The following is a 114,305-nucleotide window of genomic DNA, read 5'->3' on the forward strand; positions in this document are numbered from 1 at the left end:
CTGGGAACGATCCATCGAAAGCTCGACCGCATGGGCAACCATCGCCAGCATCCGCATGATCACCCGCAGAATCGCAAGAGTCTCAATCAGTTGAGAAACTTTTGAATCAGGCTCTTAAGAATCATCGCAATATCCTTCTGACTTCAATCAAGGCTGATGGTTAGAATCGACCGATCGCAATGGCACACCTAATTCAGCTCTCACGGAATTACGGTGACACGTGCAATAACCCCTTAATCAGCGTCATTCTTCGGCTTCGGCCCCCGCTTTGCCGGCGCAAGCTTGAGCCCCGTCTTCGCTTCCATATCCGCCAGCCATTCCTTCGAGCCCACCGGTCGGCCCACGCTCTCAGCCTTGCGCAAGCCGGCATAGGTCATCGCATCGTCGAACGGCTCACCCAGGAAGGCGGCAAAGTCTCCGACCCGCTCCAATGCCGGGGCGACGGTGACGACGTGGTCATCCTGCCCCGCGATCAGCGCGCGGGTGCTCGACCAGCGCCAGTCCTCAGGTCGATCGACCAGCCGCGCGCGCAGTGGGTTGAGCGCGACATAGCGCAGCGCGGCGACGAGGTGCGGCTCGTCCATCGCCACCGAGCTGAAGCGGCCCTGCCACAAATGGCCAGTGACGCGCAGCCGGGCGTTGATATAGCCGGTATAGTGGCGGTGGACGTAGCGGAAGGTGCGGCTCAGCCCGTCCTCGTCGCTCGGCGTCGCGACGATGTGGACGTGGTTGGGCATCAGGCAATAGGACCAGATCTCGACCCCTGCCCGGCCCGCCGCGTCGGCGAGCAGATCGAGATACAGCGCATAATCGCTATCTTCGAAGAAGGTCTTCTCGCGCCGATTACCGCGCTGCGTCACATGGTGCGGGATGCCGGGCAGGACGATGCGCGGGAGGCGGGCCATGATGTGAGGCTAGCGCGGTTGGAGGTGGCGTGCAATAGATTGGGGGTTATTGCACGTGTCACCGTAATTCCCCACTTGGCCGTGTCTCAATGCAAGGATGCACTCCACCGGGGGGCACACTTCAATCGTGTCACCCGATAAGCGGGTCTCACTCAAGGGGTGCACTTCACACGTGTCACCGTAATTCCAGTCACCGCAACCCCCCATGTAATTCCGTAATTCTCAATTCGGTAATTCGCGTAATTCCTCGTAATTCCGCATCTAAGATATTTTCTGAATTGCCGCCATGCCAATACCACGCAAATTATCTAAGTTTGACTCAAATTTATCTCCAATCTCGCGGACTGTATGTACTACAACCGAAGCCCATCCGCCATGCGCAATTTGATTCTCTATTGAAGATGTAACCTTCGAGGTAAGTACCAAAAATGTTCCTAAATTAGACCCGGAAATAATTTTTACCAATATACCCGTTCCACGAGGCGTGTTCTCGTCGAACCAAGACTCACAACATTCCTCCACAAGAAACGGACTACTGAAAAAATGTTGGTCACCATCACCACCATTAATCTTGAATATCATAATACAATCGCTATTTTTTATCTGGCATTGGATAGACAACTTGACCTTTTACAGTTGTCGCGGAGTTGGGTATTATCAATTCATTACCCTTGCCTTGGTACGGTCCTCCACCAAGCTTTGGGTCCCTTGGTTGTGCACCCGCGATTGAACCCGGATGGCCGCTGGGCAAAACTCGTCCGTTCATCATATCGCTCATATCAATGGTACCTTGAACGACCTTGGTACCCTTGTTCCAATCCGGATAGACTGCGAGGCGATCTCTCCAATTTGCCATTTTTCGAGGATCTTCGAGTGACCAAGACGCACCATTTTTCTGTGCCTTCTCCCCGTCAAAAAACACGGTAAACATTTGTTCTTACAGTCTTTTCATTCTGGTCTACAATTACCCCGATTGCCGCAGAAAGAATTACAGCAAGGGCAGTTCCGCTACCTTTCAGACCGGGACTTGGACGGCTCTTCGATGCGCTTTCTCTAGCAGCTTCTAATGCACAAGTTGCCGCGTTGGTGCACCGAGTTCCTGTAGGATCCCGCCCATCAACCGGATCATCGCCGACGTACTCATAGAGATTAACCTGATCCTTATACCCGATCGGATCGGTCTGTAAAAACCGCCCAAGCCGCGGCGAGTAGATCCTTGCCTTGTAGTAATAGAGCCCCAGCGCCGGGAGCCAAGCTTGCCCGGTGTACTGGAACCGCCCGTCATTGGCGCCGCCCGGCAGGCCATATTCGTCATAGCTGTCGATCGTGCGCAGCGTGCCGTCGGCATTGGCGATCGAGGTGATCGAGCCCTGATGATCGACCTGGAACGAGCGGCGGTCGCTCAGGCCCGGTCCTTCGTACCAGAGCAGCGGATCGTCCTCGTCATTGCCGTGGACGTAGCGGCGCAGCAACGTGCCGCTGCCGTCGCGTTCCTCGAGCAGCTGGTCGCCGTCATAGAGGAACCGCACCGTCGAGCTGCCCATGGTCATCTGCCACAGCCGGCCGGCGGGATCGTAGGACAGGGTCGCGCCGTTCGATGAGGCGATCAGCCGGTTCTCGACATCGTAGCTGTAGCCGGTCGTGCCGTCCGAGGTGAGGTTGCCGTTCAGGTCATAGGTGAGGCCGGCGGCATCGACCGCGGTATATTGGTTGAGCCCGTTGACGGCATAGCTCTTGCTCGCGGTGACATAGCCGGTGAAGGCATAGGCGTCGTTGGTGCGCGTCTGGCCGGTGATCTGGCTCGCCGGGTTGTAGCCCAGCCCCCAGGCGACATCGCCCGAGGTGCCGGCGAGGTCATTCGTCAGCCCGCTCAGCCGCGAGACCGCGTCATAGCTGTGGGTGGTCAGAACCCCGAATCGCGCATCATTGGCGACGCGACCCTGGGCGTCATAGGCCCAGGACACGACGAGCGCCCCCCAATTTTCCTGTACGCCATAGGGGCGATCAAGCCCGTCATAGCTATAATAAAAGCTGTTTCCATCGGGATGCGTCAACAGCGTGCGGTTGCCGTCGGGGTCGTATTGATAGGCCAGCGTGCGCGCGGTGCCATCGAGGTTGGTGGTCGCCGTGATGAGGCGACCGAACCCGTCATATCCGTTGGTCAGCCCCGCGCCCGTGGCGGAGCCGAAGCGCGCATAGAGCTGATGGCCTTGCAGATCGTAATCATAATAGACATCAGCGCTCGTCCCGCCGGGAATGTCCTTGACCAGAACGCGGTTGAGCGCGTCGTAGCTGTAGCCGATCACCTGCCCGTCGCGCTTGCGCAGGCTCAGGCGGTTGCCATTGGCATCGTAGCTGTACGCCTCGTAATCGGTCACGCTGACCGCGCCGCCGATCGTCTTGTCGGGGAAGTTCCACTGTACCTGACGGTCGAACCCGTCATAGGTCATCGAGGCGACATTGCCGTTGGCGTCGATCACGCGGGTCTGCTTGCCGTTGAGGCTGTAGCTGTAGCTGGCGTAATCCTGTTGCAGCGGCGTGCCGTAGCCCTTCTGCACCTTGAGCAGTTGGTTAGCGGCGTCATAGATATTGCGCGTGATACGATCGGGGCCCTGGCTGCCTTCCGTACCCAGCGTGCAGGCGCTGGCGGGAAGCGCGGCGTAGATCGCCGGGTTCATCCGCACCGCGGTGCAGTCGAGCCGGCCGGCCGTATCGTAGCTGTACTGGGTAGCGCCATAGACCGTGCCGCCGGACGAGACCTTCTCGATCAGCTTGCGGTCCATCACGTCATAGGTCGTGTCGACCTGGCTGAAGACGGTGAAGGTCGTATAGCTTTGCCAGTCGGCCGGCGCGATCGCTTCCGATTGCCAGGCGGCAAGCTCGCCCTTCTCGACGCGGACCAGCCGGCCCGCTACGTCATAGCTGTTACGCACCGCCGCAAAGTGCAGCGGGCCGCTACCGTCGGGATCGGGCGCGATCGTGCCGGTAACGCGGTGATCGGCATCGTAGCGCGTTGCCGAAGTGAAGTCCGACGGCGCGGACTGCGCCAGCGCGGCGGGCGCGAGGAAGGTGGCGGCGAAGGCGGCGAGCGCCGCGCGGAGCGACCGGGCGCTCACGGGCACACCGTCAGGTTGGCGCGCGGGCTGGTCTGGCTGATCTGGTTGCCCTGCGTGTCGTAACCGATGCAGGTGCGCAGGCTGACCCCACCGGCGGTGACGATCTTGCCCCTGAGCCACAGATTATTGGGCCCGGAGTCCGGCCCGTAATCATAGGTCGTGGTCACCTCGTCGCCTGCGCCGGCCACGCACGCACCGCCGCTGGTCGCACTGGTGTTGCAGGTTTTCTCGGTCGATAGCAGCCACACCGGCGTCGCCGCCTGGACATAACCGCCGCTGCCGTTGCTGAGTCAGGCGTAGCGCTGGACATAGGCGTAGCGCTTGACGCGTTGCACGCCGTTGACGTCGGCCGGAGCAGTCTCGGTCAGGATGCCGCCATGGGTGGCGTCGTAGCTGTAAGTGGTGACATTGCCGTTGGCATCGGTTTTGGTCACCGGCTTGGCGCAGTTCTTTCTATAGGTGCAGTCATAGGTCGCTGAGGTAACAATGTCCGGCAAGCCAGACCCCGTTATCGCGATCTGCCTCACCTGGATAACGTTGTGCCAGTCATCATAGGTTGGAACGGTTTTGATCCCCGCAGGATCGATGACATATTGCAACTCACTGACGATACACCCCGTCGTCACCCCCGGATCACAATAATTCATCTTTGTCGTGCGCGACAACGAATCAGTTATGGCTGTCGGCCCCGACGTCTGCTGGTAGAGCAGGCCTGAATTGTCGATGGTCCGGGGCGGGCAAGGCAGGTGCGGACATTGGTTTCCGGTCGGGCGGGGCATTAGCGGGAAGCCGAAACCGACAGTCACGGTCGCGCCCAGCGCATTGGTGTATTGTCCACCCGCCACGGTGGTCGTATTGCTTAGCGGCGGCGGCAAACGGTAGGTATAGGTATAGCTTTGGCCGTCGGCGAACGACTGGCTCATGACAGCGTCATAATTTCCACCCGTTCCATCGGGCAGCGGCATGGTCAAATTGGTGAGCCATGGCGACGATTGGCCGGGCTTGACGAAAGCCATCGAAGCATAGCTCCCCGACGTGCCGTAGATGAACTGTGACGTGGCACCGCCCGCGTCGGTCACACTCGCCAGATTTACGCCGCTATAGGTGTATGTAGCGGTGCCAGGCGCGTTACTGGGGCAAGCATGGTTTGAAGGGAGAATGGCTGAAGTCAGATTCAGCGCGCAGACCTTGGTGATGAGCGCGCCGCTGCCTTCCATCAGCAGGGCGTAGCCGCGCGAACTGGTCACGCTGCGCAATCGTGCGAGATTGCCCGTTCCACCAACATAAGAGGTGTAGTCGAGCGTAAAAGTCAGGCCGTCCGGACGCACGATTTGCGTCGCGTAGATCCCGCTGACGGACAAGCCATCCACCACCCCCAGCGGCCGGAATGTAACGATCGTGCCATCGTTGGCGGTGAAGGTATAGACGACACCCGGCGTCCCCTGGGTGCCGGTAAAATTCAGATATTCATATACGCCACGCGACTCCAGCGCATATGCCGTTGACGAGGCGGTGGCAGTGAACGTCGTGGTACCTGCACCAAAATTGACGAACGCCATATAGTCATCGCCGGGCGGGTACCCTCCGCTCTGGGCTCGCGTGAACAGGTTGATCGGGATGATCTGAAGCGTGATATTCCAGTTGTTAGAGAAGTTGCCGAACGGCAGGTTGGTTAGTTGCGGGACGTTGGTGGGCAAGGTGCGCTTAAAGCTCAGGCCGCCCTCGGCATCACCGATCGATACATCGGTCTCTCCGTAATTGTAGCGACCGGTCCGAATATCCACGCCGCCCGGACCGACCATCAATTTTTCGGCTGGTACGCTTAGTAACCCACCGGTTGTCTGCGCGGGCGCAGTGCCGATGATGAACATGCCGATGAGCGCACCGCAAACACCGAATGAAAGCTCTTTCAAGGCCTTTCGGATTAGATCAGCACATTGAGAGGTGTTTCTAACTAGCTCGCATCCCTCGCGTAATGGTCGAGCCCGGCTAATGCGTCTCAGGATGGGCTTGCAGGCCGACAAGGATTGGCTCGCATCGAACATTGAACTCAAACCTTCCTGTTGGATGCACACGCAAGACAGCAACAAGTCACCGAGCGATCAGGGCGACGGCGTTGGCGTTGGCGTTGGCGTCGGCGTCGGACAGGCGGCGGGTGCGCCAGTCGCGACATCATAGCGCATCCGGTTGCCGGCGCGGTCGAAGCAGGTGCCGATCTGGCGGGTGTCATTCGGGCCGCCGGAGGTTACGCTGCCGGTCAGCCGACCGAGCGCGTCGTAGCTATAGGTCTTGGTTTCCGATGCCGCGGCCATGCCGGCGAGCAGCGCGCCGCTCAGCCCCAACGACGCCCATATCCAGCGTGATATCGTCATCGAATCGCCCCCGCCAATGAGGGTGCAGATCAGCACGGCCGGCGCGTGGTGGATAGCCGGAACATGGTCCATTTCGGATGCAATTCGAAATTGTTACCCGCCTTGTGCGGGCAGCGGCAGCGACCCTCGCGCGGCGCCTAACTCTTGATCTTCCACCCCGCGCGCAGCAGCGCGTAGCACAACCCACCGAGCGCAACGTCGAGCAGCAGAATCACCACACTCCCCAGCAGCACCGGCGAATCCGCGGTGCCGAGAAAGCCGTAGCGGAAGCCCGAGATGATGTAGAAAAACGGGTTCACATGGCTGAACGCGCGGAACGCCGGGGCGAGCTTGTCGACCGAATAGAAGGTGCCCGACAGCAGGGTAAGCGGCGCGATGACGAAATTCTGCACCGCGGCGGCATGATCGAACTTTTCCGCCCAGATCGAGGTCAGGATGCCGATCAGCGCGAGGAACACCGAGCCGAGCAGGCCGAACCACAGGATCGCCAGCGGGTGGAGCGGGTAGACATGGACGTCGGGCCAGAGCGACATGGCGACGAACACCGCACCGCCGACGCAGAAGGCGCGCGTCACGGCACCGCCGACCAGCGCACCGAGCAGCTCGCCGGTCGACAGCGGCGGCATGAGATAATCGACGATCGTGCCCTGGATCTTGCCGACGAGCAGCGAGAAGCTCGAATTGGCAAAGGCATTCTGCAACATGCCCATCACGATCAGCCCGGGCGCGATGAAATCGGCGAAGGGCACGTCGACGCCGCCGACATGCACCGGGCGTTTTCCGCCGGTGGCGACGGTGAAAATGATCAGAAATAGCAGCGTCGTGATGGCCGGCGCCCAGATCGTCTGGAGCTGGACCTTGAAGAACCGCCGCACCTCCTTGATATAGAGGGTCTTGAGGCCACCCCAATTGACGTTCCGGATCACCGGGACGCCGGGCGGACTCAGTACCGCCGACTGGATTTCACCGGAAGGGGGCTGGCTGCTCATGGCGCGATCGGTTAGTCGCTGCCGCAGCCGCCCGCAACCCGTGAAGAATGGGCATGGCAAACAATGGGATTATCGATGGCCTGGACCGACGAGCGAATCGAATCGCTGAGGAAGATGTGGGAGGCGGGCCAGACGGCCAGCCAGATCGCCGAGCAGCTGGGTGGCGTGAGCCGCAACGCGGTGATCGGCAAGGCGCACCGGCTGGGGCTGCAATCGCGCCCCTCGCCGGTCAAGCCCAACGATCCCGCGCCCAAGGCGGCCGCGCCCGCCGCCGAGGCGCGGCCCGTGCCGCCGCCGCCGGTGCGCGCGGCGCCGCCCCCTGCCCCGCCCGTCCAGGCCGCCGCCCCGGTCGCGCCGCCGCGCGCGCCGGTGATCGACGCCGCCCCGGCGGACGATGACGACGTAGAGATCGATACCGACGTCGATGCCGAGGCGGCACCGGTCGTGGCGCGTGCGCCGCAGCCGATCCTGCGCTCGGTCGGCCCCGGCGGCTTCCTGCGCCAGGCACCCGGCGAGCAGCAGGCGCCGATCACGCCCGCGCCGCCGCGCCGGCTGGTCCCGGCCAAGCCCTCGCCCGAGATGGCGGGCAAGACGACCTTGCTCGATCTCAACGACAAGATCTGCAAATGGCCGCTCGGCCACCCCGGCGAGCCCGACTTCCACTTCTGCGGCGAGAAGGTGAACCCCGGTTTCCCTTATTGCGTGCAGCATTGCGGCCACGCCTATCAGGCGCAGCTGCCCCGCCGCGACCGCCGCCCGCCGCCGCCGCTGCCTTTTGGTGGGCCGCGGGTTCGCTGATCTCATTTCTCTCTCCCCTTGTGGGAGAGAGAAGGGGCCCGCGCCGAAGGCGTGGGAAGAGTGAGGGGGAGTCGGGAACGCTACCGTTGCGCTCCCGACTCCCCCTCATCCAACTTCGACTAGCTCGCTTCGCTCGCAAGTCTCCGTATCCTTCTCCCACAAGGGGAGAAGGAAGGCCGGCCTTGCGCGCCTGACTCACCGGACCCTATAACTCGACGATGTCCAACGAAGACCTTTTTGCGTCCACACCCAAAGTCGCCGGTGATTATGATGCCTCGTCGATCGAGGTGCTCGAAGGGCTGGAGCCGGTCCGGCGCCGTCCCGGCATGTATGTCGGTGGCACCGACGAGCGCGCCTTTCACCATCTCGCCGCCGAGGTGCTCGACAATGCGATGGACGAGGCGGTGGCGGGGCATGCGACGCGGATCGAGGTCACGCTAGAACGCGGCAACCGGCTGACGATCGTCGACAATGGCCGCGGCATCCCGGTCGACCCGCACCCCAAATTCCCTGAAAAGAGCGCGCTGGAAGTCATTCTGTCGACGCTGCATTCGGGCGGCAAGTTCACCGGCAAGGCGTACGCCACCTCGGGCGGCTTGCACGGCGTCGGCATCAGCGTGGTCAATGCGCTGTCGTCGGATACGGTGGTCGAGGTGGCGCGCAACCGCGAGCTGTATCGCCAGCGTTTCGCGCGTGGCGTGACGCTCGGGCCGCTCGAACATCTCGGCCAGACGCCCAACCGGCGCGGCACCTCGGTTGCCTTCACCCCCGACGACGAGATTTTCGGGCCGGAGATGCATTTCAAGCCGGCGCGGCTCTACAAGCTCGCGCGCTCCAAGGCCTATTTGTTCGCCGGGGTCGAGATCCGCTGGAAATGCGCGCCCGAGCTGATTTCCGACGACACCCCGGCCGAGGCGGTGTTCCAGTTTCCCGGCGGGCTGGCCGACCATCTGCGCGAGCAGATCGGCGGGCGCGAATGCGCCACGGCGGACTTCTTCTCAGGCAGCCAGGATTTCCCCAACGAGCAGGGCCGGGTCGAATGGGCGGTGGCATGGCCGCTGTGGAGCGACGGGTCGTATAGCTGGTATTGCAACACCATCCCGACCCCCGATGGCGGCACGCACGAGGCGGGGCTTCGCGCCGCCTTGGTGCGCGGCATCCGCGGCTTTGGCGAACTAGTCGGGCAGAAAAAAGCCAAGGATATCACCGCGGAGGATGTGATGACGGGCAGCGAGCTGATGCTGTCGGTGTTCATCCGCGAACCGCAATTCCAGAGCCAGACCAAGGACCGGCTGACCAGCCCCGAGGCGGCAACCTTCGTCGAGCGCGCGGTGCGCGACCATCTCGACCATTTCCTGTCGGACAATATGGAGCGCGGGCGCGCGCTGCTCGGCTTCGTGCTGGAGCGGATGGATGAGCGGCTGCGGCGCAAGGCCGAGCGCGAGGTCAAGCGCAAGACCGCGACCAGCGCGCGCAAGCTGCGCCTGCCGGGCAAGCTGACCGATTGCTCGTCGGACGACCCCAAGGGCACCGAACTGTTCATCGTCGAGGGCGACAGCGCCGGCGGCTCGGCCAAGCAGGCGCGCGAGCGCAAGACCCAGGCGATCCTGCCGATCCGCGGCAAGATCCTCAACGTCGCCTCGGCGACCTCGGCCAAGATCATGGCGAACCTGGAAATCGCCGACCTGATCATGGCGCTTGGCTGCGGTACGCGGAAGGACTGCCTGCCCGACAATCTGCGCTACGAGCGGATCGTCATCATGACCGACGCCGATGTCGACGGCGCGCATATCGCGACGCTGCTGATGACCTTCTTCTTCCAGGAAATGCCCGAGCTGGTGCGACGTGGGCACCTCTATCTCGCGCAGCCGCCGCTCTATCGCCTGACCGCGGGGACCAAGAATCTCTATGCGATGGACGATGCGCACCGCGCGCGGATCGAGGCCAATGAGTTCAAGGGCAAGAAGGTCGAGGTGTCGCGCTTCAAGGGTCTCGGCGAGATGAACCCGATGCAGCTGCGCGAAACGACCATGGACCCGAAGACGCGGAGTATGATCCGCATCACCCTGCCGCAGGAATATGAGGAGCGCGCGGTGGTCAAGGACCTGGTCGACCGGCTGATGGGCAACAATCCGGCGCACCGCTTCGCCTTCATCCAGGAAAATGCCGCGCGGATGGACGAGGACGCGATCGACGCCTGAGGCGGTGGCGGCTTGTCGCGGTGGGTGGCGGCGTTATGATCGCGTCGTGCCTCGCTAATGGATTGTGTTCGCCAATGATTCGCCGAATCCTGCTTGCAGCGGCACTGGCGGCATCGCCAGCGATGGCCATGGCGCAGGACCGCCTGCCCGCCCCGATCGCGGCGGTAGCCGAGCATGAGGTCGTCGTCACCGGCGTGCGGCTGAAGGACAGCGAGGCTGCCCTGAAGGCGTGTCTTGCCCGAAAATGCCCGCCCAAAGAGGATATCGACGCGACGTTGGCGCATGTCGAGAACGAGTTCGTCGCCGGCGACTACCACGCCGCACGGCGGACACTGGCGAGCAGCATCGGACGCAACCGCCGCTACGGCAAGCAATATCCGATCGACGTATCTGATCTGATGCGCGCCAATTCGCGCATTGCCGCACATCTCGGTGAAGGCGACGACTTTCTGTTCAGCGCCAATGAGGTGGTGCGGATATTGAAGGCCAGCTTGCCTGCGGACGACTATCGGGTGCTCGGCGCACGGATCGAGCTCGCCAACGCTTACGCCAAGAGCCGCAGCATCGACCTCGCGCTCGATACCTATCGGGACGTTACGTCGAGTGCGCACAAGCTCGGTCTATCGAACGTCGAGGGCGTTGCCCGATTGCGCGAGGCCGGATTGTTGTGGGCGCTCACCGACGCCAATGTGTCCGGCTATAGCGAGCAGATGTACCGCGTCATTGACAGCCTGATTACCGATACGAACCCGAAGCTCGCACCGTTTGCGCTGGGCGCACGAATGATCAAGGCGAAGATGGCAGCAAGGCGCGGCAACACCGCCGCGATTGACGCGTTGCTGGCCGACTATCGCCACATGATCAGCGCAAGCACGAAAGCGATTTTGCTCTTCAGTCCGTCGATCAAACAAAACACCGCGCCGGCCTACCGGCAGGCCGCCGGCGGCGAGACGCTCAGCCAGATGGCGATGGACGATTTCGAAAACCAATGGGTCGATATCAGTTTCTGGGTGGCGCCCGACGGGCATGTCACGGACACGGGGGTGCTGCGGCAGAGCGGCAAGCTCGGCGACTATTGGGTCAAGCCGATCCTCACCTCGATCAACGGGCGGCGTTATGCGCCGCTGGCGATGGACCCTGGCCAGCCCGGGCTGCTGCGGATCGAGCGCTATACCTTCACCTCGCGCTGGGCGAACAACGTTACCGGCACGCATATGCGCACGCGCGAGCCGACGCCGCAGATCGAGATGGTCGACCTGACGGTCGAGCCCGCGAACACAAACCAGGCGGCGCCGACCAAATGATCGGCAGGAAGTTGCTGGCGCTCGTCCTCGTGGCGGCACCTTTGGCGGCGCAGGCCCAATCGCCCGCAGCGCCCGCCACGGCAAGCGTCACACCGTTGCCCGCGCTGGGCGAACGCGCCGGCCAACTGGTCACGCTGCTCAACGGCGGCGGTGACAGCGCCACCTTGTTCGCACCCGCCTTCCTCGCCCAGGTGCCCGATGCGCAGATCCGCGCGATCAGCGGGCAGTTGCGCGAGCGGCTCGGCAAGGCGGTGGCGGTCGCAGCGATCGACGCGGTGCAGCCCAATGCGGCGCGTATCCGCATCACCTATGAACGCGGCGTCGTATCGATGAACCTCGCGGTCGAGGCCGCGGCGCCCAACCGCATCATCGGCCTGCTGATCACCGGCACCACCGCTACCGAAGCCTCGCTCGATGCGGTGGTCGCCGCGCTCAAGGCCGAGCCCGGCCTGACCGGTTTCACGCTGGCGCGGCTCGGCGACGGCGCGCCGGTGGCGGCGCTGGCGCTCGATGCCGAGCGGCCGGCGGCGATCGGGTCGGCATTCAAGCTCGCCATCCTTGCCGAGTTGATCCGCGCAACCAATGCCGGCGAGCGGCACTGGGACGACCTCGTCACGCTCGACGGATCGCCGCTGCCCGGCGGACTCTATACCGCGAAGCCGGCAGGCACCAAGGTGACGTTACGCGAGCTGAGCGAGAAGATGATCTCAGTCAGCGACAACAGCGCGACCGACATTCTGCTCGCTTTGGTCGGACGGACGAAGGTCGAGGCGATGCTGCCGGTGATCGGCTGGCACGATGCGGCGCGCAACCGGCCGATGCTGTCGACGCTCGACATGTTCAAGCTCAAGGGGCTGCAGGGCGGCGCGCTCGGGCGGCGCTGGGCCACGCTCGACGAGAAAGGCAGGCGCGCGCTGCTCGGCGGCGAGATCGCTGCGGCGCCGCTGAGCGCGATCGACCCGCAACTGTTCCGCGACGGCAAGCCGCTGATGCTCGAGCTGGAATGGTTCGCCAGCGCCGCCGACATGGCACGCACGATGGACTGGATCCGCCGCAACACCGAAAGCGGCGCCGGGGCCGAGGCGCGGCGCATCCTCGCGATCAACAGCGGCATCGGACCGGCGGCGGCATCGGCCTGGGCCTATGTCGGCTATAAGGGCGGATCGGAGCCGGGCGTGATCAGCATGAACTTCCTGCTGCAGGCCAAGGATGGCGGCTGGTACGCGCTGTCGGCGAGCCGCAACGATGCGGCGGCGGCGGTGGATGAGGGCCGCTTCGTCACCCTGATGACGCGCGCCGTGGAACTCGCCGTTCCGCGTTAAGGTCCCTTCCCGGCGATCGTTGCGCTACCTTACGCTCTAGCGTCATGCCGGGCTCGTTCCGGCATCCACCGTTCCGCAAACCCCACGCCCTGTGTTGACGCGGCACGGTGGTCCCCGGAACAAGTCCGGGGTGACGAGAAGGGGATCTGATCTCTCGCGGCGTTCAAACCTCGCCGCGCATCCGGCGGGCGTGATAACGCGTGCGGATGCCGATCGCCGCGACCATCATCGCGAAACCGAGCGCGATCACCGCGAGCGGGAGGGCACCGGGCAGTTGCGGCCACAGCACCGCAATGGCCGCGCCGAGCAGCGCCAGCGCCATGCCGGTGTAGCGCACCCATGGCACCAGCGCGCGGAGTTCGCGGCGATAGGCGGCGAGCTCGGCCGGGTCGTTGAGGTTGGGCGGCGGGCGGTTCATCGTATCCATTCCTCGGCGAGCAGGCCCCAGATGAAGCTGTCGCGCACGCCGATATGCGTTTCCCACTCGCCGCGCAGATGCCCCTCGCGGACGAAGCCGAGGCTTTCGAGCAGGCGGTTGGAAGCGTCGTTCTCAGGGTCGGTGTCGGCGAAGACGCGGCGCATGCCCTCCTCGCGGATCAGCCGGTCGATCAGCCGCGCCACCGCCTCGCGCGCATAACCCTGCCCCCAATGGCTGCGCACCAGCGAATAGCCGATCTCGACGACTTTGCCCTGACGCTTCTCGTGCGCGGCGAGCGAGCCGATGGCGGTGTCGTCGCCGGTGAGCGTCACCGCCCAGGAGCGCCAGGCGGGATCGGCGATGTGCCTGGCCAGCGACTCGCGGGTTTCCTCGACCGAGATATGCGGCGGGTGGGACCACCAGCGCATCGCTTCCTCATCGGCATAGACCAGGTGCATTGCTGCGGCATCATCGACCGACATCGGCCGCAGCCGCAACCGCGCGGAATCCATCACTATGGCTTCGGCAGCGCCAGTCACGGTGCAACCAGCATGTCGCCGATCTGTCGGCGCAGGTCGGCAAGCTGCGACGCCATTTCGGGCCGCGCGCAATAAGCAGCCTCGAACGCGCTTAGCGGCGGCCCGGGATTCTTTTTGCGCAACGGCGCGACGCAGCGGAAGCCGGCCTCGCGCGGAGCCGCCATGTCGATCGGGTCGCGTGCCGCATCGCCGCGCGCGATCGGCGCCGCGAGGCTGGCCAGATATTCGCCCCAGCCCTTGCGGTTGTCCGACGCGTCTTCATCCGTCCCGCCGGCGTCAGCCGCGATGACGATCGACGCGCGCAGTATCTCGGCATCCTTGAACCGGCCGAGTTCGCGCAGCGCATTGGCGGCGCGTGCGCGCAAGGCGATCGACGTGAAGGACGTGGCCAAGACCGGCATGGCCGCGACCCGGGCGACGAACTCCTCGCCGTAGCGACGCGCCATGACGAGGTCGTTGTTGTTCTTGGCCTGCCAAGTGGCAGACAACAGAAGCCATTCCGGCTCCGCATCACCCAGCGCCAGCGCGAGGCGATAGGCCAGGTAATAGGGCGTCTCAGTCCGACGCAGCACCTGATATTCCGCGCCGGCGACGATCGGCGCGAGCCGCCTGACCGTCGCGGCATCGAAGTCGCGGTACATCACCAGCCCGTTGCCGGGACATTGAAAGAGCGCAATCGGGAACATGCCCGAGCCGATCGGCATGCCGTCGGGCAGCGCGCCAAAGGTGCTGATGCTGGCGAGCGCCATCACCTTGAACTTCTCGCCACCCACCGGGCAGGTCTTCTCCGCCGGGAAATAGGTACTGGCGGCAGCCGGGGCGGCACCCAGCGCGACGAGAGCAAGCAACGCGACGGCGGCGATCCGCACGATCAGTCCCCGCTGCCCGCGACCAAGGCCTCGACCAGCGCCTTGACCTTCTTCTGGCGCCATTGCGGGAGCGGCGCGACGAGCCAGTAGCCGAGGCGATAGGGCTTCGGATCGCCCATCCTGACGATCCGTCCATCGGCGAGATCGCGCGCGGCGAGCAGTTCGGGGACGGTGGCGCGGCCGAGCCCGGCGGCGGCGGCGTCGATCGCCAGGCCGGCATCGCCGACGCGGACCAGCGACACGGCATCGTCGTTGAGGCAACCGGGCCAGGAAATGCGCGTGTCCGCACCGCCGCCCGGCCGCTCGACGGTGACCATCCCTTCGGAGGCAAGCGCCTCACCCTCATGCTCGCCGGGCCCCTCGCCCCAGCGGATCGCGAGATCGAGATTGGCTTCGGTGAAGTCGACCAGTTCGTCGGCCGAAACGATCGCGAAGCGCATCTCGCCATCGGCCTGGGCGATGCGCGCGAGGCGCGGCATGAGCCATTTCTCGGTCAGGTCGCGTGGCGCGGCGATGGTCAGCGACTTGGAAGTCTGGCCGGCCTGCATCGCGCGGACCGCTTCCTCGAACTGGAGGAAGCCGTGGCGCAGCGCGGCAAGCCCGGCCTCGCCTTCGGGCGTCAGTTCGAGGCCCTTGGTGGTGCGGCGGAACAGCACCACGCCGAGCGTATCCTCGAGCGCGCGAATCTGCTGGCCGACCGCCGCCGGCGTCACCGCGAGTTCGTCGGCGGCGCGGGTGAAGGACAAATGCCGCGCGGCGGCGTCGAGCACGCGCAGGCCGTTCAGGGGGAGGTGCGTGCGCTTCACTTCTGCTCCCCCTCTCGCTTGCGGGAGGGGAGCTTGGCCGCCCACGGCCCTGCTCGAGGTGCAGGGCTGCGGCCAAGCTGGGGGTGGGCGCCCGGCCTCCGCATGCGTGCCGCCTGAGGATGGCCGGAGCCCACCCCCGGCCCCTCCCGCAAGCGGGAGGGGAGAAGAAGTGCGCCCCTCACGCCCCCACCGCCGGCGCGATCAGCGCGAATTTGGGGATGTCGACGTCGAAGCCCGAGCCGTCTTCGCCGACCATGTGATAGCTGCCCTGCATCGAGCCGGTCGGCGTGGCGAGCGGGCAGCCCGAAACATAGTCGAAGCTCGCGCCGGGCGCGATCTGCGGTTGCTCGCCGACGACGCCCTCGCCCTCGACCGAATGGCGCGCACCGCGCCCGTCGGTGATGATCCAGTGGCGGGTGAGCAGCTGCACCGCCATCGGCCCGTGATTCTCGACCCGGATATGATAGGCCCAGAACCAGCGGCCGCGCCCCGGCTCGGACTGTTCGGGCAGATAGCTGACCGAGACGCGCACGGTGACGCCGCGCGTTTCCGCCGCATAAGGGAAGAGCGCCTTCAAAGCCCCACCGCGCTGAGCGCCTGATCGAGATCGGCGATCACATCCTCGGGGTCTTCGAGCCCGACATTGAGGCGCAGCAGATTTTCCGTCACGCCCATTTCGAGGCGCTTTTCCTCGGCGACGCCATAATGCGTCGTCGAGGCGGGGTGCGTCATCAGCGAGCGCGAGTCGCCGATATTGTTCGAGATATCGACCAGCTGCAGCGCGTCGAGCAGGCCATGCGCCTGCTTGCGGCCGCCCTCGACCTCGAAGGCGAAGATCGGGCCGCACGCGTCCATCTGCGCCATGGCGAGATTGTGCTGCGGGTGGCTCGGCAGGCCGGGATGGAGAATGCGCGGCACGCGGCCCTCGATGAAGGCACCGACCTTCATCGCGTTCTCGCTCTGGCGGCGGATGCGCAGATCGAGCGTTTCCAGCCCTTTGAGCACGACCCAGGCGTTGAACGCGCTGAGCGTCGGGCCGGTGTTGCGCGTGAAGGGCAGCAAGGTGTCGTTGATGAACTTCTCGGTGCCGCACACCGCACCGGCGAGGACGCGGCCCTGCCCGTCCATCATCTTGGTCGCCGAATAGGCGGTGACGTCGGCGCCGAATTCCATAGGGCGCTGCAACGCCGGGGTGGCGAAGGCATTGTCGACGACGCTGACGATGCCGTGCGCCCGCGCAATGTCGCACACCGCCTTCAAATCAACGATATCCATCGTCGGGTTGGCCGGCGTCTCGAAGAAAAAGACCTTCGTGTTGGGCTGCACCGCATCGGCGAATTGCTGCGGGTCGCGCGCATCGATGATGGTAGTGGCGATGCCGAACTTGGGCAGCAACGTGTCGGTCAGCCAGCGGCATGAGCCGAAGGCGGCGCGGCCCGCGACGACATGGTCGCCGGTCTGCAGCTGGCAGAGCAGCACTGCGGTCATCGCCGCCATGCCGGTCGCCATCGAGCGGCATGCCTCGGCGCCTTCGAGCAGCGCGATGCGATCCTCGAGCATCTGCACGGTGGGGTTCTGCAACCGCGAATAGGTCATGCCGACCTGCTCGCCGGCGAAACGCGCCGCAGCGTCGGCGGCGCAATCATAGGCGTAGCCCGAGGTCAGGAAGAGCGCTTCGGAGGTCTCCCCGAACTCGCTGCGCGCGGTACCACCGCGCACGGCCTGGGTTGCGGGGCGCCAGGTGCGCGTGATCGAGGTGTCTTGTCCGGTGCGACGCTTCATGCGGAGCGCTTTGCCGTTCGCGAGGCGGCGGCGCAACCTTGAACACGCGAAGATAAGATGGGAAAGCCGCCTGCGTGACGCCTGCTCCCCCGCCCCGCCCCTGGCGCGCCGCCGCGATCATCGGTGCGATCGCGCAATTGCTGTTCTCGTTCCGGCTTGCCAGCCCGCACAAGCTGATGTTCGACGAGGTGCATTATGTGCCCGCCGCCAGGACGCTGCTGGCGCTGAGCGGGCCGGCCAATATCGAGCATCCGCTGCTTGGCAAGGAGTTCATCGCGGCGGGAATCGCGCTGTTCGGCGACAACGGCATGGGCTGGCGCTTTTTCTCGACGCTGGCGGGCACGGCGACGGTGCTCGGCATCTTCGCGATGGCGTGGCTGATCTTCGGGCGGGTGCGCACCGCGACGCTCGCCGCGCTGTTTGCGCTGCTCAACATCACGATCTTCATCGAGGCGCGGATCGCGATGCTCGACGGGTTCATGGCGGCGTTCGTCATACTGGGGCTGGCGGCGTTGCTGTGGTCGATGCGCGCACCGCCGGGAAAGGCATGGCCGCGCTGGGTGCTGGGCAGCATGCTGCTCGGGCTGGCGGTGGCGGCGAAATGGGCGGCGGCGCCGATCATCGCCTATGCCGCGATCGCCTTCGTGGTCGTGCGACTGCGCGACGGGCGGCGACAGCGGCAAACGATCTGGGCAACGCTCAACGGCACGCGCCAGCCGCACTGGCCGGAGCTGCCGGTGGTGCCCGCGCTGCTGGCGCTCGGTTTCGTCAGCGTGGCGAGCTATTGCCTGACCTTCATCCCCGCGCTGTTCTACACCACGCTGCCGCTGCCCTGGCACCAGCTGATCGCCTTTCAGGCGCGGATGTATGCCGCGCAAACCCAGGTCCTTCCGCCCCATCCCTATCAGTCGAGCTGGTGGAGCTGGCCGCTGATGATCCGGCCGATCTGGTATCTCTACGAGCAGGTCGACGGCGCGCAGCGCGGCGTTCTGATGATCGGCAACCCGGCGATCCTGTGGGGCGGGCTGGTCGCGGTGGCGGCGTGCCTGTGGGCGGGGTTGCGACAGGGCGCGACAAAGCTGCTGGCGGTCGCGCTGCTGTGGGTCGGCGCCTATGCGATGTGGGCGCTGATCCCCAAGTCGATCGGCTTTTTCTACTATTACTACCTGCCGAGCATCCTGCTCGCGCTGCCGCTGGCGGGCGCGTGGGAGCATTACGGCAAGGGCCGGCTGAAGAACTGGGACGAGGGTTTCGTCGCGCTGAGCGCCGGACTGTTCGCCTATTTCTACCCGATCATCTCGGCACTGCCGCTTGGCGGGCCGCAGTCGTTCCAGCACTGGATGTGGTTTCCGAGCTGGCCGTGAGCTTGTCCTGCTTCCGCTGCCAATGACGCGCCTGCGATGCGGTGACCGGGCACAGCGAAATCAGCGACTATCCGCCGCCGGGAACCTTCAAGCGTCCACCGATACCCGGCGGCACGTCGCTTGCAGTCCGCGGGTGGTGTGCCCAGTCGATATGATAAAGGTCGAATCGCCGGTCGGCGAGGTTGCGCACCGTTCCCTCGGCGCGCGCCCAGGTAAGGTCGGCGAGATTGACGTCGGCGATGGTCAGGGTCTCGATATTCTCGCTGGCCTCCGCGGCGATGCCGTCGCGGGCGAAGGGGAAGTCGCACGGCGTGAGGATGCACGACTGGGCATATTGGATGTCCATATTGTCCACCCCGGGCAGATTGCCGACATTGCCCGCCATGACGACAAAGCACTGGTTTTCGATCGCGCGAGCCTGGGCGCAATAGCGCACGCGCATATAACCCTGGCGGTTGTCGGTACAAAAGGGGACGAACAGGATGCGGGCACCTTGATCGACCAGCCGCCGCGCGAGTTCCGGGAACTCGCTGTCGTAGCAAATCAATACCCCGATCGGGCCGACATCGGTCTGGATGACGTCGACTGAATCGCCGCCCTTGATCTTCCACCAATAGGCTTCGTTGGGGGTCGGGTGGATCTTCTCCTGTGCGTGTACCGAGCCGTCGCGGAGGCAGACATAGGCGACGTTCTGGATGTCGCCGTCATCGGTGCGTGTCGGATGCGAGCCGCCGATGATGTTGATGTTGTACCGCAGCGCCATCCGCGACAATTCCGCCACCAGCGGGGCGCGATGTTCCGTCAGCCGGTCGATCGCTTCCATCGGAGACAATTTCTCGGTTTCGAAGGACAGCAGGGAAAGCGTGAAGAGCTCGGGGAAAACGACGAAATGGGCCTTGTAGTCCGATGCGACGTCGACGAAATACTCGACGTGGCGAATGAACTCGTCGAAATCCCGCACCGCGCGCGCCTGCAACTGCACCGTGGCCAGCCGAACGCTTTCGACGTCGCGCGGCACACGAAAGGCGAGCGGCTCATTGGGGTCTACATAAGGGTTGCGCCACACCATATGCGCCGCGAACCCGCCTGACGCGCTGTCCTTGGCCAGATAGTTATGGAGCACGCCGATCGGGGTGAAACCGTTGGCGAGCTGGAATCCGATCACCTGATCGCGCAGCTTGCCGCTGGCGACCTGCGCCAGATAGTCCTCGGGGCCCGTGACCTTGGCGCGGGCACGACGATAGCCCGGCATCCGCCCGCCAAACGCGATCCCGCGCAATTCGAGCCGCTCAGCCAATGCCCGTCGCGCCTCGTAAAGCCGCTTGCCGATGCGCAACCCGCGGTGGAGCGGATCGACCGCGAGTTCGAAGCCGTAGAGCCAGTCACCCGTCGGATCATGCCGGCTGCCGAAGCCGTTGCCGGAAATCGTTTCCCAATCATGCGCGCTGAGCGCGACGGCTTCGTCGATGCGCGATGACGCGCAATAGCCGACAATGGTGTCGCCGAGAGCGGCGACGAACTGGCCTTCGGGAAAATTGTTGATCTGGCCGATCAGCATGCCGACGCTGTAATTGCCCATCCCGGCATAGACCCGACCAACCAGCTCGAGGATGCCCGCAATGTCGCGCTGTTCGGCGAGCCTGACCTGCAGGCTCGACTGTCTTTGAACTGGCAATTTCCGACCTCCAGGAGATGCTGTGCTCCCATCACCACCACGCCGATGCCCGGTCCGGCGGGGCGATACAGCGCAACGCATAAAAATAGAAGGTAAGTAAACGGGAGCCTAGCTGCGCAGTAGATGGCGCCCCTTCGAGGAGCACGTTCGTTATCCCTCAGGTACCGCCCCCATTCCGCCGACGGCATGTCGTGGAGGAAATGCGCGATGCCGACATTGACGACGGCACCGATAAAGCAAACCAGCGCGAACGTGCCCAAACGCCGAACAGCGACGCGCCTCTAAGGCGCGGTTCGCGACAGATCAGCGGGCCGCTGCGGCCCAGCCGTGCATCGCCATCCACCGCGCGAAGGCGTCGAACCAGCCGGTGCTGCTGGTCGTTTTGGGGTACATGCCGAAGCCGTGGCCGCCCTGTTCGAACAGGTGGAACTCGACCGGCTTTTTTGCCGCGCGCCAGCTGTCGATCAGACCAAAGGCGGCGCCCCCGAATAGCGGGTCGTCGACCGCCAACGCCACGAACAGCGGTGGCGCGTCGGCCGGCACGGCGACCGGGGCGAGCGAACCGTAGATGATGCCGATAAAGGCCGGCCGGGCGTCGTTGCCGCTGAGCTCGGTGGCGAGCGTCAGCGCTGCGCCCGCCGAAAAGCCGACCATGCCGATGCGCTGCGGGTCAATGTGCCATGGGCCGGCGCGTTGGCGCACGAGCGCGAAGGCGGCGCGGGCGTCCGCCAGTTGCGGCGCGAGGTTGGGCACCAGCGCGGCGCCGCCCGGCTGCGGCGCGCTGGCGGCGCTCGCAAACATCTCATGCATCGACCGCGCGAAATCCGGCAGGTCCGGCTGAGTCTGAATCAAACGGTATTTGAGCACGAACGCCGCGACGCCCCGTGCCGCCAGCGCGCGCGCGACGTCGGCGCCCTCATTTTCCATCGACAGCGTGCGAAAACCACCGCCTGGTGCCACGATCACGGCAGCGCCGGTCGCGCGGGCGGGATCGGGAAGATAGGGCGTCAGCGTCGCGATCGTCACGTTGCGCGCGAACAGACTGCCATATTGCCGGTGCCACGCTTCGGCCGATGTCGCGCCGGGGAGCTTGCCGGTGCCAAGCTCGATCGCGTCGGGCTGGGCGGGCATGGCGACCACCGTCATCTGATCGTCCTGCGCCGGCGCGGCGCTGGCGGGCGAGCAGGCGGCGATGAACGCCGCCACCGTCAGGCGCCGCCAATAGCGACCAAATATGCCGGTGGTACCGATCGAGTGCGTCATTTTCCCTCCCCTGCAGCTTGGCGGGCGGCGCGAAGTTGCGTAGCTATTGCCGAAATACTCATACAATAGGACAGGCAGGATGAAAGCAGACATTCCGCTCCTTGCGATTCTCCTCGCCGCCGCGGCGCCGGCCCCGGCCGGCGCGCAGCCCCAGGCCGACGCGCGCGCCGCCGAGATCGTCGGGCGCATGACGCTCGACGAAAAGCTGCCGCAATTGCTCAATGTCGCGCCTGCCATCCCGCGGCTGAACATCCCGGCCTATAATTGGTGGACCGAGTCGCTGCACGGGGCACTCGGGCCTGTCCCGACCAGCAACTTCCCCGAGCCGATCGCCCTCGCCGCCAGCTTCGATGCGCCGCTGATTCACGATGTCGCCGGCGCGATCAGCGTCGAGGTGCGCGCGCTCCACACGCTCGGTCGGCAGACCGGGCGGCTCGGCCGAATCGGGACGGGGCTCGATACATGGTCGCCCAACATCAACATCTTCCGCGATCCGCGCTGGGGGCGCGGCCAGGAAACCTATGGCGAGGACCCGTTCCTTACCGCGTCGCTGGGTGTTGCCTTCGTCACGGGGATGCAGGGGCCGAACCCCGACCTGCCCGACGTGATCGCCACGCCAAAGCATTTCGCGGTTCACAGTGGACCCGAATCGACGCGACACATCGCCAATGTCTTCGTCTCGACGCATGACCTCGAAGATACGTACCTTCCTGCCTTCCGTGCCGCGATCACCGAGGGCCATGCCGGGTCGATCATGTGCGCCTATAATCGCATCGACGGCCAGCCGGCCTGCGCGAACGATCTCCTGCTGAAGGAGCATCTGCGCGGCGCCTGGGGTTTCAGCGGCTATGTCGTGTCCGACTGCGACGCGGTGAGAGACATTGCCGACTCCCACCATTATGCGCCCGATCCCGCAGCCGCTGCCGCCGTCGCGCTGAAGGCCGGCGTCGACAATGAGTGCCACACGGGAACGCTGGGCGACGTCGCCGGGTTGGAGCGGCGTTACCGCGAGGCGCTCGATCGAGGGCTGATCGCGGTGGCCGACATTGACCGGGCGTTGGTGCGGCTATTCTCGGCGCGGATACGCAACGGCGACCTGCCGGTGCTCGCCGGCGCTGCGGCGCGCGTCATTCCGACGTCCGCCATCGACACCGCCGCCCATCAGGCGCTCGCGCGCCAGGCCGCGAGCGAGGCGATGGTGCTGCTCAAGAATGACGGCATCCTGCCGCTGAAGCCTGGGCGCCGCATCGCGGTGATCGGCCCGCTCGGCGACGCAACCCGTGTCTTGCGGGGCAATTATTCGTCCGCCTTTTCCGCGCCACCGGTCTCGGTACTCGACGGTCTGCGCCAGGTCATGCCCGCCGCGCGGGTGACGTACGTCCCCTTCTCGCCCTCGCTGACGGATGGCGACCGTGTGCCGCGTGCCGCGCTACGCACCCCCGACGGCCAGCCCGGCGTGCGCGTGCGCTATTTCAATCCGGCCATGCCGGTTCCCGCGTTGATCGAGCCCGGCGAGATGGCGGCGACGCTGGCCGGAATCCGCTATCAGGACGCGCCGGTCGCGACGCGTATCGAGCCGGATGTCGGTGACTACAGCCTGGCCCTGCCCCAGCTCGCAACGCATCATCGCACCGAATGGACCGGCTTCCTCGTGCCGCCGGAAAGCGGCAGTTACAGGATCGGCCTTTCGGGCACGGGCGGCGTGCTCGTGTTCGACGGGCAAACGATCTCCGACCGACGCAAGGCGGCCTGGAACGACCTGCCGAGCCTGGCGACGCGTGCGCTCGTCGCAGGTCATCGCTATCCCTTCCGCGTCACTTCGGCGGGTGGCGCCGACCTTGTCTGGAAGCGCGTGTCGACCACCCCGCAGGCCGACCTCGTGCAGGCCGAAGCGGCGGCCGACGTGCTCGTTGCCGTGGTCGGGCTCACATCGGACCTCGAGGCCGAGGAGACACAGACGACGGTCCCGGGCTTTGCGGGCGGTGACAAGACCACGCTCGACCTGCCCGCCGATCAGGTTGCGATGCTGGAGCAAGCCAAGGCGACGGGCAAGCCGCTGATCATCGTGGCGATGAACGGCAGCCCGATCAATCTCGCCTGGGCCAAGGACAACGCTGCGGCGATCATCGAGGCGTGGTATCCGGGCCAGGCCGGTGGGCTCGCCATCGCCGATGTTCTCACGGGTCGCGTAAACCCGGCCGGCCGGTTGCCGCTCACCTTCTACAAGAGCGTCGCCGATCTGCCGCCCTTCGGTGACTATGGCATGGCTGGGCGAACCTACCGCTACTTCACCGGCACGCCGGTATATCCGTTCGGCTATGGCTTGAGCTTCACCCGCTTCGCCTATGCCCCGTTGACCGTAACGCCGGTGGCCGGTGGGGGCGCAGAAGGTGTCACCGTATCGACCGACGTCACCAACACCGGTCCGCGCGCGGGTGACGAAGTCGTGCAGCTCTATCTCAATTTCCCGGACCGCCCCGGCGCGCCGGGGATCGCGCTGCGCGGCTTTCAACGCCTGCCGCTCGCGCCGGGGGAGCATCGTCGCGTGACATTCCGCCTGACGCCGCGCGACCTGAGCGCCGTTACGGCCGAGGGCGCCCGCTTGGTGATGGCGGGGCGCTACCGCGTGACGATCGGTGCGGGGCAGCCGGACACCGGCGTTCCCGGCCAATCAGCCATATTCTCGATCGACCGGGATAATCCGCTTCCGCTGTAGAAGCTGGCGTGCTGTCGGCGCCACCAAGCGGCGGCGCCGACAGCAATGCCGATCAGGCGCCGTTCAGCGCACCCGCAGCTGACGGCGGGCCAAGTCCGGCCTGTTCAATACCGCCCCCACACAAAGCGTGACGACAGCGCATAATTCCACACCGCACCGACCAGCACGCCGATCATCGCCGAGACCGCCCATTCGCCCGACTGCACGTCGTGGAGGAAATGCGCGATGCCGACATTGGCGATGGCGCCGACCGAGCAGACCAAAGCGAACGACACCCAGCCGCCGAACAGCGCGCGTGCGCCCTTCAAGCGCAGCTCGCGATAGGTCAGCGCATTGTTGAGGAAGAAGTTGAAGGTCAGCGCGACCGCGGTCGCAATGATCTGGCCGGTGAGGAAACTGTAGTCGAGACCCTTATAGACTGCCGTCAGCACCGCCATGTGCAGGCCCAGCCCCAGCAGCCCGATCGCCGAGAACATCGCGAAACGCACCGGCACGACATGGCCGAACATCCGGTCGTATAGCGCGATGAGATATTCCATCGCCACGACATGGTCGAGCTTGCTCTCGCCCTCGGTGCGCAGGCGGAAGGTGTAGGGGATCTCGACGAATTTCAGCGGCTCGGGGCTGGTCGTCATGATGTCGAGCAGGATCTTGAAGCCGATCGCCGAGAGGTGATGCGTCAGGCGGCGAACGATGGCGGTGCGGATCATGAAGAAGCCGCTCATCGGATCATTGAGATCGGCCTTGAGCACGCCACGCGCGAGGCGGGTGGCGAAGGCCGATTTGGCGACGCGGTCATGGTCCCACTCGCCGGTGCCGCCGCCCGCTACGAAACGCGAGCCGACGACGAGATCGAGCGTCTCGTCGCGGTCGAGCGCGTCGAGCATCTTGGGCAGGATCGTCTCGTCATGCTGCAGGTCGCCGTCGATCACCGCGACGCACGGCGCGGCAGTCGCGCACATGCCTTCGATGCAGGCGGTCGACAGGCCACGCCGGCCGATACGCTGCACGACGCGAACGCGGTGGTCGGTGCGGCCGATCGCGCGCGCTGCATCGGCGGTGCCGTCGGGGCTGTCGTCGTCGACGAAAATTGCTTCCCAGGCGCGACCCGCGAGCGCGGCGTCGAGCTTGGCCACCAGCACGGGCACGTTGCGCACCTCGTTGAAGGTCGGGATGACGATGGCGAGTTCGAGCGGGCGGGTCACAGCCGGGCGAGCACCGCATCGCCCATCGCACGGGTCGACAGGCCACCGCCGAGATCGGCGGTGCGCGCGCCGGCGGCGATCGCCGCGCCGACCGCTGCCTCGATGCGGTCGGCCGCCGCCGCCATGCCGAGCGAATAGCGCAGCATCATCGCGGCGGAGAGGATCGCCGCGCTGGGATTGGCCTTGCCCTGCCCGGCGATGTCGGGCGCGCTGCCATGGATCGGCTCGTACAGGCCCTTGCCGGCAGCATCGAGCGAGGCGGACGGGAGCATGCCGATCGAACCGACGCACATGCTCGCCTGGTCGGACAGGATATCGCCGAACAGATTGCCGGTGACGATGACGTCGAACTGGCCGGGGTTGCGCACGAGCTGCATCGCGGCGTTATCGACATACATGTGTGACAGCGCGATGTCGGGATATTGCGCCGAGGTTTCGATGACGATGTCGCGCCACAGCTGCGAGGTTTCCAGCACATTGGCCTTGTCGACCGAGCAGAGCTTGCCGCGCCGCCGCGCCGCCGCCTGAAAACCGGCATGCGCGATGCGCGACACCTCGGCCTCGTCATAGCTCATGATGTCATAGCCCTGGCGCAGCCCGGTCGGCGTGGTGCGCATGCCTTTCTCGCCGAAATAGACGTCGCCGTTGAGTTCACGGACGATCAGCAGGTCGATCGCCTGAGCGACCTCTGGGCGCAGTGCGGAAGCGTCTTCGAGCCCCGGGAACAGCTTGGCCGGGCGAAGATTGGCGAACAGTGCCAGTTCCTTGCGCAGGCCGAGAATCGCCTGTTCGGGACGCAGCGCGCGCTCGAGGCTGTCGCAGGTCGGATCACCGACCGCGCCGAACAGGACCGCGTCGGCGCGGCGCGCGAGATCGAGCGTGGCCTGCGGCAGCGGGTGGCCGGTCGCGTGATAGGCGGCGCCACCGACGAGCGCTTCCTCGAAGGTCAGATCGAGATCGAGTGCTTCGAGCACGCGCAGCGTCTCGGCGATGACTTCGGGGCCGATGCCGTCGCCGGCAAGCAGGGCTATGAGTGCCACAAAAACTCCGTTCGGGTTGAGCCTGTCGAAGCCCTGCCCCTCCTGCCACCCGCACAGGAAGAACGGCCGTTGACCTTCGGTCGCCTTCGGCTCGGCGAGCTCAGGGCGAACGACTGATGGGGGTGCCCTTTGCCGGGGCGGCCCGCGTCACGCAACCGCTCTCTTGAGGCGGTCGATCAGCAGTGAACGCGCCATCAGCGGGTCGCCGCGCCGATCGGCGAGGATGTCGGCCTCAAGTGCTTCGCCGGTAATGCGCAGCGCGGCGAGGATATCGACCCATTCGCCCGGCGCGCCGCTGGTCTGGAAGGGCGGCAGTGCGCCCGGTTCGAGACCATAACCGAGTTGGGCGAGCAGTAGCAGTTCGTAGCGCGCCAGCGCCGCCGCCCAGCCGCGCGCCGCCGGCGCCGCCTCGATCGCGCCGATCACGCCGCCCAGGGCGTCGTAGAGGCGTGGGTAAGGCTGGCCCTCGGGCAACGCCACCGCGGTCAGCACGGTGACCCATTCGAGCGCGGCGGCGGGCAACGGCTCCGCATGGAGCATCGCGCGGCTGCGGATCAGCTCGACGCTGAGCTGAGCGAGCTGGTCGTCGGTGCGTGCGCGCCATTCGCCGAGCACGAGATTGGCCGGCTGCAGGATCGGGCGCACCCGGAGCGAGCGGCCGCCGCGGACATAGCCGGCGATCATGCCGCGCTCCGCCGTCATCGCGCGCACGACGGCGCCATGCTCGCCATGGGTGCGGACGGCGAGGATCAGGGCTTCGGCGCGGAGCTGCATCGGCGCGGTGTAGCCGCTGGCGGCGGGTGCGGCTATCGTGGTGATATGGGGGAAGTGGGGATGGTGGCGGTGGTAAGACGGTATCACTCGAACAGCGAACGATCTCCTTTAGCCCCTGCCCTTCAGGGGAGGGGTTGGGGTGGGGTTTCTCCCAGAGCGCTGCGCTTGCGGGACGGCCCCACTCCCTACCCAGCTGCGGGTGAACGGCGCCCCGCGCCGTTCAGGTCATGCCGGGGGCATGACCGACCCGCAACTCCTGAAGGGGAGGGGCTATGATGGGTCGCTGGTTGGTCGTCGTTGCGACCACGTGGTTCGCGCTCATCGCCTTGCCCGCCTATGGCCAGACGCTAACACCACCCTCCCCGCCCATCTGCCGCATGGTCGGCGACGTGGCGAGCCGCGACGGCGTGCCCGCCTTCATCCGCATCGACCCGGCCGCCGCCGTGCGGCTGGCAGAAATCGGGCTCGACCGCGCGGCGATCTTTGCGCGGATGCACGACACCTCGATCCCCGAGACGATAGGTTGCTGGGCGATGCCGACGGGCAATTTCGACAGCCAGCTGATCTCGGTCGGCATGGCGCAGTGGAATTTCGGTACCGGCAGCCTGCAACCCGTGTTGGCGCGGTGGAAAAAGGGCTTTCGTTCGGGCCATCGCTTCAAGCAGGCATTGAAGGTGCTGGCGCCGAGCTATGGCAAGCTGCTCTTCTCGCGCGATTGCCGCGCGGTGCCGGTCGGCGACAAATGCCGCGCGGCAATCCTCGCGGCGGAAGATACAACCGGCCGCCTCAATAATGTGCTCGAGGCGGAGCTGCGCGCGATCTTCGAGAGCGACGAAATGCTCCAGGTCCAAGCCGACAGCTATGTCGAGCTGCTAGACGCGGTGCGGCTCGACCTGCTGCGCGTCTTCCCGACGGGGCCGATCACGATGCGCAAGGTGCGCTGGGCGATCGACACGCGCGTCCAGCAGGGCGGGCTGCCCGGCGACGAGGATATCGCCCGGCTGCGCACGAAGCTCGCCGCGCTGCCCGGGGCGGAGCGCTGGCCGCGGCTGCGCGCGATCTTCGACTGGTATGAGGCGCTGAGCGGGACGATCGACGAGGACGGCATAGCGCGCGACCATGCGTGGAACAGCGCGCAGTGGCGCTGCCTGGTCGATACCGGGGCGATCGACCCAGAGCAATATGAGCTGCTCAACCTGACCTTCCTGCGCAGCCGCACCGCGATCGGCAATAGCGGGCGGTGGCAGGCGCTGACCTTTCAGCGCCGCGCGAAGATCATTCTCGGGGTCGGCAGCGTCAGCGGGGTGCGCGACGGCGCGTGCCGCACGGCAGGCGTCGGCGCGCCTTAGTGCATGCCCGGCGCGCCGCGCACGACACGCGCAACGCGATCGATCCCGAGCCGCATCGCGCCATGCCGGCCCAGCGCGGTAGCGCGATCGACCGCGGTCAGTGCCACCGCTGCGATATGATGCGCGAGCGACGGGCGCAGCAGCAGCAGGTCGAGACACGCCACACCGCCGATCGCGCAGGGCCCCTTGCGGCATTGCGCGCCCTCGGCAAAGTCGAACCGCGTCGGGCACCGTTCGGCGAACAGATCGCGCATGATCTCGACCTGCAGCACGCCTTCCGGATCGAAATCGGCGAACGCCGGGTCGCAGGCGGCATATTGGCGCACGACCGTGCCGGCATCGATGGTCGCGTAGAGGAAGGCGGCGGGCTCGCCGGCGATGTGCAGCACCCAGCCGCGTGCCAGCCCCGCCGTCGCATCGGCCATCATGCGCCGTAGAAAGGCGGGATCGTCGGGTATGGCATCGCCGCTCAGGCGCTGACGGTAAGTGCGCAGCGACAGGCGGTGCGCCACGTCGTGGAATTGCGCCAGTTCGTGCGGCGTGCGAAAACGCCGCAGCGCGATCGTTCCCCCTGACACGCTGGCGATCCGCGCGGTGTTGCGCGTCACGGCGCGGCGCAGCTCTTCGCCAAGCCGTTGCCAGTAATCCGAAAAGCCCGCCGACAGATCGACCCAGTGACGCGTGTAGCGCTGCCGCGTCACCGCGATCATCGTGTCGGCGCCGAACCCCATCGCGGCGCGGCGATCTTCCGGTAATGAGGTGACGAGATAGCCCGGTGCCTGGCGCGGCAGGGCCGGGAGCATCGGGACACGGCCGTCCAGCACCTCGGCGAGCGACAGCGGGACACGAACCATATCACGCTGGAGCGCCGCCAGCGCTTGCGGCCCGACGCGCGGTCGCGCTGACTGCGCGCGCGCCATCACGCGGCGCGTTCCTCGACCATGGTCGACCATAATTGCTCGGCCTGGCGCCAGCCGGTGCGAAGATGATGCGGTTCGAGCGGCGCGTCGCGCTGGCCGAGGCGCAGCGCCGGACGCTGGTCGAAACGGCAGGTCGGCAGCGTCTCGCGGCGCGCGGCAAGCATCGCGCACACGGCCTCGAAGCGGCTGACATGAATGGCGTTGCCACGCGTCGCGGCGCGATTGGCGAGCACAGCGGTATCGCAGACGATCGTCACGGCGGCGTGGTCGTTGGCCTCGGCATGATCGAGCGCGGCGCTCATCTCCCCGGCCGAGAGGGCGTCGACGCGCAAGGCGCGCAACGACCCGGCTCCCTCGTCGATCAGCGTGACCGGGACCTCTACGACGCCGCCATGCGCTACCGGCGCCATGCCGCGCGACTCTGCGCCGGATACGCTCGCATCGCGGCTTGAATCATAAGCGAAGCCCAGCGCGTCCAGCGTGCGGAGCGTGCCGGCATTGGCGCTGAAGCCACCGGCCCGGAAGGCGATAGGCGACGGCGCTCCCGCAGCGACGAGCAGGTCGCGGGCGCCGATGATGAGGTCTTGCTGTTCCTCCGCCGTATAGTCGGCCAGCGCATGGCGGCCATGTTGCGCGCCGCCGTCGCCCGCCACCGCACCGGCCCAGGCCGGATGGAGCAACAACTGCACGTCCTGCCCCGCATCGAGCACCGTGTCGACGATGCGGCGGACGGGATCGAGGCCGAACAGCAGCGCCGGCATCGGATCGACGAAGAAGGTGGCGTGCAAGCCATGGTGTGCAAGCCGGGCGATCTGGAAGCTCAGCCCGACACCGGCCGGTTCGATCGCGTGTTCGAAGATTGCCGGCGGCACCAGCCGCTCGGCATGGTGACGCCACTGCAAGGCAGCGTCGACGGTGAGGAAGACGGGCGTGGTCACCCGTCATGGCGTAGAATCCGATGGTGAAGAATTCGCAAACTGCGGATTAAGCGCGCCTTACCGTCCGCTCACGGCACGATGCCATATTTGGCGTAATCGCGATCGACGCGGGGTGAAATCAGGCGGGCCGCGGCAAGATCGGCCTCGCCAGTCTTGTCGCTCTGGCGTTTGTGGATCACGCCGCGCATGAACAGGCTGGCGGCGAGCGCCGGATTGAGTTCGAGCGCGGCGTTGAGATCGGTCAACGCGTCGTCGAAGCGGTTGAGCCGGAAATATACCATCGCGCGGCTGTCGAGCGCCGACACCGCCGAGCTGCCGAGTTCGATCGACTGGGTGCAATCCTTCAGCGCGGTATCGAGCGACACGTTGAGCGTGCCCTTCAGCCAGCAGCGCATGTTGAGCAGCGACGGGTTGCCCGGGCTGGCCTCGATCGCGTCGTCGATCGCGGCGATCGCGCCATCCCGGTCGCCGCTCTGCGCCAGCAGGTCGGCCTTGGTGCGCAGATAACTCGCCTTGTCCTTGCCGCCCTCGTCGATGCGCGGCTGGACGAGCGCGAGCGCCGCATCCTTGTGGCCCTGATCGGCTTCGAGCCACGCCACGCGCGCCAGCGCATTTTGCGAGCCGGGATCGAGATCGAGCGCCGCCCTGGCATCGGCCAGCGCCAGGGCACTCTCGCCCAGCGCATCATGGACGCTCGAGCGACGCAGATAGGCATCGGCCGTCGCGGCAATGGCGATGGCGCGGTCGAGATCGGCAAGCGCGGCGCGCCGGTCGAAGGTGCCGATGAGGAACGACGCGCGCGCCAGATACGGGCCGGCCTCGTCGGGCTTGTCCGCGATCTTCGCCGCATAGAGCGCGAGCACCTGATCGAACTGGTGCGCGCGCTTCGCCGCGACGATCGCCACCCACGGCGCGGGATAGCCCGGGGCGCTGCTCACGCGCAGCAACCGGCGCTGTGCCGCGGCGAGGCGCGCGCGCTCGGAGAGGATGTCGGCCGGCGCGATCTCGGCCCCGGTCTCCTGAACGCCATCCTCGACCGTCACCACGCTGCCTACGAGTGTCGCGCCGCGCTGGATCCGCACACCGGCGATCGTCTCGTCGAGCTTCAGGTCGCCGTCGAGCGAGAAACCGGCGCCGCCGCCGGGCAAGTGGATCCGTGTGGTCGACAGGCTGAAATGCGGACGGCCGGTTGCGACCGGAATATCCTTCCACGCCGGCCGCGACCGATCCGCCGAGAAGCGGCGCGCGCCGATCGAGCGATCGAGCGTCGCGCGATAGCGCTTCTCCTCATGCTCCCATGATGGGAAAGCGACGCCCTTGATCGCCAGCGTCGCGGTGCCGGCAACCGCGTCGAAGGTCAGCGTGTGCGAGGCAACGAAACCCGATCCGACCGCGCCATTCGCGACGAGATCGGCCATCTTGTCGCGCTCGTCCTTGCTGCCCTGCGCCGACAGCGTGCGCAGCGAATCGGCGATCGCGCCGCGCACCGTGACGCTGGCGACGAACGGCGCGGGCAGATCGATCCCGGCGCTTTCGTCGATGTCGACGGTCGCCACGGCGTCGGGGCGGGTGCGCGGGCGCAGCGGCACGGCGAGCAGCGCGGCGCCGGTGCTGCGCAGCGGCAGCACCCAGCGGAATGGCGGAACGTCGTGGATATCCTCGAGATGCGCGCCGCGATCGGTGCCGTCGAGCCACAGATCGTCGTCGCCGACCTTTGCGCGGACCAGCACATGGTTGAACGCACCGGCACTCGGCAGGCGTTCCGACACCAGGTCGCCGAGCTCGATATTGGCCAGCACCGGCTCGGCCTCGATCTTGAGCGCGTGCAGGATGGCGAGCAGCAGCAGCGTCTTCGCCTTGCAATCGCCATAGCGCAGCGCCCAGGTCTGGGTCGGCGTCTGCGGCACGTAATTGCCGCCCTCCAGCCCCTTGTAGAGATAACGCACCTTGCCCTGGACGAGCGCCAGTGCGAGCGCGGCGCGTTTCAGCGGATCGCTTTCCGCCGTGGCGATGCGATCCACCTCTCCGGCAAGCGGGCTACCCGGCGCGATCAGTCCCTCGGTCGCGTACAAGGGCGCCATCACGCGCGACACGCTCGGCCAGTCGGTAAAGCTCGACGCCTCGATCGCCGGCGGCTTGCGATAGCGCAGCGGCGCATCGGCCGGCAGGTCGGGCTGTTTGGGCAGGATGCCGTTGAGCGTCAGTTCGTGCCATCCGCCTTTGTCGCTCAGCACCGGCGCCGCGCCGGTGGGATAGGCGCGCCAGTGGAGATCGGTGCCGTCGCGCCACAACAGCCGCGTGCCGACATAGCCGACCTTGAGCGGCGCGATCGCCAGCCCGGCATTGGCCTGGACATTGCCCTTGAGCGCGGGGTCGCGGTTGGTGGTCGAAAAAGCGATGTCGAGCACGTCGCCGACGCGCAGCCCCTCGACCGCCAGCGTCGCGGTGAGCATGCCGTTGATCTGCAGCTGCTCGAGCTGCTGTTCGCGGCGCAGCACGGTGAAGCGGCTGCCGGCCTTGAGCAGATCGATCCGCTCGCCGCCGCGCAGGATATCGACGCGGTGGACAATCAGGTCGCCATGATCGGGAAACCAGGCCAGCTTGGCGGTGCCGATCCGCGCCAGCGCATCGTCGGAGGCGGCGCGCATCGCGGTCTCGCGATAGGTCCAAACCTCACCGCCGTCGAAGCGTTGCTGCGTATCGTTGATCAGCGCGATCGGCGCATCGTCGCCGAGTTTCGCCATATCGACCGGCGGGGCGGGCTTGATCCAGTCCGGCGCCGGCAGATAGCGCGGCGCATCGCTGGCATGGGCAGCACCGGCGGCAGACAGAAGGCTGCCGATAATTGCCGGACGGATCATGTCGTTACCCCCAGATGTGCCGGCCGGAGCCTAACCGCCACGCGCGCGCACGCATAGTGACGATTGGTTCAGAATGGTGTCAGCGCGTGTGAAAGAAGTCGTGGATCTGCTGCGCCACGCCGGCCGAGACGCCCGGCGCCTTTTGCAGGTCCTCGAGGCTCGCGCCGCGCACCGCGCGCGCGGTGCCGAAATGCATCAACAGCGCCTTTTTGCGCGCCGGGCCGATCCCCGGCACGTCGTCGAGCGGACTGCTGACGATGCCCTTGGCGCGTTTGTCGCGGTGCGCGCCGATCGCGAAACGATGGACCTCGTCGCGCAGTCGCTGGAGGTAGAACAGCACCGGCGCATTGACCGGCAGCTGGAACTCGCGGCCGTCCATCATGTGAAACACCTCGCGCCCGTCGCGGCCATGATGCGGCCCCTTGGCGATGCCGACCAGGCACACATCCTCGATGCCCATTTCCTCCAGCACGGCCTTGACCGCGTTGAGCTGCCCGCGCCCGCCATCGATCAGCACGAGATCGGGCCAGTCGCCGCCGTCGCGATCAGGGTCCTCGGTCAGCGCACGGGCGAAGCGGCGCGAGAACACCTCGCGCATCATCGCGAAATCGTCGCCCGGTTTGGTCTCGGGGTTCTTGATGTTGAACTTGCGATACTGGCCTTTGCGGAAACCCTCGGGGCCCGCGACGACCATCGCGCCGAGCGCGCTGGTGCCCTGGATATGGCTGTTGTCATAGATCTCGATGCGGTCGGGCGGCTCGGCCAGCCCGAACAACTCGGCGACCTCGCGCAGCAGCCTGGCCTGCGTCGTGCTCTCGGCGAGGCGGCGGTCGAGCGCTTCCTCGGCATTGCGTTTCGCCTGATCGAGCAGCCGCTTGCGCGTGCCGCGCTGCGGCACCGACAGCTCGACCTTGCGCCCGGCGAGCTCGGTCAGCGCCTCGACGACCAGCGCCGCCTCAGGCACCTCGCGATCGACAAACACGGTGCGCGCCGGCGGCACCTCCTCGTAGAATTGCATCAGGAAACTCGACAGCACCTCGGCCTCGGGGATGTCGGCCGTGTGCGTCGGGAAGAAGCTGCGATGCCCCCAATTCTGCCCACCGCGGATGAAGAAGGCCTGGATGCCGATCGTGCCTTCCTTGCTCGCCAGCGCGAAGATGTCGGCGTCGCCCAGCCCCTCGGCGTTGATCGCCTGGCTACCCTGGATGAAGGTCAGCGCGCGCAGCCGGTCGCGCAGCATCGCGGCGAGCTCGAAATCCATCGCCTCGGCCGCCGCCTGCATCTGTCCGGCAAGCTTCGCCTGCACGCCCGTCGCCTTGCCGGCGAGGAAGTCCTCGGCGTCGGACACCAGCTCGGCATAGCCCGCCTCGTCGATCCGGCCCGTGCACGGCGCGGAACAGCGCTTGATCTGGTAGAGCAGGCATGGCCGGTCGCGATTCTTGAAGAAGCTGTCGGTGCAACTCCGCAACAGGAACAGTTTCTGCAACGCATTCAGCGTGTTGTTGACCGATCCTGCGCTGGCGAAGGGACCGTAGTAATTGCCCTTGGCCTTGCGCGCGCCGCGATGCTTCTGGATCCGCGGAAACTCATGATCGGCGCGTAACAGGATGAAGGGGAAGCTTTTGTCGTCGCGCAGCAACACATTGTAGGCCGGTCGATAGCGCTTGATCAGCTGCGCCTCGAGCAGCAGCGCCTCGGCCTCGTTATTGGTCGTGACGATGGTCATCGCGCGGGTCTGCGCGACCATGCGCTGAAGCCGCTTGGGCAGGCGATCGACCTGGGTATAGTTGGTCACGCGGTTCTTGAGCGCGCGCGCCTTGCCGACATACAGCACGTCGCCGCGCGCATCGAGCATGCGGTAGACGCCGGGCCGCGCCGGCAGCGTCTTCAAGACATTTCGGATCGCCGCCACGCCGGCTTCGAGGTCGGGCGTCTCCGTCCCGCGTACTGTGTAGGTGGATTTGTCCTCGTTGAAACGGTCGGGTGCATTGGGGGATGACATGGTCCTCAGTTAGGACTCCGGCCCGGCCGCGACAACGGCTATATCGGTCCGCGAACAGGGAGCGACGCGATGCAACTGGCAGGCAAGACGGCGCTGGTGACGGGCGGTTCCGATGGGATCGGGCTGGCGATCGCGCGTGCACTCAAGGCGGCAGGCACCAGCGTGATCGTCGTAGGCCGCAACGAAGCGCGGCTCGCCGCTGCCACGGCCGAGGGTTTCGAAGCGATCGCGGCCGATCTCGCCGGTGAAGCGGGTTGTGCGGAGCTGTTGCAGGCGCTCGGCGAACGAACGATCGACATCCTGGTCAACAATGCCGGGATGGGCAGCAATTTCGATGTCGACGCGCCGATCGACCTTGTCGCGACCGATCGCTGCATCTTCCTCAACCTCAACGCACCGATCCGGCTGATCGTCGCCTTGCTCGACCGGCTTCGGGCGCGACCGGCGGCGATGATCGTCAACGTCACGTCAGGCCTGGCGATCGCGCCCAGTGCGAGCACGCCGGTCTATTGCGCGACCAAGGCCGGCCTGCGCAGCTTTACCATGGCGCTACGCGCGCAGTTGAAAAGCTCGCATGTCCATGTGCTGGAAGTGCTGCCGCCGGTCGTCGAAACACGCATGACGGCGGGCAACAATCACAGGAAAATGTCCGCAGTGGAATGCGCCCGTCAGGTCGTCGCGGCGATGGCCACCGGGCGCAACGAGGTCAATGTCGGCATGACGCGGTGGCTGCGGCTTGCCTACAGCCTTTCGCCCGCCTTCGCGAGGCGCGTGATGCTGCGCTACTGAAGGTACCGACGGTACGACGGCGCCACAGGAGCCGCCGCACCGCCCATGGCGTTACTTGATCGCGGCGAGGTCGGTCGCGACCTTGGTCAGGCGCTCCGGCGTCAGCTTGTCGGGCGCGAAGCCGGCGACCTGATTCAGCGACATCGACTTGAACATGTCGTACTTGTCGTTGGTGGTCAGGCCGGGAAGGTCGGTGTCGAGCACCTGCTTGGCGGAGGTGTCGGCAACGAGCGTCTCGATCGGCGAATCGAGCGTGAACTTGGCGGCGGCGGCGGGTGCCGCAGCAGCGGGCGCTGGCGTGGCGGCAGGAGCCGGCGTCGCGGTCTGCGCCAATGCCGGCGCAGCGGTCAGCGCGACCAAGGCGGCGCAGCAGGTGAAGAGCTTCATGAGGTTTCTTTCCGAGCTAGGCACGGCGCGAATCGCCGCCCGGGCCGGAACATAGCCGTTCCGCGCGCCGCGCGGAACGCTCAGTTGGGGCGGCCCAGCCCGGCGATGGTGCGGTCGACCAGCGCCTTGTCGGCTGCCGCGCCATGCTGCTCGGCGATGATCGCCGCAGCAGCCCGGACGGCCGCATCGGCGACCGTGGAACGAATTTCGGCGATCGCACCGCGCTCGGCGGCGGCGATCTTGTCGTCGGCCATCTTGCGGCGACGCTCGATCAGTTCCTTGGCGTCAGCCTCGGCCTTGACCAGCAGCGCCTTGGCTTCCGCCTCGGCATGCGCGACGATCGCCGCGGCATCGCCGACGCTGGCAGCGCTGCGTGCCTTGGCATCGGCCAGCACGGCCTCCGCCTCGCTGCGGAGCCGTTCGGCTTCGTCGAGTTGGCTGCGGATCGTCGCAATCCGGGCGTCCAGCGCCTTGGCGACGATCGCCGGCACTTTTTTCCACAGCATGATCGCGATGACGACCAGCATCGACAAGGCGACCCAGCCGGACGCGGAGATACCCAGCGCCGTCGGCTCGGCATGCAATTCGACAACGCCGCCCTGGGCGACGGTCTGCGCGACGTGTTCAGCCATGTGCCAGTTCCGCCTTGACCTTGGCCGCCGCAGTGGCGCGGTCGACCTTCACGCCCGACAATTTGGCAACGATGTCCTGCACAGCATCGACCGTAGCAGCCTCGATCTCGGCCATCGCAGCGGTACGCGATGCACCGATCCGGCTAGCCGCATCGGCCACGGCCGTCGTCAGCTTGGCGTCGCCTGCCTTGACCCGCTTCTCGGCTTCCGCCGTCGCCTTGACCTTGGCCTCGGTGACGTCGCGCAGCGCGGTGGAGCGTGCTGCGTCGAGCCCGGCATGATAATCATGGTCGAGCGTCGATGCCGCAGCCCTGGCGGCTTCCGCCGCGTCGAGATCCCCCTTGATGCGGGCGTCACGATCATCGATCGTGCGCTCGATCCGGGGGACCATCGCACGACCGATCCCGAAATAGATCAGCGCGAAAACGATCGCGAGCCAGAATAGCTGCGAGGCGTAGATTTCGCCGATCTGGGAAAGCTGAGGCATCGAGGTCGCTCTTGCTTACTTCTTGACGACGAAGAGGATCAGGATCGAGACCACGAACGCGATCAGACCGAGAAGCTCCGACGCCGCGAAGCCGATGAACAGGCGACCCTGCTGACCGTCAGCAGCCGAAGGATTGCGCAGCGCGCCTTCGAGGAACGAACCGAACACGTTGCCCACGCCGAGCGCGGCAAGGCCGATGCCGATCGCGGCGAGGCCAGCGCCGATGTACATTGCACCAAGATCAGTCATTTCAAGCTCCTAGCAAAATCAACAAAACAACAATGACTTAGTGCAGATGCACCGCGTCGTGGAGGTAAAGCGAGGTAAGCAGCGCGAACACATAGGCCTGAATCGCGCACACCAGCAATTCAAGCGCGCTCACGCCGATGATCATCACGAAGCTGAGACCGCTGACGAGCCAGCCAAGCGGGCCGCCGGCGTTGATGCCCTGGACGACGAAGCTGCCGAACACTTCGAGCAGGATGTGCCCGGCGGTCATCGCGACGAACAGTCGCAGGCCGAGGCTGAACGGACGCACCAGGAACGACAGCAGCTCGACCGGCGGGATCAGCCACAATAGCCAGGCCGGCGTTCCGTGCGGGACGAACAGCGAGAGGAAATGGAAGCCATGCTTCCACAGCCCCACCGCCAGAACGATGCCGAACGACACGAAGGCGAGCACCGCAGTCACCGTGATGTGGCTCGTCACGGCGAAGGTATGGAAGCCGGGGATGATCGCGATCGGCATCACGCCGACGAGATTGGCGAACAGGATGAAGAAGAACAGCGAGAAGATGTACGGCGCGAATTTCTTGCCGCCCTCGCCGATATTGACCGACACCATATTGTCGATGAAGCCGATCATGCTCTCGACCGCAACCTGCCAACGGCCCGGGACCAGCTGACGCTTCAGCCCGCCCGACACGAAGGCCGCGAGCAGCACGAACACGACGACCATGAACAACGCCGAGTTGGTGAACGAGACGTCGTAGCCGAAGAGCGTGAGATGATGGCCGAGCACGGGCTCGACCATGAACTGCTCCATCGGGTCGATCTTGCCGGCGCTCATTCGGCGCGCTCCTTCGAAATGCGGAAGATGTTGCGAAAGGCCGCGATCACGCCGAGCGCGAGCAGGACCAGCAGGATCCAGGGCGACGTGCCGAACCAGCGATCGAGCACCCAGCCGATCAGTGCGGCACCGGTGGGTACGCCGATCAGCTCCGCGAGCACGCGCGAACCCTGACCATAGCCCTTCGGTGCCGGCGCAACGCCACCGACGCGTGCCTGCTCAGTCGCACGCGCTTGCGCGATACGCTGGTCAAGGTCGTCGTTCTGGCGATCGTCAGCCAAGGTGGATCACATCCTGATAAGAAAACGCCGCCTCACCTTGCGGCGGGCGACGAGGAACATGGGGTCGAGCCCCCGTTGCGGCGCCCGTTTAGAAAGGGCACCGCACCGAGTCAACCGTTGCGGGAGGTGGCCGCAGCTATCGCGAGCGATGCGCTCAGATGCAGCGCGGATCGCGCTCGGGCGCGGCGCTCGTCCGTGTCTTCCACTCGCCGCTCGGCGCCTTGTATTTCTCGCCCGGGGCAGTCTTGGCGATCAGGTTACAGCCCGACACGAAGGCGAACTGTTCGATCGTCGCCCCGGACCCTGCGCCGCGCGTATAAGCCGCCTTGCGCTGGATGTTGATGCCGTTGACCAGCTTGTGGATCTCGGGCGAGCCGTCGCCGACCACGCCGAGATAGCCATCGGGCTGCTCGCCCACCTCGCCGGCGGCGCGCGCGGCGGCATAGGCAGGGTCGCGTGCCTGGGCCAGCGCGGTCCCGGCGCACAGCGACATCGCGCCGAGCGCGATGATGATACGGGCATGGGTCTTGGTCATCAAAAGATTCCCGGATTCTGCTGGATCAATGTCTTCGCCTCACCATCGAGGCGGTAGACGACCGCCTGGGTGATGGTGATGTTGAGGTTGATCACGATCGGCTTGTCGGGCGCCGTCACATTGACGCATCCGCTGGTCAAACCTGCCGCCGCAAGCACGGCTATCGCGATCACCCTGTTCATCACCTCACTCGTCGGTCTCCGCTCGCGCGGCGTCAATCCTGTTTGCGTCATGGCATGGTCCTGCTGTCGGAGGGCTGAACGGGAGAAGGCGGGGGTGTCGGCGGCCGGGCACGCTTGTTCTGCTCCTCGATCAACGCGGGCAGGTTGCGCTCGATCAGCCGGCGCGGGTCGTAGATATCCTCTGCCGTGCTGACCAGCGAACGGAAGGGCGCCGTGATTCGCAGGTTGAAGACGAAGGGCAGTTTCTGGAGCCGATCGAGGAGGAAGTTGCGTTTGGCCCCTGCCCCCTGGCTGACCCCGGCGAAGTGGACCTCGGTGATCACGTCGCCGGCCAGCGGGCCGTTCATGACGATATCGAGATCGCGATAGTTGAGCGCCTTGAGCGCCTGGAAGGCGAGGTTGCCCCAGAAACCGACATCGCGCTCGGTAATTTCACCAAGATAGGCAATCGAACCGCCGCCGGGCCGCGCCTTCAACTGGCCTGCCTCGATCCGCCCGCCGCTCTGGTCGAACACCATCGGCAAGGTGCCGTCGAAGGTTCCGGTGGCGTTGAGGTTCTTGAAGTCGAACTGCTGCAGGAACTGGCCCGCGTCCATCGCCGTCACGCGAAAGGTCATGCGGCGCTTTTGCGCGATATCGAAATCGAGCAATGTCGGATCGAGCACGAGCACCCCCCCGGCGAACGGCCAGCGCCCGTCTTCGATACGGATACGCGCGCCGGGCAGGGTCTGGTAGCGAATCGTACCGTCCTGGACCGCGACGCCGGGGTTGACCGACTTGATCGTGGCAACCTGCCCCGGCGCGCTTTCGAGGTTGAGCAGATCGGTGAAGCGGATCTCGCCGGCAATACCGGTCACCGGGCCGAACGCCGCAGCGAGGTCGGTCCCGGCGGTGCGGAACACGCCGTCGCTGGTCACCGCCTGCGGCGTCCAGCGTATATGCCCCTCCCCTGCGACCGTGCCGTTGACCTCTTCGATGACGCCGTCCGTGATGCCGGTCAGTTCCTTCGGCTGGAACGCCTTTGAAAAGGTGATCGCCGGCACGGTGAGATCGGCGCGACCGGTGCCGTGCGACAGGTCGTGCGCCAAGGCAACCTGCGCGACCGCGACATTCTTCTCCGGCGAAACGAGACCGCCGGTCGCGGTGATGACGCCGCTTTTCAGCGCCAGCCGCACATCGCGGCCGATCAACGTCTTGAACCGCGGCGCGACCGCCGCATCGTCGACGGTCAGGCCGCCCGTGATCGACAGCACGGCTTCTTTAAAGTTCCAGTCTCCCGCCACCTTCGACAGCAGCAGCGGCACCGACCCGATCCGACCGGCTCCCCCGTCGAATCGCCCGGCAAGAGTGCCTCGGTCGTAGCCGCCATGCAGCGCGACGATATCGAGCCGGGTCTGGCTGCCGGCTGCGCCGAGCCGCACCGCTACCCCGTTCGCGGTGAAATCGGGCCCGCCAAGACCGACATCGATCGACGCCGCCGAGAGCGCGAGCGGGCTGGATCCGCTCGCCCCGGCCAGACGCACGTCCACAAGATGGGCACCGCCGCCGACGCCCCCATGATCGAGGCTGAAAAGCGCGCGATCGCGCGGGCAGAGCGTCACGCTCGCCGGCTGCAGCACGACACCCGACAGCGCGACGCGCCGGAACGACAAGGGGGCACAGGCCGGATTGACGAGCAACCCGCCACGCCCGTTCCAACGCGCGTCGATCGGCAGCGATAACCCTTCGACCCGGCCATCGCCGAGCGGACCCGATAGCGCCAGTTGCGTCGTCAACCGCGTCGTCTGGCCCACGATCGAAAAACGGATCGGCGTGGCGGAAAGCTGGGCGTCGCCGGCGGCATAGGGTTGCAGCGCTGCGGTCCCCGTAATCGGCCCGCCCGGAACGGTCTGCGCCAGATCGACGCTGCCGGTCGGCAGGCCCCCGCCATCGAACGCCGCCTTCCCATCGATGAGGCTGGCACCATCGCGCCAGCGATAGAGAACACCCTTCCCGCCGGACAAAAGCAACTGCGCACCGCTGCGCGCCGCAAGGTGCACGTCGGACAGACCGATTTGCCCCTCACCGCGATCATTGTGTAACGCCACGCTGGCATCGACACCGAAGTCGCGGCCGGCAGCGGCGAGCGCGGCCGTCAGCTTGCGCGCCAGTGGCGCGAGCGGCGTGCCATCCGCAGCAGCGCCGCGCTCCGCGATGCCGCGCAAGAAAGCGGCATCTGCCGCGAGGTGGGCGCCGACTTTTCCGTCGAACGCCACGCCGCTCGCGCCGACGCGGTATTGGCCCGACGCCTTCAGCGCGCCCGCGCGCCATCCGCTGGCCTCACCACGCCCGGACGCAAGGTCTATGTCGCCCGACATAGCAGCCATCGATCCGGCGCCGGTGATAGTGCCGTCGAGCGCAGCAAGGACGCCGGCCGGATGCGACAATTCGGCGAGCGCAACCTGCGCCGTGCCATCCCAATGATCGAGCGCGGGCGATAAAGACACGCTGAGATCGGCGCCCATGTCTCGCAGCGCGGTCGTGCCGCAGGTCGCGCTGGCCAGCCGCACCGGCCCCGTCAGCTTCGGTGCGCCGGCGAGAACCTGCACGCGCAGCACGCCACCGGCGCGGCTCAACGTGCATCCGCCCGCGCCGAGCGTATCGGCGACGGCGGCAACCTGCCCGCGAAAACCATTGTCGAGCCGGCCGAAACCCGCAATCTTCAACCCGATGACACCTTGCGGCGTTTCGAGCCGCACCCGCGCGTCGGCGATATCGGCGACGATTGCCGGCAGCGCGAAGGGCTTGCCGCTCCGCGCCGGCAACAGCCGGTCGATCGCGCCAAGCGAGAGCTTGCCCTGCACCAGCGTGACGCGCAGCCGGGCGTGGCCGGTGCGGATTTCATCGACGACGACTCCTCCGAGACCGACATGCGTGCGCAGTTCGATCCAGTCGGCAATCAGGTCTGGTCTGGCGGCCGGACCGATCACGACATCGGTCAGTCGCTGGCGCCCGAAGCCGAGATCGGCGATCTTGTAGCGCGCCGGCACGCCGTGCCCGGCGAGGTAGCCGTCGATATAACTGCTGGCGATCGGCTTGCGCTGGGTCCACGCCACCAGCAACGCCAGCAGCAGCAACGCAAGCGACGCAAGTGCTGCGGCGCGCGCACGCCGACGGCGTGGCACGCTCGTCGCGGCGTTGGGCATGTCGCTGTCGTCTGGCGTCACGCCGGCCTTTCCGTCTTCAAAGTGTCTGCCAGCATAGGGCCGGACGATTGCGCGGCAACCGCCGCCTGTTTAATCCTCCAGCGTAATGAGTGTTCCGCCCCCCGATCATCTCGGCCACCGCGCGCGGTTGCGCCAGCGGCTCGTCGAGACCGGCGGCGATGGCATGCCCGATTACGAGTTGATCGAATATCTGTTGGGGCTAGCCATCCCGCGGCGCGACACCAAGCCGCTGGCCAAGGCGCTGCTCAAGGAATTTGGCGGCATCGGCGGCCTGCTCGCCGCCAATGCCGAGGCGCTGGGCCGGATCAAGGGCATGGGCGACACGTCGATCGCCGCGCTCAAGATCGTCCAGGCGACCGCCTTGCGGCTGCTGCGCAACGATCTCGACGAGCGGCCGATACTGTCCAACTGGCAGGCGGTGCTCGATTATCTCCGCGCCGACATGGCGCACCACCCGATCGAGCGCGTTCGCGTACTTCACCTCAACACGCGCAACATGCTGATCCGTGACGAACTGGTCAGCGAGGGCACGATCAGTGAGGCCGCCGTGCATGTCCGAGAGGTGGTAAGGCGCGCGATCGATCTCGGATCGGCGGCGATCATCCTCGTCCACAACCATCCGAGCGGCGACCCGCAACCCAGCCGCGCCGATATAGACCTGACTCGCAAGACGATCGAGGCCGCACGGCAATTCGACATCGCGGTACACGACCATGTCGTGATCGGCACCAAGGGCCATGCCAGCCTTCGTGCAATGGGGCTCATCTGAGCGCGAAAGGGCCGCCGCACCGGTCGGTGCGGCGGCCACGTTTTCAGCCGATCAGTTACGAGTTGCCGGCAACAAGGAAACCATTGAGCTCGGTCTTGGAAACCGACTTGCTCTTGTCCTTGTCGGCCTGGGTGAAGGCGAGCGTCAGCCACTTCTTGGTCGCCGGCGCGTCGGCCTTGGTGGTCGGGTCGGCCGCCGTCTTCAGCGCCACCATCCAGGCATCGAACTCGGTCGCGCTCAGCACGCCATTCTTGTCCGCGTCGTAAGTGGCGAATTCGGTATCGACGACCTGCGCGATCTGCTGCGCCTTGGTCAATGGCTGCGCCGTGGCTGCCTGGGCCTGGGGCTGCGCCACCGGATCGGTCGCGGTGGTCATCGATGTCGAATCCTGCGCCGGGGCAGCCGTTTGCGGTGCCGGGGTGACCGGTTGTGCCGGATCGTTCTGGGTCGGCGCCGGCTGTGTGGCGGTCGGGGTCTGCGGCGTGGCGGGTTTGTCCTGCGCCAGGGCGGGGGCCGACAGCATCATGGCGCCGGCGAGAAGGGCATATTTCAGCATGATCAATCTCCATTACGCTTTACAAAGGGTGCGAAGGCCAGAGATACGCGAGGCCTTGCGGGAACTCGGACGTTCGAACCAGAATGTTCAGGCGTCACAAGCTCAACGCCTCGCTTTGAAATATGGTCCTTTTCTGCCGCGTTTGAAGGATCGACCCGTCCCTGCTAGGGCGCGTGTCGTCGCGGCGACGAGCCGATTCCACGACGAACCGATCACCTGAATTTTGGGAACCGTTGCCATGGTGCCACGCTATTCGCGCCCCGACATGACCGCGATCTGGGAGGCGGAGGCGCGTTTCCGGATCTGGTTCGAGATCGAGGCACACGCCACCGAGGCGCTCGCCGAGCTTGGCGTCGTGCCGAAAGCCGCGGCCGACGCTTTATGGGCGTGGTGGGCGACCAACCCGAAGATCGACGTCGCGGCAATCGATGCGATCGAGGCGGTGACCAAGCATGACGTGATCGCCTTCCTCACCTGGGTGGCGGAGCAGGTCGGCGACGAAGCGCGCTTCATGCACCAGGGCATGACCTCGTCCGACGTGCTCGACACCTGCCTCGCGGTGCAGCTCGCGCGCGCGAGCGACATCCTGATCGCCGATATCGATGCGCTGCTCGTCGTGCTCGAGCGCCGTGCGCGCGAACACAAGATGACGCCGACGATCGGCCGCAGCCACGGCATCCATGCCGAGCCGGTGACCTTCGGGCTCAAGCTCGCCCAGGCCTATGCCGAATTCGCGCGCAACCGCGCGCGGCTCGTCGCGGCGCGGTCCGACATCACAACCTGCGCCATCTCGGGCGCCGTCGGCACCTTCGCCAATATCGACCCGCGCGTCGAAGCGCATGTCGCGGCCAGGCTCGGCCTGACGGTCGAGCCGGTCTCGACCCAGGTCATCCCGCGCGACCGGCACGCAATGTTCTTCGCGACGCTCGGCGTGGTCGCCAGCTCGATCGAGCGGCTGGCGATCGAGATCCGCCATCTGCAGCGCACCGAGGTGCTTGAGGCGGAGGAATATTTCTCGCCCGGCCAGAAGGGCTCGTCGGCAATGCCGCACAAGCGCAACCCGGTGCTGACCGAGAACCTCACCGGTCTGGCGCGGATGGTGCGCGGTTATGTGACCCCGGCGCTGGAGAATGTCGCGCTGTGGCACGAGCGCGACATCAGCCATTCCTCGGTCGAGCGTTATATCGGCCCCGACGCGACAATCACGCTCGACTTCGCACTGGCGCGTCTGACCGGCGTGATGGACAAGCTGGTCGTCTATCCCGCGCGGATGGAAAAGAACCTCAACAAGATGGGCGGCCTCGTCCATTCGCAGCGCGTGTTGCTCGCGCTGACCCAGGCCGGGGTGAGCCGCGAGGACAGCTATCGCCTCGTCCAGCGCAACGCGATGAAGGTGTGGGAATCGGACGGCGAACTGTCGCTGCTCGAACTGCTCAAGGCCGATCCCGAGGTGACCGCCGCGCTGTCGGTGGCCGAGCTCGAGGACAAGTTCGACCTCGCTTATCACCTCAAGCATGTCGACACGATCTTCGACCGGGTCTTTCCATAGCCGTTACGATTGCAAATGCTGCAACTGCGAAGGCCTGAAATAATATTGCTGAACTGAGCAACAATCTCCACATGCGCCCGTGCCGGACCTACCCGGCATTAGGAAACCCAACCATGCGTATGATGGAAGCAGCGTTCAGCAGCATGCTGATGATCGCCCTCCTGGCGCTGGTGGCAGAGGTCGTAGCCCTCTGATTCATCGGCCCACCGCCCCTTGTCAAAAGGGGCGGACAGGCCGGGTGAGCTAGGCTCCCCCGACGCTGCATCGAAAGTGCACGTAAACAGCGCCGGCTCCTCGCGTTATCATATCGCTCGGCAGGACTATGCCTTCTCGACGAGGAGGCATCATGCGGGTCAAGTTCATCCTGCCAGCGTTGGTCGAGGCGAAGAGCCCGCTGTGGCGGCCGATCAAATATTCGCTGTTCCCGCCGCTCGGCCTCGCGACGCTCGCCGCCTTCCTGTCGCCCGACGACGAGGCGGAGCTGGTCGACGATCATGTCGAGCTGTTGCGCACCGACGACGCGCCCGATCTTGTCGTCATCCAGGTCTATATCACCAACGCCTATCGCGCCTATGCACTGGCCGATCGCTATCGCGCCAAAGGCTGCTTCGTCGCGCTCGGCGGGCTGCACGTCACCGCGTTGCCCGAGGAAGCGGCGCGCCATGCCGATGCCATCTTCATTGGCCCCGGTGAACAGACTTTCCCGCGCTTCCTCGACGATTTCCGGTCGGGGTGCCCGCAACCGCGCTACGTCTCGACCGGCGGTCGTACGATCGAGCGCCTGCCGCCGATCCGCCGCGACCTGATCAAGCGCGAGCGCTATCTCGTGCCCAATTCGATCGTCGTCACGCGCGGTTGTCCGCAGCATTGCGACTTCTGCTACAAGGACGCCTTTTTCGGCGGCGGGCGCAGCTTCTACACCCAGCGGGTCGACGAGGCGCTGGCCGAGATCGAGCGCTTGCCGGGGCGGCATTTGTATTTTCTCGACGACCATCTGCTCGGCAACCCGCAGTTCGCCGAAAGCCTGTTTGCCGGAATGCGCGGCATGGGGCGGCTGTTCCAGGGCGCGGCGACGGTCGACTCGGTGCTGCGCGGGGATTTGATCGAGCGCGCGGCGGAAGCCGGCTTGCGCAGCCTGTTCGTCGGGTTCGAGACGTTCAGCCCGGCCAACCTCAGGGCCAGCAACAAGAAGCAGAACCTCGCCCGCGACTATCAGGCGGTCGCGCGGCGGCTGAGCGATCTGGGGATCATGATCAACGGCTCGTTCGTGTTCGGCATGGACGATGACGGCCTCGACGTGTTCGATCGCACCGTCGACTGGGCGGTGCGTGCCGGGATCACCACCGCGACCTTCCACATCCAGACGCCCTATCCCGGCACGCGCCTGCACGCCGAGCTTGCGCGACAGGGACGCATCACCAGCGACAATTGGGACGAGTATGATACGCGCCATGTCGTCTATCGCCCCGCGAAACTGACCCCGGCGGCACTCAAGGCGGGTTATGACCGCGCCTATCGCGACTTCTATCGCTGGCGGAACATCGCCCGCGGCGCCGCGACACATGGCACCGTGAAGCACCGCGCCAAACACTTCTTCTATGCCAGCGGCTGGAAGAAGTTTGAATCACTCTGGGACGTCGCAATCAAGGCGCGCCGGCTCGGCGCGATGACCCCGTTGCTCGAGGCGGTGCTGTCGAAGGTGAGCGCAGGCAAGACGACTCCCGTCGCCGCACCGCCCGAACGCGGCCTCACCCCAGCGCCGACTTCACCTTCTTGAAGAAACCCATCGTCTGCGGGCTTTCCTCACCGGTTTCGGTCTTGCGGAATTCCTCGAGCAGCTCGCGCTGGCGCTGGCTGAGTTTGGTCGGCGTCTCGACCTCGATGCGGATGACGAGATCGCCGCGGCCCCTGCCCTGCAATACCGGCATGCCGGCACCGCGCTGGCGCAGTTCGCGGCCGCTCTGCGTGCCCGGCGGGATGCGGATCATGTGGCGCTCGCCATCCGGACCGGGAATCGCGACCTCGCCGCCGAGCGCGGCGGTCGAGAAGCTGATCGGCGCGCGCGCGAACAGCGTCGTGCCCTCGCGCTCGAAGATCGGGTGCCGTGCGATGTGGAGGAAGATGTAGAGATCGCCCGGCGGTGCGCCGCGCAGCCCCGCCTCGCCCTCGCCGGTGAGCCGCACGCGCGTGCCCTCGTCGACGCCGGGGGGAATGTTGACAGTGAGCGTGCGGGTCTTCTCGATCCGCCCCTCGCCGCGGCAGGCGCTGCACGGATCGGCGATGACCTGGCCAGCGCCGTGGCAGCTCGGGCAGGTGCGTTCGACGACGAAGAAACCCTGCTGCGCGCGGACCTTGCCGCCGCCATGGCAGGTCGTGCAGGTCTTGGCCGCAGTGCCCTTGCGCGCACCGGTGCCGTCGCACACGTCGCAGGCGGCCGAGACGTCGATCGTGACGTCGGTCGACTTGCCGCGAAACGCGTCCTCGAGCCCGATCTCCATGTCGTAGCGCAGATCGGCGCCACGCCGCGGCGAGCGCGTGCCGGCGCGGCCGCCGCCCATGAACTCGCCGAAGATATTTTCGAAAATGTCGCTGAACGCGCCGAAATCCTGCGCGCCGCCACCACCGCCGCCACCCATGCCGTTGCGGAACGCGGCATGACCGAAGCGATCATAGGCCGCGCGCTTCTGCGGGTCCTTGAGCACGTCATAGGCTTCGCTGACGGCCTTGAACTTGGCTTCGCTGTCCTTGCAGCCGTCATTCTTGTCGGGATGATATTTGATCGCGAGCTTGCGATAGGCCGATTTGAGCGTCGCCTCGTCGGCGGTGCGCTCGCATTCCAGCAATTCGTAAAAATCGATTTCCGTGCTCATGCCGGGCCCCCGCCCTCTCCGTCATGCCGTGGATGGCCGGCATGACGGAGGGTACGCATCTACTGTTTACTTATGCCTTGGTGCTGTCGTCGACTTCCGAGAATTCGGCGTCGACCACATCTTCCTTGGGTGCCGCCTCGGCCGCTGCCTCGCCCCCCGGCGATGCCTCGGACGCGGCCTGCTTCTCGTAGATCGCCTGGCCGAGCTTCATCGCGACCTGTGCGAGGGCTGCGGCCTTTTCCTTCATCGCCTCGGGCTCGCCGCCTTCGACGGCTGCCTTGGCGTCGGCGATCGAAGCCTCGATCTCGGCCTTGAGCGCGGCGTCGACCTTGTCGCCATTTTCGGCCAGCTGGCGCTCGGTCGTGTGGATCAGGCTGTCGGCGTTGTTCTTCGCCTCGGCCGCCTCACGGCGCTTCTTGTCGTCCTCGGCGAACTGCTCGGCATCGCGGACCATCTGCTCGATGTCGCGATCCGACAGGCCACCCGAAGCCTGGATGCGGATCTGCTGCTCCTTGCCGGTGCCCTTGTCGCGCGCCGACACGTTGACGATGCCGTTGGCGTCGATGTCGAAAGCGACCTCGATCTGCGGCACGCCGCGCGGCGCCGGCGGGATGCCGACCAGGTCGAACTGGCCAAGCAACTTGTTGTCCGCCGCCATTTCGCGCTCGCCCTGGAACACGCGGATCGTCACCGCCTGCTGGTTGTCGTCGGCAGTCGAATAGGTCTGCGCCTTCTTGGTCGGGATCGTCGTGTTGCGATCGATCATGCGGGTGAACACGCCACCCAGCGTCTCGATGCCGAGCGACAGCGGGGTCACGTCGAGCAGCAGCACGTCCTTGACGTCGCCCTGCAGCACGCCGGCCTGGATCGCCGCGCCCATCGCCACGACCTCATCGGGGTTGACGCCCGAATGCGGTTCCTTGCCGAAGAAGTCCTTCACGACCTGGCGCACCTTGGGCATGCGCGTCATGCCGCCGACGAGCACCACCTCGGTGATGTCGGCCGCCTTGACGCCGGCATCGGCCAGCGCCTTGCGGCACGGCTCGAGCGTGCGCTGGATCAGGTCCTCGACGAGACGCTCGAGATCCGAGCGGGTGATCGTCTTGACGAGATGCTTCGGCCCGTTCTGGTCGGCGGTGATGAACGGCAGGTTGACTTCGGTCGTCGCCGCCGAGGACAGCTCGATCTTGGCCTTTTCGGCAGCTTCCTTGAGCCGCTGCAGCGCCAGCTTGTCCTTGGTCAGGTCGATGCCTTCGGCCTTCTTGAAGTCGTCGGCCAGGAAGCGGAGCAGCTTGTCGTCGAAATCCTCGCCGCCGAGGAAGGTGTCGCCGTTGGTCGCCTTCACCTCGAACACGCCGTCGCCGATCTCGAGCACCGAGATGTCGAAGGTACCGCCGCCAAGGTCATAGACCGCGATGGTCTTGTTGGTTTCCTTGTCGAGGCCATAAGCCAGCGCGGCCGCGGTCGGCTCGTTGATGATGCGCAGCACTTCGAGGCCGGCAATCTGGCCGGCGTCCTTGGTCGCCTGGCGCTGCGCGTCGTTGAAGTACGCCGGAACGGTGATGACCGCCTGGGTCACCGTCTCGCCGAGATAGGCCTCGGCGGTTTCCTTCATCTTCTGCAGCGTGAACGCCGAGATCTGCGACGGGGAATAATCCTTGCCGCCGGCCTGGACCCAAGCGTCGCCATTGGTGCCCTTGACGATATGATAGGGCACCAGCTCGGTGTCCTTCTTGGTGATGGGATCGTCGAAGCGGCGCCCGATCAGGCGCTTCACCGCGAACACGGTATTCTCCGGATTGGTCACCGCCTGGCGCTTGGCCGGCTGGCCGATCAGTCGCTCGCCATCCTTGGCGAAGGCGACGATCGACGGCGTGGTGCGCGCGCCTTCCGCATTTTCGATCACCTTGGGCTTACCGCCTTCCATCACGGAAACGCAGCTATTGGTGGTACCCAGATCGATTCCGATTACTTTAGCCATGGTCCTCTTTCGGCCCCCGTCATAAAAAATCTACACCTCGCTTCCCCGCCCCTAAACCCGGCGACGCGAAAGCACTTACGAACCGCGATATAGGGGGGCTTTCGCTTGTCGCAAGATTATGTGCCCCCTAGAACGCCAAGCTTGTTCCCAAACTCGATCCCATGATGGGAGAGGATGCCGATGCGAATGATGATCGCGCTGCTGGTTGCGCCGCTGGCGCTCGGCGGCTGCCAGGCGAAGCAGACCTATGTCGACCACGGTTATGTGCGGCTCCCGGCGGTGAAGGGACAGCCGGCCGCGGCGTATTTCACGCTGCACGGTAGCGGCAAGGACAGCACTTTGCTCAGCGTGAGCAGCGAATATGTCATTCGCAGCGAGATGCACGAATCGATGAAGATGGGCGGCATGGCGTCGATGAAGCCGATCGACCATCTGCCGCTGCCGGCGAACGGGACGCTCGAGTTCAAGCCCGGCGGGCGGCATGTGATGCTGTACGACGTCAACCCCGAGATCGTGCCCGGCCGCACGCTGGCGCTGACGCTGACCTTCAGCGACGGCACGCGGATCGCCTATCCGGCGCTGGTCATCGCGGCCGGCGCGACGCCGCCCAAGGGGTGAGGCGGCGCTGAGCGCACAGCCACCGCAGGAGCGCGCGCTAAGCACGGGCGAAGTCGCCTTGGCGCGCGGCATGTTCGGCGACGCGATCGACTATGCGCGGGTGCGCATCGTGCGGCGCAAATGGGCCTTCTTCCAGCCGCGCAACACGGTGATGGCGCCGCTGGGCAAGATCCACTTCCACCCGAAGGGCACGGCCTATCGCGACGACTTCGCGGCGGCGAGCCTGGCCGACCAGGCGCTGTTCATCCATGAGATGGTGCATGTCTGGCAGCACCAGAGCGGGCTGTTCCTGCCGCTGCTGCGCCATCCCTGGTGCCGCTACGACTATGTCCTGCAGCCCGACCGGCCGCTGCACCGTTATGGCATCGAGCAGCAGGCGGAGATCGTAGCGCACACCTTTCTGCTGCGGCAGGGCGCGCGGGTGGACGGGGCGACGGCGCTGGCGGCATATGACAGCGTCCTGCCGTTCGGGAGCGCTTGACGGGCACGCGCCAACATCCCTGCGGCAGGGAAATTGGCAGGGAATTTTATACATTTTCGCGGCGCCGGCAGGGAATTTCCCACGGGCACATGTCGGCGCGGCAGGCGGCGTTGTCGCGGCGCTGCGGCGAGGGTGATGGGTGGCGGGCATGGGCGGCAGCCTAGTCGCGGCAGATCGCCGGCTGAATCACGCCGTCAACGCCGATGCGACGTCAGCGCCCCTTGTAATAGGCTTCGCGCGTGTTGCTCCAGATGATCTGGCCGACGCCCGCCGCGGCGAGCAACGCGCCCCACAGCGCCCATTGCTTGTCGTTGGCCATGAAGCTGTTGAGGAAGGCGATGTTGAAACCCTGGAGGATCCAGACGCCGCCCATCAGCACCATCAACAAGCCGACCAGGCTGCTTATCGCGCGCATAACGCCGTTGAAAACTTCGCTCATGCTACCCTGCTCCCCCCCCTGCACCGATCATCGTAGCGAAGGTCACGCCGTGGTCGGTTTGAAGGTCAATGCTACGCCGTTCATGCAATAGCGCAAGCCGGTCGGCGGCGGTCCATCGTTGAAGACATGGCCGAGATGGCTGCCGCAATCGGCGCAGACGATCTCGGTGCGGGTGGAGCCGAAGGAGCGATCCTCGTGCTCGACCACCGCGCCAGGCAGCACCTGCCAGAAGCTCGGCCAGCCGGTATGGCTGTCATATTTGGTTTCCGAGCGGAACGCCTGCTTGCCGCAGCCGGCGCAGGCGAAGACGCCGCGGCGATGTTCCGCCAGCAAGGGGCTGGTAAAAGGCCGTTCGGTCCCCGCCTCGCGCAGCACGTGATAGCTGGCGGGGGCAAGCAGCGCCTTCCACTCGGCATCGGTATGATGGACGCGGAAATTGCCTTTCGGCGCCGGTGGCGCGCCCGCCTTCAGCGCGTAACGGCCCGCGATGGCGACCGCGACGAGGCCGACGGCGCTCATGCCGATAAGTTCGCGACGGGTCGTCATGGGGTCGGTGCCTTTGCCGGTTGCATGACGTGAGGTAGCCGATCGGCGCCGGGCATGACAGGGCGGGATGACATCATTCGGAATCATCCCCAGTCCGTTCGTTTCGAGCGTAGTCGAGAAACCTGGCAGAGCGCCTGTTGCCGTTTCTCGACTTCGCTCGAAACGAACGGGTTAAGGTTAAGTCATCTCGCTCCAAGCCCGCCGCTGCCGCGCCGGTTGGCGTTGGCACGGATGTTCCAAGCCGCTTGTGCGTTGGCCCGCCCTGTTGCACGTCGGACGAAGGACGTGACGTCAGAAAACCGAAGGGCGATAATGTCGGCAAAACCACTGTTCCACGCCTTGGCCACGATCATCGCCGTGGCGCTTCCCGCCATACCGGCGATGGCCGAGACACGCTATGTCCGCGCCGGGCATCTGATCGATACCGAGAAGGGCGTGGTGCTCGACGACCGGCTGATCCGGATCGACGACGACCGGGTCGTCTCGGTCGTGCCCTGGTCGCCGCCGCCGGCCGGCGCGGTGGTGATCGACTGGTCAGCCTTTACCGTCCTGCCCGGGCTGATCGACATGCACACGCATATTGCGGACTGGGGGCAGACCAACAATGTCGCCGAACCCCTGCTGCACAGCGCGCAGGACATTGCCTATGTCGGCCTGCGCAACGCGCGGTCGACGCTGGAGGCGGGCTTCACCACCGTCCATGATGTCGGCACCTTTCGCGCGTTCAGCGACGTTGCGCTGCGCAACGCGATCAACCGCGGCGACGTGATCGGCCCGCGCATGAACGTGGTCGGCGCCTATATCACCATCCCCGGCGGCGGCGGCGAGGTGACGGGCTTTGCGCCCGACGTGAAGGTGCCCGACGACATGCGCGTCGGCGTCGTGACTGATGCCAATGATGCGCGGCTCAAGGTCAATTATCTGTTCCAGCACGGGGTCGATTCGATCAAGCTGATCGCGACCGGCGCGGTGCTGGCGGAGGGGACCGAACCCGGCACGCAGGAGCTGTCGGACGACGAGATGCTGGCGGCGGTCACGGCGGCGAAGGCGCATGGCAGCTGGGTGGTGGCGCATGCGCACGGCGCAGCGGGGATCAAGGCGGCGATCCGCGCCGGGGTGCGCGCGGTCGAACATGCCTCGCTGATCGACGACGAGGGCATCGCGCTCGCCCGGGCGAAGGGCGTGTTCCTCGACATGGATATCTATGACGGCGACTATATCGAGGAGGTCGGCACCAAAGAGGGCTGGCCGGCGGGATATCTGCGCAAGAACCGCGAGACGACCGACGCCCAGCGCGCGGCGTTCCGCGCTGCGGCGAAGGCCGGCGTCAAGCTCAGCTTCGGGACCGATGCCGGGGTCTATCCGCACGGACTGAACGCGCGGCAATTCAAATATATGGTGCGATACGGCATGACGCCGATGCAGGCGATCCAGTCGGCGACGACGGTCTCCGCCGCGTTGCTGGGATGGTCGTCCGACGTCGGCGCGATCGCGCCGGGGCATTTCGCGGACATGGTCGCGGTGCAGACCGATCCGCTGGCGGACATCAGCGCGCTCGAGCATGTCGATCATGTGATGAAGGGGGGAGCGGTAGTTCGGTAGGGTGGGGTTCGGGGTTGCGTCGGCGAACTTCGCTGCACGCAAGCGAAACATCACATCGATCACGAAGCGCTCCGACAAAGCTATCGTACAGCAGCTTGGAGTGCGCGGATACAAAAGCATAGGTTCTCCGGAACTATATTTCCCCACGGGAGCTTCGGGCCCTCTAAATTATCGGATGAAATGTAAGATACACGATGATTAATATTTGAAATGAAACAATAATTATTGGTGAATATCTTTTAGAAAAAGCTCCATAAATAGATAAAGGTCCCAACAATATTATTATTATGTGAATATATTGAATAAACCTTGTCGGCAAAATTGAGATCACGGAAAAATATAAATAAGCATAAGTTGTAAATATTGAGATTATTAATCCCAACATACAAACAAAAAATATATAATTGATTTAGCGCTACCCATAGTTAAAAAATGTCCGTCATTTTCGTTCCAATGAACCCGGAACATTATTCCGTCCCGCATATATTAAGCATTGGTCAGCCATAAGAAATTTGCGCAAATTGAATTGCGGCGACAGGTGCAATGGCCAACAAACTCTACCGAAATGATCCACTCCAGAGCAGCCAAAGGCGCCGTCCCTCCGTCAGCCTCAGCGCCGCCAAGCGTTAAGCCGCGCCATCGCCGCACAATACCCCTCAAATAAAACGGCCCCCGCAGCTTTTTCCCTTCCGGTCCCCACACCGAACCGCCTAGGATCGCAGGCAACGCGATAGCCGGGAGTGACGCGCATGGGATTGCTCGATTTTCTGTCCAAGCAGTTCGTCAATGTCATCGACTGGACCGAACAGCCCGGCGAGCTGGCGATCCGTTATCCGATGCGCGACCGCGAGATCAGCAACGGCACGCAACTGACCGTGCGCGAGGGGCAGACGGCGTTCTTCCACAATGAGGGGCAGATCGCCGATGCGTTCAAGCCGGGCCAGTACCGGCTGGAGACGGGCAATCTGCCGGTGCTGACCGCGCTGATGAACTGGGACAAGGGCTTTGCCTCGCCGTTCAAGTCCGACGTCTATTTCTACACCACCAAGGAACAGCTCGCGCTGAAATGGGGCACGACGCAGCCGATCACAGTGCGCGACAAGGAATTCGGCCCGCTGCGGATCCGTGCCTTTGGCAGCTATTCGTTCCGGATCGAGGATCTGGCGGTGTTTTCGGTCAAGCTGATGGGCACGCTGGAGCGGCTGACGGTCGCCGATGTCGAGCCGCAGCTGCGCGGCGCGATCGCCACCGCGCTGGCATCGGCGCTGGGCAAGGGCGAGACGGCGTTCGTCGACCTCGCCGGCGACCAGGCGGCGCTGTCGGCGCGGCTGCTCGCGGCGGTGCAGCCGGCCTTCGCGCAATGGGGGCTGGCATGCACGAGCTTCCAGGTCGAGAGCCTGTCGCTGCCGGAAGGCGTGCAGGAGCATCTCGACAAGGGCAGCTCGATGCGCGTGCTCGGCGATGTCGATCGCTACATCCGCTTCCAGACCGCCGAGGCGATCGACACCGCGGCGGCGCAGCCCGGCGGCATGGCCGGGATCGGCGCGGGCGCGGCGGCGGGTGCGGCGATCGCGGCGGGCATGACGGGCGGCCAGGCCGGCGGCGCACCGGCCGAGGACCCGTACCAGCAGATCCAGAAGCTGCACGCGCTGATGACCGCCGGCGCGATCACCCAGGCCGAGTTCGACGCGAAGAAGGCAGTGCTGCTGGCCAAGATCGGCTGACCGCATGCTCGATGCGCATTGCCCCAATTGCGGCGCGGCGATCCGCTTCCGCTCCGCAAACCTGCCGGTGAAGGTGTGCGACTATTGCCGCAGCGCGATCGTGCGCTCGGGCGACCATCTCCAGGCGATGGGACGCATCGCCGAGGTGCCGGAAGACGTCAGCCCGCTGCAGATCGGCAGCCGCGGGGAGGACGAGGGCATCAGCTTCGAACTGATCGGGCGGGTGCGCTGGCGCTGGAGTGGCGGCGGCTGGAACGAGTGGCTGGCGTTGCGCGCCGACGGCAGCACGGCGTGGATCGGCGAGGCAATGGGCCGCTTCATGGTGCTGTACGAAGCGAAGCCGGGCCAGGGCAACGCCGTGATGCGCCGGTTGCGCGAGGACAAGGAGGTGATCGTCGGCACGGCCAGTACGATTGCCGGCACCGACTATGTCGTCACCGACGTGAAGGAAGCCGTGTGCGCCGGCAGCGCGGGCGAATTGCCGTTCAGCGCGCCACTCGGCCTGACGATCCGCAGCATCGACCTGATGGCGCGCGACGGGCGGTGCGCGAGCATCCAGAAGGATCGCGGCGAGGTGACCGCTTATAGCGGGCGCTACGCGTCGCTCGCCGATCTGCGCGCGAGCAATTTGCGGTCGTTCGATGGCTGGCCGATGCCCGGCTTCGCGGCATGACCGCGTCGGCCTCCACCGTCCGCGCGCTGTCGTGCCCGCAATGCGGCGGCGTGATCGCGTTGCGCGCTGCGGGGGCGAGCGTGTCGCTGATCTGCGAACATTGCGGTTCGACGCTCGACGCGACCGACCCGGAACTCGCGGTCATCGCAAAGGCCAGCGCAGCGATGCAGCGCCCCGAGATTGCGCTCGGCACGCGCGCGACGTTGCGCGGCGAGCAATGGGAAGTGGTCGGTTTTCTCGAACGCTCGGACGGCGAGATCCGCTGGTCCGAATATCTGCTGTTCAATCCCTATGCCGGATACGCCTTCCTGGTCGACGACGGACGGCGCTTCAGCCTCGGCCGGCTGCTCGACCGGATGCCCAATGCGAGTTGGGCCGGGCTCGACCTCGACGGGTTGGCGCTGGAGCGGTTCGGCAGCGAATACAGTGCCTGGGTGACCTTCGTGGTCGGCGAATTCTACTGGCGCGTCGAAGTGCAGGAGCAGGTGCGGATCGTCGATTATGTCCGGCCGGGCGTGATGCTGTCATACGAAAAGGCCGACAGCGAGCGGACCTGGACGCGGCTAGACCTGCTCGACTGGGGCGAGGCGGAAGCGGCGTTCGGTATCGAGGCGCGCAGCAAGCATGGCGGCACGCCGGCACCGCATGAGCCCTCGCCGTGGCGCGAGCGGCTGGTCGAGGCACTGATCATCGGGACGGTGGCGATCGTCACGCTGCTGATCGTTGCGCTGATGGCGGGATCGACCGAGCGCGTGGCGGCCCATACGGCGGTGGCGATGCTCGATGGCGGCACACAGACCACCGTGATCCACGACATCGTCCTGCCGCGCGCGCGCAACCGCGTGGTCATCGCAGCGGAGGCCGGCGGGTTGTCGAACAGCTGGGTCGACATCGACTATTCGCTGGTCGAGCAGAAGACGCAGGAGAATTACGACGCCAGCGCGCTGGCCGAACATTATAGCGGCACCGACAGCGACGGTTATTGGAGCGAGGGCGACACGACGCCGACGGCGACGCTGTCAAGCATTCCGGCGGGGCGTTACGACCTCGTGATCGAGACAAGCGGGAAGCGCTGGATCAGTCCGAACCAGTCGCCGGCGAGTTTCTGGAACACCACGCTCGCCCCGCCCGAACCGACCCCGGTGAGCATCGGCTTCGTGGTCAGCCGCGGCGGCATCTTCGGTGGCAATCTGCTGTTGTGCCTGTTGCTGATCGCGGCATGGCCGGCGGTGCTGGCATTGCTCCATCTCAATTTCGAAAGTCGCCGCAAGGCGTCGATCGCCAGCACGGAGGACTGAACGATGATCCGCCATGTTCTGCTCTACGGCATCTTCTCCATCGCGGTGGTCGGGCTGTTCATCCTGACCGCCGCCGACGGATATTCGCCTTTCTCGACCGGCGGCGCGCGCACCGTCTCCCATGGCTTTTACGGCCCGACCCACAAGTGAAGGACTGACCATGCTCAGCACCACCGTCCTGCTGGCCACGCTGCTTTATGCCGGCATCGGCCTCGCCATCTTCGTCATCGGTTTCTGGCTGTGGGACCGGCTGACCCCGGTCAATCTGTGGCGCCAGATCTGCGAGGAAAAGAATGTCGCGCTGGCGATCTTCGCCGGGTCGATCGCGCTGTCGCTGGCGATGATCATTTCGGCGGCCATTCATGGCTGAACCAACAGACGGCACGTCGCGCCTCGGCGCGGCGTTGCTCGTCTCGGCCTTCGTCGTTTCGACCTGCGGCCTGATCTACGAACTGCTTGCCGGCACGCTAGCGAGTTACCTGCTCGGCGACAGCGTCACGCAATTTTCGACCATCATCGGCAGCTATCTGTTCGCGATGGGCGTCGGTTCATGGTGCTCGCGTTATCTCAAGCGCAACGAACTGGCGCTGTTCGTGCGCGTCGAGATCCTGATCGCGGCGATCGGCGGCGCCTCGGCGGCGATCCTGTTCCTGCTGTTCGACCGCGTCGAGGACTTCCGCATCCCGCTCTACGGCCTCGTGCTGGCGATCGGCGCGCTGGTCGGGCTCGAAATCCCGCTGCTGATGCGCATCCTCAAGGACCGGCTCGAGTTCAGCGACCTGATCTCAAAGGTGCTGACCTTCGACTATATCGGCGCGCTGGCGGCGTCGCTGCTGTTCCCGCTGTTGCTCGTGCCGCATCTCGGGCTGATCCGCACCGGATTGCTGTTCGGGCTGGCCAATGTCGGCGTCGCGATCGCGGTGATCGTGATGCTGCCGGGGCACAGGCGGCTGCGCGGCGAACTGGTCGCCGCGATCATCGTCGCGGTCGTGCTGGCGGCGGGCTTCGCCGCGTCGGAGCAGATCGAACGCACCGCCGAGGTCGCCGCCTATGGCGACCCGATCCTTTATGCCGCCTCGACGCCCTATCAGCGGATCGTGATCACCAAGCGCGCCGACGATTTGCGACTGTTCCTCAACGGCAACCTGCAATTCTCGTCGCGCGACGAATATCGCTATCACGAGGCGCTGGTGCATCCGGTGCTGAGCCGCGTCGCCGCGCCGCGCGACGTGCTGGTGCTGGGCGGCGGCGACGGGCTGGCGGTGCGCGAGATCCTCAAATATCCCAGTATCGCCTCGGTGACGTTGGTCGATCTCGACCCGGCGATGACCAGCCTGTTCCGCCACACAGCGATGCTGACCGCGCTCAATCATGGATCGCTGCTGTCGCCCAAGGTGCATGTCATCACCGCCGATGCGTTCCGCTGGCTGCGGACCAACCGGCGGCGCTTCGACGCTGTGCTGGTCGATTTTCCCGATCCGACCAACTTCGCGATCGGCAAGCTCTATACCGTCAGCTTCTATCGCGAGCTCGCCCGCGCGCTGGCGCCGGGCGCGGTGGTCAGCGTGCAGAGCACCTCGCCACTGGTCGCGCCGCGCGCCTATTGGACGGTCGCGACGACGCTGGAGGCGGCCGGGCTGACGACGCGCGGCTACCATGTCTACGTGCCGAGCTTCGGCGAATGGGGTTTCGTGATGGCCTCCAATCGCGCGATTCCGCCGCCGGGCGCCCTCCCCGCCGGGCTGCGCTTCCTCAACAAGCAGAGCGATGCGCTCGCCTTCTTCTTTCCGCCCGACATGGCGCGGCGGGCGACGCCGGTGAACCGGCTCGACAATCAGGCGCTCGTGCGCGAGTTCGAGGCCGAATGGGCGGTGTTCGAAGGCTGATGGGCGTTTCGCGGCGTACCCTGGTGGCCGGATCGATCGCCGGGGCGACCGCGCTCGGCGCCGGCGCGATTGCGCTGCGTGGGAGCGACGACGAGGCCATCCCCGGCACGCTGGGCGGCGCAGACTTCACGCGCGGGCACAAGCTGCGCGGCGACACGCCCTTCCCTGCCCCGACGCGAGAGATTCGCACCCGCATCGCGATCATCGGTGGCGGCGTGGCGGGGCTGTCGGCGGCCTGGGCGCTGGCCGATGCCGGGGTGAGCGACTTCCGCCTGCTCGAACTCGAGGACCGCACCGGCGGCAATGCCCGCGCCGGGCGCAACGCCGTTTCGGCCTATCCGCTCGGCGCGCATTATCTGCCGATCCCCAATGCCGAGGCGAAGGGCGTGATCCGGCTGCTCGAACAGCTCGGCATCGTCACCGGCTGGCAGGACGGCAAGCCGCTGTTCGATCCCTATCAGATCGTCGCCGATCCCGATGAGCGCCTGTTGCATCTCGGCAAGTGGCAGGAGGGGCTGGTCCCGGCGACGGGGCTCGACGCGACCGATCGCGCCGACCTGGCGGCGTTCTTCGCGGCGATGGCGCGGTTCCGCGACCGGCGCGACGCGGACGGAAGGCCGGCCTTCGCCATTCCGATGGCGTTGAGCGCGCGCGATGCCGACCTGCTGGCGCTCGACCGGATCAGCTTTGCCGCGTGGCTCGATGCGCAGGGCTGGCATTCGCCGGTGCTGCGCGGGCATGTGCGTTATGCCTGTCGCGACGATTATGGCACCGAGCCGGGCGAGGTCTCGGCCTGGGCGGGGATCCATTATTTCGCCAGCCGGCGCGGCGCGGCGGCCAATGCCGCGCCCGATGCGGTGCTGACCTGGCCCGAGGGTAATGGCCATCTGGTCGGGCGGATGGCGGCGCGGCTGCGGGCGCAGCTCGACTGCGCGCAGTTGGTCCACCGCGTCGAGGCGCGCGACGGCGGGGTGACAATCGACACGCTCGATGCGCGCAGCGGCGAGGCGGTGCGGGTGACGGCGGACAGCGCGATCCTCGCGACGCCGCACTTCGTCACCGCGCGGCTGGTGGCCGGGCGGGGAAGCCACGGCGACTTCGGCTATGCGCCGTGGGTCGTCGCCGCGGTCACGGTCGATCGCCTGCCCGGCGGCCCCGGCGCGGCGGTGGCGTGGGACAATGTGTCGTGGACCAGCGCGTCGCTGGGTTATGTCGTCGACACGCACCAGTCGCTAGACGCGGTGCCCGGCGCGACCGTGCTGAGCTGGTATATGCCGCCGTCCGACATGGCCCCGGCGGCAGCGCGGCGGCTGTTGCTCGACCGGCCGCTGGCGCAGTGGCAGCAGATCGTGCGCGACGATGTGCTGGGCATGAACCCGGATCTGGCCGGTGCGATCCGCCGCATCGATGTGTGGCGCTGGGGCCATGCGATGATCCGCCCCGTTCCCGGCTTCTTCTTCAGCGGGGCGCGCGAAGCCGCCGCGGTGCCGCAACCGCCGCTGTTCTTCGCGCACTCCGACCTGAGCGGCCTGTCGCTGTTCGAGGAGGCGCATTATCGCGGCACGCGCGCGGCGGAGGAGGCCATGGCGCATCTCGGCATTCCGCATCGCAGTGTCTTGATTTAGGGGCATCGGGTGGATTTTGACGGCACCCATCTGCTCGCCGATCTGTTCGGCTGTACCGGGCTCGACGATGTCGCGCGGATCGAGCGCGCGCTGCGCGCGGGCGTCGTGGCGGCGGGCGCGACGTTGCTCGACCTGAAGCTGCACAGCTTCGGGCCAGAGCAGGGCGTGACCGGCGTCGCCTTGCTCGCCGAATCGCATATCTCGATCCACACTTGGCCCGAGCGCGATTATGCGGCGATCGACATCTTCCTGTGCGGCGGACGGGACCATATTGATGCAGCGCTGGCGGCGATCGTCGCGGGGCTGGAGGCGCATACCGTCCAGCAACAGCAGATCGCGCGCGGTTATCGCGCGGCCGTGCTCGCGCCGGTAAGCCGATAGCGCTGACCGCAACCGGCGTGCCCCGCTAGGCCGCCAGTTCCGCCCCGGCCGCCTCGGCCAGCGCCAGCGCCAGCGCCAGCGTCAGGATCGCCACTTGCGCCTGTTCTGCCTGTTCTTCCTGCTCATTATTTTTTCGCCGCTGTTACGTTGGAGGCATCGCGCGGCAATGTCGTTTGATTGCAACGACGTGGTACGCCCCTGTGTTGGCGCTGTATTTCCAACTTAACAGGCCCGGAGCAGGTCGGCCGAACAGGCGGGAACAGGACCTGTTCCGGGCAATAACAGGTGCGGCGCCGCCACGCTGTGCGGGCGACGATTTTCGCATGATCGACGATGAGAAGGACCGACGCGATGGTGCACGAGCGCGGGCTCATAGCAGGGCGTGGCGTGGGGGTGAATCAGGGCGCTGCGCGGACGCGGTCGCGTGATTATGGGATTCGATGCAAATGCGCGAGCGCTCGGCTCGGAGATAAATGCAGTGTCACCGGAATCGGCCACCGGAATCGACATCGACCCTAGTCAATTACGTTTTAATGCAAAAACTGTCGTTGCATTTTTATCGAATGGTACAATGTACCCTTCACCTATAGTGATCTCATCCTCGGAGATCGCATCAAGATCAAGTGCTAAACCGAAATCTCCCGAATATGAAAAAAATTCGGTTGAAATATCGCTGCATATTTCGCAATCTTCTTGAGATTGTTTAAACAACCTGAATCTAATAACCCATTTTTCTTGAACTTTATCTAATATTACATTACAGAAGTTTTCATTTGTGTTTCCAACTGTGGCTTTTAATAAAGCCAATGTTAATAAATCCCACTCGTCACACACACAAGAAGCCTTCATTGTTTCGACATTTTTATCGGATTCACCGGCATGATACTTATACTAGTTGTGCATTTTACCTTATAGCTTTTTATGACGTATGATCTCTGTGGCCAATAACGTGCCTACCCTGACGCAGACCGATCTTCGTGCCTATGACAATTACGGGCAATTACGGTGCCAGGCAATTACGACAATTACGGAAATTACGGTGCCAGGTGCAGAAACCCCTAAATAGCTAAATACACGACATCGAGACGCGCTCTTGATAACTTCGGCGTCACAAGACCAATAGCTTTCTGTGCGTAAACGGTCAGAACGCCGATGCCGCCAGCCTCATGTCCGCATGCCCCCACGCCGCAGTGTAACGCCGCCGTGCCGCGCTTGCCTCGGCCTTGCGGCCCTGCGCGGCGAGCGCCTGGGACAGGCCGAACAATGCCCAGCCATTTTCGGGATTGCGCGCCAGATCGTCGCGATAGACCTGTGCAGCCTCCGCCGGTTTGCCCGTGTGCAGCAGCGCCACGCCGATCAGATGGCGCACAGGGAAGAATTCGTCCGACGGCTCGTCATAATCGAGCGCGTCTTCGGCGGCGACGGCCTGGCGTAGCAGCGCAATGCCATCGGCAGCCTGGCCCCGCGCCAGCGCGATCCGCGCGCGCGCCTTGAGCGCAGCGATGCGATAGGCGGCGACGCCGCTGTTCATGCCCGCCATCTGCCCGGCCGGCGTCGCCTTGATCGCGGCGTCGAGCTGGTCGGCCACGGCGCTCGCTTCATCGAGCCGGCCCTTGACCGCCAGCGCGGTCGCCTTCGCTTCGAGATAGGCGACGTTCAGCCCGATCACCTTGGGGTTGGGCGCGGGTTCGTGCAGGATCTCGTCCCACAGGCCGAAGCGTATCATCGCGGTGTAGAGCGCGCCGACATACCAGTCGACGCCGCCCATGCCGGCGAGCATGTCGTCGCTGAGCGCAGCGCGCGACTTGCGCAGCGCATCGATGGTTTCGGCGCGACGCCCCTCCATCGCCGCGGCAAAGGCGAGGAACTGGTAATTGTGCGCGGTATACATCGGGTAATAGTCGATCGGCTGGACCTGCGCATAATAAGCGATGTCGGCCGCCGCGCCCTTGCGATTGGCCTCGGCCGATTCCTCGTAGCGCCCGACGCGCTGCAGGATGTGCGACGGCATGTGCACCAGATGCCCGGCGGCCGGCATCATCGCGCGCAGCCGATAGGCCGAGGCCAGCGCACGCCCGGGTTGCTTCGACGCCTCGACGGCGTGGATGTAATAATGATTGGCGCCGGGATGGCCGGGATTGCGCGCGAGCACGCGTTCGAGCGTGGCGACGATCTCGGTCGTGCCGGGCGCCGGCGTGCCGTCGGCGCGCCACAGTTTCCACGGCGTGATGTTCATCAGCGCCTCGGCATACATCGTCTGGATGTCGTCATCGGCGGGAAAGCGCCGCGCGGCATCGCGCATCGCGCCGACATAGGCAGCAAGCAGCGGCGCCTCGTTCGTGGGATCGAGCGGGGTCGGGCCGGCATAGCGACGGCCGAGCGCGGCGATCAGCGCCTGTTCTGCCGGGCTAGCCTGCGGAGCGAGCGCCCTGGCCTTGCCGAGCGCGTCCCACGCCACGCGCGCGCGGGGTTCGGCCATCATCGGCATGTTGTAGTTCGGCCCGAGCGCCAGCCCGAGCCCCCAGAAGCACAGCGCGCAGTGCGGATCGAGCTCGCTGGCCCGTGCGAAGGAGCGCGCCGCCTCGTCATGGTTGAACGCCCAGAGCAGCCGCATGCCCTGATCGAAATAGCGCTGCGCGTCCGGGACGGCCGTCGCGATCGGGCGGTGAAAGCTGCCGAGCCCGTCGAACAGCCGCGCGCCTTTGGCCCAATCAGCGATGCTCTGCGGAAAGGCGGGGGTCGCCGGGGTGTCCGCCATGCCCGGCATGGCGGACATCGGCGCCGATTGCGCGGTGGCGACGCCCGGCGCGGTCATCACCAGAAATATGAGAAAGGTCGTCGAACGCCGCATCATGACGTGCCCCCAACGGCGAGATCGCCGCAGGGGCGGGATAAACCCGTTACGTGCCCGACTCAATCACGCTGAGTGCTGCTCATCCTTCTCAAGCCGCCAATTCCGCCCCGGCCGCCTCGGCCAGCGCGAGCGTGAGGATCGCGACGGCGCCCCTGCCCTTGCCTTCGCTTTCGAGCCGCATGTCGCCGTGCATCGCGCCCATCGAATTGGCGCACCAGTGCAGGCCGAGCCCGCCGGACTTGTGCGCGCGGGTCGAGAAGCCGCGCTGGAACAGTTCCGGCATCTGGTCGGGCGCGAAGCCCTCGCCATCGTCGCGGATCGCGATCAGCGCCCGCCCGGCGCGCTCCTCGATCGACACCGAGATGCTGCCGCTCTGCGATCCGGTCGCGGCGATTGCTTCGGCCGCGTTGGAAAAGATATTGCCGATCACCTGGCTGAGAATGACGCGGCTGGCCATCACCAGGCAGGGCCGCGACGGGAAGCTGAAGGCGATCGACACCCCGCCGGCATAGCGCGCGATGGTCGCATTGCGCGCGATAATGTCGGTGACGTCGCAGATAGCGAGCTCGGGCCGCTCATGCGCCGCCTGCTGCTGCCCGCCGATGATGTCGAGCACCTGGCTCATCGCCTCGCGGCCAACGCGCAACTGCTCACGCCTCGTCTCGCGGTCGCGCGCCTCGGCCTCGGCGGCGGCGGTGATAAAGGCGAGCAGCTTGGCGCGGCGTGGCGCGGGCAGATCGTCACGCGCCAGTTCGGCCATGGCGCGATCGAGAATCGCCTGATCGACCGGCGCCGGCTGGGCGATTCCCTGGCTGAGGATCGTGCTGATCGGATTGAGCGCGTTGCGGACATTGTGCATCACCGCAACGGCACTCTCGCTGCGGCCGAGCGCAAAGCTCTGCACCTCGACCTGCTCGCGCAGGTCCTTCAACTGGCGCAGCATCGAATTGAAGCTGCGGCCGAGCGAACCGATCTCGTCCTGCCGCGCTTCTTCGTCGAGCAGGCCGAGCGCGCCCGACGCGCGCACCGTCTGCATATGGCTTTCGACGCGGGCGAGCGGGCGCAACACCTGGCGATCGATCATGCGGCGCAGGAAGACCAGCACGAGCAGCAACAACAGCGTCGATCCGGCGGCGGCGAGCAGCAGCATGCGCCGGCCAAGCGTCGAGACATCGCGCGGCACGCTGAACGCCGCGCTGGCGACGGCGTGACCATCGGCGCCACGGATCGGCACCGCGATCCGCATCGTCGAGCGGCCGGGGGTGATGGCGTCGCTATCGGCGGCGCGGTCGAGATCGAGCCGGGCGGCGAGTTGCAGCAGGTCGGACAATTGCCGCGAGCTGATCTGGCGCGCCATCAGCACCAGCCCGCGCGGCGCGCCGGTACCATCGCTGCGCCGCACCTGCGCGACGCCGACCGCGGCGACGATGGGCCCGAGCCTGACGAAGAAATGCGCCGAATTGCGGCCCTTCAACACATGCGCGAAATCGGTTCGGCCGATCTGCGCGACGAAGGCGCGACGCAGCGCGTCATTGTCGGCATCGGCGGCGAGGTCGCGCCAGCGCGCGATGACGATGTGCCCGTCGGTGCCGACATAGGCCATGCCGTTGACGTCGAGATTGGCCATGGCGAGCGTCGAGAAGCTCTCGCGCTCGAAGGTCGCGGTCTGGTGCGCCATGTAATCATAGCTGGCATTCCAGTCGCCATAGTCGCGCACCGCGCTTTCGACCTTGCTGGCATATTCGCCCAGTGCTGCGCGCGTCCGCTCGACATGCCCATCGACCGAGCGCGCCTCGAGCTGGTTGAAGCTCGGCGTAATGACGCTGGCGAGCAGCAGCGTGATGGCGATCGCCCCCGCCACCCCGACGGCGGTCAGGATCAGGACGAGCTTCGCGCCGAGCGAGCGGGGATAGCGCAGCGCCGCGAACCGGCGCGACGCGGCGCGGACAGGCCGCGCCATCAACCGTGCGTCCCGTTACCCGCCTCTTCGTCGGACACCGGCACCGCGCTCGACGGATCGACCATGAAGCGCCGATGCGCGATCTCGACCGCGATTTCGGGCGCGACGGGGCGCGAAAAATAATAGCCCTGGAGGTGCGAGCAGCCGGCGACCCGCAACGCCTGCAGCTGCGCCTCGGTCTCGACGCCCTCAGCGATCACCCCGAGGCCCAGTGCGCGGCCGAGATGGATGATCGAATGGACGATCGCCGCACTCTCGCGCTCGCGGCCCATGCCGTCGATGAAGCTGCGGTCGATCTTGAGGCTGTCGAGCGCGAACTTGCGGATATTGTAGAGGCTCGAATAGCCGGTGCCGAAATCGTCGAGCGCAATGCGGAAGCCCATCTGGCGCAGCTTGTAGAGCGTCTCGGCGGCGCGATCGGCATCGTCGAAGATCGCCGTCTCGGTGATCTCGATCTGGACCCGGCTGGGCTCGACCCCGCCGCGCTGGACGCATTCGAGCACATGGCCGACGAAATTCTGCCGGCGGAACTGACGCGGCGAGAAATTGACCGAGACATATTGCCCCGGCCAGTCCTTGAGCACCGCCAAAGACTGTTCGAGCACCCAGTCGCCAAGCTCGTGGATGAGGTTCGATTCCTCCGCGATCGGGATGAACATCGCCGGGCTGACGGGGCCGAATTCGTCGGTATTCCAGCGCACCAGCGCCTCGAAGCCGACGACCTCGAGTGCATCGCGCGCGACGATCGGCTGATAGACCAGGCTGAGCTCGCCGCGTTCGATCGCCTGCGACAGCCCGCCCTCGATGCGGCGGCGGAAGCGGATCGATTCGTCCATGCTCTCGTCGAACACGCGGATCATGCCGCGACCATTTTGCTTGGCGTCGTTGAGCGCGAGATCGGCACGGCGCATCAGATCGCCCGGGTCGCACTCGATCCCGGCCGGGGCATAGACGAAGCCGAGCGACGAGGCGGTCTCGACCGGATGGCCGAAGATGCGAAGGTGCGTCGAGCAGCCGAACAGGATGCGCTCGCACGCCATGCCTGCTGCTTCCTCGCCAGGCGATTCGAACAGGATGCCGAATTCGTCGCCGCCGAGCCGCGCGACCATTCCGCCTTCGGGCGCCGATTGCTCAAGCAGCGCGCAGACCTGCCGGATCAGCTCGTCGCCGGCGAGATGGCCGAGCGTATCGTTGACGAGCTTGAAACGATCGAGATCGAGCATCGCGGTGGCAAAGCCGCTCTGGCCCCGCGCGCGATCGGTCAATGCGCGGAGGAAGGCGAGACGGTTCGGCGCTTCGGTCAGTGAATCGTGCGTGGCGATGTGCATCGCCCGGCTTTCATTGGCGGCGAGCTCGGCGCCCTGCTCCTCCAGCTGGACGATCTGCGCGGCGAGCGCGGCACGCGCTTCTGCCAGCTGGCGGTCGACCTGCCAGCGATGCGTCAGCGCCGCCGCCATCTGGGTGACCTCGGCGACTTCGAACGGCTTGGCGATGTAGAAGATCTTGTCGGCCGGGCCGGCTGCCTTGCTGATCTCGATCGGCGAGAAGTCGGAAAAGCCCGTGACCATGACGAGGTTGATGTCGGGATCGAGCGCGCGAATGCGTGTTGCTGTCTCCTTGCCGTCGATCCCCGGCGGCATGCGCACGTCGATGAAGGCGACCGCGAACGGATCGCCGTCGGCAATCGCCTTCGCTACGGCCGCCACGCCGTCGAGACCTTGCATGGCGTGGGTCAAGGCAAAGTTCGGAGCGTCTTCGCGCACTACCGGTGCGTCATCGAACAGTTCGGCCGCCATCGCATCGAGCAGCGCACCGTCGCCGCTGCCCGCCGGCGCGAAGCAGCGCCGGTAGGAATCGTGCATGCCTGGTTCGTCGTCGACGATGAGAATTCGCATGTCGTGTACCGCCGTGGCTCGTCATTGGGGCACGTCAGCCCGTTGCCATGGCGTAAGCGGATGCGGTTAAGGCGTCGTAAACGCTGTTCGATCGATCAATGCCTGGCTACCCAGGACGACCGCTCCCAACGGCCCCGCATTGCCGCCCAGGGCGGCCGGCACGACGAAGCTCTCTATCGGCCCGATATCGCCGGTCGCGCCATAGCCGCCAAGGCTGTCGACGAGCTTGTCGCGGATGAGAGGGAAGAGATGCGGCATGCCGACCATGACGCCGCCACCCATTACGATACGGCGCGGGATGCCGGTCAGTACCAGCATATGACAAAGTTGGGCGAGGGTATGCGCGACGCCGTCCCATAGGGGATCATCTCCGACGAGTTCGTCGCCATCGCGACCGGCCCGTGCGCGGATCGCGGTACCGGAGGCGAGGCCCTCGACGCAATCGCCATGAAAACTGCAACTGCCCGGCCAATCGTCGCCGCGCAGCCGCACGGTGCGGACGTGACCGAGCTCGGGATGGGTCAGCCCGTTGGTCGGCTTGCCACCCAGAACCAGCCCGACGCCGACACCCGTGCCGACGGTAACATAGGCGTGATCGGCGACATCCCGCGCGGCGCCCCAGCGCCCCTCGCCCAAGGCGGCCCCGGCCACGTCGCTGTTGAAGCCGGTCGGCACGCCGGCGAACGCCGCGAGGCGGCGCGCGACATCGGTATGCGACCAACCCGGCTTGGTCGTGGCCGTGATCGCGCCATAATCCGCCGCAGCGACATCGATCGAGACGGGGCCGAAACTGGCGATGCCCAGCGCGTCATAGCCATGCCAGCGCGCGAGCACCGCTTCGATCGTCGCCAGCGTCTCCGCGGGTGTCGTGGTCGCGATGCGGATCTCGTCACGGATATCATCCGGGCCAGTGGCGAGGATAAGATTGCACTTGGTGCCGCCGAGCTCGACGCCGGCGACGAGAGGAAGGGAAGCGGCCATGCCGCGCTATCGGTCGCACGGGGCGGCGCTGTCAACGCCGGGCGATTTCGCGCAGCGCCCGGCAATCGCACCGAAACGACAGCGATCTCCTCATGACGCCCGACACGCGGAATGATAGCTTTTCACCATGAGCCAACGCCCGCACCAGCAGCGACCGCGCGCGACACGCGATGCCGCACACGCCCAGCCCGCCACGACTGGCCCGACCGGCACGTCACTGACGGCATTGTCTGCCGTGCTGAACGCAGCGCCGACGGTGCAGCGGCTGACGTCGCTGGCGACCAACCGCACCGGCCTGCCCGACCCGCTAAAGGCAGGCGTCGAGGCGATGTCGGGCGTGGCGATGGACCATGTCCGCGTGCATCGTAATTCGACCAAGCCAGCCCAGCTCAACGCCCATGCCTATGCGCAAGGGTCCGACATCCACCTCGCGCCCGGCCAGGAAAAACATCTGCCGCATGAGGCATGGCATGTCGTGCAACAGGCACAGGGGCGCGTGAAGCCGACGATGCAGATGAAAGCTGGCGTCCCGATCAACGACGACACCGCGCTGGAAGAGGAAGCGACGACGATGGGCGAGCGCGCGGCGGCGATGCCGGCGCAGCGCATGACCGAGGAGGAGGACCAGACGCTGACGAAAGCGCCGGCCGGAAGCGCGATGGAAGCCGCGCAACGCGCCGTCATCGTTGGCGGCATCAGCTACACGCACGCCTCACGCAACATGAACAGCCTGTTCAACGACGTCGTGGCGCCTGTCTTCGAGAAAGCGGGCTTCAAGATGTACGGCCTGAAGTCGCAACTCGTCGCGTTCGTAAAGGAGTATCGCGAGACCGAGGAAGAATTCGCAAGCGACAAAGCGTTTGTCGATGCATTCTATCAGTGCGTAAAGGACAAGACGCGAAAAACCCGGGGTGCACCGACACCCGTGCTCAAGAAATTCGATGTTTCCTCACTGTCACGCCCCAAATGGCCGACCGATTACAAGACCAAGCTCAATGTCCAGATCGGCGACAATATCCGCCATGTCGTGCGCAACGCGACGCTGAAGCGTGCGCTGGTCGTCGAGAAGCAAAGGTTGCAGCATCTGTCGATCGACCAGCAGAAGCGCCATTTCTCGCAAATGGCGGGGGCGCTGGGCGCCCCGATCACGGAGGAATCGACGATCGACGTTGTCATCCGGGCGATCTACAAAAAGCTCTACCTCAACGAAACCAACCTCTTCGCCGGAGACGGCCCGACCAACCAGATCATCGGGTTCGCCTCGGATCCGATCCGCGCACTGGGCGCGGAACTGCTCGGCATGGACGGCGATGTCAGCGTGCTGGATGTGGACAAGCGCATCTCAGAGGCGCTGTTCGCCGCGATGGAGAAGGTCAGGGCCGATAGCGGCTACAAGCAGCTCATCGTCAACGACATACAGATAATCGTACAGGACGCACTTCACTCGCTCATCGCGGCCAATGAAGGCAAGGAGGGCGAGGCACGACTGATGGTGCCCGCCGAAGTCGTCGGCGATCTCGTCGATGACATGGGCCTGAATTTCGGTTTCGATCTGATCGACGGGCGCCGCGATGAAAACAGCGAGGGTATCGGCGAACGCCAGGCGCGGTTGATAAAGGTCGAACAAGCGCTTCAAATATTCAACGCGAGCAAGGGACAGGGGCAGGATCTGACCGCGATCTTCAAAGCTTTCCTGACATAGGCGCGCGGGCCCCCGCTCACTCCACCGTCACGGACTTCGCCAGATTTCGCGGCTGATCGACATCGGTGCCCTTGGCCACCGCGACATGATAGGCCAGCAACTGCACCGGCACGGCATAGACCAAGGGTGCGATCAGCGGATGGACCTTGGGCATGGTGATCGTCGCCATACAGCCCTCACCCGCCGCCTGGATGCCGTCATAGTCGGAGATCAACACGACCTTGCCGCCGCGCGCCTGCACCTCCTGCATATTCGACACGGTCTTGTCGAACAGCGGCCCCGACGGGGCGATGACGATGACCGGGACATTCTCGTCGATCAGCGCGATCGGGCCGTGCTTCATCTCGCCCGCCGCATAACCTTCGGCGTGGATGTAGCTGATTTCCTTGAGTTTCAAGGCTCCTTCCAGCGCCAGCGGATAATCCGTGCCACGGCCGAGATAAAGCACATCGCGCGCGCTGGCGATGGTGTGCGCCATCGCCTCGATCGCCTCGTCATAGGCCAGCGCGCCGTTGAGCGCGGCGGGCGCCTCGGAGAGGTGTTTGACGATCGCCTTTTCCTCGGCCGGCGACAATTTGCCCTTGGCGCGCGCGAGATTGGCGGCGAGCGCGGCGAGAACGGCAAGCTGGCAGGTAAAGGCCTTGGTCGAGGCGACGCCGATTTCGGGCCCGGCATGCGTCGGCAGTAACAGGTCCGCCTCGCGCGCCATAGAACTGGTCGGCACGTTGACGACCACCGCGATGGTCTGCCCCTCGGCGCGCGCGTGGCGCAGCGCGGCGAGCGTGTCGGCGGTCTCGCCCGACTGGCTGATGAACAACGCAAGGCCGCCCTCCTCCATCACCGGCTCGCGATAGCGGAATTCTGACGCGACATCGAGATCGACCGGCACGCGGGCGAACTGCTCGAACCAGTATTTGGCGACCATGCCGGCATAGAAGCTGGTGCCGCAGGCGACGATGGTGACGCGCTTGATCGTCGAGAGATCGAATTCGGGGATCGGCAGCGTGACGCGCTCTTCCATGCGCTGGAGATAGGAGCGCAGCGTCTGCGCGACGACGATCGGCTGCTCGTAAATCTCCTTGAGCATATAGTGGCGATGATTGCCCTTGGAGACGAGCTCGCCGGTGACGCCCGAGATGGTGATCGGCCGCTCGACGGGATTGTTGTCGCGGTCGAATATCTGCGCGCCGTCATGCGTGATGACGACCCAGTCGCCCTCTTCGAGATAGCAGATGCGCTGGGTGAGCGGCGCGAGCGCGAGCGCGTCGGAGCCGAGATAGGTCTCGCCGTCGCCATAGCCGACCACGAGCGGCGAGCCGAGCCGCGCGCCGATCAGCAATTCGGGATGCTGGCGGAACAGGATGGCGAGCGCAAAGGCGCCGTGCAACCGCGGCAGCACCTCGGCGACGGCCTCGGCCGGTGCCATGCCGGCCTCGACCTTCTCGCTGACCAGATGGGCGACGACTTCGGTGTCGGTCTCGCTGGTGAACTTGCGGCCGCGCGCGATGAGTTCGTCGCGCAGCGGCTTGAAGTTCTCGATGATGCCGTTGTGGACCAGCGCGACCTCGCCCGTGGCATGCGGGTGCGCGTTGTTGGTGGTCGGGCCGCCATGCGTCGCCCAGCGCGTATGGGCGATGCCGACCATGCCCGGCAGGGGCGAGTCGGCGATGACCTTGACGAGGTTGATGAGCTTGCCCGAGGCGCGGCGCCGGTCGATTTCGCCGTCATGGACCGTGGCGATGCCGGCCGAATCATAACCGCGATATTCGAGCCGCTTGAGCCCGTCGAGCAGGCGATCGGTGACTTCTTCCTTGCCGACGATTCCAACGATTCCGCACATGTCAGGTCTCTCGAACTAGAGGGTATAGGGGACGCGGATGCCAGGCATATTGGCCGGGAAATCCCTGGTGTTGCGGGTGACGAGGATTGCGCCATTCACCTGGGCCGTGGCGAAGATCATGGCATCGAGCAATTTCATCCGCAGGCGATACCGGATATCCGCGGCAAGCCGCGCGGTACGCTCATCGAGTTCCACGACTTCGAACGGCTGGAGCAACGCGCGAACCTCCTCACGCGTTTCAGCGGTCTCGCCGGCGAGCAGCTCGGTCCAGACGATCCGGCTGATCCGATGCCTGCGATAGCGGCTGAGTTCCGCGATCGCAGGCGGGCGATCGAAAAGCCAGTCGATCAGGATATTGGTGTCGAAGAATGGGTCGCTCACGCCGATCCGCCGTCGTCGCGATCCTTACGCATCGCGCGTTGATATTCGATGGCGTCGCCGATGTCGTGGCGACCCTTCCAATAGCCGGCACCGCGGGCGATCCAGTCCTTGCCGGCTTCGGCGCGAAACGCCGATATCGCCTCACGCACCATCGACGCGCGCGACTTTCCCCGCTCGGCAGCAACCCGGTCGAGCCATTTGATGTCGTCGTCTGGAACATCGATCAACGTACGCATGATATCGCGATATCATATCGCGATATCATGTCAAGCGGCCGGCTTGGCCTTCTTCGCCGCCATCACCTCGCGGAAGCGCTTGGCACGACCGGGCCGCGCTTCCTGCTTGCCGCGCGCAATGGCCAGCGCGTCGGCTTCCACATCGGCCGTGATGACCGAGCCGGCGCCGACGATCGCCCCGGCGCCGATCGTCACCGGCGCGACCAGCGCGGAATTGGAGCCGATGAACGCACCTTCGCCGATCACCGTGCGATATTTGAAGAAACCGTCATAATTGCAGGTGATCGTCCCGGCGCCGATATTCGCGCCGGCGCCGATTTCGGCATCGCCGAGATAACTCAGATGATTGGCTTTGGCGCCCTTGCCGAGCACCGCCTTCTTCATCTCGACGAAATTGCCGATCTTGGACTTCTCGCCCATCACCGCGCCGGGCCGCAGCCGCGCGAACGGACCGATCTCGGCGCCCGCGCCGACGGTCGCGCCCTCGATATGGCTGAAGGCGTGGATCGTCGCACCGTCGGCGATGCTGACGCCGGGGCCGAAAAAGACATTGGGCTCGATCGTCACATCGCGGCCGATCTGCGTGTCCCAGGCGAACCACACGGTTTCCGGCGCGATCAGCGTGGCGCCGGCGTCCATCGCCTGGTTGCGCCGCGCCGTCTGCCAGCGTGCCTCGGCATAAGCGAGGTCGGCGCGGCTGTTGATGCCGATTACCTCGTCGGCGTCGGTTTCGACGACCACGGCGCGGTCGCCATCGGCCAAAGCGAGCATGACGATGTCGGGCAGATAATATTCGCCGGCGGCATTGTCGTTGCCGACCCGCGCGAGCAGCGGCCAGAGATCGGCGGCGCGGACGGCGGTTACGCCAGAATTGCACAGGTTGACCGCGCGCTCCGCCGGCGAGGCATCCTTGTATTCGACCATCTTGGTGATCGCGCCATCATCGTCGGCGAGGATGCGGCCATAGGCTTTTGCATCAGGCGGGCGGAAACCGAGCACCGCGACACGCGGCGCGTCGTCGGCTCCAAGACGCGCCGCCATCGCGGCGATGGTATGCGGCGAGAGGAACGGCGTGTCGCCAAAGCAGACGATCGCGACGCCCTCGAACCCGGCCAGTGCCTCACGCGCCTGCAGCGCGGCATGCGCGGTGCCGAGTTGCTCGGCCTGCAGCGCGGTCGTGACGCCCAGCCCGGCAACGGCGGCCTCGATCTGCTCGCGGCCCTTGCCGACGACGACGACGCGCTCGGTCGCACCGGCACGGTCGACGCTGTCGATCAGGTGGAGCAGCATCGCGCGCCCGGCGATGGGATGCAGGACCTTGTGGAGGTCGGACTTCATGCGGGTGCCCTGCCCGGCGGCAAGAATGATCGCGGCGATCGATGCGCTTTCCATCACCCTGCCCTGCCACGACGTGCGCGCCAACGCCATAGCGACCGGCGCCCGAGGCGGCCGCGCCAGCGCATTTTTCGGTCCGCTAAGCGCCCCGCTCCCGACGCCATTTGGTCCATAAATGCCGCGCCAGCATCATCGGCGGCATGCGCAACCAGTGCGAGCGCATGTAGAAGGCCAGCCGCGTCACGGGTCGCGTCGCCCTGCCCCAGCCATCGCGCGCAGTGACGCGGCGCAGATAGAGACGATCGCCAAGGGTCAGCGCCGCTCGATCACCGTAAAGCGCGGCGGCAAGCCGCACGGCACAGGCAACTTCGCGCCGCAAACCATGATGTGCCGCACGCGCTTCGAGCCCTTGCGTCCCGAACTGCGCGACCAGGCAATGAACGTCCCAAAGATTGCGCATCCCGCCCGCCAGATCGCCATCGGCGAAGAGGTGCGCGGCGGCATGAACGAGCATGTCGTTGGGGGCGAGCACGCGGACGCCGGGCGCGATCTCGACACTGTCGGCGAGCAAGGCGGCGGCGTCCGGCGTAATCCGCGCGGTGAGCGGCAGGATCGTGTGGTGGACGTCGATCATCCGGTCGCGGTCGCGGTGGATCAGCGGGGGCAGTTCGTGCATCCAGCGACGATAATAAGCGTCGTCATAGGGATCGGGCTTGACCCATTCCCAGCGAGCCCCGAGCAACGCTGCTTCAACACCGTCAAGCGCCGCGCGCGGCACGAGAATGTCGAGATCGCCGATCGAGCGGCCCTCCCCGGCGCGCAATCCGGCCGCCGCAAAGGCCGAACCCTTGAGCAGCACGACCGGCACGCCGAGCGGCGCCAGCGCGCGGCGCGCCGCCTCGACCTCCCACAACGCCACCACCTGACCCTGCGCGGCGGAAGCCTGGGCATCGGCGAAGATCCGCGCGACATCCGCCGGCACGGCGAGGTCGCCGAGCCGGATGGCGAGTGTGCCGATCATCTGCTCGGCACGGGCGACGGCGATCAGCGTGGTCCAGCCTTCCGCGTCGAGCATCAACGCACTGGGCGGGTCGCGCAGCACGCGGGCGAGCAGCCAGCCGTCGCTCACAGCGCGGCCCACAGCTTTTCGACCTGCGCCGCCGCGCTGTCGGTATCGGGATAATCGATAGCGCGCGCCGGCACGGATTTCACCAGCTGCGTCAGCGCGGAGAAGCCGCGCTCGCCGAGCGCGACGTAATTGGTCGAGGCCTGGGTAAGGCGGACGAACACCTCGCTCGGCGGCACGGCGCGTTCGGCCGCTTCGAAGCCGTAGCTCGGAAACAACAGCAAGGCAGGCGCCACGGGTGTCGCCATCGCCGCCACCGCGGCAGCATCTGGCACGAGGTGGCGGATATCGCCCTTGGGGGTGCCGGCGAGCAACGGCCCGAAACGTGCCTCGGGCAACGCGCCCGCCACCACGCCGATCGCCGCATTCTTCAGGCTGACGAGGCGCGGAAAGGCGTGGACCAGCCCGGTTTCGGGATCGATCAGCGCGAACTCGTCGCCCATGAAGCGCCAGCCGCGCGCCGACAGCAACGCCGACAGCGTCGACTTGCCCGCGCCCGACACGCCGGTCATCAGCAGCGCCTTGCCGTCGCGTTCGACCGCCGAGGCATGGAGCAGCAGGTAACGCCGCTGACCGAGCGCCATTTGCAGGTTCATGCCCATTTCCGCCGCGAGCAACCCCTGGTCGAGCGGCAGCGGCGCGGCGTCGGGCAGCATGAAGTCGCCGCCAATCGTCACCGACGGGCGGACGAAGCGCCGCCACGGCCGCACCGGAAACAGCCGCACCGAAAAATCGGGCACCTCGGGTTTGGGATAGCCGGCATATAGGGTTTCGAGCTGCGCGATCGGCGCGCGCCAGGCCGAGCCGACACGGAAGCCGACCGGGCCGATCCTGACCGAAAAGACGTGCTTCATGCCGCCGAGACGAGCCCGCAGGCGACCAGTTCGTCAAGCCGCTCGGCCAGCGCTGCATCGTCGAGATCGGCGAGATCGAAATCGGCCGCCAGGCGTTCGCCCAGCGCCGCGCGCGTCAGGCCCGATTCGCCGAGCGTCGCCATGATCTCCGGCGCGGGCGCGGTGATCAGATGGGTCAGGCCCGAACTGCGATGATAGACCGCGATGAAACTGTCGAGATGGACGATGCGGAGCGCTTCGGCGCGCGCCATGCGATAGAGCGGGTCGGCCAAGCGGACCTCAGCCGCGCGGCATCTGCAACGACGCGAAGCAGGTGAAGCCGCTGGTGCCCGATTGCAGGCGCCGGATATAATTGGTGTAGGCGCGGCTCTGCTCGCCGCTCATCCCCGGCAATTGGCCGCCGGCGAGCGCGTTCTTGACGTCCTCGCCCTTGAGCGGGTGCGCCGAGGCGGGGAATGCGCCGACGGTACCGGACGGCACCAGCGTGCCGTCGGCGCCGATATAGCTGCCGGCGCGGCCGGGATCGGGCACCGGTATCTCGCAATGTGCCATCGAGGCGGCGGTCTGCGCGAGCGCCGGGCGGATCGACACCACCGCAACCGCACCCGTCGCGCCGAGCATCAGCGCCCGACGGCGCGTCGTGCCCGCACCCTGGCCACCCGTCCGCTCACCATCTTTGCTCATCTCCCGAGCCTTTTCACATTCGAAACGGGCTGGCAAGCAAGGCTGGCCGGGTTAACGACGTTTGCGCTAAGGGGCGCGACATGCTCCCGGGATTTTCTCATCGTGTGCTGATCGCGCTCGGCACCGTCGCGCTGGCCGCGGTCGTCGTGCTGGTGACCGGCGGCGACGCGCAATCGATGCTCGTCGCGCTGTTTGGCGGTGTCGCCGCGGTGCTTGTCGTCGCGATCGGCGAATATGGCGATGCGCTCACGCCCGCCCCCGCGGCGCCGGTCATCGCCTCTTCCCCGACGCTCGACGAAATGCTCGACGCGATCGGCGAGCCGGTGCTCGTCGTCGCCGACGGGCGGGTGACGCACAGCAATGCCCCGGCGCGCGAGCTGCTCGGCGGGCATATCGACGGCGAGGATGTGCGCCTCGCCATCCGCCATCCCGGCGCGGCCGAGCGGCTCGCCAACCCGATCGCCGGCGCGCCGCAGGCGCCGGTCGACCTGGTCGGCATCGGCACGCTCGACCAGCGCTGGCAGATGCGCGTCGCGCGCGCCAGCGGCGGGCAGCGCATCGTCCATCTCGTCGACCAGACCGGCAGCTATGCCGCCGAGCGCATGCGCGTCGATTTCGTCGCCAATGCCAGCCATGAGCTGCGCACCCCGCTCGCCTCGATCCTCGGCTATATCGAGACGCTCGGCGACGAACAGGCCGGCGCCGACCCGGTCGTGCGCAACCGTTTCCTCAAGATCATGTTCGACGAGGCGCGGCGCATGCAGCGGCTGGTCCAGGACCTCATCTCGCTGAGCCGGATCGAGGCGGAAAAATATCGCCTGCCCGACCAGCCGGTCGATCTCGCCGCGCTGATCGGCGACGTGCGCGACGAGCTGCAGGATGCGCAGCATGTCCGCACCAACGAAATCGCGCTCGACATCGAGCCCGGCATCGCGCCGGTGACCGGCGACCGCGCGCAGCTGAGCCAAGTGCTGCACAATCTGATCGGCAATGCGATGAAATATGGCGCGCCGGGCACCCCGGTAAGGGTCGCGCTGCACGAGGGCAGCAGCGGAATCATCCGCCTGAGCGTCGCCGACGAGGGCGACGGTATCGCCCCAGAACACATCCCCCGCCTCACCGAACGCTTCTACCGCGTCGACGCCGGACGCAGCCGCGCGGCGGGCGGCACCGGGCTTGGCCTCGCGATCGTCAAGCATGTCGTAGAGCGCCATCGCGGCCGGCTCGACATCGCGAGTACGGTCGGCAAGGGCACGACGGTGTCGATCCTGCTGCCCGCGCATGGGACCACTGTCACAAAATTGTAGCATAACCGTCACACAGGCAGTCACGCAGTGTTGCTAGGCCGAGTCCCGATGGTCGGCGACACCCGCCTCCTGGAGTGTCCGCATGCTTCGTTTCCTCGCGCTGATCGCAGCCTGCGCTCTGACCGGGTGCGAGGATCAGGCCGGCAGCGGCGGGGTCGGTTCGCGCGACCAGATCCGTGTGGTCGGCTCGTCGACGGTATTTCCCTTCACCGCGCTCGCCGCCGAGCAATTCGTCGACCGCAATCCGAACATGAAACCCCCGGTGATCGAATCGACCGGTACCGGCGCGGGCCTGCGCCTGTTCTGCGCGGGGATCGGTGCGGGTCATCCCGACATTGCCGACGCGTCGCGACGGATAACGGCGAGCGAATATGCCCAGTGCAAGGCGCATGGCGCGGGCGCGCTGATCGAGGCGCAGATCGGTCTCGACGGCATCGCCTTCGCCCAGGCCAAGGGTGGCCCGACGCTGACGCTGAGCCCGTTGACCCTGTATCGCGCGATCGCCGCCAAGCCGGGCGGCGTGGTCAATCGCGCGCGCACCTGGCATGATGTCGATCCCGCGCTCCCCGCTGTGGCGATCCAGGTCTATGGCCCACCCGCGACCAGCGGCACGCGCGACGCGCTGGCGCAGTTGATCCTCGCGCGCGGTTGCGAAGAAGCCGTGCCGGAGATGGCGCGGAAGCGTGACAGCGACCCCAATGGTTATGCCGCGACCTGCACCGCGGTGCGCGAGGACGGCGCCTATGTCGATGCCGGCGAGAACGACAATCTCATCGTCCAGAAGCTCCGCGCCAATCCCGATGCGGTCGGCATCTTCGGCTATTCCTATCTCGAAGAGAATAAGGACACCGTCGATGGCCTGCCGCTGAGCGGCGTCGCGCCGACCTATGAAACGATCGCCGAGGGGCGTTATCCGGGCTCACGGCCACTGTTCCTCTATGTCAAAAAGGCCCATCTCGGCGCGATCAAGGGGCTCCGGTCGTTTCTGGCAACCTATGCCGGGCTGTGGGGCCCGGACGGACCGATGGTCCGCAAGGGTCTGATCGCCGCCCCGCCCGAGGTCCGCGCGCGCGCCGCCGACACGATCCGCCAAGAATCGACGCTCGACCCGACGGGGCTGCGCTGACCGCATCATGACCGGCATCGCACTCCTCTTCGTTCTTACCATGCTCGGCGTGATCGGCTGGCTGACCGGTCGCGCGCGCGCGGCAATGGCGGGGCGAGGCCCTGGCGAACGCTCGGTCTCGCTGCCGATCCATGGCGGCAGCTATGTTGCGCTGTGGACCGTGCTGCCGGCAGCATTGTTCTTCGCGTCGTGGATCGTGATTTCGCCCGCGCTGGTGACCAATGCGGTGCTCGACACGCCGGCGGCGCGCGCCTTGCCGGCGCCGCGTTTCGAACGCGCGGTGATCCTGTCCGAGGCGCGCGACCTCGCTGCCGGCCGCGCCTATGGCGCGTTCAATCCGCTGTCGCAGACACTCGCCCCGGCCTATGCGAAGGCGCAGCGCCGCTACGACTGGATCGGCGGCGTGGTCGCAATGCTGCTCGCCATCGCCGGCGGCGGGCTGGCCTGGCTGCGCATCCAGCCCGGGTTCAAGGCGCGCGCGCGGGTCGAGCGCGTGGTGATGGTGACATTGTTCGCCGCATCGCTGCTCGCCATCCTCACGACCATCGGCATCATCGGCTCGTTATTATTTGAATCGCTGCGCTTTTTTCGCATCGTGCCGCTAAACGAATTCCTCCTCGGCACGCATTGGAGCCCGCAGGTGATCGACCCGCGCCATCCCGGCGCGACCCTCGGCGCGGTGCCGCTCTTCTGGGGCACCTTCTTCATCGGCGCGGTCATCGCGATGCTCGTCGCCATTCCCTTCGGGCTGATGAGCGCGATCTATCTGACGCAATATGCCAGCGCCGGCGCGCGCCGCTGGATCAAGCCGCTGCTCGAGATTCTCGCCGGCGTGCCGACCGTGGTCTATGGCTATTTCGCCGCGCTGACCGTCGCGCCGGCGGTGCGCCAGCTCGGCCTGTCGCTCGGCATCGCCTCGGCGTCGGGCGAAAGCGCGCTCGCGGCGGGGCTCGTCATGGGGGTGATGATCATCCCGTTCGTATCGTCGATGGCCGACGACGCGCTGGCGGCGGTCCCCACCGCGATGCGCGACGGCAGCCTGGCGATGGGCGCGACCACCTCGGAGACGATCGGCAAGGTGCTGCTGCCCGCCGCACTGCCGGGGGTGATCGGCGGCGTGCTGCTCGCGATCAGCCGTGCGATCGGCGAGACGATGATCGTGGTGATGGCGGCGTCGGGGGTCGCCACGCTGACGCTCAACCCCTTTGCCAGCGCGACCACCGTGACCAAGCAGATCGTCGACCTGCTGACCGGGGAGGCGACCTTCGAAAGCCCCAAGACGCTTGCCGCCTTCGCGCTCGGCCTGGTGCTGTTCGTCATCACCCTGCTGCTCAACGTGTTCGCGCTGCGCGTCGTCAAACGTTACCGGGAGGCTTATGAATAGCCCCGCCGACCCCCGCGCCCGCGTGCCGACCGACTGGCAGGGCGCGGCGATGCAGCGGCGGCTGCGGCGGCGTTATCGCGCCGAACGCGGCTTCCACCTGCTCGGGCTGGGCGCGGTCGTCGCCTCGGCCGCGTTCCTCGCCTTCCTGCTGTTCACCGTGCTCGGCAACGGCCTTGGCGGCTTTGTGCAGACGCGCATCGCTTTGCCGATCGACCTGCCGCGCGCCGGCATCGCGCTCGATCCGGCGCGGCTGCGCGGCCCCGGCGCCGACCTTGCGCTGGCCAGCGTCAATATCGAGGGCGCGACCGACGCCGCGGCGATCGCCGCCTTCGGTCGCGGTGGCGATCAGCTCCTCTCCGACGGCGCATGGTTGAGCGTGCGCGCCGCGATCAAGGCCGATCCGACCCTGCTGCGCCGTGCGACGACGATCATCGTCCCCACCGACGACGCGATCGACAGCGCCGCCAAGGGGCATGGCAATGCCACGGCCAATGCCCAGCTCGCCATGCTTCAGGCGCGCGGGGTCATCTCGCGCGGCTTCGACAGCAAATTCCTCACCGGCGGCGACTCGACCGATTCGACCAACGCCGGCATCTGGGGCGCGCTCAAGGGCTCGATCTACACCATGCTGGTGACGCTCGGCCTGGCCTTCCCGATCGGGATCCTCGCCGCGCTCTACCTCGAGGAATATGCGCCGCATAACCGCTGGACCGACCTGATCGAGGTCTCGATCAATAATCTCGCCGCCGTGCCGTCGATCACCTTCGGCCTGCTCGGCCTCGCGATCTTCCTCGGCACCTTTCATCTGCCGCGCTCGGCGCCGCTGGTCGGCGGCCTGACGCTCGCGCTGATGACGATGCCGGTGATCGTCATCGCCGCGCGCAACGCGATCAAGGCGGTGCCGCCCTCGATCCGCGACGCCGCGCTCGGCATCGGCGCCTCGCCGGTGCAGGTCGTCTTCCATCACGTCCTGCCGCTGGCGCTACCGGGCATCCTGACCGGCACGATCATCGGCATGGCCCGTGCACTGGGCGAGACGGCACCGTTGCTGATGATCGGCATGCGCGCCTTCATCTCGGCCCCACCGGCGCGGATCACCGATCCGTCGACCGTCCTGCCGGTGCAGATCTTCCTGTGGTCCGACCAGATCGATCGCGGCTTCATCGAGAAGACCAGCGCCGCGATCATCGTCCTGCTGCTGTTCCTGTTCGCGATGAACGGCATCGCGATCTATTTCCGCAACCGTTTCGAGACCCGCTGGTGATGCCCCAAAAAACCAAGATCACCGCGCGCCACGTCAACGTCTTCTACGGCGCGGTCCAGGCGATCAAGGACGTGTCGATCGACGTCGACAGCGACAATGTCACGGCGTTCATCGGCCCGTCGGGTTGCGGCAAGTCGACTTTCCTGCGCGCGCTCAACCGCATGAACGACACCGTCGCCAGCGCACGCGTCGAAGGCGAGATCGAGCTCGACGGGGTCAACATCTACGCCCCCGAGATGGACGTTGTGCAGCTGCGCGCGCGCGTCGGCATGGTGTTCCAGAAACCCAATCCGTTCCCCAAGTCGATCTTCGAGAATGTCGCCTATGGCCCGCGCATCCATGGCCTCGCCACGGGCAAGGCGCAGCTCGCGGAAATCGTCGAGCGGTCGCTGCACCGTGCCGGGCTGTGGGACGAGGTCAAGGACCGGCTCGGCGACAGCGGCACGACATTGTCGGGCGGCCAGCAGCAGCGGCTGTGCATCGCGCGCGCGATCGCGGTCGACCCCGAGGTGATCCTGATGGACGAACCCTGCTCGGCCCTCGACCCGGTTGCCACCGCGCGGATCGAGGAACTGATCCACGAGCTCAAGGGCCGCTACGCGATCGTCGTCGTCACGCACAACATGCAGCAGGCGGCGCGCGTGTCGCAGCGCACGGCCTTTTTCCACCTCGGCGAGCTGATCGAATATGGCTCGACCTCGGACATCTTCACCAACCCGCGCGAAGCGCGGACCCGCGACTACATCACCGGCCGGTACGGCTGAGGAGCTGAACGATCATGCCCATCGGCAACGAGCACACCGTCAAGGCGTTCGACGAGGATATCGCCCATCTGCGCGCATCGATCGCGCAGATGGGCGGCCTGGCCGAACAGGCGATCGCCGATGCGATCGTCGCGCTGCAGCGCAATGACGCCGAGCTGGCCGGACAGGTCCGCGCGGCCGATCGCGCGATCGACCTGATCGAGGCCGAGGCCGAACGGCTGGCGGTGCGGATCATTGCGCTGCGCGCGCCGATGGCCAACGACCTGCGCGAGGTGGTCGCCGCGCTCAAAATCGCCAGCGTGATCGAACGCATCGGCGACTATGCCAAGAACATCGCCAAGCGCGTGCCGCTGATCGTCAGCGAAACACGGATCGAGCCGATCTCGACCTTGCCGGCGATGGCGCGGATGGCGCGCGAAATGGTCCACGCCGCACTCGACGCCTTTGCCGCGCGCGATGCAGCGGCGGCGGTGCGCGTGTGCGAGAGCGACCATGCGCTCGACAATTATTATGACAGCATTTTCCGCACCTTGCTGACGCACATGATCGAGAATCCCAAGACGATCAGCCAGGTCGCGCACCTGATGTTCGTCGCCAAGAATCTCGAACGGATCGGCGACCATGCGACCAACATCGCAGAGATGGTCTATTTCGCCGCGACCGGCACCAAGCTCACCGATCGCGGCGCGAACGCCGCGTGATGCACGACCGACACCCAACCTTACCGACAGGGGAATGAAGATGGCACGGGCCAAGATGTTGCTGGTGGAAGACGATGCGGCGCTCGCCGAGCTGCTTGTCTGGCATTTCAACCGCGAGGATTTCGAGGTGACGCAGACCCCCGATGGCGAGGAGGCGCTGCTGCTCGCCAAGGAGGCGACCCCCGACATCGTGCTGCTCGACTGGATGGTCGAGGGGCTTTCGGGGATCGAGGTGTGCCGCCGGCTGCGCCGCATGCCCGAGACCGCCAATGTCCCGATCATCATGCTGACGGCGCGCGGCGAGGAAGAGGATCGCGTCCGCGGCCTCGAAACCGGCGCCGACGACTATGTCACCAAGCCCTTTTCGCCGCGCGAGCTCGTCGCCCGCGTCGGCGCCGTGCTGCGCCGCGTGCGCCCGGCGCTCGCCGGCGAGCAGCTGAGCTACGCCGACATCGAGATGGACATGGTCGGCCACAAGGTGCGCCGCAGCGGTCAGGTCGTCCAGCTCGGGCCGACCGAATTCCGCCTGCTCAAGCATTTCCTCGAACATCCCGGCTGGGTGTTCTCGCGCGAGCGGCTGCTCGATGCCGTGTGGGGGCATGATTCGGACATCGAATCGCGCACGGTCGACGTGCATATCCGGCGCCTGCGCAAGGCGATCAACGGCACCGACCGCCCCGACATCATCCGCACGGTGCGCTCGGCGGGGTATGCGCTGGATTCGGGGGCGTAGGTTTCCATCGGCACTGTCCCGTCTCGCCCGGCGAACGTCGGGGGAGGCGGGGCCGCCGCCAGGCTGCTGCTAGAGCGGTATGACTTTTCCTGAACCCGTTCGTTTCGAGCGAAGTCGAGAAACCTGGCGGAGCGCCTGTTGCTGTTTCTCGACTTTGCTCGAAACGAACGGGCTGGGGAAAATTCCGACAATCTCAGCCCGCCCTTGAGCCATGGCAAATCGAATCCCTGCCGAAACGACGGAGCCAATCGCGCGATAGAGCGTTTTCCGAACCGTGCGCCTCGAAGCGCCCGAATTAGGAGACCCCGCATGAAAATCATGTTCGCCGTGGCGCTCGCCACGATCGCGCTGCCCGTTTACGCGCAGGATCAGGCGGCACCGCCGCCCCCCGCCGCGACCACCAACGGCATTCCCAACACGACGCTGTCGACCTCCCCCACCCCCTCCACCGGCCCGCGCGCCCAGGAAGGCAATCTGCCGTCCAACAATGCCGCTGCCGCCGCCGGTGGCGGCCAGCAACCGGCGGGACCGCCGATGTCGATGCCGGCCGCCCCAGGCCAGCCAGTCGTGGCGATGGCGTCGCCCTCGCCTGATACCGCGCTGCCCGCGCCGGCGCCGCTCGACCACTATCCGATCTGCAAGCGTGGCCAGTTCGACAAGTGCATGGAGCCGGGTAACGGCGGCGGCGGCGCGCACACGATGCATCACCGTCGTCATCACAAATGATCTGATCGCGGCCGGGACGCGCTTCGTCCCGGCCGTCACTATTTTTGCGTGGAGGTTCGCATGAGACGACTCATATTGGTAATGGCTTTCGCCACGGCCACGGCCGCGAGTGCGCAGACTGCACCGCCGGCACAGGACACCAGCCCGCAGACCGCCGCCGATCCGCGCGGCGGCTATCAGCCTACCGCACCGCTGTTCAGTGCCCCGCCCCAGCCCGGCCAGCCCGTGATCTTCGTCCCCGACCCCCAGACACCCGCCCAGGCCTATCCCGCGCCGCCACCACTGCCGCATTATCCGATCTGCAAGCGCGGCCAGTTCGACAAGTGCCGGCAACGCGGTGGCTGACAGACTGGCGCGAGACGACTAGGAGACGCTCCGACATCACATAGGAGCGCTCATCGTGACCATCAGCTTCAAGGACCGCGTCGCCATCGTCACCGGAGCCGGCGGGGGCCTTGGCCGCGCCTATGCGCTCGAACTGGCACGGCGCGGCGCCAAGGTCGTCGTTAACGATCTCGGCGGATCGCGTGACGGCACCGGCCATTCCGACGCGGCGCTCAAGGTGGTCGAGGAGATCAAGGCGGCCGGCGGCGAAGCTATGTCGAGCGGCGGCAGCGTCACCGATTACGATCACATGGTCGAGATGGTCACACAGGCCAAAGCCGCCTGGGGCGGCGTCCATATCCTGATCAACAATGCCGGCGTGCTACGCGACAAGAGCTTCGCCAAGATGGAGCCTGCCGATTTCAAGTTCGTGCTCGACGTCCACGTCAACGGTTCCGCCAACTGCACCAAGGCGGTGTGGGAGACGATGCGCTCGCAGAATTACGGCCGCATCCTGATGACTGCCTCGTCCACCGGGCTGTTCGGCAATTTCGGCCAGGCCAATTACGGCGCCGCCAAGCTCGCCCTCGCCGGGCTGACCAAGACGCTCTACCTCGAAGGCGCCAAGAACAACATCAAGGTCAACACGATCGCGCCCGTCGCCGGGACGCGGATGACCGAGGATCTCTTTCCGCCCGAGGCCTTCGCGGCCTTCGCCCCCGAAAAGGTCGTGCCTGCCGCGCTCTATCTGGTCAGCGAGGATTCGCCGACCAACGCCATCATCGGCGCCGGCGCTGGCGTCTTCCAGGCGGCCTATGTCACGCTGACCCAGGGCGCCTTGCTCACCGGTGACGATCTCTCGCCCGAGGGTGTCGCGGCGCACTGGGCCGAGATCACCGACCGCACCGGTGAGATTACGCCGCAATCCGGCTCCGAGCAGACGATGCTCATTCTCAAGCGCTTGCAGGGATAAGCTCGCACCGCCTTAGTGTATTGCGATAGCAATACACATGTGGTAAACCTCTTCCTTCAACAGGGAGGATTGCCATGTACAGCGAAAGCGACATCGATGGCGCGGTGGCGGCGGGCGCGATAACGCGCGAAGCCGCCACCGCACTGCGCGACCATATCGCGCTGAGTCAGTCGGCGCCCGCCGTCGACGAGGAACATTTCCGGCTGCTCACCGGCTTCAACGACATCTTCGTCTCGATCGCCGCCGCCGCGGTGCTGGTCGGCATGGCGTGGCTTGGTCAATCGATCACCCTGCCGCTCGCCGGCGCCCTCGTCGCGGCCACCAGCTGGGGCCTGGCGGAATATTTCACCCGCACGCGCCGTATGGCGCTGCCGAGCATCCTGCTCCTGCTCGCCTTTGTCGGCGGCGTCGGTGCGGCCCAGGTCGGGCTGATCGTCATCAACGGCGACGCGCTCGAGGCGTGGGCAAAGCTACATTTCGGCGACCATCCCGAACCCGTCATCGGTACGCTGGCCGCGATCATCGGTGCGGTCACCGCCTTCGCCGCCTGGCTGCACTGGCGGCGCTTCATGGTGCCGATCACCGTCGCCGCCGGCGCGGTCGCCGTGGTCGGCGTGATGCTGGCGATGGTGGTGGGTTATATCCCGCACGCGCAGGATTTCATCTACGCGCCGATCCTCGTTGCCGGCCTGGTGATGTTCGGCCTGGCGATGATGTGGGATGCCAGCGACCGCGAGCGCCGCACCCGGCGTGCCGACGTCGCCTTCTGGCTGCATCTCGCCGCCGCGCCGATGATCGCGCACGCGCTGTTCCAACTGCTCGGCGTGTTCGATGCGCCGATCGGCATCGGCATGGCGGTGGTGGTGATCGCGCTCTACGTCGCCTTTGCCTTCGTCGCGCTGGCGGTCGACCGGCGGGCGCTGCTCGTGTCGAGCCTCGCTTATGTGCTCTACGCGATGTACTCGCTGTTCCAGGGCGCCGGCGCGGTCGAACTCGCCTGGGCCTTCACCGCGCTGGTGATCGGCTCGGCGTTGCTGCTGCTCTCGGCCTTCTGGCAGACCACCCGCGCGCATATCGTCGGATTGCTCGGTGGACTGGCGAACCGATTGCCGCCGGTGGGCACGATCGTTCACACCTGAACGCCGTCATCGTTCCCGGCGCCGACATCGATGGCCCTGCCCGGCAACGGGCGGGGCCATTTGTCTATTCAGCGACCAGCTTCATCAGCCGCCGCTCGACAGGGGCCAGCACCGGGCCAAGCTCATGCCCGCGCTTGAGCACGACGCCGTTCTCCCCGACCAACGCCCACATGCCCTGCTTCTGACGCAGCGCCGGGCGCTTTTCGATGCGGAATTCGGGGCGTTCGGTCGCGCGGCGGAAGGCGGCGAACACCGCTGCGTCCTGGCCGAGCTCGATGGCATAGTCGCGCCAGTGCCCGGCCGAAACCATGCGGCCATAAAGGTCGAGAATGCGCGTCAGCTCGAGGCGTTCGAAGCCGATCTGCGTCGGCCGCCCGCGCGGTACGGGAAACGGCGTAACCGTACCCATCAGCGACGATCAGGCACGATCGCGCACCTGCTCCTGCTCGGCGAGCAAGAGATCGAGCCGCTTGCGCATCGTCTCGAGTTCGCAGCGCAACAGCTCGACCTTCTGCGTCGCGGGGTCGAACATCTCGCTGCACGGCGTGCCATAAGCGAGGAAGCTGTCGGGCTTCTGCCCGCCCTCGACCATCGTCGCCCGCGCCGGAATCCCGACCATCACCGCGCCTGCCGGCACGTCCTTGGTGACGACCGCATTGGCGCCGACGCGCGAACCCTTGCCGAGCGTGATCGGGCCGAGCACCTGCGCGCCCGAGCCGATGATGGCATTGTCGAGGATCGTCGGGTGACGTTTGCCGGCGACGCCATTGTCCGGGCTCGTCCCGCCCAGCGTAACGCACTGGTAGATCGTCACATTGTCGCCGATCTCGGCGGTTTCGCCAATCACTACGAAGCCATGGTCGATGAAGAAATTGCGCCCGATCGTCGCGCCGGGATGGATGTCGATCGCGGTCAGGAAACGCGAGATATGGTTGACCAGCCGGGCAAGAAAATACAGCCGCCAGCGGAACAGACGGTGTGCCACGCGGTGGAAACCGAGCGCCCAGACGCCCGGATAGAGCAGAATTTCGGCGCGCGATCGCGGCGCGGGATCGCGCGCCTTGATCGAATCGAGATAGGCAAAGAAACGGCCCGACATCGTGCGTCCCCTGTTACGCTTGGTACGATGTAGTCGTTCGATCCGGCGAATTAAAGGACCGGCTGGTCGCTAAGCCGCGCGACGCAATGCCCATCAACCTTGTCGGATTTGAATCTGGACCCAATCTCTCGTCGTCATGATCCGCCCGATATGTCCGCGATGAGCTGGTTTTCGCCCGAGACGTTGGAGGCGCTGCTGCCGTTCATCGCGATCGGCTTTGGCGCGCAGCTGGTCGATGGCGCGCTCGGCATGGCCTTCGGGCTGATCAACTCGACCTTGCTGATCACCGTCATGGGGCTGCCGCCGGCGGTGGCCTCGGCGAGCGTCCATGCCGTCGAGACCTTCACCACCGCGGCCTCCGGGGTCAGCCACATCGTCCACCGCAATGTCGACTGGCGGCTGTTTCGCCGGCTGGTCATCCCCGGCGTTCTCGGCGGGATCCTCGGCGCCTATGTCCTGGCCAATATCGATGCCTCGGTCGCACGCCCCTTCGTCATGGCCTATCTCGCCGCGATCGGCCTCTATCTGCTGTACCGGGCGTGGCGCGGCGCGATCGAGCCGCGCACGCCCAAGGTGATCGAACCGCTGGGATTTGCCGGCGGTTTTCTCGACGCGGCGGGCGGCGGCGGCTGGGGGCCGGTCGTGACCTCCAACCTGCTCGTTCAGGGCGCCAGCCCGCGCCAGACGATCGGCACGGTCAATACCAGCGAGTTCTTCCTGACCGCCACGATCTCGGCGACCTTCATTGCCCAGATGGGCCTTGCCGCCTTTACACTGCAGACCGCCGGCCTGCTGATCGGCGGGCTGGTCGCAGCACCGCTCGGCGGCATCCTCGCCAAGCGCGTACCGGCCCGTGGCCTGATGGCGATGGTCGGTACGCTGCTGACGCTGACCAGCGCCTGGTCGATCTACCAGGCGCTGAACAAATAACTTTCGCGCTCCTGCCTGCTCGGGGACACGGCGCCGTCTATGCGACTGCGGCGTGGACCGTGGCGACCGCCTTCATCACAGCGCCAATCCGCACCGCTGTCTGGATCGTCTCGGCGGTAGCACCGGCCTTTTTGAGCACCTGCTCATGGCTGTCGATGCACATGCCGCACCCGTTCATCGCGCTGACGGCGAGGCTGAACAGCTCGAAATCGACCTTGTCGATGCCCGGCGCGCCGATCACGTTCATGCGCAACTTGGCCGGCATGCGCTGATACTCGTCGTTACCCGCAAGGTGCGTGAAACGATAATAGACATTGTTCATCGCCATCACAGCCGCAGCAGCACGCGCGGCATTGGCCGCTTCGGGCGACAGCTTGTCGGCAACCTCGGCCTCGGTCGCTTCGACCAGCGGCTTGTGGCCCGTGGCATGGGCGCAGGCAAGGAATAGCCCGAACTTGCGCTGATCGTTGAGCACCGGCTCGTTGAGCAGCGAGCCGACGTTGAGGCGAATGTCCTTGGCAAAATCGGGCAGCGTGCCCGCAAAGTCCTTGAGCGACATGATATTCTCCATGGAGCGATGATTGAAATGATCCGAAATGGCGCTAGTTCTGGTAGGTGGCTCGCCGAAAGACGATGAGATGATGATGCCGATTGATCTGTTGAAGCGGGCGTTGCCTGCCCGCGACATGAAACTTCCGATCCTCTTCGGCCCGTTTCGCGGTGGCAGCTTTCATTCCAATCCACGATCCTCGCTGCGCAAGGTCTTCGGCCTCTACGAATATGAGCATGCCGCCTGGCTGAGAGCGGTCCTGCCCGACACCGACCTGATCATCGATATCGGTGCCAATGACGGCTATTTCACCTTTGGCGCGGCACGCGCGATCGCGCGCTACCGCCAGCCCCGCGCCATCGCCTTCGAGCCCGACGAACGGCATATCGAGCGACTCCGACAGGCACGGGCCGAAGCAGGCTATGATGCCGATACCATCCAGCTGCGGCCCTTCTTCGTCGGGCTCGGGCTGAAGCAGCGAGTCATCGCCCTCGACTGGCTGCCCGAGGCCGACAGCGATATCCGCGCGCTGATCAAGATCGACGTCGATGGCGGTGAGATGCGGGTACTCGGCGGCGCGAAGAAATGGATCAATCAGCGACACCATTTCATGATCGAAGTGCATCGCACCGAATATTTCCAACAGATCATCGCGCTGTTTGCGGAACGCGGCATCACGCTGGAACGCGTGGATCAGAAGGCGCTGCCCCTGCTCGGGCGGGAGCAGCGCCATCCCGATCATGGCTGGCTGGTTACGCCGGCCACATCGCGCTGATCAGGCCGCAACCTTCAGCACCTCGTCACCCTTGTTCCAGTTGCAAGGGCACAGCTCGTCGGTCTGCAGCGCGTCGAGCACGCGCAGCGTCTCGGCCGGATTGCGGCCGACGTTCAGGCCGTTGACCTGCACCGCCTGGATGATGCCGTCCGGATCGACCGTGAAGGTCGCGCGATAGGCGACGGCCTCATCGGCGTCGACGATGCCGAGCGCCGAAGCCAGCTTGGCGCCATTGTCGGCGATCCACGGGAAATCGGCGGCGGCGAGATCGGGATCCGACTTCCGCCAGGCGAGGTGAACGTGCGAGGTGTCGGTCGAGGCGCCGATCAGCACCGCATCGCGATCCTCGAAATCGCCCTTCAGGCCGGCATAACCGACGATCTCGGTCGGGCAGACGAAGGTGAAATCCTTCGGCCAGTAAAACACGATCTTCCACTTGCCGGGTGCAGTGGTGAGCACGTTGATCGTCTCGCCGGCGGGGAGTGCGCTGGTGCCCTGCTGCACGGGAACGGTGATATCCGGGAACTTGTCGCCAACGGTCAACATATTGCGGCCTCCTGCCAAAAATGGGGTGGGCCAATCGACATCCTCGGTCGCAACGGGGCGGTCGGCCGCCCTCTATGCTGCACCGCATATAAGAGTGGATTTCAATCGAGCAAGCAGGTTATTTGATGCCTATTGATCGACTGAGGCGATAAATGGCAACCTACCTACCGACGCTCAAACAGCTGCAATATCTCGTCGCGCTGAAGGATCACGGACATTTCGGCCGCGCGGCCGACGCCTGCTTCGTCACCCAGTCGACGCTCTCGGCGGGCATCCGCGAACTCGAGACGCTGATCGACGTTACGCTGGTCGAGCGCACGCGGCGCGTCGTGCGCTTCACGCCGCTCGGCGACCGCATCGCCGACAAGGCGCGCCGGGTGTTGCGCGAAGCCGACGAACTCGGCGACCTCGCGCGTGCCGCCGGCCGGCCGCTGTCGGGCGAGATGCGGATGAGCGTGATCCCGACCATCGCGCCCTTCATGCTGCCCCGGATCCTGCCGCGGCTGCGCGCCGATTATCCCGACCTCAAGCTTTTCCTGCGCGAGGAACCCAGCGCGCTCGCCTGCGAGGGGCTCAATCACGGCCGCACCGACTGCGTGCTGCTTGCCCTGCCCTATGCCTGTGGCGAAGTATCGTCGCGCATCCTGTTCGAGGACCGCCTGTTCGTCGCCGGCCCCGAAAGCGAGATCGGCGGTGGCCCGGTGCCGATGCGCGCCGACGAGATCGACGAGACCCGGCTGTTGCTGCTGGAAGACGGGCACTGCCTGAAGGACCATGCGCTCGCCGCGTGCAACCGGCCGGAGATGCGCGCCGAAGCGACGATGCTCGGCACCTCGCTCCACACCATGGTGCAGATGGTCGACAACGGTCTTGGCGTGACGATGCTGCCCGAAATGGCGATCCGTGCGGGGATTCTCGACCACACAAGGCTCATCGCGCGCGTCCTCGACGCCGACAATCCATCGCGCAAGATCGCGCTGGTGTGGCGCCGCGCCAGCCCGCGCGAGCGCGATTTCGAGCTGCTCGCCCGCGTGCTCGCCGCCGCCCAGCACCCCTGACATAATACGCCGCCCCTGCCCTCGTGGGGCGGGACGCATTATGTCATTCCCAGCGTGCCGCCGCCGCGCGGTCGGTGTCGCGTTGCTCGACCCAGCGCGTGCCGTCGGCGCGGGTCTCGCGCTTCCAGAAGGGCGCATCGGTCTTGAGCCGGTCGATCAGATAGGCACAGGCCTCGAGCGCCGGCGCCCGGTGCGCCGCCGCCGCGCCGACGAACACCACGACGTCACCCGGCACCATCACGCCGACCCGGTGGACAACGCGAACACCGATCAGCTGCCACCGCGCCACCGCCTCCTCGGCGAGTCGCCGTAAGGCCGCCTCGGTGACGCCGGGATAGTGCTCTAGCGCCAGCGTCTCGACACCATCGTCGCCGCGCACCAGTCCCGCAAAGCTCGCGACGCCGCCCGCGCCGGCGAGATGGGTGGCGCGCAATTCGGCACCGGCATCGATCGCGTCGGACGAAACGGCGACGTGGATCATCCGCCGGTGACCGGCGGGAACAGGGCGATTTCGCGCGCGCCGCCGATCGGCGAGTCGAGCGGGACGAACGTCTGGTCGACCGCCGCGCGCAGCCTGCTCCTGTCGACAAAGGCCCGGGCGTGCCCCTCGCTGCGCCCGGCGAGCCAGCCGATCAGTTCTTCGACGCTGCTCGTCGTCGCGGGGGGATCAACCCGCTCGCTGCCAACGCCGATCGCCTCGCGCACCCAGGCGAAATAGAGCATCTCGATCGCCACGCCGGTCAATCCATATGCTTGAGGCCGACGCGGAGATAATCCCAGCCGGTGATCACCGTCAGCACCGCCGCACCCCACAAGGCCGCCAGCGCGATCGTCGCCAGCAAGGGCCATTGCGGCAGCGCCCCGGCAAGGATCAGCCCGCCGAGCGAGACGAGCTGCAGCGTGGTCTTCCATTTCGCCAGTCGCGATACCGGCACCGACACCTGCAGCTGGGCCAGAAATTCGCGCAGCCCCGACACCGCGATCTCGCGCAAGAGGATGATGATCCCGGCGATCAGGCTCAGCCCGGCGATGTCGTGCGTCGCGACGAGCATCAGGATGACCGCCGCCACCATGATCTTGTCGGCGATCGGATCGAGGAAGATGCCGAGTCGCGACACCGCGCCCTGCGCGCGGGCGACATAGCCGTCGAAATAGTCGGTGATGCCCATCAAGCAGTAGAGCGCGAAGCCGATGGCATAGCCGGTCGGCCAGGCGGGCCACCACAGCGCCCAGACGAGGAGCGGCACCGCGATGATTCGCGAAAGCGTGAGAATGTTGGGCAACGTCAGCATCCCTATGCTGTATCCCTACGTATCACACCGGGACAAGCGACTTGCTGCTGTGGCTACCGCTCGGCTATGCGCTGCGCCTTCACATCGCCGCAACGAGGCCGGACCAAAACATGCACAGCGCGCTCGGGTTGATGAAGGAGCGCCGATTCCTGCCGCTGTTCGTCACCCAATTCCTCGGGGCCTTCAACGACAACCTGTTCAAGCAGATGATGGTGTATTTCGTCACCTATCACGTGCTGCACGATCCCAAGGCCGAGTTCGGCTTTACCGCCATCGCCACGGCGCTCAGCCTGATCCCCTTCTTCCTGCTCTCTGCACTGGCCGGTCAGCTTGCCGATACCAATGACAAGAGTCGCATCATCCGCATCGTCAAGACGGTTGAAATCCTCATCATGATCGGTGGCTGTGCCGGGCTCATCCTGGCGCGAAACGGTCTCACCACCATCGGCATCGGCATGATGCTCGGCGCGGTGCTGGCGCTTGGCATTCACTCGACCTTTTTCGGCCCGATCAAATACGCCATCCTGCCGCAGCATCTCGACGCGGACGACGTGCTCGGCGGCACCGGCCTGATCGAGGCATCGACCTACCTCGCCATCCTGCTCGGCACCATCGCCGCAGGCTGGCTGTCGGTCGATGCGGCCGCCATCGTCGCCGTCGCATTGGCCGTGGTCGGCAGGCTAACCGCGATGAAAGTGCCCCCTGCCCCGCGCGCCGGGGCGCGGCTGGAGATCAACTACAACCCGTTCACCTCGTCGTGGCGACTGGTCAACGCGACGATGCACATCCCGCGCCTGTTCCTCGCGATCTGCGCGATCAGCTTTTTCTGGATGATCGGTGCGATCGTCATCGCGACCTTCCCGCCGCTGGTAAAAAACATCCTCTTTGCCGACCAGCGCGTCGCGAGCACGCTCAACGCCCTGTTCTCGATCGGCATCGCGGTCGGCTCGGTGGCGATCAACCGCATGCTGCGCGGCCGCGTTTCAGCGCGCTTCGCTCCGGCATCGGTCATCGCGATGGGACTGTTGTTCGTCCTTTTCTCGACCCTGATGCGGGCCTGGCCGGCACCGGAAACCGGGCACCTCTACAACTGGATCGAGTTCGCCGCCTTGCCGCGTACCATGCCGCTGGTCGCTACGTTGATGGCGATCGCGGTGACGGGCGGCATGTTCGTGGTGCCGCTCTACGCCTTCCTCACCACGACGGTGACCAGCGACCAGACCGCGCGCACCGTCGCGGCGAACAATGTCGTCAATTCGGGCGCGATGGTGGTCGGCCTTTCCTTCGTGATTGGTCTGGCAGCGATCGGCGTCTCACCGCTTGGCACGCTGCTCGTCGTGGCGGCGATGTGCCTGGGCGCGGCCTGGATCGCGCAGAAGCTGCACCAGGCGTGCGACTGAGCGTCGGCGAAGCGCCTAAAAGATGAAAGTGTAGAAGCAGACGAAGAACGCGGTGAAGCTCAACGCGAACAGCTTGATATCCTCATCGTCGGCGCGCTTGCGCCGTGCGGCGCTGGCCGCGAGGATGCTGCTGCGAAACGGATGACGGGAAGCCCCCGCATAGGCGATCTGCTGTTCCATGCCGGAATGTTAACGTGTTGTTTACCAGTGCCGCCAGCGCAGAGTTCGGTTAACATCTGTCCGATCGCGGGACGCCGCCGAAAGCCATCGACGAGGCTTGGCATTTGGGCGTTGAGCGCGCACTGTCCCCCGTCACGAATCGCGGGGATTCGACTGGGGTGGTGCGTTGAAGATTATTCGAAAGTCTTGGGCCTGGGCGGCGTCTGCCCTGGCGGCGGTACAGGCGAACGCCGCGTCGGCGCAGGGTGCGCTGGCTGATCCTGCCGGTTCGGGTGCGTTGGTATCGGCGGTGCGCTGGCTGCAGGGCACACTGCTCGGCACGGTCGCCACGGTGGTCGCGATCATCGCGGTGGCGTCGGTTGGTTTCCTGATGCTCACCGGCCGGATCAACTGGCGTTACGGCGCAACGGTGATCATCGGCTGCTTCATCCTGTTCGGCGCGGCGAGCATCGTCGCCGGAATCCAGTCCACCGCTGCCGTCGGCAATTGAGCCGATGAACGGGCTTGATCGCGATCCCCTGTTCGTCGCGTTGACACGCCCGCAGATGTTCGCGGGGGTGACCTACAGTTATTTCGTCATCAACGCGGTGATCGCGACCGAGCTGTTCCTGATCTTCCATTCGATCTGGGTGCTGCTCGCCGCCGTCGTGATCCACATCGTCGGCGTCGTGCTGTGCGTGCGTGAACCACGTATCTTCGACCTTTGGCTGACCCGCGTCGGCAAGTGCCCACGGGTGCGCAACCATGCGATCTGGCGATGCAACTCCTACCGCCCCTGACCAATGACCCGCGGGCGGTGGCCCGCGAGAAGGCGGCAGGTCACCACCTTCCCTATGCGCGCCACGTCGACGATCACACGATCGAGACGCGCGACGGCTTGCTGATGCAGGTCATCCATCTGCGCGGGCTGCTCTTCGAGACTGCCGACACCGATGAGATCAATTATCGCAAGGCACTGCGCGACGCGATGCTGCAGGCGATCGGCTCGTCGCGTTTCGCGCTCTATCATCATGTCATTCGCCGCCAGGCCGACGCCGAACTGACCGCGCAATTTCCCGACGATTTCTCGCAGCGCCTCGACAGCGCGTGGCGCGGGCGGCTCGCGAACAAGCGGCTTTACGTCAACGACCTCTTCCTGACGCTGATCCGGCGCCCGATGCAGGGCCGCGTCGGCGTTGCCGATCGGGTGCGCAGCCTGTTCGGCCGCGCGACGAGCGAACCCGAAGCGGCATCGGCCAATGAGCTGCGCCAGCTCGATGGCGCACGCGATGCCCTGCTCGCCCAGCTCGGCAGCTATTCGCCGCGCCTGCTCGGCGTCTACCAGACGCCGCAGGGCCATTGCTCCGAGCCGCTCGAATTTCTCTCCTCGCTCTACAATGGCGAGACCCGGCCGGTGTTGCTGCCGCATCAGGATATCGGCTCCTATCTCCCCTATCGCCGGATCAGCTTCGGCCAGGAGACCGTCGAGCTTTCGCCCGCCGGGCACACGCCGCGCAGCTTTTGCGGCATGGTATCGATCAAGGATTATCCCGCGCAGACCGCGCCGGGCATGCTCGACGAGCTGCTGCGGCTGCCGTTCGAGCTCACCGTCTCGCAGTCGTTCGGCTTCGTCGATCGCCAGGCCGCGCTTGGCAAGATGAACCTCGCGCTGCGGCGCATGAAGTCGGCCGAGGACGAGGCGGTAAGCCTGCGCGGCGAGCTGTCCAGCGCCAAGGACGAGGTCGCCGCCGGCCGCGCCGGCTTCGGTGAGCACCATATGACGGTCGCGGTACGCGGCGACACGCCGGCGGCGGTCGATGCCGGGGTGGCCGAGGTTCAGGCGACGTTGTCGGATCTCGGCATTATCGGGGTACGCGAGGAGATCGCGCTCGAACCTGCCTTCTGGGCGCAGTTCCCGGGTAACTTCAAATACATCGCGCGGCGCGGGCTGATCTCGACGGGCAATTTCGCCGGCTTTGCCAGCGGCCACAATTTCCCGCTCGGCCGGCCGGCCGGCAATCACTGGGGCGAGGCGGTGACCTTGCTCGAGACGACCGCCGCCGGCCCCTATTATTTCAACTTCCACCAGGGCGACCTGGGCAATTTCACCGTCATCGGACCGTCTGGCTCGGGCAAGACCGTGGTGCTCAATTTCCTGCTTGCCCAGGCGCGCAAGTTCCGCCCGCGCATCATCTTCTTCGACAAGGATCGCGGCGCCGAGCTGTTCATCCGCGCGATCGGCGGGCGCTATGACCTGTTGCGGCCAGGCGAGCCGTCGGGGCTCAATCCGTTGCTGCTCGAGGACAATCCCGGCAACCGCCAGTTCCTGATCGACTGGGTCGCGCAAATCGCCGGCGGTGCCGATATCGACGAGATGTCGCGGATCAAGGATGCGGTCGATGCGAATTTCGCGCAGCCGGTCGAGCATCGTCGCCTGCGTCATCTCGCCGAACTGTTCCGTGGCGGCGCGCGGCCGACCGCCGCCGACCTGTGGTCGCGGCTGCGGCCATGGTGGGGCGATGGCGAGCGCGCCTGGTTGTTCGACAACGAAGCGGACCTGACCGATCTCACCGCCGAGGCGGTCGGCTTCGACATGACCGCGATCCTCGACGACCCCGCGGTGCGGACGCCGGCGATGATGTATCTGTTCCACCGCGTCGAGGAACGGCTCGACGGGTCGGCGGCGATCATCGTTGTCGACGAGGGCTGGAAGGCGCTCGACGACGAGGTGTTCGTGCGCCGGATCAAGGATTGGGAAAAGACGATCCGCAAACGCAACGGGATCGTCGGTTTTGCGACTCAGAGCGCGCAGGACGCGCTCGAGAGCAAGATCGCCAGCGCGATCATCGAGCAGGCCGCGACGCAGATCTTCATGACCAACCCAAAGGCGCGGGCGGTCGACTATATCGAGGGCTTCGGGCTGACCCCGCACGAGTACGAGATCGTGCGCACCCTGCCCGACGACGCGCATTGCTTCCTGATCAAGCACGGCGCCGACAGCGTCGTCGCACGGCTCAACCTCACCGGCGAGCGCGAGATCCTGACGATCCTGTCGGGTCGCGAGCGCACCGTGCGCCTGCTCGACGAGATCCGCGCCGAACGCGGCGACGATCCGGCCGACTGGATTCCGCGCCTGTTGGAACGTGCCTGATGCAAGGCGCCTGCCCCTCGCTTGCCCCCGACAGCGCGTTCGTTTCGGGCGTGCTCGGTTATGTCGACTGCGAGGCGCAGGCGCTCGGGCTCGGCGGCTGGCAGGGCATGACCGGCGCGGGATCGGCCAATGCGCTGATCCTGACGGGGATGTTGACGATCTTCATCGCGCTGATCGGTTACCGCATGCTGCTCGGCGAGACGCCGACGCTGCGCGAGGGCGTGGTGGCGATCGTCAAGATCGGCATCGCGCTGGCACTCGCCACCAGCTGGGGCGCCTTCCGCACACTCGTCTATGACGTCGCGATGCACGGTCCGGCCGAACTCGCGGCGCAGGTCGGCGGGCCGAGCGGTCTGCCCGGCGCCGGGGGCGGGCTGATAGCGCGGCTGCAGAATGTCGACAGCGAGTTGATCGAACTCAACACGCTCGGCACCGGCAAGCCGCTCGACGCCGATGTCGTCGCCGGGCCAACACAGGCGCTGTCGCCGCAGCAGCAGCAACAGCAAATCCAGCAGCTGCAGCAGCGCGCGCAGCGACCGAAATGGGACCCGGCGAACGACGCCAAGCTGCTGTCGCAGGCGCGGACCTACTATTTGACCGGCATCATCGCGGCGTTCGCGTCGGTGCGTATCGTCACCGGCCTGCTGCTCGCGCTCGGACCGCTGTTCGTGCTGTTCCTGCTGTTCGACGGCACGCGAGGCCTGTTCGAGGGGTGGGTCCGTGGGCTGATCGGTGCCGCGCTCGGTGCGCTCTCGACCGCGATCGTGCTCGGCGTCGAGCTCGCGCTGCTCGAGCCGTGGCTCGCGGTGATTCTCGCCGAACGGCGGGTCGACAATCCGACGCCGGAGGTGCCGGTCGAATTGCTCGTCGTGACGCTCGCCTTCGGGCTGACTCTGATCGCGACGCTGGTTGCCGCCGGCTGGGTGGCACGCGGTTTCCGCATGCCGGCTGCATGGCGCGTGCTGCCGGCGCGGATCGCCGAAGTGGTGACGCCGCAGGTGCCACGCCTCGCCGCCCCGGCCGCCGCGCAAAATGTCGCTGGCGCGGACCAGCGCTCGCGCGCGATTGCCGTGTCGGACGCGGTAGCAGCATCACAGCGCCGCGAAGCCGGCAGCCCGGCGGCGAGCCTCGCCCAGACCGGGCGGCAGGTTTCGGCGCAGGCATTGTCGCGTGACGTGATTGTTGCCGCACCGATCCCGCTCGGCCAGAGCTTTCGGCGGCGGACACGCGGAAGAATATCGTCGGGCGCGGCCCGGCGGGATGGGGGACGATGAAGAAGGAAGCACGAGAGTCGCTCGACGCTTATTACCGCGAAGCGGATAGCTGGGCGACCGATCAGCAGGATGCGCTGCGCGCGTCGCGGCGCATTGCGTGGATCATTGCCGCGGCGGCGGTGGTCGTTGCCGTGTTCGAAGCGGTGGCGTTGATCTTCCTCGCGCCGCTCAAGACCGTCGTGCCCTATACCTTGATGGTCGATCGCAACACGGGATACGTCCAGGCGCTCAAGCCGATCGACGCCAACACGATCGCCCCCGATGCCGCGCTGACCCAGTCGTTCCTCGTGCAATATGTCATTGCGCGCGAAAGCTTCGACATCAACGAACTCCAGACGAGCTATCGCAAGGTCACGGTGTGGTCGACCGACCAGGCGCGCACCGATTATGTGACCAGCATGCAATATGCCAATCCCGGCAGTCCGCTGGCGCGCTACCCGCGCACCACGACGATCTCGACGCGAATTCGCAGCGTCTCGCCCCTCGGCGGCAAGGGCGCGCTGGTGCGCTTCGAAACGCAGCGTCGCGATGCCGGTGGCCAGGCGCTGCCGCCGCGTTATTGGGTAGCAGTGATCCGCTACCAGTTCTCGACCGGGCCGCTGTCGATGGAAGACCGCTTCCTCAACCCGCTTGGTTTCCAGGTCGTCGGGTATCGCCGCGATGCGGAAAGCGCGCCGGCCGCCAGCGATGCCGAGCCGCCGCTGGCAATCACGACGACCGCGCCCGGCGTCGTCATCCCCGGTGCCGTGTCGACGCCAGCGCCGGTCGCAACGCCGATCCCGCGTCCGACGCCGGCTCGTCCCGTGCGTTCCACACCGGAGGTCCAGCTTTGAAGCCTGGTTCACTCCTTTTCCTGTTGACCGGATTGCTGCTGGTGACGCCGGCGGCCGCGCAAGTGCGTCCCGAGCCCGGCCCGGGCGACCCGCGTATCCAGAGCGTGCTGTACGATCCGAATCAGGTCGTGCAGCTCCAGGCTGCCGCCGGCTATCAGGTGACGGTCGAATTCGCCCCGGACGAGCGGATCGAGAATGTCGCGGTCGGCGATTCCGGCGCGTGGCAGATTACGCCGAACAAGCGCGGCGACCGCCTGTTCGTGAAGGCGGTGGGCCAGGGCGTGACCTCGAACCTCACCGTCGTAACCGACGCGCGGACCTATATTTTCGAGCTTTCGCCGCTGTTCGGCCCGTTGCCCAACATGGCCTATGTCCTGCGCTTCCGCTACGCGACCCCGGCGGCGGTGACCGTCGTGGCCAACGACGCGGCAACGCCGACACCGGGCCGCTACAAGCTCAACGGCGACAAGGCGTTGCGACCCAGCGCGATCGACGATGACGGCGTCCATACCTATCTTGCCTGGGGAGCGGACCAGACGCTGCCGGCGATCTTCGCGATCGATTCCGAAGGTCGCGAGTCACTGGTCAACGGCATGGTGCGCGACGGTCGGTTCGTAATCGATGCCGTTGCCAATCATCTCGTTTTCCGGATCGACCGGCGGACGGCGGGCGCGACACGCGTGCCGCAGAAGCGCCGATAATGGCCCTCGCTCCTTCCAACGACCGCGACCCGCGGATCGCCGGCGGCCCCGGCGGCGAGGCGAGCATTCGCCCGCTCGTCGCGACCGACGCCCGCCCCTTGCCGTGGTGGGTCTTCGCAGCGGGCGTGATCGTCGCCGCGCTGCTGTTGTTCGTTGTGCTCGACGCACGTCGTCGCGATGCCTATGCCCCGCCGGTCAAGCCGCGCCTCGACGACGCGCAGGCCACGCCCGTGGCGGCAGCCCCCCTGCTCATCCCGCCCGCGCCGACGCCGACACCAACGCCAATAGCGGTGGAAACGAGCGCACCGCCCCCCGCTCCTATCCCGATCGCACCGCCCCCGCCGCGGATCATCTATGTGCCGCAGCCCGCGCCCCCGATGCAGGGGCCGCCGCCGGCCCCGCCGCGCACCGCCGGCGAGCCGGCATTGATTCTCGATACGACGATCGGCGACGCGGCAAGCCCCGCCCCCGGTGGCGCCGACGGCCAGCCGGCCGCGGGCGGCGCGGGCACGGCAGTGGCCGCGCGTGCCACCGTGATGCGCCACCGCGCGACAACGGTCGCGCAGGGCACGCTCATTCCCGCCGTGCTCGAATCCGCGCTCGATTCGACCCGGCCCGGCCCGGCCCGCGCGCTGGTCCAGCGCGACGTGCGCGGGTTCGATGGCTCGACCATCCTGATCCAGCGCGGCAGTCGCCTGATCGGCGAGTACCGCGCCGATCTTCAGCCCGGGCAGAATCGCGCGCTGGTGATGTGGACGCGGCTGGTTCGCCCGGACGGGGTGACGATCGCGCTGGGCTCGCCCGCGGCCGACCCGCTCGGCCGCGTCGGGATCCGCGGCAAGGTCAACACGCACTTCTTCGAACGCTTCGGCGCGGCGATCCTGCAGTCGAGCCTCGATGTCGGCGTCAACCTCGCGACACGTTACGCCGGTGGTTCGACGGTGGTGGTCGCGGCGCTGCCCGGTGCGCTGCAATCGAGCACCAGTTCACTCAGCAGCGGCGCCCAGATTCAGCCGACGCTGCGCGTTCGCCAGGGAACCGCGATTTCGGTGTTCGTGGCGCGCGACCTCGATTTCACCAGCGTGGAAAGCCGGCGATGAAAACGGCACCGGCCGGCATCCGGCCGGTCTACCTCCACAGTTACCTCGCGCCGCTCGCCTCGGTGCTCGAGCGCGGCGACGTGACTGACGTCTATATCAACCGGCCGGGCGAATATTGGGTCGAGACGACCAGCGGCGCGATCGAACGCCATGACGCGCCGGGCCTCGACGATACCACGCTTGCACGGCTTGCGCGGCAGATCGCCTCGCTGTCGCATCAGGGCATCAGTCGCGAGCACCCCTTGCTGTCCGCCACCCTGCCCGATGGCGCACGCGTCCAGATCGCGGCCCCGCCCGCGACCCGCGGCCCGCTGGCGATCGCCATCCGCAAACATGTCTCGTCCGACCTCGCGCTCAGCGATTATGTCGCGAAAGGCGCGTTCGCCGATACGCATCGCGGCAAGGTCGGTGAGCGATCCGCCGTCGACGAACAACTGGCCGCCATGCTCGACGCGGGCGACATTGCCGGCATGCTCGCCAGCGCCGTGCGCGCGCGCAAGAACATTCTCGTGTCGGGCGGAACGTCGACCGGCAAGACGACCTTTCTCAATGCGTTGCTTCGCGAGGTTCCTTCCGACGAGCGCCTGATCCTGATCGAGGATACGCCCGAGTTGCTGCTGCGCCATGAAAATGCCGTCGGGCTGCTGGCGGCGCGCAGTGCGCTCGGCGAGGCGCAGATCAGCGCGGATGATCTGCTCGCGGCATCGCTGCGCATGCGCCCCGATCGCATCATCGTCGGCGAATTGCGCGGACCCGAGGCCTATACCTTCCTGCGCGCGGTCAACACCGGCCATCCCGGCTCGATGACCACCGTCCATGCCGACAGCGCCGAGCGCGCAATCGAGCAGATCACGCTGCTCGTGCTGCAGACCGGGACGCGGCTCGGGCGCGAGGACGTGCATCATTATGTGCGCACGACGGTCGACGTGTTCGTCCAGCTGGCGCGCAGCGCAGGTCGACGCCATGTCGCGGAAGTCGTCCTCACCCGCTAGCGTTCAGGATCGCTGCTTCTCCGCCGAACATATTCCGCCGGATGTACGCCAGCTGACGTCCCGCGCATCGGCTGCGCCATGCCCCGCGGACATCGAAGTTGATCCGCACGCTCGTCTACCGAAGCTCTCGCAACCCCACAAAGCCTCAACGTGAGCGGCGAAGGCGCCGAACAAAAAAGGCCCCGGTCGCTTGCGACCGGGGCCTTTTTTCAACAATCGGAAAACCGCTCGCTATTACTTCTTTGCGATGACCGTCGTGAAGGCGCCATCGGTGACGTTGTTCGCCAGGCGGTTGTCGCCAAAGCTGATCCCCGTCGACGAATTCAGCAGGGCCACGCCGGTGGTGTTGTCGGTGATCGTGTTGTTGCCGAAGTACGGCGCATAAGCGGTGTTCACCGCGACACCGAAGGCGAGGCGCGTGAAGGTAGAATTGGTGACCGAGATCGAGGTCACGCCCGTGCCGAGCGGAGCCTTGATGTTCAGGCCGACATTGCCGCCCGAAACGATGCTGTCATCGACAAGCGCGTAGATGCCGCCACCGGATTTGCCGGTCAGGTCGATGCGGAGGCCGACGGTGCTGTTGTTCTGCACGGTCGCATGCTTCAGCGTGAAGTTGACCTGGGCGTTGGAGGCCGGGCTCACCAGGATGCCGTTGACGCCATCCGTGACCGAGACGTTCTCGACCGCGACGTTGGAGATCGAATTGGTCGGAGCGACGCTGATCGCGTAGCTCGCCGAGGTGAAACCACGGAACTTCGAGTTCGCAATGCGAAGCGAACCGCCGGATACGAACGACACGCCGCTGGCCGGGCCAGCCGAGCCCTGGAAGTCGAGACCGCTGATCGTCACCGCATCAGTCGCGCCGGCAGCGACCGTCAGGCCGGTAACGCCCGTGGTAACCAGAACGCCGGCTTCATAGCCGTCGCACACGATGCTGACTGCCTTGGTGATCGTGGCCGTGCCGAAGCCGCCCGAGTCGATGCAGTTTACTTCGCCACCGGCATTGGTGTTGGCAAGCGCCGCAGCAAAGGTCTGGCAAGGCGCCGAAATGCTGCACGGATTGGCGTCGTTACCCGACCCGGAAACCCAGGTGCGAGTCGATTGCGCGGCAGCGGGCGCGCTGAGCAGCACGCCAGTCGATACGAGAGCAGCAAAACCTACCGAAATTGTTTTAAAAGACGAGATCATGATCTGTCCCCCTGTAATGACCGCCGGCACCCCCGGCACGCTACCGGCACGCCCGGTGTCGGTAAACGCTAGCTTAACTCTGTGTCGGGAACCAACCAAAATCGTCGATTCCGACGCAAGAATTTGCGCGGGAATGTGTCGCAAAGGGGCAATGTTGATCGAAATCAGATTTTTACCGGTGCGGGGCCCGGGAAAGGAAGCGGCGCCGCGCGAAAAAGTCGTCCTAATAAATTGATTCCTTACAAAATTATTTCAAGGCAAATACTCTGAAATAGGGTGAGTGATGCCATCAAAAAAACCCCGCTGCGCAACAGCTTTGGGTCGTTACTCCAGTGTTGTGAAATAGGACTGGAGAACAAGAGTGCCAATCAGATCGCCCGGATTGACAAAAAGAAACTAGAGGGGGGGCACGCGAAACCCGAACAATCTCGGTCAAGCGCCACGCATCATCCCGCGATTGCACGCGACGAAACGTTCATCGCGACATTTTCATGCCTGCCTACTTGGGAAACGGGGCGTGCGGCGATCACGGCGCAACCCACGGGTCATGCCCGGCTGAAGTCGTCTGCGAATCATCTGCGGCTGAGGCCGAACCCCAGCCGCCGCGACGGGAATCATGGACCGCTTCGGCAGAACGATCCACGGCGACGGCGCCTCTACCCCCAAAAGCAGACGGCTACGGCCGGGTTCGCGCGGCGCAGCAGCACATCTACACCAAGGTATTGCGCCTGATCAGCTCGCGATACCACGCCGCGCTCAGCTTGGGCGTGCGCGTTTGGGTCGCGAAGTCAACATGATAGAGACCGAAACGCTTGGTATAACCATCGGCCCATTCGAAATTGTCCATCAGGCTCCACAGGAAATAGCCCTTGAGCGGGAACCCTTCCTGGGTCGCGCGGTGAAATTCGGTGAGGTAATTGCGCAGGTACATGATGCGATCGGGATCATCGACGCGGCCGTTGACGACGGGGTCGTCCGCCGAGCAGCCATTCTCGGAGATATAGAGCGCCTTCGGCTTCCACAATTCGCTGACCGTGCGCACCGCCCAATAAGCCACCTCGGGCCCGACATAGAGCCAGGGTGAGGCCATGCGCGGGGATGAGGGCAGATGCGGCAAAACGGCGTAGCCGGCGGCCGAGGCGTCGGCGCGGACATAGTTCGGCGCGTAGACGTTGAGCGCGACGAAATCGAGCCGGCTGCCGATCGCCGCCATGTCGCCGCTCGCGACCTTGGGTGCGTTACCCGCTTCGCGCGCGAGATAGCCGTCGGTGTAGCGCCCTTCCATGACCGCGGTCAGGAACATCGCATTCTCCTCGCGCACGGCATGCTTTGCCGCGGCGATATGGTCGGGCGTCTCGATCACCGGCACATAGAAATTTGTGTTGTCGGCGATGCCGACCTGCGTGGCAGGTCGCGCATGCGCGCGGATCGCCTGGACACCCAGACCATGCGCCAGCACGCCGTGGTGGCGGATCTGGTTGACGGCGGCGGCCGGCAGTTGCAGGCCGGGGGCATGCCTCCCTTCCTGATGGCCGATGTCAGTGAAGCAGCGCAGCTCGTTGACCGTGATGAAATGATGGACGCGGTCGGACAATTTGCCCGCCATGAAACCCGCATAATCCGCGAAGGCCAGCGCGGTGTCACGCGATTGCCACCCGCCGGGGAGCGCTTGCGGCAAGTCCCAGTGGAACAGGGTTACATAAGGTGTGATGTCGGCAGCGAGCAGCGCGTCGATCACGCGGTTATAGTAATCGACGCCCTTCTGGTTCGGCGTGCCGCGACCATCGGGAAAGATCCGCGACCAGGCGATCGACATGCGATAGGCCCGCACGCCGAGCTGCTTGAGCAGCGCAATGTCCTCGCGGTAACGATGATAGCTGTCGCACGCGACGTCGCCATTATCGCCGTTGGCGACGCGACCCGGCGTATGGGCGAAGGCGTCCCAGTTGGTCTGGCCACGCCCGTCCTCGGCGACGGCGCCCTCGATCTGGTAGGACGCGGTGGCGCAACCCCAGACGAAATCGGCCGGGAAGCCGAGATCGCTCCCCCGTTTCGGCGCCATGGCGGCCCCAACGGCACCCTGGCTACCCGCCAGCGCGCCACCTGCCGCCAGCCCGGTCCTGATGAAATCCCGTCGATCCATTTGGCGTCTCCTTCTCGTCATCGCTGTGCCGATATCATGTCAACGTTGTCAAAAATCGCGCCGCAGTGGCGCAGGGTGGGCCTGCCGCGTTCATGCTATCGATTGAGCTTTTGCAGCACTTGCGCCCGCAACCGACGCGCGCCCGTTTCATCGAGCGGTGCGAGCGGTCCGCGCGCATGCGCCGGCAGATGCGCGCCGGCCTGTTGCGCCGGGCCGAAGACGTAATAGTCGAACAGCACGCGCCAGGCCTGTTTCTCCGCACGCGGGCGATCGCGCAGCGAGAGCAGACCGTGCAACAGGGTCGTCATCGGCGTGTCGGCAAAGGGCTGCGCCTCGTTCCACCAGTAATTGACCAACACGTTGAAGCGATCGAGCGCCTCGACCTGATGCCACCATAAAGCCGGATAGATGAGAACATCGCCGGGCTCCATCTCGGCGATCTCGCCAGCCGCCGCTGCCACAGGAAAATCGGGATGAAGCGCGAGATCGGGCGCGGCGAAGTTCACCATGCTCACCACCTGCCCACCCGGCGTCGGTTCGAGCGGCCCCGGATACAGGTTCGGGGTCTGATCGGGCGGGAACAAGGTGAAACGCCGCCGCCCGACCGCGCAGACCGCGATATTGTTCGACATGTCCCAATGCGCCGACGCGATCGTCCGGTTGCCGATCCAGATGCTCGCCAGCGGTGGAAAGTTGCCGAGCGTCTCGCTCACCACCGGCAGCGGATTTTCCTCGGCGAAACCGGGCAGATAGAGCGCGAGATCGGTCGAGCCGATATAGCGGGCGGGTGCATCGGGATCGTCGAGATGATCGCGGATCAGCGTCAGATAGTCGCTCAGCCCGGTGCGCTCGCGCGCGAAGTTCATGGCCGTGAGGTCGGCATCGTAGAAGAATCTGCCCCCCGCCGCGCTATCGGCGGTGTAACCGGTGATCGGGCGCCCGGTATCGAAGCGCGCGAGATAGGCGATCGCCGCCTCGGCGGACTCGCGCCCCTTTGCGACCAGCGGCCAGTCCGCTGCCAGCCCCTTTACTATCAGCGGCGCGGGCGCGTGGAGCAGCGCCTCGAGGTCGGCGGACGCGATATCTTTCGCCTCGATGACACGCGTATGGCGGGGGATCGCGACCACAGTCAGCCGAGCGCGCGTTTGCGGTTCTTGAGCGCGATCAGCCGCTCGATATTGCCCAGCGACGCCACGACGTGGAAAGCGAGCGCGAGAAAGCCGGCGCGATGCAATCGTTCGAGGGCTGCCCCGTCGAGCGCGGCGAGTGACGCTGCGCCAATCGTGTGAAAATCGACGAGATCGTAGCGCAGCGTATCGTCGAGCTGGATTTCGAGCCGCACCGGCTCGATCAATCCGGCAGCGGCGAAGGCGGCGAACATCGGCGCCTGCGCGGCGTGCCCGACATGGATCAGGCGCAGCAGCTCGCTCATGCGATCGAGCATCTCGCTGGTGCCGCCATGCGGACGAAACAGCGGCACGCCACGGTCGCGCGTGACGCGCGGATCGTCGAGGTCGATATGGATCATCGGCTCGTGCGCGCCATCGTCGCGTTCGTGCAGCCCGATCGAAAACGGCCCCCGCGCCAGCAGCGCAGGAATGTGGCGCGTCGTCCAGCGCGTCTCGTCGAGAAACAGATTCTCGGACGGGTCGAGCCCCAGCAAGGCGAGGGCCTGAAAATCTCCCTGCGCATCGCGGCGAAAGACGATCGGATAGTCGCGCTGTGCCGCCTCGAATTCGGTCGGCAGCACGGCAATCTGGTTGACCGCATCGCCCCAGGCCGCGCCGCGTTCCGCGATGACGCGGAGATCGTGATGTTCGACCGGATTGAGCAGCACGATGTTCATCGATCGACGGATCCCGACTGGAAGGGGCCTTTGCGCTTGCGCAGGTCGTGTCAGCATGATGCCCTCATCTTGCGAGAGCAAGCTTCGCGGGGTCCGGAAAAAATCGGGGGCCACGGCATGCCGCGGCCCCCTTCCCCCCTTTTGCCTGTGCGAAGCGCGTCACCTGACGGGTTTGTCAGAAGCGATAGCGCGCGCCAAACAGGAAGCGGCGCTGGCCTTCCTGGACGAGCCAGATCTGGTTCGGCGACCGGCCATAGGTCCTGACGCCTTCCTTGTTGAGGTTGATCCCCTCGAAGGACAGCGCGAGGTGCGGCGTCACGTCGTAGGAGATGTTGAGATCGACCTGGCTGTACGGGGCGGTGAATTCCGGGCTGTGGAACCCGTCGCGATTGGCCCGCGAGAGGAACTTGGCGCGGTAATTGTAGCTCAGCCGCGCCGAGATGCCGTTCTTGTCGTAGATCAGCGTCGCGTTCGCCGTATCGCTCAGGCCGACCAGGGCGAACTGGTTGACGTTCGGATCCGCCGCCACGTCGATCCCGACATTGCCGCGCACCAGCGTGTAGGCGGCCGAAACGCCGAAACCGGAATTGCCGAAGAAATATTGCCCGGCGATTTCGAAGCCGTAGATCTCGGCGTCCTTGTTGTTGACCGGCGTGTTGACGTTGAAGTTGAACAGCGGATCATTGGCATTGGCGATGATGTCGACCGCCGCCAGCGTCGAGTCGACGAACGCCTGGTTGAGCGCCCGCGTCGCCGGATTGTAGTTGGCGGAAAAAGTCGAGGTCGCCGCCGCGAGGCTGCCGGTCTGCTGCAACAGCGCGGTCATGGTGAACAGGTTGACGTCGGTGATATCGGCGCCGAGCCCCTGCAACGCCGCCTTGGCCGAGCCCGAACGGCTCCCCGCCGCACCCGAACTGGGATCGCGCAGGCCGAACAGATTACGCTGCACCACCGAGTTGCCGATGAAATTGTGCACGCGCTTGTCGAACACGCCAAGCGAGATGTAACTATCTGGCTTGAAATAATATTCCAGCGACAGATCGAGATTGTCCGAGATCAGCGGCTGGAGATTGGCATTGCCCGAGGAGCCGCCGGCCTGTCCGCCCACCGCCGTCGCATCGTTGGGCGTGCCGACCGAGATCGACGCGAACAGATTGCCGAAATCGGGCCGCGAAATCGTCCGGCCGAACGAGAAGCGACCAATCAGGTTACGCTTGAGCTCGATCTGGAAATCCATCCCGGGCAAGAAGTTGGTGTAGCGCCCGTTGTCGGTCACCGCCTGATAGGTCGAGGACACGTCGGTGGTGAAGTCGTTGTCCGACTGCCAGCGAATGTCGATCGGGATCGCCTGTAGCGAGTTGGCGTGGACCGTCGTCTTTTCGAAGCGGACACCGGCGACGAGGCTGGCCTTGTGATCGCCGATCTCGCCCTTCCAGGTGACCTGGCCATAAGCGGCGAAAATGTCTTCCTTCACGCGATCGTCGGCGAAGCCGTTGATCGCGCTGGGGCTGCCCTTGGCGGCATAGAAGGACGATAGGGCATTGTAGAGCGCGGTCGGATCCTGCGCGCGGAATGCCTTCAACCCATCGCCCGTCGCCATGGTGTTGTTGTCATGAAAGGCACAGACCAGGCAGAAGGGCTGGACTATTCCCGGCGCGATTGCATTTACGTCGCGCGGCTGAGCGTTGCCCCAGTCACCCAGCGTCTGATAATAGCTCGTCTGGGTCGCGTGCGTGTCGGTCGTGCGATAGTCGGCACCGAAGTCGAAGCGGCTGCCGCCGCCGAGATCCCAGCCGGCATCGAGGCGGATTTCCTTAATACGCTGGCTGAGGGTCGTCGCCACCTGACGGCCGACCTGGCTGCCGAGATCGCCGACGTCGAGCACGCCATTGCCATTGCCCTTGACCACGGGATGTGACGCGCTGGTCGTTGCCGGATCGACGAAGGTCACCGTCTGGACCGGGAAGCCATTGCTGTAATCGACCGAGTGGGCCGCCAGCGTCGGCGAACTGATCGCCACCAGCGTCGAGCTCATGCCATTGGGGTTGTTCGGCGTGCTGTTCGACTTGCCGATATGGCCGTCGAGCGTGAGGCGGAAGCGGTCGGTCACGTCCCATTTGGCGTTCAGGCCGAAATCATAGAGCTCGCTCTTCTGCGCGCGATATTGCTGCTCGAAACCGGCATCCTTGGTTTCGCCGGTAATCACCTCATGAAGGTAGGTCGTCGTCGCCACCGAATGACCGGAATCGAAGGTCACGACGTCGAACGGACGGTTGAACCAGTTCGCTTCGTCGGAGCGACGCTCTGCCAGCTTGTTGCGGGCATAGAGCACGTCCGCGGTGATATCGAGCGTCTCGGTAGGCTTGAATTGCATCACCGCCTGGCCGTTGAGGCGTTCGCGGGTGCCCTCGCCGAAATGGTAGCGGAAATCGTTCGGCCGCGCGACGAGGGTGTTGGCGTTGGTCGGCGCGTTGTTGACCTTGGTCGCGGCATTGACGTTGCCGTTCGCCGGATCGAGGAACTGCGCCAGCGTGGTGATGTTCCAACCGTTCGACGTCGCGCTGACATTGCTGAAATTGCGCTTCTGATAGCTGCCGAACAGCGAGATGCCGAAGGTCTGGTCGGGGTTGCTCCAGCTGGCCAGGCCCGAGACCTCAGGCGTGACATGCGAGCCGCAGCTGACGCAGTCATTGGTGCTCATGTCGTAGACGGCCTTGGCACCGATCGTGCCGTTGAAGCCCGATTCACGCGCGTCGAGCGGGCGACGCGTCACCACGTTGATCGTCGCACCGATACCACCTGAGGGAACCTGCGCCCGGCTCGTCTTGTAGACCTCGAGCGTCCGCACGCCTTCCGACGCGAGGTTCGAGAAGTCGAACGAACGGCTGTTGTTGCGGTTGAAGTCCGCGCTCTCGTCGCCGCCGACGGTGGTCTGCTCGGTCGCGGCAAGCTGCCGGCCGTTGAGCGTGACGAGGTTATATTGCGGCCCGAACCCGCGCACCGTCACGTCGGCGCCTTCGCCGTTGCGACGGTTGATCGACACGCCGGTGATGCGCTGCAGCGACTCGGCGAGATTGGTATCGGGGAACTTGCCGATATCCTCAGCGGAAATGGCATCGACGATGCCGGTCGAATCGCGCTTGATCGCGATCGATCGCTCGAGCGATGCGCGAATGCCGGTAACGACGACTTCATCGGCGACCGGTTCCGCCTGCTGGCCAGCCGGGGCCGCAGCCTGGGCGAGCGCGGCGCCAGGTGCCGCGAGACAAACGGCGATTGCGATGGTCGATGTGGTACGCACGAGCGCGCGGTGCGGGACAAAACCCTTCATGACATTCCCCTCCATGACCGCAATCCCTGAAATTGCGGGTAGACTGCCGCCCGTTTTGGGCAGCTCGTCGTCGGATGATAGCGATACCAAAATGTCTTACGTTGTCAATTGTCATTTTCTCGGTATCGCCAGAATTGGCACGAACAATTGCAAACACGCGGTTGTTGGCCGCATGGGGCGTGAACTTGACAAAATGCACTGACATCGCTGTCGTACGAACCTGCCCGCCCCAGGCGCTTTGCGCCGGGTGGTAAAAGGAGTTTTGACGCTGCCACGCGACATCAAGCGCACGACGATCGTCGATGTGGGCCGCCGTGCTGGCGTTTCCACCAAAACCGTGTCGCGCGTGTTCAACGACGAGCCGCATGTCAGCGAGGATGTGAAGAAGCGCGTCCGCGCCGCAGCGGACGCACTGAACTATCATCCCAACGTCTTCGCACAGTCTCTGGTGCGACGGCGCTCGCATCTTATCGGGCTGGTCTACGAAAAGCCCAGCGCAAGCTACGTCGTCGACCTGCAGATGGGCGTGCTCGATCGGCTGGAGGGCGAGCGTTACCGCCTGATCGTCATTCCGGTCCAGTCGGTGCATGACAATGCGCACAACATCGTCGGCCTGTTGCGGTCGGCGGCGCTCGACGGGGTCGTGCTGGCACCACCGGCTTCGGATCACCCGGTTATCCTGAAGCAGCTCGCCGATGCCGGCATCCGCTTTTCGCGAATCGCGCCGTCCCGCCAGCTCGAGCTCGGCTGCTCGACGCTGCTCGACGATGTCGCCGGTGCGCAGGCCGTCGCCGCACATGTGCTGGCGCTGGGGCACCGCGACATCGGGATCGTCAAGGGCGATCCCGGGCACGCCGCCACCGATGCGCGGCTGATCGGCTACGGTCAGGCGTTCCGCGATGCCGGCTGCGAGATGCGACTCGACCGGATCGAAACGGGCCTGTTCACCTTTGACGGTGGGCTCGAGGCCGGTCGACGGTTGCTCGACCGCGCGGATCGGCCGACCGCCATTCTGGCGCAGAATGACGAGATGGCGGTCGGCGTGATGCTCGCGGCGCGCGAACTCGGTCTGTCGATCCCCGGCGACCTGTCGATTGCCGGGTTCGATGATGCCGAGGCATCGCGCATCGTCTGGCCACGCCTGACCACGGTGCGCCAGCCTGTCTTCGACATGGCGGTTGCGGCGACGGGCATGTTGATCGATCAGCTCGAAGGCCGCCTTGCCGTGCAACGGAGCGAGCACAAGAACCAGTTGCTGATCCGCGATTCGACCGCGCCGCTGTCGCCGACCGGCCCGGAAGCAGGGCCGGCTTCCGAACATGCGAGCGTGGCAAACGCATGATCGGCAGACGCGAGCGCTGGAGCTATGCGGCCGGCGACGTGGGTTTCAACTTCGTCTGGCAATCGGTCGAACTCTATCTGCTCTTCTATTATATTCGCGGCCTCGGGATCTCGCCCCAGGTCGCCTCCGCGATCTTCCTCGTCGGCGCCGCGGTCGACTGGATGATCGACCCGCTCGTCGGCACGCTGGTCGACCGCGCCGCACCGCGCATA

At 65.9% G+C, this 114,305-nt stretch carries 111 protein-coding genes and 1 pseudogene (1 of these 112 running past the window's edge); 49 read left to right on the plus strand and 63 right to left on the minus strand.

Annotation, left to right across the window (positions count from 1 at the left end):
- Nucleotides 1-94: pseudogene (locus U1839_RS12085) on the plus strand (IS5/IS1182 family transposase); the annotation flags it as partial.
- A 139-nt stretch (nt 95-233) separates the two neighbouring features.
- Here the strand turns inward: U1839_RS12085 and U1839_RS12090 are convergent.
- From U1839_RS12090 to U1839_RS12125, 8 genes are all read right to left on the minus strand, one after another.
- Complete coding sequence (locus tag U1839_RS12090; RefSeq protein ID WP_332803876.1) at nt 234-905, minus strand: transposase; 672 nt, start codon at nt 903-905, stop codon at nt 234-236.
- 261 nt (nt 906-1,166) lie between these two features.
- Nucleotides 1,167-1,487, minus strand: a complete 321-nt coding sequence (locus tag U1839_RS12095) for a hypothetical protein (RefSeq protein WP_332803877.1) — start codon at nt 1,485-1,487, stop codon at nt 1,167-1,169.
- Between the two features lie 10 nt (nt 1,488-1,497).
- Nucleotides 1,498-1,836 (minus strand): hypothetical protein, encoded by a 339-nt coding sequence (locus U1839_RS12100; protein WP_332803878.1) that lies wholly within the window; start codon nt 1,834-1,836, stop codon nt 1,498-1,500.
- Complete coding sequence (locus tag U1839_RS12105; protein ID WP_332803879.1) at nt 1,817-4,021, minus strand: RHS repeat-associated core domain-containing protein; 2,205 nt, start codon at nt 4,019-4,021, stop codon at nt 1,817-1,819. The genes U1839_RS12100 and U1839_RS12105 overlap by 20 nt, the downstream gene beginning before the upstream one ends.
- Entirely contained in the window at nt 4,018-4,269 is a 252-nt protein-coding gene (locus U1839_RS12110; RefSeq protein ID WP_332803880.1) for a hypothetical protein, read from the minus strand. Before U1839_RS12110 ends, U1839_RS12105 begins: the two co-directional genes overlap by 4 nt.
- Nucleotides 4,270-4,311: 42 nt before the next feature.
- Nucleotides 4,312-5,892 carry a hypothetical protein gene (locus tag U1839_RS12115; RefSeq protein WP_332803881.1) on the minus strand — a complete coding sequence of 527 codons (1,581 nt, stop codon included), beginning with the start codon at nt 5,890-5,892 and terminating at the stop codon, nt 4,312-4,314.
- A gap of 231 nt (nt 5,893-6,123) precedes the next feature.
- Nucleotides 6,124-6,465, minus strand: coding sequence for a hypothetical protein (locus U1839_RS12120; protein ID WP_332803882.1), 342 nt, complete (start codon nt 6,463-6,465; stop codon nt 6,124-6,126).
- 65 nt (nt 6,466-6,530) lie between these two features.
- Nucleotides 6,531-7,382, minus strand: coding sequence for an ABC transporter permease (locus U1839_RS12125; protein ID WP_332803883.1), 852 nt, complete (start codon nt 7,380-7,382; stop codon nt 6,531-6,533).
- A gap of 75 nt (nt 7,383-7,457) precedes the next feature.
- Between U1839_RS12125 and U1839_RS12130 the strand changes: the two genes are divergently transcribed.
- The 4 genes from U1839_RS12130 (at nt 7,458) to U1839_RS12145 (ending at nt 13,007) form a co-directional block, all read left to right on the plus strand.
- Nucleotides 7,458-8,180, plus strand: coding sequence for a GcrA family cell cycle regulator (locus U1839_RS12130; protein ID WP_332803884.1), 723 nt, complete (start codon nt 7,458-7,460; stop codon nt 8,178-8,180).
- Nucleotides 8,181-8,398: 218 nt separating this feature from the next.
- A complete protein-coding gene (parE, locus tag U1839_RS12135) occupies nt 8,399-10,381 on the plus strand; it encodes a DNA topoisomerase IV subunit B (protein WP_332803885.1) in 1,983 nt (660 codons plus the stop codon).
- Nucleotides 10,382-10,455: 74 nt separating this feature from the next.
- A complete protein-coding gene (locus tag U1839_RS12140) occupies nt 10,456-11,685 on the plus strand; it encodes a hypothetical protein (RefSeq protein ID WP_332803886.1) in 1,230 nt (409 codons plus the stop codon).
- Nucleotides 11,682-13,007 carry a serine hydrolase gene (locus U1839_RS12145; protein WP_332803887.1) on the plus strand — a complete coding sequence of 442 codons (1,326 nt, stop codon included), beginning with the start codon at nt 11,682-11,684 and terminating at the stop codon, nt 13,005-13,007. The genes U1839_RS12140 and U1839_RS12145 overlap by 4 nt, the downstream gene beginning before the upstream one ends.
- A gap of 163 nt (nt 13,008-13,170) precedes the next feature.
- Here U1839_RS12145 and U1839_RS12150 read toward each other — a convergent pair whose 3' ends face one another.
- From U1839_RS12150 to U1839_RS12175, 6 genes are all read right to left on the minus strand, one after another.
- Nucleotides 13,171-13,425 (minus strand): hypothetical protein, encoded by a 255-nt coding sequence (locus tag U1839_RS12150; protein WP_332803888.1) that lies wholly within the window; start codon nt 13,423-13,425, stop codon nt 13,171-13,173.
- Nucleotides 13,422-13,937 (minus strand): GNAT family N-acetyltransferase, encoded by a 516-nt coding sequence (locus U1839_RS12155; protein ID WP_332803889.1) that lies wholly within the window; start codon nt 13,935-13,937, stop codon nt 13,422-13,424. Before U1839_RS12155 ends, U1839_RS12150 begins: the two co-directional genes overlap by 4 nt.
- A 23-nt stretch (nt 13,938-13,960) precedes the next feature.
- Nucleotides 13,961-14,833 (minus strand): hypothetical protein, encoded by an 873-nt coding sequence (locus U1839_RS12160; RefSeq protein WP_332803890.1) that lies wholly within the window; start codon nt 14,831-14,833, stop codon nt 13,961-13,963.
- Nucleotides 14,834-14,835: 2 nt separating this feature from the next.
- A complete protein-coding gene (locus U1839_RS12165; RefSeq protein WP_332803891.1) occupies nt 14,836-15,639 on the minus strand; it encodes a LysR family transcriptional regulator in 804 nt (267 codons plus the stop codon).
- A gap of 178 nt (nt 15,640-15,817) precedes the next feature.
- The gene (apaG, locus tag U1839_RS12170; protein WP_332803892.1) at nt 15,818-16,216 is read right to left on the minus strand and encodes a Co2+/Mg2+ efflux facilitator ApaG/CorD; all 399 of its coding nucleotides are present in this window, start codon (nt 16,214-16,216) and stop codon (nt 15,818-15,820) included.
- Nucleotides 16,213-17,421 (minus strand): trans-sulfuration enzyme family protein, encoded by a 1,209-nt coding sequence (locus U1839_RS12175; protein WP_332803893.1) that lies wholly within the window; start codon nt 17,419-17,421, stop codon nt 16,213-16,215. The genes apaG and U1839_RS12175 overlap by 4 nt, the downstream gene beginning before the upstream one ends.
- Before the next feature lie 74 nt (nt 17,422-17,495).
- Between U1839_RS12175 and U1839_RS12180 the strand changes: the two genes are divergently transcribed.
- The gene (locus tag U1839_RS12180) at nt 17,496-18,785 is read left to right on the plus strand and encodes a phospholipid carrier-dependent glycosyltransferase (RefSeq protein ID WP_332803894.1); all 1,290 of its coding nucleotides are present in this window, start codon (nt 17,496-17,498) and stop codon (nt 18,783-18,785) included.
- Between the two features lie 67 nt (nt 18,786-18,852).
- On the opposite strand, the gene U1839_RS12185 is transcribed toward U1839_RS12180, so the two are convergent.
- Nucleotides 18,853-20,364, minus strand: a complete 1,512-nt coding sequence (locus tag U1839_RS12185) for a carbon-nitrogen hydrolase family protein (RefSeq protein WP_443030612.1) — start codon at nt 20,362-20,364, stop codon at nt 18,853-18,855.
- Nucleotides 20,365-20,763: 399 nt separating this feature from the next.
- A complete protein-coding gene (locus U1839_RS12190) occupies nt 20,764-21,723 on the minus strand; it encodes an alpha/beta hydrolase (RefSeq protein WP_332803896.1) in 960 nt (319 codons plus the stop codon).
- A gap of 79 nt (nt 21,724-21,802) precedes the next feature.
- Here U1839_RS12190 and U1839_RS12195 point away from each other — a divergent pair, with 79 nt between their 5' ends.
- A complete protein-coding gene (locus U1839_RS12195; RefSeq protein WP_332803897.1) occupies nt 21,803-24,439 on the plus strand; it encodes a glycoside hydrolase family 3 C-terminal domain-containing protein in 2,637 nt (878 codons plus the stop codon).
- Nucleotides 24,440-24,543: 104 nt separating this feature from the next.
- On the opposite strand, the gene U1839_RS12200 is transcribed toward U1839_RS12195, so the two are convergent.
- The 3 genes from U1839_RS12200 to recO form a co-directional block, all read right to left on the minus strand.
- A complete protein-coding gene (locus U1839_RS12200) occupies nt 24,544-25,644 on the minus strand; it encodes a glycosyltransferase (protein ID WP_332803898.1) in 1,101 nt (366 codons plus the stop codon).
- On the minus strand, nt 25,641-26,684 hold the full coding sequence (gene leuB, locus U1839_RS12205) for a 3-isopropylmalate dehydrogenase (RefSeq protein ID WP_332803899.1): 1,044 nt from the start codon (nt 26,682-26,684) through the stop codon (nt 25,641-25,643). The genes U1839_RS12200 and leuB overlap by 4 nt, the downstream gene beginning before the upstream one ends.
- 147 nt (nt 26,685-26,831) lie before the next feature.
- Nucleotides 26,832-27,458 (minus strand): DNA repair protein RecO, encoded by a 627-nt coding sequence (gene recO, locus U1839_RS12210; protein WP_332803900.1) that lies wholly within the window; start codon nt 27,456-27,458, stop codon nt 26,832-26,834.
- A gap of 275 nt (nt 27,459-27,733) precedes the next feature.
- On the opposite strand from recO, the gene U1839_RS12215 reads away from it, so the two are divergent.
- On the plus strand, nt 27,734-28,807 hold the full coding sequence (locus tag U1839_RS12215; RefSeq protein WP_332803901.1) for a hypothetical protein: 1,074 nt from the start codon (nt 27,734-27,736) through the stop codon (nt 28,805-28,807).
- Here the strand turns inward: U1839_RS12215 and U1839_RS12220 are convergent.
- The 4 genes from U1839_RS12220 to uvrC all read right to left on the minus strand — a co-directional run bounded on the left by U1839_RS12220 (nt 28,804) and on the right by uvrC (nt 35,528).
- A complete protein-coding gene (locus U1839_RS12220; protein WP_332804014.1) occupies nt 28,804-29,727 on the minus strand; it encodes a GNAT family N-acetyltransferase in 924 nt (307 codons plus the stop codon). The genes U1839_RS12215 and U1839_RS12220 overlap by 4 nt on opposite strands.
- Nucleotides 29,727-30,665, minus strand: coding sequence for a polysaccharide deacetylase family protein (locus U1839_RS12225; RefSeq protein ID WP_332803902.1), 939 nt, complete (start codon nt 30,663-30,665; stop codon nt 29,727-29,729). The genes U1839_RS12220 and U1839_RS12225 overlap by 1 nt, the downstream gene beginning before the upstream one ends.
- Nucleotides 30,666-30,733: 68 nt before the next feature.
- Nucleotides 30,734-33,526: a DUF3857 domain-containing protein gene (locus tag U1839_RS12230; protein WP_332803903.1), complete on the minus strand. Its 2,793-nt coding sequence runs from the start codon at nt 33,524-33,526 to the stop codon at nt 30,734-30,736.
- A gap of 79 nt (nt 33,527-33,605) precedes the next feature.
- Nucleotides 33,606-35,528, minus strand: coding sequence for an excinuclease ABC subunit UvrC (gene uvrC / locus U1839_RS12235; protein WP_332803904.1), 1,923 nt, complete (start codon nt 35,526-35,528; stop codon nt 33,606-33,608).
- A gap of 69 nt (nt 35,529-35,597) precedes the next feature.
- Here uvrC and U1839_RS12240 point away from each other — a divergent pair, with 69 nt between their 5' ends.
- Entirely contained in the window at nt 35,598-36,317 is a 720-nt protein-coding gene (locus tag U1839_RS12240; RefSeq protein ID WP_332803905.1) for an SDR family oxidoreductase, read from the plus strand.
- A 51-nt stretch (nt 36,318-36,368) separates the two neighbouring features.
- On the opposite strand, the gene U1839_RS12245 is transcribed toward U1839_RS12240, so the two are convergent.
- The 9 genes from U1839_RS12245 to U1839_RS12285 form a co-directional block, all read right to left on the minus strand.
- Entirely contained in the window at nt 36,369-36,704 is a 336-nt protein-coding gene (locus U1839_RS12245) for a hypothetical protein (RefSeq protein WP_332803906.1), read from the minus strand.
- A gap of 80 nt (nt 36,705-36,784) precedes the next feature.
- Nucleotides 36,785-37,336, minus strand: coding sequence for a F0F1 ATP synthase subunit B family protein (locus U1839_RS12250; RefSeq protein WP_332803907.1), 552 nt, complete (start codon nt 37,334-37,336; stop codon nt 36,785-36,787).
- Nucleotides 37,329-37,823, minus strand: a complete 495-nt coding sequence (locus U1839_RS12255; RefSeq protein ID WP_332803908.1) for a F0F1 ATP synthase subunit B family protein — start codon at nt 37,821-37,823, stop codon at nt 37,329-37,331. The genes U1839_RS12250 and U1839_RS12255 overlap by 8 nt, the downstream gene beginning before the upstream one ends.
- Before the next feature lie 15 nt (nt 37,824-37,838).
- A complete protein-coding gene (locus U1839_RS12260; RefSeq protein ID WP_332804015.1) occupies nt 37,839-38,054 on the minus strand; it encodes a F0F1 ATP synthase subunit C in 216 nt (71 codons plus the stop codon).
- Nucleotides 38,055-38,109: 55 nt separating this feature from the next.
- Complete coding sequence (locus U1839_RS12265) at nt 38,110-38,892, minus strand: F0F1 ATP synthase subunit A (protein WP_332803909.1); 783 nt, start codon at nt 38,890-38,892, stop codon at nt 38,110-38,112.
- Nucleotides 38,889-39,173 carry an AtpZ/AtpI family protein gene (locus tag U1839_RS12270; protein WP_332803910.1) on the minus strand — a complete coding sequence of 95 codons (285 nt, stop codon included), beginning with the start codon at nt 39,171-39,173 and terminating at the stop codon, nt 38,889-38,891. The genes U1839_RS12265 and U1839_RS12270 overlap by 4 nt, the downstream gene beginning before the upstream one ends.
- Nucleotides 39,174-39,327: 154 nt before the next feature.
- Nucleotides 39,328-39,708, minus strand: coding sequence for a YdbL family probable chaperone protein (locus tag U1839_RS12275; protein WP_332803911.1), 381 nt, complete (start codon nt 39,706-39,708; stop codon nt 39,328-39,330).
- The gene (locus U1839_RS12280; protein ID WP_281127090.1) at nt 39,708-39,890 is read right to left on the minus strand and encodes a YnbE family lipoprotein; all 183 of its coding nucleotides are present in this window, start codon (nt 39,888-39,890) and stop codon (nt 39,708-39,710) included. Before U1839_RS12280 ends, U1839_RS12275 begins: the two co-directional genes overlap by 1 nt.
- A 47-nt stretch (nt 39,891-39,937) precedes the next feature.
- Nucleotides 39,938-43,096, minus strand: a complete 3,159-nt coding sequence (locus U1839_RS12285; protein ID WP_332803912.1) for an intermembrane phospholipid transport protein YdbH family protein — start codon at nt 43,094-43,096, stop codon at nt 39,938-39,940.
- A gap of 85 nt (nt 43,097-43,181) precedes the next feature.
- On the opposite strand from U1839_RS12285, the gene radC reads away from it, so the two are divergent.
- Nucleotides 43,182-43,865, plus strand: coding sequence for a RadC family protein (gene radC / locus U1839_RS12290; protein WP_332803913.1), 684 nt, complete (start codon nt 43,182-43,184; stop codon nt 43,863-43,865).
- Nucleotides 43,866-43,920: 55 nt separating this feature from the next.
- Here the strand turns inward: radC and U1839_RS12295 are convergent, their stop codons facing one another.
- Nucleotides 43,921-44,421 carry an EF-hand domain-containing protein gene (locus U1839_RS12295; RefSeq protein WP_332803914.1) on the minus strand — a complete coding sequence of 167 codons (501 nt, stop codon included), beginning with the start codon at nt 44,419-44,421 and terminating at the stop codon, nt 43,921-43,923.
- A 238-nt stretch (nt 44,422-44,659) separates the two neighbouring features.
- Here U1839_RS12295 and purB point away from each other — a divergent pair, with 238 nt between their 5' ends.
- Both purB and U1839_RS12305 read left to right on the plus strand, forming a co-directional pair.
- Nucleotides 44,660-45,970: an adenylosuccinate lyase gene (purB, locus tag U1839_RS12300; RefSeq protein WP_332803915.1), complete on the plus strand. Its 1,311-nt coding sequence runs from the start codon at nt 44,660-44,662 to the stop codon at nt 45,968-45,970.
- A 346-nt stretch (nt 45,971-46,316) separates the two neighbouring features.
- Nucleotides 46,317-47,747 carry a B12-binding domain-containing radical SAM protein gene (locus tag U1839_RS12305; protein WP_332803916.1) on the plus strand — a complete coding sequence of 477 codons (1,431 nt, stop codon included), beginning with the start codon at nt 46,317-46,319 and terminating at the stop codon, nt 47,745-47,747.
- On the opposite strand, the gene dnaJ is transcribed toward U1839_RS12305, so the two are convergent.
- Entirely contained in the window at nt 47,719-48,840 is a 1,122-nt protein-coding gene (dnaJ, locus tag U1839_RS12310; RefSeq protein WP_332803917.1) for a molecular chaperone DnaJ, read from the minus strand. The genes U1839_RS12305 and dnaJ overlap by 29 nt on opposite strands.
- A 70-nt stretch (nt 48,841-48,910) precedes the next feature.
- The gene (gene dnaK / locus U1839_RS12315; protein ID WP_332803918.1) at nt 48,911-50,821 is read right to left on the minus strand and encodes a molecular chaperone DnaK; all 1,911 of its coding nucleotides are present in this window, start codon (nt 50,819-50,821) and stop codon (nt 48,911-48,913) included.
- 180 nt (nt 50,822-51,001) lie between these two features.
- Here dnaK and U1839_RS12320 point away from each other — a divergent pair, with 180 nt between their 5' ends.
- A complete protein-coding gene (locus U1839_RS12320) occupies nt 51,002-51,439 on the plus strand; it encodes a copper chaperone PCu(A)C (protein ID WP_332803919.1) in 438 nt (145 codons plus the stop codon).
- A gap of 70 nt (nt 51,440-51,509) precedes the next feature.
- The gene (locus tag U1839_RS12325) at nt 51,510-51,920 is read left to right on the plus strand and encodes a vgr related protein (protein ID WP_332803920.1); all 411 of its coding nucleotides are present in this window, start codon (nt 51,510-51,512) and stop codon (nt 51,918-51,920) included.
- A 211-nt stretch (nt 51,921-52,131) separates the two neighbouring features.
- Here the strand turns inward: U1839_RS12325 and U1839_RS12330 are convergent, their stop codons facing one another.
- Nucleotides 52,132-52,359: a hypothetical protein gene (locus tag U1839_RS12330; RefSeq protein ID WP_332803921.1), complete on the minus strand. Its 228-nt coding sequence runs from the start codon at nt 52,357-52,359 to the stop codon at nt 52,132-52,134.
- A 42-nt stretch (nt 52,360-52,401) separates the two neighbouring features.
- On the minus strand, nt 52,402-52,905 hold the full coding sequence (msrB, locus tag U1839_RS12335; RefSeq protein WP_332803922.1) for a peptide-methionine (R)-S-oxide reductase MsrB: 504 nt from the start codon (nt 52,903-52,905) through the stop codon (nt 52,402-52,404).
- A 312-nt stretch (nt 52,906-53,217) separates the two neighbouring features.
- Between msrB and U1839_RS12340 the strand changes: the two genes are divergently transcribed.
- From U1839_RS12340 to speD, 9 genes are all read left to right on the plus strand, one after another.
- Entirely contained in the window at nt 53,218-54,507 is a 1,290-nt protein-coding gene (locus U1839_RS12340) for a Xaa-Pro dipeptidase (RefSeq protein ID WP_332803923.1), read from the plus strand.
- 749 nt (nt 54,508-55,256) lie between these two features.
- Complete coding sequence (locus tag U1839_RS12345; protein ID WP_332803924.1) at nt 55,257-56,231, plus strand: SPFH domain-containing protein; 975 nt, start codon at nt 55,257-55,259, stop codon at nt 56,229-56,231.
- A 4-nt stretch (nt 56,232-56,235) separates the two neighbouring features.
- Nucleotides 56,236-56,904 (plus strand): DUF4178 domain-containing protein, encoded by a 669-nt coding sequence (locus U1839_RS12350; protein WP_332803925.1) that lies wholly within the window; start codon nt 56,236-56,238, stop codon nt 56,902-56,904.
- Complete coding sequence (locus U1839_RS12355; protein ID WP_332803926.1) at nt 56,901-58,202, plus strand: DUF4178 domain-containing protein; 1,302 nt, start codon at nt 56,901-56,903, stop codon at nt 58,200-58,202. The genes U1839_RS12350 and U1839_RS12355 overlap by 4 nt, the downstream gene beginning before the upstream one ends.
- Before the next feature lie 3 nt (nt 58,203-58,205).
- Entirely contained in the window at nt 58,206-58,352 is a 147-nt protein-coding gene (locus U1839_RS12360) for a hypothetical protein (protein WP_281127073.1), read from the plus strand.
- Nucleotides 58,353-58,362: 10 nt separating this feature from the next.
- On the plus strand, nt 58,363-58,572 hold the full coding sequence (locus U1839_RS12365; RefSeq protein WP_281127072.1) for a DUF350 domain-containing protein: 210 nt from the start codon (nt 58,363-58,365) through the stop codon (nt 58,570-58,572).
- Entirely contained in the window at nt 58,565-60,088 is a 1,524-nt protein-coding gene (locus U1839_RS12370) for a polyamine aminopropyltransferase (RefSeq protein WP_332803927.1), read from the plus strand. The genes U1839_RS12365 and U1839_RS12370 overlap by 8 nt, the downstream gene beginning before the upstream one ends.
- Nucleotides 60,089-60,111: 23 nt before the next feature.
- Entirely contained in the window at nt 60,112-61,713 is a 1,602-nt protein-coding gene (locus tag U1839_RS12375) for an FAD-dependent oxidoreductase (RefSeq protein ID WP_332803928.1), read from the plus strand.
- A gap of 9 nt (nt 61,714-61,722) precedes the next feature.
- Nucleotides 61,723-62,094 carry an adenosylmethionine decarboxylase gene (gene speD / locus U1839_RS12380; protein WP_332803929.1) on the plus strand — a complete coding sequence of 124 codons (372 nt, stop codon included), beginning with the start codon at nt 61,723-61,725 and terminating at the stop codon, nt 62,092-62,094.
- A 519-nt stretch (nt 62,095-62,613) separates the two neighbouring features.
- Here speD and U1839_RS12385 read toward each other — a convergent pair.
- The 5 genes from U1839_RS12385 to U1839_RS12405 form a co-directional block, all read right to left on the minus strand.
- Entirely contained in the window at nt 62,614-62,928 is a 315-nt protein-coding gene (locus U1839_RS12385) for a hypothetical protein (protein ID WP_332803930.1), read from the minus strand.
- Nucleotides 62,929-63,235: 307 nt separating this feature from the next.
- Nucleotides 63,236-64,948, minus strand: coding sequence for a tetratricopeptide repeat protein (locus U1839_RS12390; RefSeq protein WP_332803931.1), 1,713 nt, complete (start codon nt 64,946-64,948; stop codon nt 63,236-63,238).
- Nucleotides 64,949-65,036: 88 nt separating this feature from the next.
- A complete protein-coding gene (locus U1839_RS12395; RefSeq protein ID WP_332803932.1) occupies nt 65,037-66,908 on the minus strand; it encodes a CHASE4 domain-containing protein in 1,872 nt (623 codons plus the stop codon).
- Entirely contained in the window at nt 66,908-68,803 is a 1,896-nt protein-coding gene (locus tag U1839_RS12400) for a putative bifunctional diguanylate cyclase/phosphodiesterase (protein WP_332803933.1), read from the minus strand. Before U1839_RS12400 ends, U1839_RS12395 begins: the two co-directional genes overlap by 1 nt.
- 66 nt (nt 68,804-68,869) lie before the next feature.
- On the minus strand, nt 68,870-69,784 hold the full coding sequence (locus U1839_RS12405) for an ROK family protein (protein ID WP_332803934.1): 915 nt from the start codon (nt 69,782-69,784) through the stop codon (nt 68,870-68,872).
- A 127-nt stretch (nt 69,785-69,911) separates the two neighbouring features.
- Here U1839_RS12405 and U1839_RS12410 point away from each other — a divergent pair, with 127 nt between their 5' ends.
- Nucleotides 69,912-71,486, plus strand: coding sequence for an eCIS core domain-containing protein (locus U1839_RS12410; RefSeq protein ID WP_332803935.1), 1,575 nt, complete (start codon nt 69,912-69,914; stop codon nt 71,484-71,486).
- Between the two features lie 16 nt (nt 71,487-71,502).
- Here the strand turns inward: U1839_RS12410 and glmS are convergent, their stop codons facing one another.
- The 8 genes from glmS to U1839_RS12450 form a co-directional block, all read right to left on the minus strand.
- Entirely contained in the window at nt 71,503-73,326 is a 1,824-nt protein-coding gene (gene glmS / locus U1839_RS12415) for a glutamine--fructose-6-phosphate transaminase (isomerizing) (protein ID WP_332803936.1), read from the minus strand.
- A gap of 15 nt (nt 73,327-73,341) precedes the next feature.
- Nucleotides 73,342-73,707 carry a type II toxin-antitoxin system VapC family toxin gene (locus U1839_RS12420; protein WP_332803937.1) on the minus strand — a complete coding sequence of 122 codons (366 nt, stop codon included), beginning with the start codon at nt 73,705-73,707 and terminating at the stop codon, nt 73,342-73,344.
- A complete protein-coding gene (locus U1839_RS12425) occupies nt 73,704-73,943 on the minus strand; it encodes a ribbon-helix-helix protein, CopG family (RefSeq protein WP_332803938.1) in 240 nt (79 codons plus the stop codon). The genes U1839_RS12420 and U1839_RS12425 overlap by 4 nt, the downstream gene beginning before the upstream one ends.
- 30 nt (nt 73,944-73,973) lie before the next feature.
- Complete coding sequence (gene glmU / locus U1839_RS12430; RefSeq protein WP_332804016.1) at nt 73,974-75,335, minus strand: bifunctional UDP-N-acetylglucosamine diphosphorylase/glucosamine-1-phosphate N-acetyltransferase GlmU; 1,362 nt, start codon at nt 75,333-75,335, stop codon at nt 73,974-73,976.
- A gap of 82 nt (nt 75,336-75,417) precedes the next feature.
- Nucleotides 75,418-76,419: a nucleotidyltransferase domain-containing protein gene (locus U1839_RS12435; RefSeq protein WP_332803939.1), complete on the minus strand. Its 1,002-nt coding sequence runs from the start codon at nt 76,417-76,419 to the stop codon at nt 75,418-75,420.
- Nucleotides 76,404-77,258: an HprK-related kinase A gene (locus U1839_RS12440; protein ID WP_332803940.1), complete on the minus strand. Its 855-nt coding sequence runs from the start codon at nt 77,256-77,258 to the stop codon at nt 76,404-76,406. The genes U1839_RS12435 and U1839_RS12440 overlap by 16 nt, the downstream gene beginning before the upstream one ends.
- Nucleotides 77,255-77,530 (minus strand): HPr-rel-A system PqqD family peptide chaperone, encoded by a 276-nt coding sequence (locus U1839_RS12445; protein ID WP_332803941.1) that lies wholly within the window; start codon nt 77,528-77,530, stop codon nt 77,255-77,257. The genes U1839_RS12440 and U1839_RS12445 overlap by 4 nt, the downstream gene beginning before the upstream one ends.
- 7 nt (nt 77,531-77,537) lie before the next feature.
- Nucleotides 77,538-77,942 (minus strand): hypothetical protein, encoded by a 405-nt coding sequence (locus tag U1839_RS12450; RefSeq protein ID WP_332803942.1) that lies wholly within the window; start codon nt 77,940-77,942, stop codon nt 77,538-77,540.
- Between the two features lie 80 nt (nt 77,943-78,022).
- Here U1839_RS12450 and U1839_RS12455 point away from each other — a divergent pair, with 80 nt between their 5' ends.
- The 11 genes from U1839_RS12455 to U1839_RS12505 all read left to right on the plus strand — a co-directional run bounded on the left by U1839_RS12455 (nt 78,023) and on the right by U1839_RS12505 (nt 88,383).
- Nucleotides 78,023-79,249: an ATP-binding protein gene (locus U1839_RS12455; RefSeq protein WP_332803943.1), complete on the plus strand. Its 1,227-nt coding sequence runs from the start codon at nt 78,023-78,025 to the stop codon at nt 79,247-79,249.
- 82 nt (nt 79,250-79,331) lie between these two features.
- Entirely contained in the window at nt 79,332-80,375 is a 1,044-nt protein-coding gene (locus tag U1839_RS12460; protein ID WP_332803944.1) for a substrate-binding domain-containing protein, read from the plus strand.
- A gap of 7 nt (nt 80,376-80,382) precedes the next feature.
- A complete protein-coding gene (pstC, locus tag U1839_RS12465; protein ID WP_332803945.1) occupies nt 80,383-81,759 on the plus strand; it encodes a phosphate ABC transporter permease subunit PstC in 1,377 nt (458 codons plus the stop codon).
- Nucleotides 81,752-83,023, plus strand: a complete 1,272-nt coding sequence (gene pstA, locus U1839_RS12470) for a phosphate ABC transporter permease PstA (RefSeq protein WP_332803946.1) — start codon at nt 81,752-81,754, stop codon at nt 83,021-83,023. Before pstC ends, pstA begins: the two co-directional genes overlap by 8 nt.
- Nucleotides 83,023-83,787: a phosphate ABC transporter ATP-binding protein PstB gene (gene pstB, locus U1839_RS12475; protein ID WP_332804017.1), complete on the plus strand. Its 765-nt coding sequence runs from the start codon at nt 83,023-83,025 to the stop codon at nt 83,785-83,787. Before pstA ends, pstB begins: the two co-directional genes overlap by 1 nt.
- Before the next feature lie 14 nt (nt 83,788-83,801).
- The gene (gene phoU / locus U1839_RS12480) at nt 83,802-84,488 is read left to right on the plus strand and encodes a phosphate signaling complex protein PhoU (protein ID WP_281127040.1); all 687 of its coding nucleotides are present in this window, start codon (nt 83,802-83,804) and stop codon (nt 84,486-84,488) included.
- A 40-nt stretch (nt 84,489-84,528) separates the two neighbouring features.
- Nucleotides 84,529-85,221, plus strand: coding sequence for a phosphate regulon transcriptional regulator PhoB (phoB, locus tag U1839_RS12485; RefSeq protein WP_281127039.1), 693 nt, complete (start codon nt 84,529-84,531; stop codon nt 85,219-85,221).
- Between the two features lie 309 nt (nt 85,222-85,530).
- The gene (locus U1839_RS12490) at nt 85,531-85,947 is read left to right on the plus strand and encodes a hypothetical protein (protein ID WP_332803947.1); all 417 of its coding nucleotides are present in this window, start codon (nt 85,531-85,533) and stop codon (nt 85,945-85,947) included.
- Nucleotides 85,948-86,028: 81 nt separating this feature from the next.
- Entirely contained in the window at nt 86,029-86,292 is a 264-nt protein-coding gene (locus U1839_RS12495; protein WP_332803948.1) for a hypothetical protein, read from the plus strand.
- 55 nt (nt 86,293-86,347) lie between these two features.
- On the plus strand, nt 86,348-87,244 hold the full coding sequence (locus U1839_RS12500) for an SDR family NAD(P)-dependent oxidoreductase (protein WP_332803949.1): 897 nt from the start codon (nt 86,348-86,350) through the stop codon (nt 87,242-87,244).
- Between the two features lie 74 nt (nt 87,245-87,318).
- Nucleotides 87,319-88,383, plus strand: a complete 1,065-nt coding sequence (locus U1839_RS12505) for a hypothetical protein (protein ID WP_332803950.1) — start codon at nt 87,319-87,321, stop codon at nt 88,381-88,383.
- Nucleotides 88,384-88,447: 64 nt separating this feature from the next.
- Here U1839_RS12505 and U1839_RS12510 read toward each other — a convergent pair whose 3' ends face one another.
- A complete protein-coding gene (locus U1839_RS12510; RefSeq protein WP_332803951.1) occupies nt 88,448-88,792 on the minus strand; it encodes a DUF2794 domain-containing protein in 345 nt (114 codons plus the stop codon).
- A 9-nt stretch (nt 88,793-88,801) separates the two neighbouring features.
- Nucleotides 88,802-89,482, minus strand: a complete 681-nt coding sequence (gene epsC / locus U1839_RS12515; RefSeq protein ID WP_332803952.1) for a serine O-acetyltransferase EpsC — start codon at nt 89,480-89,482, stop codon at nt 88,802-88,804.
- A 150-nt stretch (nt 89,483-89,632) separates the two neighbouring features.
- Between epsC and U1839_RS12520 the strand changes: the two genes are divergently transcribed.
- Complete coding sequence (locus U1839_RS12520; RefSeq protein WP_332803953.1) at nt 89,633-90,412, plus strand: sulfite exporter TauE/SafE family protein; 780 nt, start codon at nt 89,633-89,635, stop codon at nt 90,410-90,412.
- Between the two features lie 37 nt (nt 90,413-90,449).
- Here the strand turns inward: U1839_RS12520 and ahpD are convergent, their stop codons facing one another.
- Entirely contained in the window at nt 90,450-90,971 is a 522-nt protein-coding gene (gene ahpD / locus U1839_RS12525; RefSeq protein ID WP_332803954.1) for an alkylhydroperoxidase, AhpD family, read from the minus strand.
- A gap of 127 nt (nt 90,972-91,098) precedes the next feature.
- Here ahpD and U1839_RS12530 point away from each other — a divergent pair, with 127 nt between their 5' ends.
- Nucleotides 91,099-91,737 carry an FkbM family methyltransferase gene (locus tag U1839_RS12530; RefSeq protein ID WP_332803955.1) on the plus strand — a complete coding sequence of 213 codons (639 nt, stop codon included), beginning with the start codon at nt 91,099-91,101 and terminating at the stop codon, nt 91,735-91,737.
- Here the strand turns inward: U1839_RS12530 and U1839_RS12535 are convergent, their stop codons facing one another.
- On the minus strand, nt 91,738-92,283 hold the full coding sequence (locus U1839_RS12535; protein WP_332803956.1) for a peroxiredoxin: 546 nt from the start codon (nt 92,281-92,283) through the stop codon (nt 91,738-91,740). It abuts the gene before it with no gap.
- 152 nt (nt 92,284-92,435) lie between these two features.
- Here U1839_RS12535 and U1839_RS12540 point away from each other — a divergent pair, with 152 nt between their 5' ends.
- The gene (locus U1839_RS12540; protein WP_332803957.1) at nt 92,436-93,341 is read left to right on the plus strand and encodes a hydrogen peroxide-inducible genes activator; all 906 of its coding nucleotides are present in this window, start codon (nt 92,436-92,438) and stop codon (nt 93,339-93,341) included.
- 43 nt (nt 93,342-93,384) lie between these two features.
- Here the strand turns inward: U1839_RS12540 and U1839_RS12545 are convergent, their stop codons facing one another.
- The 3 genes from U1839_RS12545 to pgsA are packed head-to-tail and all read right to left on the minus strand — an operon-like array spanning nt 93,385 to nt 94,633.
- Nucleotides 93,385-93,822 carry a molybdenum cofactor biosynthesis protein MoaE gene (locus U1839_RS12545; protein WP_332803958.1) on the minus strand — a complete coding sequence of 146 codons (438 nt, stop codon included), beginning with the start codon at nt 93,820-93,822 and terminating at the stop codon, nt 93,385-93,387.
- On the minus strand, nt 93,819-94,076 hold the full coding sequence (moaD, locus tag U1839_RS12550; RefSeq protein WP_332803959.1) for a molybdopterin converting factor subunit 1: 258 nt from the start codon (nt 94,074-94,076) through the stop codon (nt 93,819-93,821). The genes U1839_RS12545 and moaD overlap by 4 nt, the downstream gene beginning before the upstream one ends.
- Nucleotides 94,077-94,081: 5 nt before the next feature.
- Nucleotides 94,082-94,633 (minus strand): CDP-diacylglycerol--glycerol-3-phosphate 3-phosphatidyltransferase, encoded by a 552-nt coding sequence (gene pgsA / locus U1839_RS12555; protein WP_332803960.1) that lies wholly within the window; start codon nt 94,631-94,633, stop codon nt 94,082-94,084.
- Nucleotides 94,634-94,743: 110 nt separating this feature from the next.
- Between pgsA and U1839_RS12560 the strand changes: the two genes are divergently transcribed.
- Nucleotides 94,744-96,033: an MFS transporter gene (locus U1839_RS12560; protein WP_332803961.1), complete on the plus strand. Its 1,290-nt coding sequence runs from the start codon at nt 94,744-94,746 to the stop codon at nt 96,031-96,033.
- 15 nt (nt 96,034-96,048) lie between these two features.
- Here U1839_RS12560 and U1839_RS12565 read toward each other — a convergent pair whose 3' ends face one another.
- Nucleotides 96,049-96,213, minus strand: a complete 165-nt coding sequence (locus tag U1839_RS12565; RefSeq protein WP_332803962.1) for a hypothetical protein — start codon at nt 96,211-96,213, stop codon at nt 96,049-96,051.
- A 172-nt stretch (nt 96,214-96,385) separates the two neighbouring features.
- Here U1839_RS12565 and U1839_RS12570 point away from each other — a divergent pair, with 172 nt between their 5' ends.
- The 8 genes from U1839_RS12570 to virB11 are packed head-to-tail and all read left to right on the plus strand — an operon-like array spanning nt 96,386 to nt 104,243.
- Nucleotides 96,386-96,703 (plus strand): TrbC/VirB2 family protein, encoded by a 318-nt coding sequence (locus tag U1839_RS12570; RefSeq protein WP_443030613.1) that lies wholly within the window; start codon nt 96,386-96,388, stop codon nt 96,701-96,703.
- A 4-nt stretch (nt 96,704-96,707) separates the two neighbouring features.
- Nucleotides 96,708-96,992, plus strand: coding sequence for a VirB3 family type IV secretion system protein (locus tag U1839_RS12575; RefSeq protein ID WP_281127023.1), 285 nt, complete (start codon nt 96,708-96,710; stop codon nt 96,990-96,992).
- The gene (locus U1839_RS12580; protein ID WP_332803963.1) at nt 96,971-99,343 is read left to right on the plus strand and encodes a VirB4 family type IV secretion/conjugal transfer ATPase; all 2,373 of its coding nucleotides are present in this window, start codon (nt 96,971-96,973) and stop codon (nt 99,341-99,343) included. The genes U1839_RS12575 and U1839_RS12580 overlap by 22 nt, the downstream gene beginning before the upstream one ends.
- Nucleotides 99,343-100,617, plus strand: coding sequence for a TrbL/VirB6 family protein (locus tag U1839_RS12585; protein ID WP_332803964.1), 1,275 nt, complete (start codon nt 99,343-99,345; stop codon nt 100,615-100,617). Before U1839_RS12580 ends, U1839_RS12585 begins: the two co-directional genes overlap by 1 nt.
- Nucleotides 100,614-101,450 carry a VirB8 family type IV secretion system protein gene (locus U1839_RS12590; protein WP_332803965.1) on the plus strand — a complete coding sequence of 279 codons (837 nt, stop codon included), beginning with the start codon at nt 100,614-100,616 and terminating at the stop codon, nt 101,448-101,450. Before U1839_RS12585 ends, U1839_RS12590 begins: the two co-directional genes overlap by 4 nt.
- Nucleotides 101,451-101,473: 23 nt before the next feature.
- A complete protein-coding gene (locus U1839_RS12595; protein ID WP_332803966.1) occupies nt 101,474-102,151 on the plus strand; it encodes a TrbG/VirB9 family P-type conjugative transfer protein in 678 nt (225 codons plus the stop codon).
- A complete protein-coding gene (locus tag U1839_RS12600) occupies nt 102,151-103,251 on the plus strand; it encodes a TrbI/VirB10 family protein (protein ID WP_332803967.1) in 1,101 nt (366 codons plus the stop codon). Before U1839_RS12595 ends, U1839_RS12600 begins: the two co-directional genes overlap by 1 nt.
- A complete protein-coding gene (gene virB11 / locus U1839_RS12605) occupies nt 103,248-104,243 on the plus strand; it encodes a P-type DNA transfer ATPase VirB11 (RefSeq protein ID WP_332803968.1) in 996 nt (331 codons plus the stop codon). The genes U1839_RS12600 and virB11 overlap by 4 nt, the downstream gene beginning before the upstream one ends.
- Nucleotides 104,244-104,477: 234 nt before the next feature.
- Here the strand turns inward: virB11 and U1839_RS12610 are convergent, their stop codons facing one another.
- From U1839_RS12610 to U1839_RS12630, 5 genes are all read right to left on the minus strand, one after another.
- A complete protein-coding gene (locus U1839_RS12610) occupies nt 104,478-105,575 on the minus strand; it encodes a right-handed parallel beta-helix repeat-containing protein (RefSeq protein WP_332803969.1) in 1,098 nt (365 codons plus the stop codon).
- Nucleotides 105,576-106,140: 565 nt separating this feature from the next.
- Complete coding sequence (locus tag U1839_RS12615; protein ID WP_332803970.1) at nt 106,141-107,574, minus strand: GH1 family beta-glucosidase; 1,434 nt, start codon at nt 107,572-107,574, stop codon at nt 106,141-106,143.
- Between the two features lie 95 nt (nt 107,575-107,669).
- On the minus strand, nt 107,670-108,701 hold the full coding sequence (locus U1839_RS12620; RefSeq protein WP_332803971.1) for a cupin-like domain-containing protein: 1,032 nt from the start codon (nt 108,699-108,701) through the stop codon (nt 107,670-107,672).
- 2 nt (nt 108,702-108,703) lie between these two features.
- Nucleotides 108,704-109,420: a SapC family protein gene (locus U1839_RS12625; protein WP_332803972.1), complete on the minus strand. Its 717-nt coding sequence runs from the start codon at nt 109,418-109,420 to the stop codon at nt 108,704-108,706.
- A gap of 175 nt (nt 109,421-109,595) precedes the next feature.
- On the minus strand, nt 109,596-112,751 hold the full coding sequence (locus U1839_RS12630; RefSeq protein ID WP_332803973.1) for a TonB-dependent receptor: 3,156 nt from the start codon (nt 112,749-112,751) through the stop codon (nt 109,596-109,598).
- A 262-nt stretch (nt 112,752-113,013) separates the two neighbouring features.
- Between U1839_RS12630 and U1839_RS12635 the strand changes: the two genes are divergently transcribed.
- The gene (locus U1839_RS12635) at nt 113,014-114,093 is read left to right on the plus strand and encodes a LacI family DNA-binding transcriptional regulator (RefSeq protein WP_332803974.1); all 1,080 of its coding nucleotides are present in this window, start codon (nt 113,014-113,016) and stop codon (nt 114,091-114,093) included.
- Nucleotides 114,090-114,305, plus strand: the beginning of a protein-coding gene (locus U1839_RS12640; protein ID WP_332803975.1) for an MFS transporter. 1,092 nt of this gene lie beyond the right edge of the window; the window shows 216 of its 1,308 coding nt (coding positions 1-216); its start codon is at nt 114,090-114,092; the stop codon falls past the right edge of the window. The genes U1839_RS12635 and U1839_RS12640 overlap by 4 nt, the downstream gene beginning before the upstream one ends.

It is taken from the genome of Parasphingomonas halimpatiens, from assembly GCF_036663795.1.
Classification (GTDB): domain Bacteria; phylum Pseudomonadota; class Alphaproteobacteria; order Sphingomonadales; family Sphingomonadaceae; genus Sphingomonas.

Coding starts and splice junctions, on each gene's coding strand:
- U1839_RS12100 (WP_332803878.1), bottom strand. CDS start 1,836: ATGTTTACCGTGTTTTTTGACGGGGAGAAGGCACAGAAAAATGGTGCG.
- phoB (WP_281127039.1), top strand. CDS start 84,529: ATGGCACGGGCCAAGATGTTGCTGGTGGAAGACGATGCGGCGCTCGCC.
- U1839_RS12600 (WP_332803967.1), top strand. CDS start 102,151: ATGGCCCTCGCTCCTTCCAACGACCGCGACCCGCGGATCGCCGGCGGC.
- U1839_RS12540 (WP_332803957.1), top strand. CDS start 92,436: ATGGCAACCTACCTACCGACGCTCAAACAGCTGCAATATCTCGTCGCG.
- U1839_RS12560 (WP_332803961.1), top strand. CDS start 94,744: ATGCACAGCGCGCTCGGGTTGATGAAGGAGCGCCGATTCCTGCCGCTG.
- msrB (WP_332803922.1), bottom strand. CDS start 52,905: ATGACGACCCGTCGCGAACTTATCGGCATGAGCGCCGTCGGCCTCGTC.
- dnaJ (WP_332803917.1), bottom strand. CDS start 48,840: ATGAGCACGGAAATCGATTTTTACGAATTGCTGGAATGCGAGCGCACC.
- U1839_RS12255 (WP_332803908.1), bottom strand. CDS start 37,823: ATGCCTCAGCTTTCCCAGATCGGCGAAATCTACGCCTCGCAGCTATTC.
- U1839_RS12130 (WP_332803884.1), top strand. CDS start 7,458: ATGGCCTGGACCGACGAGCGAATCGAATCGCTGAGGAAGATGTGGGAG.
- U1839_RS12355 (WP_332803926.1), top strand. CDS start 56,901: ATGACCGCGTCGGCCTCCACCGTCCGCGCGCTGTCGTGCCCGCAATGC.
- U1839_RS12625 (WP_332803972.1), bottom strand. CDS start 109,420: ATGAACATCGTGCTGCTCAATCCGGTCGAACATCACGATCTCCGCGTC.
- virB11 (WP_332803968.1), top strand. CDS start 103,248: ATGAAAACGGCACCGGCCGGCATCCGGCCGGTCTACCTCCACAGTTAC.
- U1839_RS12630 (WP_332803973.1), bottom strand. CDS start 112,751: ATGAAGGGTTTTGTCCCGCACCGCGCGCTCGTGCGTACCACATCGACC.
- U1839_RS12615 (WP_332803970.1), bottom strand. CDS start 107,574: ATGGATCGACGGGATTTCATCAGGACCGGGCTGGCGGCAGGTGGCGCG.
- U1839_RS12350 (WP_332803925.1), top strand. CDS start 56,236: ATGCTCGATGCGCATTGCCCCAATTGCGGCGCGGCGATCCGCTTCCGC.
- purB (WP_332803915.1), top strand. CDS start 44,660: ATGGTGCCACGCTATTCGCGCCCCGACATGACCGCGATCTGGGAGGCG.
- uvrC (WP_332803904.1), bottom strand. CDS start 35,528: ATGTCATCCCCCAATGCACCCGACCGTTTCAACGAGGACAAATCCACC.
- U1839_RS12450 (WP_332803942.1), bottom strand. CDS start 77,942: ATGAGCAAAGATGGTGAGCGGACGGGTGGCCAGGGTGCGGGCACGACG.
- U1839_RS12455 (WP_332803943.1), top strand. CDS start 78,023: ATGCTCCCGGGATTTTCTCATCGTGTGCTGATCGCGCTCGGCACCGTC.
- U1839_RS12230 (WP_332803903.1), bottom strand. CDS start 33,526: ATGATCCGTCCGGCAATTATCGGCAGCCTTCTGTCTGCCGCCGGTGCT.
- glmS (WP_332803936.1), bottom strand. CDS start 73,326: ATGTGCGGAATCGTTGGAATCGTCGGCAAGGAAGAAGTCACCGATCGC.
- U1839_RS12190 (WP_332803896.1), bottom strand. CDS start 21,723: ATGACGCACTCGATCGGTACCACCGGCATATTTGGTCGCTATTGGCGG.
- U1839_RS12275 (WP_332803911.1), bottom strand. CDS start 39,708: ATGACCAAGACCCATGCCCGTATCATCATCGCGCTCGGCGCGATGTCG.
- U1839_RS12320 (WP_332803919.1), top strand. CDS start 51,002: ATGCGAATGATGATCGCGCTGCTGGTTGCGCCGCTGGCGCTCGGCGGC.
- U1839_RS12405 (WP_332803934.1), bottom strand. CDS start 69,784: ATGGCCGCTTCCCTTCCTCTCGTCGCCGGCGTCGAGCTCGGCGGCACC.
- U1839_RS12295 (WP_332803914.1), bottom strand. CDS start 44,421: ATGCTGAAATATGCCCTTCTCGCCGGCGCCATGATGCTGTCGGCCCCC.
- U1839_RS12330 (WP_332803921.1), bottom strand. CDS start 52,359: ATGAGCGAAGTTTTCAACGGCGTTATGCGCGCGATAAGCAGCCTGGTC.
- U1839_RS12220 (WP_332804014.1), bottom strand. CDS start 29,727: ATGGCGCGCGCGCAGTCAGCGCGACCGCGCGTCGGGCCGCAAGCGCTG.
- U1839_RS12125 (WP_332803883.1), bottom strand. CDS start 7,382: ATGAGCAGCCAGCCCCCTTCCGGTGAAATCCAGTCGGCGGTACTGAGT.
- U1839_RS12215 (WP_332803901.1), top strand. CDS start 27,734: ATGGGTCGCTGGTTGGTCGTCGTTGCGACCACGTGGTTCGCGCTCATC.
- U1839_RS12590 (WP_332803965.1), top strand. CDS start 100,614: ATGAAGAAGGAAGCACGAGAGTCGCTCGACGCTTATTACCGCGAAGCG.
- U1839_RS12410 (WP_332803935.1), top strand. CDS start 69,912: ATGAGCCAACGCCCGCACCAGCAGCGACCGCGCGCGACACGCGATGCC.
- U1839_RS12565 (WP_332803962.1), bottom strand. CDS start 96,213: ATGGAACAGCAGATCGCCTATGCGGGGGCTTCCCGTCATCCGTTTCGC.
- U1839_RS12370 (WP_332803927.1), top strand. CDS start 58,565: ATGGCTGAACCAACAGACGGCACGTCGCGCCTCGGCGCGGCGTTGCTC.
- U1839_RS12305 (WP_332803916.1), top strand. CDS start 46,317: ATGCGGGTCAAGTTCATCCTGCCAGCGTTGGTCGAGGCGAAGAGCCCG.
- U1839_RS12440 (WP_332803940.1), bottom strand. CDS start 77,258: ATGAAGCACGTCTTTTCGGTCAGGATCGGCCCGGTCGGCTTCCGTGTC.
- U1839_RS12250 (WP_332803907.1), bottom strand. CDS start 37,336: ATGGCTGAACACGTCGCGCAGACCGTCGCCCAGGGCGGCGTTGTCGAA.
- ahpD (WP_332803954.1), bottom strand. CDS start 90,971: ATGTCGCTCAAGGACTTTGCGGGCACGCTGCCCGATTTTGCCAAGGAC.
- U1839_RS12260 (WP_332804015.1), bottom strand. CDS start 38,054: ATGTACATCGGCGCTGGCCTCGCCGCGATCGGCATCGGCCTTGCCGCG.
- U1839_RS12245 (WP_332803906.1), bottom strand. CDS start 36,704: ATGAAGCTCTTCACCTGCTGCGCCGCCTTGGTCGCGCTGACCGCTGCG.
- U1839_RS12535 (WP_332803956.1), bottom strand. CDS start 92,283: ATGTTGACCGTTGGCGACAAGTTCCCGGATATCACCGTTCCCGTGCAG.
- U1839_RS12585 (WP_332803964.1), top strand. CDS start 99,343: ATGCAAGGCGCCTGCCCCTCGCTTGCCCCCGACAGCGCGTTCGTTTCG.
- epsC (WP_332803952.1), bottom strand. CDS start 89,482: ATGTCGGGCCGTTTCTTTGCCTATCTCGATTCGATCAAGGCGCGCGAT.
- U1839_RS12340 (WP_332803923.1), top strand. CDS start 53,218: ATGTCGGCAAAACCACTGTTCCACGCCTTGGCCACGATCATCGCCGTG.
- U1839_RS12195 (WP_332803897.1), top strand. CDS start 21,803: ATGAAAGCAGACATTCCGCTCCTTGCGATTCTCCTCGCCGCCGCGGCG.
- U1839_RS12265 (WP_332803909.1), bottom strand. CDS start 38,892: ATGAGCGCCGGCAAGATCGACCCGATGGAGCAGTTCATGGTCGAGCCC.
- dnaK (WP_332803918.1), bottom strand. CDS start 50,821: ATGGCTAAAGTAATCGGAATCGATCTGGGTACCACCAATAGCTGCGTT.
- U1839_RS12240 (WP_332803905.1), top strand. CDS start 35,598: ATGCAACTGGCAGGCAAGACGGCGCTGGTGACGGGCGGTTCCGATGGG.
- U1839_RS12345 (WP_332803924.1), top strand. CDS start 55,257: ATGGGATTGCTCGATTTTCTGTCCAAGCAGTTCGTCAATGTCATCGAC.
- phoU (WP_281127040.1), top strand. CDS start 83,802: ATGCCCATCGGCAACGAGCACACCGTCAAGGCGTTCGACGAGGATATC.
- pgsA (WP_332803960.1), bottom strand. CDS start 94,633: ATGCTGACGTTGCCCAACATTCTCACGCTTTCGCGAATCATCGCGGTG.
- U1839_RS12505 (WP_332803950.1), top strand. CDS start 87,319: ATGTACAGCGAAAGCGACATCGATGGCGCGGTGGCGGCGGGCGCGATA.
- U1839_RS12460 (WP_332803944.1), top strand. CDS start 79,332: ATGCTTCGTTTCCTCGCGCTGATCGCAGCCTGCGCTCTGACCGGGTGC.
- pstC (WP_332803945.1), top strand. CDS start 80,383: ATGACCGGCATCGCACTCCTCTTCGTTCTTACCATGCTCGGCGTGATC.
- recO (WP_332803900.1), bottom strand. CDS start 27,458: ATGCAGCTCCGCGCCGAAGCCCTGATCCTCGCCGTCCGCACCCATGGC.
- U1839_RS12580 (WP_332803963.1), top strand. CDS start 96,971: ATGCAACTCCTACCGCCCCTGACCAATGACCCGCGGGCGGTGGCCCGC.
- U1839_RS12390 (WP_332803931.1), bottom strand. CDS start 64,948: ATGATGCGGCGTTCGACGACCTTTCTCATATTTCTGGTGATGACCGCG.
- U1839_RS12095 (WP_332803877.1), bottom strand. CDS start 1,487: ATGATATTCAAGATTAATGGTGGTGATGGTGACCAACATTTTTTCAGT.
- U1839_RS12575 (WP_281127023.1), top strand. CDS start 96,708: ATGAACGGGCTTGATCGCGATCCCCTGTTCGTCGCGTTGACACGCCCG.
- U1839_RS12120 (WP_332803882.1), bottom strand. CDS start 6,465: ATGGACCATGTTCCGGCTATCCACCACGCGCCGGCCGTGCTGATCTGC.
- U1839_RS12325 (WP_332803920.1), top strand. CDS start 51,510: ATGTTCGGCGACGCGATCGACTATGCGCGGGTGCGCATCGTGCGGCGC.
- pstB (WP_332804017.1), top strand. CDS start 83,023: ATGCCCCAAAAAACCAAGATCACCGCGCGCCACGTCAACGTCTTCTAC.
- U1839_RS12115 (WP_332803881.1), bottom strand. CDS start 5,892: ATGTTCATCATCGGCACTGCGCCCGCGCAGACAACCGGTGGGTTACTA.
- U1839_RS12425 (WP_332803938.1), bottom strand. CDS start 73,943: ATGCGTACGTTGATCGATGTTCCAGACGACGACATCAAATGGCTCGAC.
- U1839_RS12280 (WP_281127090.1), bottom strand. CDS start 39,890: ATGAACAGGGTGATCGCGATAGCCGTGCTTGCGGCGGCAGGTTTGACC.
- radC (WP_332803913.1), top strand. CDS start 43,182: ATGAGTGTTCCGCCCCCCGATCATCTCGGCCACCGCGCGCGGTTGCGC.
- U1839_RS12145 (WP_332803887.1), top strand. CDS start 11,682: ATGATCGGCAGGAAGTTGCTGGCGCTCGTCCTCGTGGCGGCACCTTTG.
- U1839_RS12140 (WP_332803886.1), top strand. CDS start 10,456: ATGATTCGCCGAATCCTGCTTGCAGCGGCACTGGCGGCATCGCCAGCG.
- U1839_RS12530 (WP_332803955.1), top strand. CDS start 91,099: ATGAAACTTCCGATCCTCTTCGGCCCGTTTCGCGGTGGCAGCTTTCAT.
- U1839_RS12175 (WP_332803893.1), bottom strand. CDS start 17,421: ATGAAGCGTCGCACCGGACAAGACACCTCGATCACGCGCACCTGGCGC.
- U1839_RS12495 (WP_332803948.1), top strand. CDS start 86,029: ATGGCTTTCGCCACGGCCACGGCCGCGAGTGCGCAGACTGCACCGCCG.
- U1839_RS12545 (WP_332803958.1), bottom strand. CDS start 93,822: ATGATCCACGTCGCCGTTTCGTCCGACGCGATCGATGCCGGTGCCGAA.
- U1839_RS12360 (WP_281127073.1), top strand. CDS start 58,206: ATGATCCGCCATGTTCTGCTCTACGGCATCTTCTCCATCGCGGTGGTC.
- U1839_RS12520 (WP_332803953.1), top strand. CDS start 89,633: ATGTCCGCGATGAGCTGGTTTTCGCCCGAGACGTTGGAGGCGCTGCTG.
- U1839_RS12395 (WP_332803932.1), bottom strand. CDS start 66,908: ATGGCGCGGCCTGTCCGCGCCGCGTCGCGCCGGTTCGCGGCGCTGCGC.
- U1839_RS12365 (WP_281127072.1), top strand. CDS start 58,363: ATGCTCAGCACCACCGTCCTGCTGGCCACGCTGCTTTATGCCGGCATC.
- parE (WP_332803885.1), top strand. CDS start 8,399: ATGTCCAACGAAGACCTTTTTGCGTCCACACCCAAAGTCGCCGGTGAT.
- U1839_RS12400 (WP_332803933.1), bottom strand. CDS start 68,803: ATGCGAATTCTCATCGTCGACGACGAACCAGGCATGCACGATTCCTAC.
- U1839_RS12155 (WP_332803889.1), bottom strand. CDS start 13,937: ATGGATTCCGCGCGGTTGCGGCTGCGGCCGATGTCGGTCGATGATGCC.
- U1839_RS12510 (WP_332803951.1), bottom strand. CDS start 88,792: ATGGGTACGGTTACGCCGTTTCCCGTACCGCGCGGGCGGCCGACGCAG.
- pstA (WP_332803946.1), top strand. CDS start 81,752: ATGAATAGCCCCGCCGACCCCCGCGCCCGCGTGCCGACCGACTGGCAG.
- U1839_RS12090 (WP_332803876.1), bottom strand. CDS start 905: ATGGCCCGCCTCCCGCGCATCGTCCTGCCCGGCATCCCGCACCATGTG.
- U1839_RS12185 (WP_443030612.1), bottom strand. CDS start 20,364: ATGGGCAATTACAGCGTCGGCATGCTGATCGGCCAGATCAACAATTTT.
- U1839_RS12150 (WP_332803888.1), bottom strand. CDS start 13,425: ATGAACCGCCCGCCGCCCAACCTCAACGACCCGGCCGAGCTCGCCGCC.
- U1839_RS12490 (WP_332803947.1), top strand. CDS start 85,531: ATGAAAATCATGTTCGCCGTGGCGCTCGCCACGATCGCGCTGCCCGTT.
- glmU (WP_332804016.1), bottom strand. CDS start 75,335: ATGGAAAGCGCATCGATCGCCGCGATCATTCTTGCCGCCGGGCAGGGC.